The 111,889-nt window shown below is 67.7% G+C and carries 99 protein-coding genes and 1 other RNA gene; 52 read left to right on the forward strand and 48 right to left on the reverse strand.

The annotated features are described in order from the left end of the window. Positions 1–483: 483 nt before the first annotated feature. Complete coding sequence (locus ACFOLG_RS13625; RefSeq protein ID WP_386092760.1) at positions 484–780, forward strand: contact-dependent growth inhibition system immunity protein; 297 nt, start codon at positions 484–486, stop codon at positions 778–780. 97 nt (positions 781–877) lie between these two features. Then, positions 878–1,531: a hypothetical protein gene (locus ACFOLG_RS13630; RefSeq protein WP_386092762.1), complete on the forward strand. Its 654-nt coding sequence runs from the start codon at positions 878–880 to the stop codon at positions 1,529–1,531. 407 nt (positions 1,532–1,938) lie between these two features. Here the strand turns inward: ACFOLG_RS13630 and ACFOLG_RS13635 are convergent, their stop codons facing one another. The 9 genes from ACFOLG_RS13635 to ACFOLG_RS13675 form a co-directional block, all read right to left on the reverse strand. Further along, complete coding sequence (locus ACFOLG_RS13635; RefSeq protein ID WP_386092764.1) at positions 1,939–3,150, reverse strand: branched-chain amino acid ABC transporter substrate-binding protein; 1,212 nt, start codon at positions 3,148–3,150, stop codon at positions 1,939–1,941. A 154-nt stretch (positions 3,151–3,304) separates the two neighbouring features. After that, positions 3,305–4,741 carry a pyridoxal phosphate-dependent decarboxylase family protein gene (locus ACFOLG_RS13640; protein WP_386092766.1) on the reverse strand — a complete coding sequence of 479 codons (1,437 nt, stop codon included), beginning with the start codon at positions 4,739–4,741 and terminating at the stop codon, positions 3,305–3,307. Between the two features lie 114 nt (positions 4,742–4,855). Continuing rightward, complete coding sequence (locus tag ACFOLG_RS13645; protein WP_386092768.1) at positions 4,856–5,791, reverse strand: LysR family transcriptional regulator; 936 nt, start codon at positions 5,789–5,791, stop codon at positions 4,856–4,858. Between the two features lie 218 nt (positions 5,792–6,009). Further along, positions 6,010–7,215, reverse strand: coding sequence for an amidohydrolase family protein (locus ACFOLG_RS13650; protein WP_386092770.1), 1,206 nt, complete (start codon positions 7,213–7,215; stop codon positions 6,010–6,012). Between the two features lie 38 nt (positions 7,216–7,253). Beyond that, the gene (locus ACFOLG_RS13655) at positions 7,254–8,021 is read right to left on the reverse strand and encodes an ABC transporter ATP-binding protein (protein ID WP_386092772.1); all 768 of its coding nucleotides are present in this window, start codon (positions 8,019–8,021) and stop codon (positions 7,254–7,256) included. A gap of 16 nt (positions 8,022–8,037) precedes the next feature. Further along, a complete protein-coding gene (locus tag ACFOLG_RS13660) occupies positions 8,038–8,760 on the reverse strand; it encodes an ABC transporter permease (RefSeq protein ID WP_386092774.1) in 723 nt (240 codons plus the stop codon). Continuing rightward, positions 8,757–9,446, reverse strand: coding sequence for an ABC transporter permease (locus tag ACFOLG_RS13665; RefSeq protein WP_349583644.1), 690 nt, complete (start codon positions 9,444–9,446; stop codon positions 8,757–8,759). Before ACFOLG_RS13665 ends, ACFOLG_RS13660 begins: the two co-directional genes overlap by 4 nt. Before the next feature lie 55 nt (positions 9,447–9,501). Then, positions 9,502–10,269, reverse strand: a complete 768-nt coding sequence (locus ACFOLG_RS13670) for an ABC transporter substrate-binding protein (protein WP_386092776.1) — start codon at positions 10,267–10,269, stop codon at positions 9,502–9,504. Positions 10,270–10,383: 114 nt separating this feature from the next. After that, entirely contained in the window at positions 10,384–11,595 is a 1,212-nt protein-coding gene (locus tag ACFOLG_RS13675) for a cyanate transporter (RefSeq protein ID WP_386092778.1), read from the reverse strand. 171 nt (positions 11,596–11,766) lie between these two features. Here ACFOLG_RS13675 and ACFOLG_RS13680 point away from each other — a divergent pair, with 171 nt between their 5' ends. Then, positions 11,767–12,645, forward strand: coding sequence for a LysR family transcriptional regulator (locus tag ACFOLG_RS13680; RefSeq protein ID WP_386092780.1), 879 nt, complete (start codon positions 11,767–11,769; stop codon positions 12,643–12,645). 24 nt (positions 12,646–12,669) lie between these two features. On the opposite strand, the gene ACFOLG_RS13685 is transcribed toward ACFOLG_RS13680, so the two are convergent. After that, positions 12,670–13,554, reverse strand: coding sequence for a DMT family transporter (locus tag ACFOLG_RS13685; protein WP_386092781.1), 885 nt, complete (start codon positions 13,552–13,554; stop codon positions 12,670–12,672). A 137-nt stretch (positions 13,555–13,691) separates the two neighbouring features. Here ACFOLG_RS13685 and ACFOLG_RS13690 point away from each other — a divergent pair, with 137 nt between their 5' ends. Next, positions 13,692–14,132 (forward strand): Lrp/AsnC family transcriptional regulator, encoded by a 441-nt coding sequence (locus ACFOLG_RS13690; RefSeq protein WP_386092783.1) that lies wholly within the window; start codon positions 13,692–13,694, stop codon positions 14,130–14,132. Between the two features lie 202 nt (positions 14,133–14,334). Here ACFOLG_RS13690 and betA read toward each other — a convergent pair whose 3' ends face one another. The 4 genes from betA to speB all read right to left on the reverse strand — a co-directional run bounded on the left by betA (position 14,335) and on the right by speB (position 20,486). Beyond that, entirely contained in the window at positions 14,335–16,020 is a 1,686-nt protein-coding gene (betA, locus tag ACFOLG_RS13695) for a choline dehydrogenase (RefSeq protein ID WP_386092785.1), read from the reverse strand. A 108-nt stretch (positions 16,021–16,128) separates the two neighbouring features. Continuing rightward, entirely contained in the window at positions 16,129–17,637 is a 1,509-nt protein-coding gene (locus tag ACFOLG_RS13700; RefSeq protein ID WP_386092787.1) for a purine-cytosine permease family protein, read from the reverse strand. A 299-nt stretch (positions 17,638–17,936) separates the two neighbouring features. Next, positions 17,937–19,448, reverse strand: a complete 1,512-nt coding sequence (locus ACFOLG_RS13705; protein ID WP_386092789.1) for an aldehyde dehydrogenase family protein — start codon at positions 19,446–19,448, stop codon at positions 17,937–17,939. Between the two features lie 60 nt (positions 19,449–19,508). Further along, entirely contained in the window at positions 19,509–20,486 is a 978-nt protein-coding gene (gene speB, locus ACFOLG_RS13710; protein ID WP_386092791.1) for an agmatinase, read from the reverse strand. Positions 20,487–20,663: 177 nt separating this feature from the next. Between speB and ACFOLG_RS13715 the strand changes: the two genes are divergently transcribed. The 3 genes from ACFOLG_RS13715 (at position 20,664) to ACFOLG_RS13725 (ending at position 23,439) form a co-directional block, all read left to right on the forward strand. Then, the gene (locus ACFOLG_RS13715) at positions 20,664–21,563 is read left to right on the forward strand and encodes a LysR family transcriptional regulator (protein WP_386092792.1); all 900 of its coding nucleotides are present in this window, start codon (positions 20,664–20,666) and stop codon (positions 21,561–21,563) included. A gap of 130 nt (positions 21,564–21,693) precedes the next feature. Continuing rightward, complete coding sequence (locus ACFOLG_RS13720; RefSeq protein WP_386092794.1) at positions 21,694–22,743, forward strand: HD-GYP domain-containing protein; 1,050 nt, start codon at positions 21,694–21,696, stop codon at positions 22,741–22,743. Between the two features lie 381 nt (positions 22,744–23,124). After that, positions 23,125–23,439, forward strand: coding sequence for a cupin domain-containing protein (locus ACFOLG_RS13725; protein WP_386093255.1), 315 nt, complete (start codon positions 23,125–23,127; stop codon positions 23,437–23,439). Positions 23,440–23,540: 101 nt separating this feature from the next. Here the strand turns inward: ACFOLG_RS13725 and aguA are convergent, their stop codons facing one another. The 8 genes from aguA to ACFOLG_RS13765 form a co-directional block, all read right to left on the reverse strand. Further along, positions 23,541–24,647: an agmatine deiminase gene (gene aguA, locus ACFOLG_RS13730; RefSeq protein WP_386092796.1), complete on the reverse strand. Its 1,107-nt coding sequence runs from the start codon at positions 24,645–24,647 to the stop codon at positions 23,541–23,543. Between the two features lie 94 nt (positions 24,648–24,741). Continuing rightward, positions 24,742–25,656 (reverse strand): LysR substrate-binding domain-containing protein, encoded by a 915-nt coding sequence (locus ACFOLG_RS13735; protein WP_386092798.1) that lies wholly within the window; start codon positions 25,654–25,656, stop codon positions 24,742–24,744. Between the two features lie 199 nt (positions 25,657–25,855). Beyond that, complete coding sequence (locus tag ACFOLG_RS13740) at positions 25,856–26,773, reverse strand: LysR substrate-binding domain-containing protein (protein ID WP_386092800.1); 918 nt, start codon at positions 26,771–26,773, stop codon at positions 25,856–25,858. Between the two features lie 15 nt (positions 26,774–26,788). Then, on the reverse strand, positions 26,789–27,241 hold the full coding sequence (locus tag ACFOLG_RS13745; protein ID WP_386092802.1) for a MarR family winged helix-turn-helix transcriptional regulator: 453 nt from the start codon (positions 27,239–27,241) through the stop codon (positions 26,789–26,791). 254 nt (positions 27,242–27,495) lie between these two features. Next, positions 27,496–28,866 carry a TolC family protein gene (locus tag ACFOLG_RS13750; RefSeq protein WP_386092803.1) on the reverse strand — a complete coding sequence of 457 codons (1,371 nt, stop codon included), beginning with the start codon at positions 28,864–28,866 and terminating at the stop codon, positions 27,496–27,498. Positions 28,867–28,876: 10 nt separating this feature from the next. Beyond that, the gene (locus ACFOLG_RS13755) at positions 28,877–30,823 is read right to left on the reverse strand and encodes a MacB family efflux pump subunit (RefSeq protein ID WP_386092805.1); all 1,947 of its coding nucleotides are present in this window, start codon (positions 30,821–30,823) and stop codon (positions 28,877–28,879) included. A gap of 2 nt (positions 30,824–30,825) precedes the next feature. Then, the gene (locus ACFOLG_RS13760; RefSeq protein ID WP_386092807.1) at positions 30,826–31,995 is read right to left on the reverse strand and encodes an efflux RND transporter periplasmic adaptor subunit; all 1,170 of its coding nucleotides are present in this window, start codon (positions 31,993–31,995) and stop codon (positions 30,826–30,828) included. A 197-nt stretch (positions 31,996–32,192) separates the two neighbouring features. Further along, on the reverse strand, positions 32,193–32,375 hold the full coding sequence (locus ACFOLG_RS13765; protein ID WP_386092808.1) for a hypothetical protein: 183 nt from the start codon (positions 32,373–32,375) through the stop codon (positions 32,193–32,195). A 47-nt stretch (positions 32,376–32,422) separates the two neighbouring features. Here ACFOLG_RS13765 and ACFOLG_RS13770 point away from each other — a divergent pair, with 47 nt between their 5' ends. The 10 genes from ACFOLG_RS13770 to ACFOLG_RS13815 all read left to right on the forward strand — a co-directional run bounded on the left by ACFOLG_RS13770 (position 32,423) and on the right by ACFOLG_RS13815 (position 41,005). Next, the gene (locus tag ACFOLG_RS13770; protein WP_386092810.1) at positions 32,423–33,097 is read left to right on the forward strand and encodes a hypothetical protein; all 675 of its coding nucleotides are present in this window, start codon (positions 32,423–32,425) and stop codon (positions 33,095–33,097) included. Between the two features lie 17 nt (positions 33,098–33,114). After that, complete coding sequence (locus tag ACFOLG_RS13775) at positions 33,115–33,627, forward strand: Lrp/AsnC family transcriptional regulator (protein ID WP_386092812.1); 513 nt, start codon at positions 33,115–33,117, stop codon at positions 33,625–33,627. An 87-nt stretch (positions 33,628–33,714) separates the two neighbouring features. Beyond that, entirely contained in the window at positions 33,715–34,782 is a 1,068-nt protein-coding gene (locus ACFOLG_RS13780) for a homoserine dehydrogenase (RefSeq protein WP_386092814.1), read from the forward strand. Continuing rightward, a complete protein-coding gene (locus ACFOLG_RS13785) occupies positions 34,779–36,194 on the forward strand; it encodes an aldehyde dehydrogenase family protein (protein ID WP_386092816.1) in 1,416 nt (471 codons plus the stop codon). Before ACFOLG_RS13780 ends, ACFOLG_RS13785 begins: the two co-directional genes overlap by 4 nt. Before the next feature lie 96 nt (positions 36,195–36,290). Beyond that, the gene (locus tag ACFOLG_RS13790) at positions 36,291–37,088 is read left to right on the forward strand and encodes an ABC transporter ATP-binding protein (protein ID WP_386092818.1); all 798 of its coding nucleotides are present in this window, start codon (positions 36,291–36,293) and stop codon (positions 37,086–37,088) included. 28 nt (positions 37,089–37,116) lie between these two features. After that, the gene (locus tag ACFOLG_RS13795; RefSeq protein WP_386092820.1) at positions 37,117–37,896 is read left to right on the forward strand and encodes a transporter substrate-binding domain-containing protein; all 780 of its coding nucleotides are present in this window, start codon (positions 37,117–37,119) and stop codon (positions 37,894–37,896) included. Positions 37,897–37,944: 48 nt separating this feature from the next. Further along, positions 37,945–38,622 (forward strand): ABC transporter permease, encoded by a 678-nt coding sequence (locus tag ACFOLG_RS13800; RefSeq protein WP_386092822.1) that lies wholly within the window; start codon positions 37,945–37,947, stop codon positions 38,620–38,622. Between the two features lie 11 nt (positions 38,623–38,633). Further along, entirely contained in the window at positions 38,634–39,320 is a 687-nt protein-coding gene (locus ACFOLG_RS13805; RefSeq protein WP_386092823.1) for an ABC transporter permease, read from the forward strand. A 35-nt stretch (positions 39,321–39,355) separates the two neighbouring features. After that, positions 39,356–40,525, forward strand: coding sequence for a trans-sulfuration enzyme family protein (locus tag ACFOLG_RS13810; protein WP_386092825.1), 1,170 nt, complete (start codon positions 39,356–39,358; stop codon positions 40,523–40,525). Between the two features lie 45 nt (positions 40,526–40,570). After that, positions 40,571–41,005, forward strand: coding sequence for an Lrp/AsnC family transcriptional regulator (locus ACFOLG_RS13815; RefSeq protein WP_386092827.1), 435 nt, complete (start codon positions 40,571–40,573; stop codon positions 41,003–41,005). Positions 41,006–41,238: 233 nt separating this feature from the next. On the opposite strand, the gene ACFOLG_RS13820 is transcribed toward ACFOLG_RS13815, so the two are convergent. From ACFOLG_RS13820 to ACFOLG_RS13830, 3 genes are read right to left on the reverse strand one after another with little or no spacing between them, the layout of a single operon-like run. After that, positions 41,239–42,570: an aspartate aminotransferase family protein gene (locus ACFOLG_RS13820; protein ID WP_386092829.1), complete on the reverse strand. Its 1,332-nt coding sequence runs from the start codon at positions 42,568–42,570 to the stop codon at positions 41,239–41,241. Next, positions 42,567–43,625: a phosphotransferase gene (locus ACFOLG_RS13825; protein WP_386092831.1), complete on the reverse strand. Its 1,059-nt coding sequence runs from the start codon at positions 43,623–43,625 to the stop codon at positions 42,567–42,569. Before ACFOLG_RS13825 ends, ACFOLG_RS13820 begins: the two co-directional genes overlap by 4 nt. Then, positions 43,618–44,358: an SDR family NAD(P)-dependent oxidoreductase gene (locus ACFOLG_RS13830; protein WP_386092832.1), complete on the reverse strand. Its 741-nt coding sequence runs from the start codon at positions 44,356–44,358 to the stop codon at positions 43,618–43,620. Before ACFOLG_RS13830 ends, ACFOLG_RS13825 begins: the two co-directional genes overlap by 8 nt. A gap of 321 nt (positions 44,359–44,679) precedes the next feature. Here ACFOLG_RS13830 and ACFOLG_RS13835 point away from each other — a divergent pair, with 321 nt between their 5' ends. Together ACFOLG_RS13835 and ACFOLG_RS13840 are read left to right on the forward strand one after the other, a co-directional pair. Next, positions 44,680–45,399 carry a GntR family transcriptional regulator gene (locus ACFOLG_RS13835; protein WP_386092834.1) on the forward strand — a complete coding sequence of 240 codons (720 nt, stop codon included), beginning with the start codon at positions 44,680–44,682 and terminating at the stop codon, positions 45,397–45,399. A gap of 100 nt (positions 45,400–45,499) precedes the next feature. Further along, complete coding sequence (locus tag ACFOLG_RS13840) at positions 45,500–46,402, forward strand: DMT family transporter (protein WP_386092836.1); 903 nt, start codon at positions 45,500–45,502, stop codon at positions 46,400–46,402. Positions 46,403–46,443: 41 nt separating this feature from the next. Here ACFOLG_RS13840 and ACFOLG_RS13845 read toward each other — a convergent pair whose 3' ends face one another. After that, positions 46,444–46,902, reverse strand: a complete 459-nt coding sequence (locus ACFOLG_RS13845) for an Lrp/AsnC family transcriptional regulator (RefSeq protein ID WP_386092838.1) — start codon at positions 46,900–46,902, stop codon at positions 46,444–46,446. Positions 46,903–47,023: 121 nt separating this feature from the next. Between ACFOLG_RS13845 and ACFOLG_RS13850 the strand changes: the two genes are divergently transcribed. The 3 genes from ACFOLG_RS13850 to ACFOLG_RS13860 are packed head-to-tail and all read left to right on the forward strand — an operon-like array spanning position 47,024 to position 48,861. Beyond that, the gene (locus ACFOLG_RS13850) at positions 47,024–47,755 is read left to right on the forward strand and encodes an AzlC family ABC transporter permease (protein WP_386092840.1); all 732 of its coding nucleotides are present in this window, start codon (positions 47,024–47,026) and stop codon (positions 47,753–47,755) included. After that, positions 47,749–48,051 (forward strand): AzlD family protein, encoded by a 303-nt coding sequence (locus ACFOLG_RS13855; RefSeq protein ID WP_386092842.1) that lies wholly within the window; start codon positions 47,749–47,751, stop codon positions 48,049–48,051. Before ACFOLG_RS13850 ends, ACFOLG_RS13855 begins: the two co-directional genes overlap by 7 nt. Before the next feature lie 6 nt (positions 48,052–48,057). Next, entirely contained in the window at positions 48,058–48,861 is an 804-nt protein-coding gene (locus tag ACFOLG_RS13860; RefSeq protein ID WP_386092844.1) for an alpha/beta fold hydrolase, read from the forward strand. A gap of 63 nt (positions 48,862–48,924) precedes the next feature. Here ACFOLG_RS13860 and ACFOLG_RS13865 read toward each other — a convergent pair whose 3' ends face one another. Beyond that, the gene (locus ACFOLG_RS13865; RefSeq protein WP_386092846.1) at positions 48,925–49,437 is read right to left on the reverse strand and encodes an SRPBCC domain-containing protein; all 513 of its coding nucleotides are present in this window, start codon (positions 49,435–49,437) and stop codon (positions 48,925–48,927) included. Between the two features lie 132 nt (positions 49,438–49,569). Here ACFOLG_RS13865 and ACFOLG_RS13870 point away from each other — a divergent pair, with 132 nt between their 5' ends. The 3 genes from ACFOLG_RS13870 to ACFOLG_RS13880 all read left to right on the forward strand — a co-directional run bounded on the left by ACFOLG_RS13870 (position 49,570) and on the right by ACFOLG_RS13880 (position 56,815). Then, positions 49,570–50,496: a LysR family transcriptional regulator gene (locus ACFOLG_RS13870; RefSeq protein WP_386092848.1), complete on the forward strand. Its 927-nt coding sequence runs from the start codon at positions 49,570–49,572 to the stop codon at positions 50,494–50,496. A gap of 89 nt (positions 50,497–50,585) precedes the next feature. Further along, a complete protein-coding gene (locus ACFOLG_RS13875) occupies positions 50,586–52,979 on the forward strand; it encodes a diguanylate cyclase (protein ID WP_386092850.1) in 2,394 nt (797 codons plus the stop codon). A 167-nt stretch (positions 52,980–53,146) separates the two neighbouring features. Then, positions 53,147–56,815, forward strand: coding sequence for a sensor domain-containing diguanylate cyclase (locus ACFOLG_RS13880; RefSeq protein WP_386092852.1), 3,669 nt, complete (start codon positions 53,147–53,149; stop codon positions 56,813–56,815). A 66-nt stretch (positions 56,816–56,881) separates the two neighbouring features. Here ACFOLG_RS13880 and ACFOLG_RS13885 read toward each other — a convergent pair whose 3' ends face one another. From ACFOLG_RS13885 to ACFOLG_RS13915, 7 genes are all read right to left on the reverse strand, one after another. Then, on the reverse strand, positions 56,882–57,556 hold the full coding sequence (locus ACFOLG_RS13885; RefSeq protein ID WP_386092854.1) for a dienelactone hydrolase family protein: 675 nt from the start codon (positions 57,554–57,556) through the stop codon (positions 56,882–56,884). Positions 57,557–57,632: 76 nt separating this feature from the next. Continuing rightward, the gene (ligK, locus tag ACFOLG_RS13890) at positions 57,633–58,316 is read right to left on the reverse strand and encodes a 4-carboxy-4-hydroxy-2-oxoadipate aldolase/oxaloacetate decarboxylase (protein WP_386092856.1); all 684 of its coding nucleotides are present in this window, start codon (positions 58,314–58,316) and stop codon (positions 57,633–57,635) included. A 141-nt stretch (positions 58,317–58,457) separates the two neighbouring features. After that, entirely contained in the window at positions 58,458–59,483 is a 1,026-nt protein-coding gene (locus tag ACFOLG_RS13895; protein WP_386092858.1) for an amidohydrolase family protein, read from the reverse strand. Between the two features lie 88 nt (positions 59,484–59,571). Continuing rightward, the gene (locus tag ACFOLG_RS13900; protein ID WP_386092860.1) at positions 59,572–60,864 is read right to left on the reverse strand and encodes a gallate dioxygenase; all 1,293 of its coding nucleotides are present in this window, start codon (positions 60,862–60,864) and stop codon (positions 59,572–59,574) included. Between the two features lie 62 nt (positions 60,865–60,926). After that, positions 60,927–62,249 (reverse strand): MFS transporter, encoded by a 1,323-nt coding sequence (locus tag ACFOLG_RS13905; RefSeq protein WP_386092862.1) that lies wholly within the window; start codon positions 62,247–62,249, stop codon positions 60,927–60,929. A 91-nt stretch (positions 62,250–62,340) separates the two neighbouring features. Beyond that, positions 62,341–63,417: a 4-oxalomesaconate tautomerase gene (locus tag ACFOLG_RS13910; protein ID WP_386092864.1), complete on the reverse strand. Its 1,077-nt coding sequence runs from the start codon at positions 63,415–63,417 to the stop codon at positions 62,341–62,343. A 137-nt stretch (positions 63,418–63,554) separates the two neighbouring features. Next, on the reverse strand, positions 63,555–64,463 hold the full coding sequence (locus tag ACFOLG_RS13915) for a LysR family transcriptional regulator (RefSeq protein WP_386092866.1): 909 nt from the start codon (positions 64,461–64,463) through the stop codon (positions 63,555–63,557). Positions 64,464–64,623: 160 nt separating this feature from the next. Here ACFOLG_RS13915 and ACFOLG_RS13920 point away from each other — a divergent pair, with 160 nt between their 5' ends. After that, a complete protein-coding gene (locus ACFOLG_RS13920) occupies positions 64,624–65,862 on the forward strand; it encodes a LysR family transcriptional regulator (protein ID WP_386092868.1) in 1,239 nt (412 codons plus the stop codon). Positions 65,863–65,903: 41 nt separating this feature from the next. On the opposite strand, the gene ACFOLG_RS13925 is transcribed toward ACFOLG_RS13920, so the two are convergent. From ACFOLG_RS13925 to ACFOLG_RS13945, 5 genes are all read right to left on the reverse strand, one after another. Further along, on the reverse strand, positions 65,904–66,800 hold the full coding sequence (locus ACFOLG_RS13925) for an aldose 1-epimerase (RefSeq protein ID WP_386092870.1): 897 nt from the start codon (positions 66,798–66,800) through the stop codon (positions 65,904–65,906). After that, positions 66,790–67,668, reverse strand: coding sequence for an SMP-30/gluconolactonase/LRE family protein (locus tag ACFOLG_RS13930; protein WP_386092872.1), 879 nt, complete (start codon positions 67,666–67,668; stop codon positions 66,790–66,792). The genes ACFOLG_RS13925 and ACFOLG_RS13930 overlap by 11 nt, the downstream gene beginning before the upstream one ends. After that, positions 67,668–68,432, reverse strand: a complete 765-nt coding sequence (locus ACFOLG_RS13935) for an SDR family NAD(P)-dependent oxidoreductase (protein ID WP_386092874.1) — start codon at positions 68,430–68,432, stop codon at positions 67,668–67,670. Before ACFOLG_RS13935 ends, ACFOLG_RS13930 begins: the two co-directional genes overlap by 1 nt. A 76-nt stretch (positions 68,433–68,508) precedes the next feature. Beyond that, positions 68,509–70,230 carry an IlvD/Edd family dehydratase gene (locus ACFOLG_RS13940; RefSeq protein WP_386092876.1) on the reverse strand — a complete coding sequence of 574 codons (1,722 nt, stop codon included), beginning with the start codon at positions 70,228–70,230 and terminating at the stop codon, positions 68,509–68,511. Between the two features lie 115 nt (positions 70,231–70,345). Beyond that, a complete protein-coding gene (locus ACFOLG_RS13945; RefSeq protein ID WP_386092878.1) occupies positions 70,346–71,305 on the reverse strand; it encodes a LysR family transcriptional regulator in 960 nt (319 codons plus the stop codon). Between the two features lie 112 nt (positions 71,306–71,417). On the opposite strand from ACFOLG_RS13945, the gene araD1 reads away from it, so the two are divergent. From araD1 to ACFOLG_RS14000, 11 genes are all read left to right on the forward strand, one after another. After that, positions 71,418–72,422 (forward strand): AraD1 family protein, encoded by a 1,005-nt coding sequence (gene araD1, locus ACFOLG_RS13950; protein ID WP_386092880.1) that lies wholly within the window; start codon positions 71,418–71,420, stop codon positions 72,420–72,422. Next, the gene (locus ACFOLG_RS13955) at positions 72,419–73,858 is read left to right on the forward strand and encodes an aldehyde dehydrogenase family protein (protein ID WP_386092882.1); all 1,440 of its coding nucleotides are present in this window, start codon (positions 72,419–72,421) and stop codon (positions 73,856–73,858) included. Before araD1 ends, ACFOLG_RS13955 begins: the two co-directional genes overlap by 4 nt. A gap of 127 nt (positions 73,859–73,985) precedes the next feature. Then, on the forward strand, positions 73,986–75,041 hold the full coding sequence (chvE, locus tag ACFOLG_RS13960) for a multiple monosaccharide ABC transporter substrate-binding protein (protein WP_386092884.1): 1,056 nt from the start codon (positions 73,986–73,988) through the stop codon (positions 75,039–75,041). 147 nt (positions 75,042–75,188) lie between these two features. Then, entirely contained in the window at positions 75,189–76,721 is a 1,533-nt protein-coding gene (gene mmsA, locus ACFOLG_RS13965) for a multiple monosaccharide ABC transporter ATP-binding protein (RefSeq protein WP_386092886.1), read from the forward strand. Beyond that, on the forward strand, positions 76,718–77,914 hold the full coding sequence (mmsB, locus tag ACFOLG_RS13970; protein WP_386092888.1) for a multiple monosaccharide ABC transporter permease: 1,197 nt from the start codon (positions 76,718–76,720) through the stop codon (positions 77,912–77,914). The genes mmsA and mmsB overlap by 4 nt, the downstream gene beginning before the upstream one ends. Positions 77,915–77,972: 58 nt before the next feature. Further along, complete coding sequence (locus ACFOLG_RS13975; protein WP_386092890.1) at positions 77,973–78,956, forward strand: 2-dehydro-3-deoxygalactonokinase; 984 nt, start codon at positions 77,973–77,975, stop codon at positions 78,954–78,956. 1 nt (position 78,957) lies between these two features. Beyond that, entirely contained in the window at positions 78,958–79,638 is a 681-nt protein-coding gene (locus ACFOLG_RS13980) for a 2-dehydro-3-deoxy-6-phosphogalactonate aldolase (protein ID WP_386092892.1), read from the forward strand. 278 nt (positions 79,639–79,916) lie between these two features. Next, a complete protein-coding gene (locus ACFOLG_RS13985) occupies positions 79,917–80,447 on the forward strand; it encodes a DUF2939 domain-containing protein (RefSeq protein ID WP_386092894.1) in 531 nt (176 codons plus the stop codon). A gap of 226 nt (positions 80,448–80,673) precedes the next feature. Continuing rightward, a complete protein-coding gene (locus ACFOLG_RS13990) occupies positions 80,674–81,489 on the forward strand; it encodes a MoaF C-terminal domain-containing protein (RefSeq protein WP_386092896.1) in 816 nt (271 codons plus the stop codon). Positions 81,490–81,562: 73 nt separating this feature from the next. After that, entirely contained in the window at positions 81,563–82,351 is a 789-nt protein-coding gene (locus tag ACFOLG_RS13995; protein ID WP_386092898.1) for an SDR family oxidoreductase, read from the forward strand. Positions 82,352–82,714: 363 nt separating this feature from the next. Beyond that, complete coding sequence (locus ACFOLG_RS14000; RefSeq protein WP_386092900.1) at positions 82,715–83,752, forward strand: ABC transporter substrate-binding protein; 1,038 nt, start codon at positions 82,715–82,717, stop codon at positions 83,750–83,752. A gap of 54 nt (positions 83,753–83,806) precedes the next feature. Here the strand turns inward: ACFOLG_RS14000 and ACFOLG_RS14005 are convergent, their stop codons facing one another. Then, complete coding sequence (locus ACFOLG_RS14005) at positions 83,807–84,595, reverse strand: SDR family NAD(P)-dependent oxidoreductase (RefSeq protein WP_386092902.1); 789 nt, start codon at positions 84,593–84,595, stop codon at positions 83,807–83,809. Positions 84,596–84,741: 146 nt separating this feature from the next. Between ACFOLG_RS14005 and hpaR the strand changes: the two genes are divergently transcribed. Beyond that, on the forward strand, positions 84,742–85,218 hold the full coding sequence (hpaR, locus tag ACFOLG_RS14010; RefSeq protein WP_386092904.1) for a homoprotocatechuate degradation operon regulator HpaR: 477 nt from the start codon (positions 84,742–84,744) through the stop codon (positions 85,216–85,218). Positions 85,219–85,404: 186 nt separating this feature from the next. Here hpaR and ACFOLG_RS14015 read toward each other — a convergent pair whose 3' ends face one another. From ACFOLG_RS14015 to ACFOLG_RS14035, 5 genes are all read right to left on the reverse strand, one after another. Next, positions 85,405–85,998 (reverse strand): DUF3156 family protein, encoded by a 594-nt coding sequence (locus tag ACFOLG_RS14015; protein WP_386092905.1) that lies wholly within the window; start codon positions 85,996–85,998, stop codon positions 85,405–85,407. After that, the gene (locus ACFOLG_RS14020) at positions 85,979–87,490 is read right to left on the reverse strand and encodes an APC family permease (protein WP_386092907.1); all 1,512 of its coding nucleotides are present in this window, start codon (positions 87,488–87,490) and stop codon (positions 85,979–85,981) included. Before ACFOLG_RS14020 ends, ACFOLG_RS14015 begins: the two co-directional genes overlap by 20 nt. A gap of 86 nt (positions 87,491–87,576) precedes the next feature. Then, the gene (locus ACFOLG_RS14025) at positions 87,577–88,287 is read right to left on the reverse strand and encodes a helix-turn-helix transcriptional regulator (protein WP_386092909.1); all 711 of its coding nucleotides are present in this window, start codon (positions 88,285–88,287) and stop codon (positions 87,577–87,579) included. A 34-nt stretch (positions 88,288–88,321) separates the two neighbouring features. After that, positions 88,322–89,653 (reverse strand): aspartate aminotransferase family protein, encoded by a 1,332-nt coding sequence (locus ACFOLG_RS14030; protein WP_088966402.1) that lies wholly within the window; start codon positions 89,651–89,653, stop codon positions 88,322–88,324. 61 nt (positions 89,654–89,714) lie between these two features. Beyond that, positions 89,715–91,214, reverse strand: a complete 1,500-nt coding sequence (locus tag ACFOLG_RS14035) for an aldehyde dehydrogenase family protein (RefSeq protein WP_386092910.1) — start codon at positions 91,212–91,214, stop codon at positions 89,715–89,717. 631 nt (positions 91,215–91,845) lie between these two features. Here ACFOLG_RS14035 and ACFOLG_RS14040 point away from each other — a divergent pair. After that, on the forward strand, positions 91,846–92,790 hold the full coding sequence (locus ACFOLG_RS14040) for a helix-turn-helix domain-containing protein (RefSeq protein ID WP_386092912.1): 945 nt from the start codon (positions 91,846–91,848) through the stop codon (positions 92,788–92,790). Between the two features lie 127 nt (positions 92,791–92,917). Here the strand turns inward: ACFOLG_RS14040 and ACFOLG_RS14045 are convergent, their stop codons facing one another. The 3 genes from ACFOLG_RS14045 to ACFOLG_RS14055 all read right to left on the reverse strand — a co-directional run bounded on the left by ACFOLG_RS14045 (position 92,918) and on the right by ACFOLG_RS14055 (position 97,084). Further along, positions 92,918–94,615, reverse strand: coding sequence for a methyl-accepting chemotaxis protein (locus tag ACFOLG_RS14045; RefSeq protein ID WP_386092914.1), 1,698 nt, complete (start codon positions 94,613–94,615; stop codon positions 92,918–92,920). A gap of 1,122 nt (positions 94,616–95,737) precedes the next feature. Beyond that, positions 95,738–96,646, reverse strand: a complete 909-nt coding sequence (gene hpaA, locus ACFOLG_RS14050) for a 4-hydroxyphenylacetate catabolism regulatory protein HpaA (RefSeq protein ID WP_088966398.1) — start codon at positions 96,644–96,646, stop codon at positions 95,738–95,740. Between the two features lie 3 nt (positions 96,647–96,649). Beyond that, positions 96,650–97,084: a GlcG/HbpS family heme-binding protein gene (locus tag ACFOLG_RS14055; protein ID WP_088966397.1), complete on the reverse strand. Its 435-nt coding sequence runs from the start codon at positions 97,082–97,084 to the stop codon at positions 96,650–96,652. Between the two features lie 259 nt (positions 97,085–97,343). Between ACFOLG_RS14055 and ACFOLG_RS14060 the strand changes: the two genes are divergently transcribed. The 13 genes from ACFOLG_RS14060 (at position 97,344) to ACFOLG_RS14120 (ending at position 111,191) form a co-directional block, all read left to right on the forward strand. Beyond that, complete coding sequence (locus ACFOLG_RS14060; protein WP_386092917.1) at positions 97,344–98,108, forward strand: fumarylacetoacetate hydrolase family protein; 765 nt, start codon at positions 97,344–97,346, stop codon at positions 98,106–98,108. Then, positions 98,105–98,866, forward strand: a complete 762-nt coding sequence (locus ACFOLG_RS14065; protein WP_386092918.1) for a fumarylacetoacetate hydrolase family protein — start codon at positions 98,105–98,107, stop codon at positions 98,864–98,866. Before ACFOLG_RS14060 ends, ACFOLG_RS14065 begins: the two co-directional genes overlap by 4 nt. A gap of 106 nt (positions 98,867–98,972) precedes the next feature. Continuing rightward, a complete protein-coding gene (gene hpaE / locus ACFOLG_RS14070) occupies positions 98,973–100,433 on the forward strand; it encodes a 5-carboxymethyl-2-hydroxymuconate semialdehyde dehydrogenase (RefSeq protein ID WP_386092920.1) in 1,461 nt (486 codons plus the stop codon). Positions 100,434–100,533: 100 nt separating this feature from the next. Beyond that, positions 100,534–101,382 (forward strand): 3,4-dihydroxyphenylacetate 2,3-dioxygenase, encoded by an 849-nt coding sequence (gene hpaD / locus ACFOLG_RS14075; RefSeq protein ID WP_386092922.1) that lies wholly within the window; start codon positions 100,534–100,536, stop codon positions 101,380–101,382. Between the two features lie 123 nt (positions 101,383–101,505). Next, positions 101,506–101,886 carry a 5-carboxymethyl-2-hydroxymuconate Delta-isomerase gene (locus ACFOLG_RS14080; protein ID WP_386092924.1) on the forward strand — a complete coding sequence of 127 codons (381 nt, stop codon included), beginning with the start codon at positions 101,506–101,508 and terminating at the stop codon, positions 101,884–101,886. 164 nt (positions 101,887–102,050) lie between these two features. Next, on the forward strand, positions 102,051–103,265 hold the full coding sequence (locus ACFOLG_RS14085) for a Bcr/CflA family multidrug efflux MFS transporter (RefSeq protein WP_386092926.1): 1,215 nt from the start codon (positions 102,051–102,053) through the stop codon (positions 103,263–103,265). A 10-nt stretch (positions 103,266–103,275) separates the two neighbouring features. After that, a complete protein-coding gene (locus ACFOLG_RS14090; protein WP_386092928.1) occupies positions 103,276–104,748 on the forward strand; it encodes an NAD-dependent succinate-semialdehyde dehydrogenase in 1,473 nt (490 codons plus the stop codon). Between the two features lie 53 nt (positions 104,749–104,801). Next, positions 104,802–104,880: non-coding RNA, sX9 sRNA (locus tag ACFOLG_RS14095), on the forward strand. 19 nt (positions 104,881–104,899) lie between these two features. Further along, on the forward strand, positions 104,900–105,703 hold the full coding sequence (gene hpaH, locus ACFOLG_RS14100; RefSeq protein WP_386092929.1) for a 2-oxo-hept-4-ene-1,7-dioate hydratase: 804 nt from the start codon (positions 104,900–104,902) through the stop codon (positions 105,701–105,703). Between the two features lie 10 nt (positions 105,704–105,713). After that, positions 105,714–106,517: a 4-hydroxy-2-oxoheptanedioate aldolase gene (gene hpaI / locus ACFOLG_RS14105; RefSeq protein ID WP_386092931.1), complete on the forward strand. Its 804-nt coding sequence runs from the start codon at positions 105,714–105,716 to the stop codon at positions 106,515–106,517. Positions 106,518–106,797: 280 nt separating this feature from the next. Beyond that, positions 106,798–108,138 carry an MFS transporter gene (locus tag ACFOLG_RS14110; RefSeq protein WP_386092933.1) on the forward strand — a complete coding sequence of 447 codons (1,341 nt, stop codon included), beginning with the start codon at positions 106,798–106,800 and terminating at the stop codon, positions 108,136–108,138. A gap of 736 nt (positions 108,139–108,874) precedes the next feature. After that, a complete protein-coding gene (locus ACFOLG_RS14115; protein WP_386092935.1) occupies positions 108,875–110,044 on the forward strand; it encodes a p-hydroxyphenylacetate 3-hydroxylase oxygenase component in 1,170 nt (389 codons plus the stop codon). A 205-nt stretch (positions 110,045–110,249) separates the two neighbouring features. Beyond that, a complete protein-coding gene (locus ACFOLG_RS14120) occupies positions 110,250–111,191 on the forward strand; it encodes a p-hydroxyphenylacetate 3-hydroxylase reductase component (protein WP_386092937.1) in 942 nt (313 codons plus the stop codon). Positions 111,192–111,889: the final 698 nt, after the last annotated feature.

Raw genomic sequence — 111,889 nt, forward strand, 5'->3', positions numbered from 1 at the left:
GCAAACGGGCTATCGCCGGTAGAGTTTGAGAAGCAATATTTCCAACGGCTCAAGAGTGTCTAGAGAAGCTGGGGCGATTCAGCTGTTGGTTTGGTCGCCCGATGGACAACTACCATGTTTCAGTAAAGGCGTCCTTCGATGGTGAGTGCCTCAAAATAGAGTTCGAGGATGGTGAAGTCCTAGAAGTGTGGAATCCCTCTGGGCTCATCACAGATGGAATTGTGTTGAGGATTCCCAGTGCATCGAGGGTCAAGTGGTCTTGGTACTACTACGGAGCACCAAAGAACGAGAATTCGCGCATGTACTACGACTACACGTTAAAGGGCAGTGTGGTGGAGTGCGTAACCAACTCACCGTGGCCCAATGATCCGTCCTCAAAAGAGCCAGCAGTCGAATTATGCTAATTACGCATAACCCTGCAATCAACCGGACCTGCGCGAAAAGCCGCGCAGTCCGGTTATTTCCACGTTGGGCCACATAACAATGCAATCGACGGAATTACTTAAAGAGTTCTTTGCTGGCTACTTCCACCAAGATTACTTGCTTGATGACCCGACTTGGGAAGCTGTCGTGCTGCGCTATCGCGCAGATTCGGGTGATGTTGCGGCTCGTGCAATCGCTGACGAAATTCAAGCGTTAGTGGCAACATCTCCGTCTGAGAAAGCTCTTGAATCGTTCCTTTTCAACGAGCTTGGTTGCTACTACACTCCTCGACCAGATCTTGGCGGTCCAAATTTCAGTTTGTGGCTAGGTAGTGTCAGTGCCGAGCTAGTGAGGTGAGTTCATTGCGCCCAACCTTGCAGTCAACTGGACTGCCTCCACGCTGCGCGTTCCGGCAGCCAGTTACTTTTAAACGTTGGGCGTCACAAATAGCGCAATGAAACGGGTACTGACGATTGGCGTAATTTTATTCGTTGCTGTCGCAACGTATTACTACCACTTAAGCCGAGCGAGAGTCGAGAACCAGAAGCTTCTAGAGATTGTTCTCTCAAGCTACTCATTGGCCATCTCCGTTCCGGCAGGAAGCACTCTTGTTTATCAAGAGCAAGAAGTGAGTCGAATATGCAAGACCGCCGAAATTACGAAGCTGTTTTCCACTGACCATGCCCCCGAAGATATTTGTGAATCAATCTCTCGCCCACTCAAGTCAGCGGGATGGAAATCCTATGATGGCTGTCGAGTAATGACCTATCCGTTCAAGCGCGCGCCAATTGATGGTGATCGTTCCTCATACATCTTTACCCGCTTTGCCGCAGCAGAACCATCTACTCATTTTGGTGTGGAGGTATCCGCCAATCCATTCGATGCTTGGGGTCTGTTGTTTATGTTGTCAGATTTCGGTGAACAAGAGGCTATTCCACTCGCAAGACAACAGGGCAAGACATTTTTTATGGTGAAACTCCATTACATAGAAGATCATGCACTATTTAACGAGCACTGCCCTGAAACCGGACAACGATGCGATTGCGTTGAACGCACCCTTTTTGCTTGGAAGTTCTCCGATGGTCGTGAATTCTCAAGATCGGAGTGAGATGTCTGCGTTGCCAATTCGCCAGTGACTGCTTGGTCTCAGTAGCGAACCGTCTAACGTCACTCAGAGAGTGTCCGCTTTGGCCGAACTGTTGCCCTTGAGTGGTCGGCTTGGGTAACTGCTCCACGCTGATAGCAGCCATCTTGCCCCTAGCAGCTTGACTGACAGCATTGGGGCAACTACTACCGCAAAAAGGTTGGCCGCATCCGGCCATCCGCACGGCCACTCCGCGCAGCAAACTGCCGGCAGCCCGGCGCAGGCAGGCAAACGCCGCCCTCGCCAAGCGCCGCTCGGCTGACCGCGCTAAACGACATGCCTAACCATGCATCATGCTGGCCAGTTAGCGGGGGCCATAAAAAAGGCCAGCAGCATGCTGGCCAAAGTCACCATCAGGGGAAATGTTTACATCACGGGGCCGCGGTCGGCTGTTCGCCGCCGATGGTTGAAACCACGCTCCATTTACCATTCTTAACCTGGTACACGGTCACCGCGCCGTTCTTGATGTCGCCTTTGTCATCAAAGGCAATCTTGCCAGTGACACCGCGGTAGCTGGTCTTGCCCACTGCGGGCAGGTAGTGCTGCGGCTCCGCCGAGCCGGCCCGCTGCATGGCGTCAACCAGCACGCGCACGGCATCGTATTCGTACGGGGCGTAGACCTGCACCTCGGCGTTGAAGGTGGCCTTGAACTTCTTATCGAACGCGGCAAAGCCGGGCATCTTGTCGCGCGACACGCCGCAGCTGGAGGCGTACTGCCCTTCCGCGGCACCGCCGGCCAGCTTGATGAACTCCGGCGACTGCCAGCCATCGCCGCCCAGCAGCCGGGCCTTGAGGCCGAGGCGCTTCATCTGCTTGGCCAGCGGGCCGGCCTGGGCATCCATGCCGCCGTAGAACACCACGTCCGGCTGCGTGGCCTTGATGGCGGTGAGAATGGCGTTGAAGTCGGTGGCGGTATTGCTGGTGAACTCGCGTTTTACCACGCTGGCGCCCTTGCCCTTGACCGCCTTTTCGAACTCGTCGGCCAGGCCCTGACCATACGCCGTACGATCGTCGATGATGGCGACCTTGCTCGCTTTCAGGCCCGCCACCGCGAACTGCCCCAGCGCCGTGCCTTGCTGCACATCATTGGCAATCACCCGGAACGTGGTCTTGAAGCCCTGCTTGGTGTAGTCGGCATTGGTGGCCGACGGGGAAATCTGCGGCAGGCCGGCATCCGCGTAAATCTTGGACGCCGGAATGGTGGTGCCGGAGTTCAAGTGGCCGACCACGCCGACCACGCCGGCATCGACCAGCCGCTGCGCCACCTGGGTGCCGATTTTCGGGTCGCCCTGGTCGTCCTCGGACACCAGCTCGAACTGAACCTTCTTGCCGCCGATTTCGATGCCTTCCGCGTTCAGATCCGCAATCGCCAGCCTGGCACCGTACTCGTTGTCCTTGCCCAGGTGGGCGATCGGCCCGGTCATCGGCGACACCTGGCCGATCTTGATGACGGTTGCCGCTGAGGGGTTGGCCGCATCAGGCTGCGCGGTGGCCTGTTCGCCCTCTGTCGCCGGCTTGGCGCCGCAGGCCGCCAATGCCAGGGCGACCGCCGTGCAGGCGCCCAGCGTTACGAATTTTTCCATGATTTGCTCCTAGGTAGTGTGGCGATGCTGTTGTGCTGTTACGGATCGGACGGCAAAACACTCCCCGCTGCTTGCCGGACGGAGCAAGCAGCAACAAGGGAAGAAACAAGGGGAAAACACGCGGGATGCAGGCGGGGCGCTACCCGCCTGCGGTTCAGGCGCGGAGCGGTGGCGGCAGGCTCGCGGCAGCCGCCTGCTGCATGTGCTGCCACAGTGCGGCCACATGCTCGCGTTCGGTCGGCAGCGCGCCGATCGAGATGCGTACCATCCAGCGGCCATCCAGAATCGCGGGGGTGACATAGGCCTGGCCGGACTGGTTGAGCGCATCGGCCCAGGCCAGGGTGTGGCGGTCCAGCTCCTCGCCCGCCAAACCAGCCGGCGCATGGCGCAGGCACACCGTCTGCAGATTGACCGCCGCCAGCACCTGCCAGTCCGGCGCATTGCACACCTGCGCCTCCAGCCATTTGGCATTGGCCAGGTCACGGCGCAGCCGCTGCTGCAGGCCTTCCACCCCTTCGGCGCGGATCAGGCACCACAGCTTGAGCGCACGGAAGCGGCGCCCCAGCGGAATGCCCCAGTCGCGCAGGTTTTTCACTTCGCTGTCGACTTTGGATTGCAGATAGCTCGGGTTGGTGCTCATCACCCGGATCAGGTGCTCCTGGTCGCGCACATAGTAGAGCGAGCAGTCGAACGCCACGCCCAGCCATTTGTGCGCGTTCAGCACCAGCGAGTCGGCCTGCTCGATGCCGTCCCACATCCAGCGACACTCCGGCAGCAGCATCGCCGAACCGGCCATCGCCGAATCGACGTGGAACCACAGGCCATGCGTTCGGGCGATAGCGCCGATGGCCGCCAGCGGGTCGCTGGCGGTGGTGGTGGTGGTGCCGGTGGTGGCGACAATGGCGCATGGCTGCAGGCCGGCGGCCAGGTCGGCCTGGATCGCCTGCTCCAGGGCGGCGGGCAGCAGCGCGAAATCGGCATCGGTCTCCACGTAGCGGATGTTGTCCTTGCCGAAGCCGGCCAGCAGCGCCGCCTTGTCCACCGAGCTGTGCGCCTGGCGCGACACATAGATGATCAGCGGCTTGTCCAGCGCCTGCATGCCGCCACTGACCAGCGAATAGCCGGAGGCGCGTTCGCGGGCGCAGATCAGCGCCAGCAGCGTGCAAGTGGAGGCGGTGTCCTGGATCACGCCGCTCCACTGCGCCGACAGCCCCACCATCTGGCGCAGCCAGTCGGTGGTGGTTTCTTCCAGCTCCGTCAACGCCGGGCTGGACTGCCACGATAGCCCCAGCACCCCCAGGCCGGTGCTGAGGTAATCGCCCAGCACCGAGGCAAGCGTGCCGTTGGAGGGGAAGTAGCCGAAGAAACTCGGATGCTGCCAGTGCGACAGCCCCGGCATGATCAGCCGGTCGACATCCGCGAACAGCGCCTCGAATGGCTCCGCCTGTTGCGGCGGCGCCTTGGGCAAGGCCGCCTTGAGCTGGCCGGGTTCAACCTGCGCCATCACCGGCAGGCTGGCGACATTGCTGCGATAGTCGGCGATGCGGTCTATCAGTTGATGGCCGTAGCGACGAAACTCGTCTGGGGTCATGGCATGCGCTCCTTGAATTGACACATCCGTCTAGATGCTGCGGCCAGTCTAGAGGGGGAGTGCGCCAGGCAAGAACACCGCGCGCCGCATAGCAGGCATGCAAAAACCGGATAGTTACTGCCCCGCGCGATAGTGGCTCACGCCGAAGCGCGACTCCTGCCACAGCGCGTGCACCTGGTTGCGAAACCATTGGTGCGCCGGGTCGTGGTGGGTGCGGCTGTGCCACAGCACCCAGTAGCGATGGGTATGGCTGATGAAATCCAGCGGCCGCCAGCAGATGGGGTAGACCTGCGCCAGGCTGGCGGCGATATGCTCCGGCAGGGTGACCAGCAAGCGGCTGTCGCTCACCACGCGCAAGGCGGCGGTATAGAACGGCACCTCCAGCCGCAGGCTGCGGCGCAGGCGCTGCTGGCTCAGGTGCTGGTCGATAAAGCTGTCCTTGTCGCCGCCGCCGGAAATGCGCACATGCGACCAGGCCAGATAGTCTGCCTGCGCCAGCGCCTGGCAGGCGGCCAGCGGATGCTGCCGGTGCATCACGCACACCGGCCGGTCCTCGCCCAGCAGCTTGCCATGCAGCTCGTCCGGCACGTCGTCCAGCATGCTGGTGATCAGGTCGAGGCCGCCGCTGGCCAGCAGGTCAAACTGCCGGGGCTGCCAGGTGTGATAGCGCAACGAGACCTGGGGTGCATGGCTGGCCAACCGCTGCATCAGCAGGGGCAGCATGTGGTCGGCAATGTAATCGGAGGCGGCCAACTCGAAGCGGCGCTGGCAACGGGCGGGAGAAAACGAGGCCGGGCTGAGCAGCGCCGCCATTTCTGCCAGCAGGTGCTTGAGTGGCCCGACCAGCGTCTCGGCCCGCGGCGTCAGCACGTATTCGCGGCCGTGCCGCACCAGCAGCGGGTCGTCAAACTCCTGCCGCAGCTGCGCCAGCTGCCGGCTCAGCACCGGCTGGCTGCTGTCGAGCCGCACGGCGGCATGGCTGAGGTTGCGGGTTTCCAGCAACACGTCCAGGGTGTGCAGCAGGGCAAAGCTGAGGTTTGAAAGCGGCATGGTTTCCTCGGGGGAGCTTTCAAGACCGCAGAAACTTAACATGTAAATTTAATGCCGCCTACGCCGGCGTGGCCCTGCCCTATCGCCCGTTAAGCGCCGTGGCGCCCGCCGCAACGGCAGCCATCCGGGCGACCGCCGCAGCGCAAGGTTGGCCGCAAAGCGGCTGCGGCCAACCTTGCCGCCGTTCCTCGCGGCGGCGCCGCCAGCCCGCCCGCTTACTACGCGCTTAGCCGGCTATTGAGCAGCACGCCATCGCGGGCGATCACCCGGCCGTGGCGGATCACCGTGCGTGCGCGCGGGCGCAGCGCGATGGCCTCACCCACCGTCTGGGCCGGCAGCAGCAGGAAGTGCGCCGGCTGGCCCGGCGCCAGCCCGTAATCGGCCCGCCCCAGTGCGCGGGCGCCGTTGACGGTGCCGGCATCGAACGCCGCCCGCAGCCCGGCGTCGGTGCGCTCGTAGAAGCGGTAGGCCTGCAACATCACCCGCTCCAGCATGTCGCCGTTGCCCATCGGCGACCAGGCATCGCGGATGCCGTCCGAGCCGAGGCACACTGTCACCCCGGCGGCGCTCAGCTCGGCAAACGGCGGCACCCCGATGTCCGCCGGCGCGGTGGTGACGATGCTGATACCGTTGGCGGCCAACCTTGCTGCCAGCGGCGCCACTTTCGGCCACGGCAGCATGCCGAGGCAGAAGGCGTGGCTGAGCATCACCCGCCCCTGCCGCCGGTACTGCTCGGTAAAGTCGCAGATGCGCGCGATCTGCCACAGCCCCAGCTCGCCGCCGTCGTGCAGGTGGATGTCGACGCCGCGGTCGAACTCGGCAGCCAGCGCGAACACCTGCGTCAGCTGCGCGACCGGGTCGCCGTCGATGCCGCACGGGTCCAGCCCGCCGACGTTCTCCATGCCGGCTGCCAGCGCCTGGCGCATCAGCGCGGCGGCGCCGGGGCGGGTGACGAGGCCGGCCTGCGGGAAGGTGACGAACTCGATGTCGATCAGCTCGGCGTACTGCCGGCGCAGTTCGAACATGGCCTCGATATGCGCCCAGCCCAGCTCCGGATCGGCATCCACGTGGCAGCGCAGCAGCTGGGTGCCCTGGGCGATGCAGTGCTCCAGCAGCGCGCCGGCGCGCGCGGCGATCGGCACCGTCTGCTCGCGCAGGATGCGGCGCTCGTTGTCGATGCGCGCGCGCAGGTTGTCGGCGGCGCTGTGCGGCTGCCACGGCAGGCTCCACAGCGTCTTGTCGAGGTGGGTGTGCGCCTCCACCAAGGGCGGGGTCAGCAGCTGGCCGCCGCCATCGATATCGCCGGCTGCCAGCGGCAGCTTGGCCGCCGGCCGCCGTGCGCCGATGCGGCCGGCCACGATTTCGATGTCTTCCGCCGCGCCGCCATAGGGGCGGACGTTACGCAGCCAGTACGGGTGTTGCATGTTTGTCTCGCTTGCTGTGTTGAACATGGCCGGCTGCCTTATTTCAGGCTGCCGGACAGAAACTGCGCCAGGCGCTCGCTCCTGGGTGCCACCAGCACCTGTTTCGGGTCGCCCTGCTCCTCGATGCGGCCCTGGTGCAGGAAGATCACGTGGTTGGACACCTCGCGCGCAAAGCCCATCTCGTGGGTGACCACCACCATGGTGCGGCCCTCCTCCGCCAGCGCCTGCATCACGCGCAGCACCTCGCCCACCAGCTCCGGGTCCAGCGCCGAGGTCGGCTCGTCGAACAGCATCACGTCCGGCTCCATCGCCAGCGCGCGGGCGATGGCCACCCGCTGCTGCTGGCCGCCGGACAGGTGCGACGGGTATTTGTCCTCCACCGCGGCGGCCAGCCCCACCTTGGCCAGATATTTGCGCGCCCGCGCGATGGCTTCCTCGCGCGCCAGCCCCTGCACGTTCACCGGCGCCTCGATCACGTTTTCCAGCACCGTCATGTGCCCCCACAGGTTGAAATGCTGGAACACCATCGCCAGCCGGGTGCGCAGCCGCTGCAGCTGGCGCGCGTCGGCGGCGCGCAGCGCGCCGTGCTTGTCCGCCACGGTGCGGATTTCCTCGTTGCCCACCCGGATGCGGCCCTTGCTCGGCTGCTCCAGGAAGTTGATACAGCGCAGGAAGGTGCTCTTGCCGGAGCCGGACGAGCCGATGATGCTGATCACGTCGCCGGCCTTGGCCTGCAGCGACACGCCCTTCAGCACTTGGTGCGTGCCGTACTGCTTGTGCAGTTCTTCTACTGTCAGTTGGTACATGTTGAGTTCTCCCAGATTAATGCGCTCGCGGTTGCAGGAAGGCCAGCCAGCGGCGCTCGCAGCGACGGAACAGCCACACCAGCGCGAACACCACGCAGGCGTACAGCACGGCGGCGAGGCCGAAGGCCTCGAACGAGGCGTAGGTGGCCGAGTTCACGTCGCGCGCCACTTTCAGCAGGTCCGGCACGGTGGCGGTAAAGGCGATGGAGGTGGAATGCAGCATCAGGATCACCTCGTTGCTGTACGAGGGCAGCGCGCGGCGCAGCGCCGAGGGCAGGATGATGCGGCGGTACAGGGTGAAGCGCGACATGCCGAAGGCGCGCGCCGCCTCGATCTCGCCGTGCGGGGTTTCGCGGATCATGCCGGCGAACACCTCGGTGGTGTAGGCGCAGGTATTCAGCGCAAACGCCAGCAGCGTGCAGTTGAAGCCTTCGCGGAAGAAGGCGTCCAGCAGCGGCTGCGCCCGCACCGACTCCAGGCTGTAGATGCCGGAATAGATGATCAGCAGCTGGATATACAGCGGCGTGCCGCGGAACACATAGGTATACAGCCACACCGGGCCGCTGATGAAGCGGTTGGGCGCCACCCGCGCCACCGCCAGCGGCACCGACAGCACGAAGCCGATGGCAATCGACAACAGCAGCAGCCACAGCGTCATGGCGAGGCCGGACAGGCGGTAGCCGTCGCTCCACAGATAGGCCTGGCCGTATTCCTGCACGATGGCAATGATCTGGTTCATAGCTCGGCCTTTCTCACGCCGGCGGCGTAATGGCGACCCAGCCACGCCAGCAACAGGGTGGATACCGTGGTGATGGCGAGATAGATCGCCGCCGCCACCAGGCTGAAGAAGAACAGCTGCAGCGAGCCCTTGCCGGCGTCCTGGGTGGCTTTCACCACGTCGGACAGGCCGATGATCGACACCAGCGCGGTGGCCTTGATCATCACCTGCCAGTTGTTGCCGATGCCGGGCAGCGCGAAGCGCATCATCTGCGGGAACAGCACGCGGCGGAACACCTGCCACGGCGTCATGCCGTAGGCCACGGCCGCCTCCAGCTGGCCGCGCGGCACCGCCTGGAACGCGCCGCGGAAGGTCTCGGTAAAGTAGGCGCCGTAGATGATGCCCAGCGTCACCACCCCGGCCACAAACGGGTCGATGTCGATCTGCGCCAGCCCGGCCCATTCGGTGAGGTGGTTCAGCGCGATCTGCAGGCTGTAGAACAGCAGCAGCATGGTGACCAGATCCGGCACGCTGCGGATCAGCGTGGTATAGCCTGCGGCCAACGTTTGCAGCAGGCGGCTGGCCGACAGCCGCGCGCTGGCGCCGGCCAGGCCCAGCAGCAGCGCCGCCGCCAAGGCCAGCAGCGCCAGCTGCAGCGTCATCCAGGTGCCGCTGGCGATCAGCGGCCCATAGCCTTGTAACATGATGAATCTCCTTGCCGGACGGGGCGGCCAGACCGCCGCGCCCGCTGCCGGCGGCGGCTTAGTAGATGTCGAAGGAGAAGTACTTGGCGGACAGCCGCTTGTAGCTGCCGTCCTTGTGCAGCTCGGCCAGCTCGCGATTCAGCTGCTGCGCCAGATCGCCGTCTTCCTTGCGCAGGCCGATGGCGGCGCCGACACCCAGGGTCTTGCTGTCGGCCACGCCGTTGCCGGCAAAGGCGTAGTCACGCCCGGCGGCGGTCTTGAGGAAGCCCAGCTCGGCCTGCACCGAAGACTGGAACGCCGCATCCAGCCGGCCGGAGGTCAGATCCTGATACACCTGGTCCTGGTTCTGGTACGAGGTGACGGTGACGCCCTTCGGCTCCCAGTAGGCCTTGGCATAGGCCTCGGCGGTGGAGCCCTGCTCCACGCCGATGCGCTTGCCGCGCAGGGTGTCCGGCGCCGGCTGCAGCGCATTGCCCTTCTTCGCCACCAGTCGCGGCGGCACGTTGTAGATCTTGTCGCTGAAGCTGATCTGCTGCAGGCGCTTTTCGGTCACCGCCATCGACGACAGGATGGCGTCGAACTTCTTCGCCTTCAGCGCCGGGATGATGCCGTCCCAGGCGTTCTCCACCCACACGCACTTGGCTTTCAGCTTGGCGCACAGCGCATTGCCCAGGTCGATGTCGAAGCCGACCAGCTCGCCGCTGGCGGCCTTGGATTCGAACGGGGCGTAACTCGGATTGACGCCGAAGCGGATGACTTTCCAGTCTTGGGCAGCGGCGCCGGTGGCGATGCAGGCCAGCAGGGTGGCCAGGGCAAGTTGTTTCATATTGCTAATCTCCTTTGTTGCGACGGGTACAGCGAGTTGCGGCCAACCTTGGGATTGCTGTTGTAGTGGTTGGCCGTGCTTGGACGGCGGGCTGACGCCCAGCGCCCGCCCGGTTCACAGGCCGCGCATGCTGCGCGGATAGCTTGCCGGGGAAAATCTTGCGGTCAGCAGCAGCATCGCCAGCACGATGGCCAGCTGCCAGCTCCAGCCGCCGGCGAACTGGCCGCCGCGTTCGCGCCACCAGCCCATCAGCCAGGGGCCGGCGGCGGTGAGCAGGAAACCGCAGCCCTGCACGAAGGCGGCCAGGGTGCCGGCGCGCGCCGCGTCCGGCAGGTGCTCCAGCACCAGCAGCAGGCACAGCGCGAAGAAACCTCCCAGGCCGATGCCGGCCAGCACCGCCCAGCACCACGGCGCCAGCAGCGGCCACCAGGCAAAGCCGGCCAGCGCCACGGCCTGGCAGGCCAGCGCCAGCCACAGCAGCGGGCGATGATCGCCATGGCGGCGCGACAGCAGCGGGAACAGCAGCGCCGCCAGCGCCTGCCACAGCGCCAGCCCGGCCAGCAGGTTGGCCGCAGCCTGCGCCGGCATGCCCTGCTCGCGATAGAACGACGGCAGCCACGCCACCAGGCTGGAATAACCGCTGTTGGTGAGGCCGAAATACAGCGCCAGCAGCCAGGCGCGGCGGTTGCGGCCACAGGCGCGCAGCGACAGCGCCGGCGACTCCCCCGCCGCGGGCGGCGCATGGCGTGCCGCCTGCCGCCACCACAACAGCAACGCCAGCAGCGCCGGCAGCAGCCATACCGCCAGCGCCAGCCGCCAGCCGCCAAACTGCGCCAGCCACGGGCTGCTCAGCGCACCCAGCGCGCCGCCGCCGACCAGCGCCGCGGAATACACCCCCATCGCCAGGCCGACGCGCTCGGGAAACAGCCGCTTGGCCACCCCCGGCATCAGCGCCTGGATCGCCGCCACCCCGGCCCCGGCCACGCCGGCACCGGCAATCAAGCCGGCACTGTCGCTGACCCAGGCGCGCGAGGCGCAGCCGGCGGCCAGCAGCAGCAGCGCCAGCGCCACGGTGCGGCGCTCGCCGATGGCACCGGCCAGCCGCGCGCCGGCGAAGGCCAGCAGCCCCATCAGCACGAACGGCAAGGCGGTGAGCACCGCCGCGGCGCGAAAGCCCAGCCCGGTATCGCTGCGCAGCAGGTCCAGCACCGGCCCCACCGAGGTGAGGAACGGCCGCAGATTCAGCGCGATCAGCGCCAGCAGCAGCAGCGCCGCCAGCGCCTGCTGGCGCGGCAACGGCCAGGCGGCGGTGCGGGCAACGCTCATGGCCGGGCGGCGCCGGCGGCGCGCGGGGCAAGGGACAACGGGCGGGAGGACGACATGGTTTGGCTCCGGTAAGCCTGCGACGGTGCAGGCACGATTGGCTTGCTTGCAGTCTAGGGAGCGGCGCTATAATTTAGAAATTAAATGTTCAACTAGCTTGCAGTGGGAAACGCAATGATCAATCCGATACTGGACCCGGTGCTGCTGCAGAGCTTCGTGGCGGTGGTGGAAAGCGGCAGCTTCACCCGTGCCGGCGACCGCGTGCACCTGAGCCAATCCACCGTCAGCCAGCATCTGCGCCGGCTGGAAGAACAACTGGGCAGCGAGTTGCTGGATCGCAGCGGCCGCTACGTGGTGACCACCGAAAGCGGCGCGCGGCTGCTGGTGCACGCGCGCAAGCTGCTGGCGCTGATGGAGGACGCGGTGGCGGAACTGCGCGAAGGCCAGGTGCAGGGCGAGATCCAGCTCGGGGTGCCGGAAGACTTCGCCGCCGACCTGCTGACGCCGGTGCTGGCCGCCTTCGCCCGCGACAACCCGGCGATCCGGCTGGAAGTCAGCAGCGGGCTGAGCAATACCCTGTGGCAGCAGTTCTGCGCCGGCAGCTACGATCTGGTGCTGGTGAAGCAGCGCCAGGGCCACACCGTCGGCGACGCGGCGTGGCCGGAGCCGCTGGCGTGGCTGGACAGCCGCCAGCACCCGACCTGGCAGCAGGACATCGTGCCGCTGGTGGTGTTTCCGGTGGGTGGCCTGTACCGCGACGAGATGATCCACGCGCTGGAAAGCAGCGGCCGGCGCTGGCGCATCGCCTACAGCAGCGCCAGCCTGGCCAGCGTGCGCTCGGCGGTGGCCAGCGGGCTGGGCATCAGCCTGCTGCCGGCGCGGCTGGCGCTAGCCGGCCACCGCCAGCTGACGGCAGACGACGGTTTTGCCGCGCTGCCGCCGCTGGAACTGGTGCTGCACAGCCGCGCGGAAGCGCCGCAACGGGTGCGCGACCTGGCGCAGCGGCTGCGCGCGCTGTGCGAGGCGGTGATGCAGGCCGAGGCGCGCGGCTAAGCACAGCGGCGTCAGAGGGGCAGCTCAGGCCCGCGCCGGCCGTGGCGCCGCCTGCGGTGCGCGCTGCAGCCCCCACACGTTGGCCGCAACAATCAGCAGCACCCCCAGCAGCTGCCAGCCATCCAGCAGCCGGCCATAGGCCAGGTAGTCCACCAGCAGCGCCACCACCGGGTAACTGAAGCCGAGCAGGCCGATCCAGTGCGTGGGCAGCTGGCGGAAGGCGGCGTACATGATGATGTACATCAGCGTGGTGTGCACCAGCCCCAGCGTGGCCAGATAGCCCCAGTGGCCGCCGGCCACCCACAGGCTGGCGTTGTCCAGCAGCGGCCACAGCAGTAGCACGCCGGTCAGCGTCTGCACGCAGGCGATGTGGCTGGGCGCCAGCGTCTTCGGCAGCTGCTTGCTGATCAGCGTCACCACCGCGTACAGCACCGCGGCGCCCAGCGCCAGCAGCACCCCCAGCAGGCTGCCGCTGCCGCCCTGCCCCGGCTGCACGATCAGCAGCATGCCGGCGAACGCCACCGCCACCGCGGCCAACTTGCGCGTAGTCAGCGCCTCGCCCAGCAGCAGGCGGCCGAGCAGCAGCAGCCAGAACGGCTGGGTGTGATACACCACGGTGGCGATGCCGATCGAGCTGTAGTGGTAGGCATTGAACAGCAGCAGCCAGTTGCCCACCAGCGCCACGCCACCGGCCACGCACCAGGCCAGGCTGCGCGCGGTAAACGGCCACGTCTGCCACAGCCCGCGCCACCAGGCGTACAGCCCCAGCCCCAGCGCGCCCAGCAGGCAGCGCACGAATACCACGTTCCACACCGGCTGGCCGGACTGCAGCACGAACCAGCCGATAGTGCCGGACAGCGCCATCGCGGCCAGCATTTGCAGCACGCCGCTGCGTAGTTGTTGCGTCATGATCCCGTTCTCCTCGCGCTTGCAGGCATTAAGTGTGCAACAGCATAAGCAAGTCGCGCAGCTGGCTGAATGGGCTTTGCAAGGCAAAACCGGGCTGTTACCTTGCATTTATCGCCCAAAGTACGGAATTGCCTGCAATGAAAGACTGGATCGACGTACAGCTGCTGGGCCTGCTGGCCAGCGACGCGCGCAGCAGCATCGCCGAGCTGGCGCGGCAGCTGAAGATGTCCGGCCCCAGCGTGTCGGAGCGGCTGAAGCGCTTGGAGGAGCAAGGGGCGATTCGCGGCTACACCCCGGAGCTGGACTGGCGGCAATGGGGTTACAGCCTGCAGGCCATGGTGCGGCTGCGGCCGCTGCCGGGGCAGCTGAAGGCGCTGGAGGCGCGCATCGTCGCCACCGCGCAGATCACCGAGTGCGACAAGGTGACCGGCGAAGACTGCTACATCGCCCGCCTGCTGCTGCGCGACATCGGCCAGCTGGACGAGATCCTGGACGGCTTTGCCGAGCTGGCCAGCAGCAGCACCAGCATCGTCAAGGCCAGCCCGGTGCTGCGCCGGCTGCCGCCGCTGCAGCCCTGAGCGCGTGCTCACGATCTGCTGCGCGTCGGCGCTACGGCGTGAATCCGGCTCGGAGATGCGCATTGACTGCAGGTCACTTCCGCGCCCCGCAGTTGCCGCCTTGTCTCGCCCTAGCTCGCAACATCGTGCACACACTCAAAAAAAAACGGCCAACCCGAGCAAAAGGTTGGCCGCACAGTGCAGAAGCAAGGGAGGAAAATAATCAGGCGCTGTACTGGCGCTGTGGCTGGCCGCTGCGCTGGGCGTTTTCCCAGCCGTCCACCATGCCCACCGCCACCTCGGCCGCTGCCAGCGGCGCCAGCCCGCGCACCAGGTCGGCGGCGCGTTCGGCCAGCATGATGGTGGGCGCGTTCAGGTTGCCGTTCGGCTCGGTGGGGAACACCGAGGAGTCGATCACCCGCAGGCCGGCGATGCCGCGCACCCGCAGCTCGGAATCCACCACCGCCATGTCGTCCTCGCCCATGCGGCAGGAGCCGCACGGGTGCATGGTGCTTTCCATGTTGGCGCGCACGAAGGCGTCGATCTCTTCATCGGTCTGCACCTGCGGCCCCGGCGCCAGCTCCTCGCCGCGGTAGGCGTCCATCGCCGGCTGCGCCAGGATCTCGCGCGTCAGCCGCACGCAGCGGCGGAAGCCTTCGCGGTCCTCCTCGCTCTGCAGGTAGTTGAAGCGGATTTCCGGGTGCTGGTAGGGGTCGGCGGAACGCGCCCGCACATAGCCGCGGCTCTTCGGCTTGTTGGGGCCGGTCAGCACCATGAAGCCATGGCCCTTGAACGGCTTGTCGCCGTCGTAGCGCATCGCCGCCGGCAGGAAGTGGAACTGGATGTCCGGCCAGCGCAGCCCCTTGGCGGAGCGGATGAAACCGCCGGCCTCGAAGTGGTTGCTGGCGCCCAGGCCATCCTTGAACAGCAGCCAGCGCAGGCCGATCAGCGCCTTGCCCCACAGGCTCATCTTGCCGTTGAGGGTGATCGGCTGCTTGCAGGCGTACTGGATGTAGATCTCGCTGTGATCCTGCAGGTTCTCGCCCACCCCCGGCAAGTCGTGCTTCACCTCGATGCCGGCCTGGCGCAACACCGCCGCCGGGCCGATGCCGGAGCGCTGCAGCAGATGCGGCGAGCCGATCGGGCCGGACGACACCAGCACCTCCTGCCGGCAGCGCACGCTATGGGTCACCCCGTCGCGGTCGTACTCCACCCCCACCGCGCGCTTGCCCTGCAGCAGGATGCGGCGGGTCATGGCGTGGGTGATCACCGTCAGGTTGGGACGCTGCATCGCCGGGCGCAGGTAGGCATTAGCAGTGGACCAGCGCACGCCGTTCTTCACCGTCATGTGCATGGCGCCGAAGCCTTCCTGCATATAGCCATTGCAGTCGGCGGTCTTGATGTAGCCGGCCTCGGCACCGGCCTCCACCCAGGCGCCGTACAGCGGGTTGGCCATATTGTTGCCGTTGTTGGTGGCCAGCGGGCCGTCGCCGCCGCGGTAGTCGTCACCGCCGAACTTGAAACTCTCGGCGCGCTTGAAGTACGGCAGGCAGTGCGCATAGCCCCAGTTCTTCGCCCCCAGCGACTGCCACTCGTCAAAGTCGCAGGCGTGGCCGCGGATGTACACCAGGCCGTTGATCGACGAGGAGCCGCCCAGCACCTTGCCACGCGGGCAGTGCAGGCGCCGGCCGTCCAGATGCGGCTCCGGCTCGGTCTCGAAATGCCAGTTGAAGCGCTTGGTGTTCATCGGGATGGAGAACGCGCTGGGCATCTGGATGATCACGCTCTTGTCGCTGCCGCCGTATTCCAGCACCAGCACGCTGACGCTGGGGTCCTCGCTCAGGCGGTTGGCCAGCACACAGCCGGCGGAACCGGCACCAATGATGATGTAGTCGAAAGTCTGTTCCATGATGCGTCTCGATTCGTCTTGCCTGCAGACCGGGGCTTGCCGACAAAGTATTGCGTGCAGCGGGTAGCGGCCAGGGCATTGCCCGGGCCGCCTGCCGCGGTTCGGGGCTTACCAGCCTTCGCCGGTGGTGTACTGCGGGGAGTGCTGCTCGATGTGGCGGATCACCGCCTCTTCCTTATCCAGGTCCAGCGACAGGCACAGCAGGTAGTAGGCGATGCCGGAGACGATCAGCCCCACCAGCCAGGCCAGGTCCACGCTGCCGATCATCCGGGCCAGCGGGCCGACGAATACCTCCTGCGGGCCGTTGAAGATGGTGAAGAACGGAATCATCGCCAGGAAGCCGATCAGGTAGGCCAGCAGGCCGCGGCGGCCCCAGTGGCCGTACAGGTTGTCGTGCGGCAGGAAGAAGTGCGGGATGGCGTAGCGGCCGCGGCGCACGAAGAAGTAGTCGGTGAGGTTCACCGCCGTCCACGGCACCAGGAAGTACAGCATCACCACCAGGTAGATATTCAGCACCGACAGGCCGGAGCCGGAGGTGTAGATGCTCATCGCCACGCCCAGCTGCAGGCACACCACGAACAGGATGGCCCAGATGCGTACTGTGGCGGTCGGGTTCACCTTGCGGAAGGAGTCCACCCCGGTGATGGCGGTGAGCTTGGCGCTGTAGATGTTCATGGCGATCACCGGCAGGAAGGCCAGGATGGTTACCGCCACCACCACGCTGCCCAGCTGCGGCGCAAAGCTGGCGCCGACGCTGTTGAGCGCCACCAGCACGTCGGTGGCATGCAGGTGCTCGCCCAGCCAGCCGCCCACCGCGATCATCCACGCGCCGGACAGCGAGGCCCCCAGGAATACCGCGGCGATCAGCTTGCCGCTGGGAGTGTTCTTCGGCAGGTAGCGCGAGTAGTCGGACACATACGGCGCGTAGGCGATGTTGTAGCTGGCACCGGCGGCGAACTGGGCGATGAAGCCGATCCAGGTAAAGCCCAGCGGCGCGGCGGCCGGCACGTTGGCCGCAAGCGGCGCATCCTGGATCCAGCCCAGCAGCACCGCCAGGGTGACGATGCCGTACAGCGGCAGCGACAGGAACAGTGACCACTTGAAGGTCTTGTGCATCCAGTCGTGACCGAGGATGGCGAGGATGGTCGCCGGCACCGTCACCGCCAGCCCCACTTGCAGCGGCCCCCACTGGAACAGGGTGTTCAGCCCCTGCATCATCAGCACCAGGTTGACGATATTGAAACCGGCGAACACGAACAGCGTGGCCAGCAGCACCAGTACCACGCCGCGATAGCCGAACTGCGCCCGCGACTGGATCATCTGCGGCAGGCCAAGGTGCGGCCCCTGCGAGCCGTGAAACGCCATGAACAGCGTGCCGAACATGATGCCCAGCGTGCCGGCGATGGTGGTCCACAGCGAGCTGAGGCCCACGCTGGGGCCGACGAAGCCGATGGTCATGGTGAAGAAGGTGAAGTTGCCGACAAACCAGAACGGCCCCTGGGTAGACAGCTTGTCGGTGCGCTCATGCTCCGGAACGAAGTCGATGGAGCGGCCCTCGATATCCAGATTGCCCTTGGCGGCAGCCTGGGATGCAGAATGTTGCGCGTTCGATTTCATGGTATCTCCTCGCATTTCTCATGCGCCGGTCCGGCCCGCTCAGCGGCGGGCGGGCGGCAGCCGACGCAGCGGCCCCGCTGGGCGGCGCGTCACGGCGAAGGGCGGGCGGTGGCTTGCGGCCAACCTTGCCCCGGCCGGCTGGAGATGCGTGCTGAAGGAGCGGACCGTCGCGGCAAACTGCCGCTGCCGGCCCTGCTGCGGCGCGCCCGCTATGGCGGCGCCGCGCTCCTCCTGCTTTCATCATCGTCCATGCCGGCGGGCGTGGCACGGTCATCATTACCGGCCACCGCCCTCCCGCCTCAGGGCAGCGTGATCCACACCGCCTTGCTGACCATCAGATGCTCCAGCTGCTCCGGCCCCAGATCCTTGCCGAAACCGGAGCCCTTCACCCCGCCGAACGGCAGCGCCGGGTCGATGGTGCCGTGGCCATTCACGTACACCATGCCGGCATCCAGCCGCGGAATCAGGCTGTGCACCAGGCCCAGGTCGTTGGAATAGATCGCCGCCGCCAGGCCGTATTCGCTGTCGTTGGCCAGCGCCACCGCCTGATCCACGTCGTCGAACGGCAGGGTCACCAGCACCGGGCCGAAGATCTCCTCCTGCACGATGCGCATCTCCTGCCGGCAGTGGGCGAAGATGGTCGGCTCCACGAAGAAGCCCTTGCCCGGCAGCGCCTTGCCGCCGCACAGCAGCTCGGCGCCCTCCTCGATGCCGCTGGCAATGTAGGACAGCACGCTGTCCTGCTGCTGCGCCGACACCAGCGGGCTGATGTAACAGTCCGGGTCCAGGCCGGGAGATATCTTCAGCTCGCGGGTCAGCGCCACCAGCTCGTCCAGGAACGGCTGGTACACACTGCGCGCCACATAGACGCGGGTGCCGGCATCGCACACCTGGCCGGCATTGAAGAACACGCCATTGACCACCGCGGCGGCGGCGGCCTTCAGGTCGGCATCGGCCAGCACCAGCACCGGCGACTTGCCGCCCAGCTCCAGCGTCACATGCTTGAGCTGCTCTACCGCGGCAGCGCCGACCTTGCGGCCAACCGGGGTGGAGCCGGTGAAGGAGAGCTTGTCGATGCCGGGGTGGCTGCTCATCGCCGCGCCGATCACGCTGCCACGGCCGGTAACGATGTTGACCACGCCATCCGGAATGCCGGCCTCTTGCACCAGCTCGGCGAAGCGCAGCGTGGACAGCGAGGTCAGCTCGGCCGGCTTGATCACCATGGTGCAGCCCACCGCCAGCGCGGCGGCCAGCTTCCACACCATGGTCTGCAGCGGGAAGTTCCACGGCACGATGGCGGCCACCACCCCCAGCGGCTGCTTGCGGGTATAGGCCAGGTAGTTGCCGGGCAGCGCCGCCGGCTCGGCGGTGCGGCCGTGCAGCTTGCTGGCCCAGCCGGCAAAGTAGCGGATGGTATCCACCGAACCCTGCACGTCGATATCACGGGCGAAGGCCACCGACTTGCCCATGTCGATGGCTTCCAGCTCGGCCAGCTCGGTGGCGTGTTGTTCCATCAGGTCGGCCAGGCGCTGCAGCAGGCGCTCGCGCGCCAGCGGCTTGAGCTGGCGCCATTCGCCGCCATCGAACTGCGCGCGGGCGGCGGCCACGGCGCGGTCCAGCTCGGCCACGCTGGCGGACGGCACGCGGGTGATGTGGCCGCCGGTGGACGGCTCGGTCACCTCGAAACAGGCGCCGTCGGCAGCCTCCAGCCACTGGCCGCCGATGAACATGCGCTGCGGCTTGGCCAGAAATGCGCGGGTGGCGGCGGACACGCCGTATCGGTCCAGGTACTGCTGTACGACTTGATCCATGTTGTTCTCCTCTTTTTCAGCACCGCCCTCTCTACGCAGGGCTGGCGCGACAGGTGCTGTTCAGCCTCGGCGGGCTTCGGCGCGGGCGTGGAAGATGAAGCCGATGCTGTTCATCAGCAGCTGGGCGGCCAGGATGGAAGTCACCCCGGTCGGGTCGTAAGCCGGTGCCACTTCCACCAGATCCATGCCGACGATGCGGCCCTGGCAGCGCTTGGCCAGGCCCTGGATGATTTCCAGCACTTCGTAGTACTGAAAGCCGCCGTGGCTGGGGGTGCCGGTGCCAGGCGCGATGGACGGGTCGAAGCCGTCGATGTCGATGGTGATGTAGTAGTTGGCCGCATCCGGAATCTGCGCCAGCACACCGTCGCAACCCAGTGCGCGCACCTGGCGCACCGACAGCACGGTGGAGCCGGCGGCGCGGGCGGCGGCGTAGTCGTCGCGGTTGGAGGAGGACACATTGCGGATGCCCAGCTGGGTCATGCCGACGATGTGGTCCATCTCCGAGGCGCGGCGCAGCGGGTTGCCGTGGCCGTAGCGCACGCCGTGGCGCTCGTCGACGAAATCGAGGTGGGCGTCGATGTGCAGGATGTGGATCGGGCCGCGGCCTTCGAACGCCTTGATCACCGGCGCGTGGATGGAGTGATCGCCGCCCAGCACCACCGGCATGGCGCCGGAGGCCAGGATCTTGCGCACCGCCAGCTCGATATTGGCATTGCTGCTGGCCATGTCGGTGTGCACGATGTCGGCGTCGCCCACATCCACCATGCGCACGTCCTCGCGAGTGAGGTACATCACGTCGTCTTCATGGTCGTAGGCGCCGGCATGGCCGAAGGAGAACAGCGTGGACGCCTCGCGAATGCCGCGCGGGCCGAAGCGGGCGCCGGCGCGCCACTGGGTGCCCATATCGTTGGGGGCGCCCAGGATCGCCACGTCGGCATCGATGCGTTCCCAGTCCAGGCAGACCGGGGATTTGGCAAAGGTGCAGTGGCCGACAAAGGGCAGGTCCAGACGGCCGCCCTCGTAACTGTTGTTCGACATTTCTCTCTCCGCGTAGGTGTTGTGCTGCCGGGCCGGGGCTTGAAGCCGCCCCGTGTTTCCATGACTATGCGCAGGGATTCGTGTCGAAAAAATATGAAAGATCAGATACTCACATCGGCATTGCCGAAGTGACAGCAGCCAGGCCGGCAGCACGGCCGCCAGCGCGGGAGGCGCAGCATGAAACAACTGCAGGACGTGGATCTGAAGCTGTTGCGGGTGTTCATGACCATCGTGAAATGCGGCGGTTTTTCCGCGGCGCAGGCCACCTTGAACATGAGCCAGTCCAGCATCAGCGAGCAGATGACCAATCTGGAAACCCGCCTCGGCGTCACCCTGTGCGAGCGCGGCCGCGGCGGCTTCCGCCTCACCGAGCACGGCCAGGCCACCTACGAGGCGACGCAGCGCCTGCTGCTGGCGGCGGACAATTTCTGCACCGAGACCAGCGCGCTGAAGCAGCACATCTCCGGCAAGCTGTACCTGGGCATCATCGACAACACCATCAGCGATGCCGACTCGCCGCTGGCGCGCGCGCTGCGCCAGTTCGTGGCGCGCGGCCACGACGTGCATCTGGATGTCTACATCGGCATGCCGGCCGAGCTGGAGGAACGGGTGCTGGACGGCCGCCTGCACATCGCCATCGGCCATTTCCCGCTGCGGGTGGCCGGCCTGGACTACAGCCAGCTGTACCAGGAGCCGGACGGGCTGTTCTGCAGCCGCTACAGCCCGCTGTTTGCGGCCAACGATGCCGAACCGGGGCTGTTCGAGCGCATCGCCGCCGGCCACATCGTGGCGCGCGGCTACCTGCAGCAGCACGACCTGCAGCAGCTGCAGGCGCGCAAGGCGGCGGCCACGGTGGACAATATCGAGGCGCAGGCGATGCTGATCCTGTCCGGCGCCTACATCGGCTTTCTGCCCATCCACTACGCCCGCCGCTGGGTGGACAGCGGCGACATGCGCCAGATCGCGCCGCCGCGCTTCCACTCCGACTGGCCGTTCAACGCCATCACCCGCAAGGGCACGCCACAGTCGGCGGTGCTGCGCGCCTTCCTGGCCGACCTGCTGCCGGCGCAGCCGTGAGCGGCGGCGCGGTTCCATTCAACAAGCATTGCCGGTAAAGTGAAACGGTTTCCCGCCGCCGGCGCCCACCGCCGCGGCCCGGCACGGCGGCGGCCACGCGCCCCGGCCGGCAAGCATCCCGCGATCAACCATGACGATAGACCCCACACACTACCGCCTGCCGGATAGCCTGTTCGTGCAGAACCGGCTGCTGCAGCACGGCGACTGGCACTTTGCGCTGAGCGACAAGTTCCGCCAGCGCCTGTATGCGCCGCACCAGGGCAAACCGCTGCCGCCGGTACCCGCGCGCCAGCCCAACGCGCTGCAGGAAGTCCAGGCGCTGGCGGCGTACTTCGGCCAGCTGCTGTACCTGCCGCCGCCGCGCTTGCAGGGCGAGGACATCGACGCGCTGCTGGCGCGGCTACAGGCGCTGCTGCGCCACGCACCGGATGGTGCCATCGCCGCCATCATGCTGTGCCCGTGGCAGGACTACACCGCGCAGCACGGCATCAACGCCGCGCTGCTGGCCGGCCTGCTGGGGCCGGCGCTGCAGCTGCCGCCGGACGAGCAGCACAGCCTGACGTTGGCCGCACTGTGCATGAACCTGGGCTCGGCCACGCTGCACAACGAGCTGGCGCGCCACGAAGGCCCGCTCAGCACCAGCCAGCGCAAACGGCTGGAGATCCACCCGCTGGTCAGCTCGGCGCTGCTGCGCGAGCTGGGCTTCGACAGCCCGCTGCTGCACCCATGCGTGCTGGGCCACCACGAGCGCTTCGACGGCAACGGCTACCCCTTCCACCTGCGCCAGGAACAGACCTCGCCGCTGGCGCAGCTGCTGCGGGTGATCGACATTTCCACCGCCAAGCTGATGCCGCGCAGCTATCGCCAGCCGGTGCCGGCACAGCGCGCGCTGGCGCAGCTGTATACCCAGGGCGGCGAGCAGTTCGAGCCGCGCTACACCACGCAGCTGGTCAAGCTGCTCGGGGTCTACCCCAGCGGCAGCTTCGTGCGCCTGGCCAGCGGCGACAGCGCCATGGTGGTGGCGCAGGGCGAGCAGCTCAACCAGCCGCAGCTGGCGCCGCTACGCGCACTGGAACAGCGGCTGGCGGCCGACGGCAGCACCATCGCCAGCCAGCTGAGCGTGCAGGTGGAAGCGCGCCACCTGCACAAGCTGGGCCCGCTGTGGCCGCTGCCGGCCTGAGCACCGCCCGCGCCTAGGCCGCTAGCGCCAGCATCGTTCCCTGCCGCCCCTTGTTCCGCTACCTCCCTGCCGGCGCGCAGAGTGCTGCCGGACAGCTCGCCGCCACCACCCGCTGGCAATGCACCTGCGCCGTCCGGCCGCCGCCACCCGGCGCGTAAGCCCGTCTCACCAGCGCCGCGCACGCGCCAACGGCAAGGCGCCACCGCCCCCTCCCCCTGCCAGCGCCAGCCGTGCATCGCGGCGCGCAGTTTGGCGCGATCGGTCCGCCACGCGGCGCGAACGCCCCCAGGCAGGCGGTGCGGCGGCCGGCACAATGGCGGCTGATTCTGCTGATGCCTTGCGGCCAACCTTGCAGCGGCCGCCCAACCGGAGAGCAATATGATGCAACTGATCCGCGCCCGCGACTTCACCGCCAGCCGTGCCTGGGGCGCCCGCGACATCGCCAATATCGGCGGCACCAGCGCCCGCCTGCACTGGACCGACCAGCCCTACCACTGGCACGTCAACGACGGCGAGGAGCTGTTCGTGGTGCTGGATGGCCGCGTGCGCATGCACTACCTGGATGCCGCGCGCCACGAGCAGGTGCTGCAGCTGCAGGCCGGCGACATCTTCCACGCCGCCGCCGGCTGCGAACACGTCGCCCACCCGCTAGGCGAGGCGCGCATCCTGGTGATCGAGCGCACCGGCAGCGAGTAAGCCGCTCGCCGAGGCGGGCCGGCCCGGCGTCGCCCCACGCGCCATGCGCCGCGCCTGCCGCCCACGGCTGCGGCCAACGTTGGCCGCAGCCGGCTAGCGCTTCAGCGCCGCTGCGGCGCGTACTGCGCGCTGGTGATGCAGTGCAGGCTGCCGCCGCCCAGCAGTATCTCGCGCGCATTGGCGATGCCGATCACCCGCTGCTGCGGGAACAGCCCGGCCAGCACGCGCTGCGCCGCCGCATCGTTCGGGTCGCCGAATTCCGGCACCAGCAGCACGCGGTTGCCCAGGTAGTAATTGATGTAGGAGGCGCAGATGCGGGTGCCGGCCACGCGCGCCATGGCGTGCTCGCCGTGATCCAGCCCGGCGGCCTCCTCCGCCGTCCACACCAGCGGCGCCGGTGCCGGCAGCTTGTGGATGCTCAGCCGGCGGCCGCGCGCGTCGGTGCTGGCGGCCAGGATGCGGTAGGTCTGCTGGTAGATGTCGTACTGCGGGTCGGCGGGGTCGTCGCTCCATTGCATCACCACCTCGCCGGGGCGTACGAAGCAGGCCAGGTCGTCGATATGGCCGTCGGTTTCGTCGAACTTGCAGCCGCGCGGCAGCCAGATCACCTTGCTGGCGCCCAGGTAATCCAGCAGCAACTGCGTCATCGCCTCCTTGCCCAGCCGGGCGTTGCGGTTGGCGTTGAGCAGGCATTGCTCGGTGGTCAGCACCGTGCCGTCGCCGTCGCACTGGATGCCGCCCATCTCGGCGATGAACGGCGCGCAGTAGCGCTCGGCGCGCTCGGCCTCCAGGATCTTCTGCGCGATCTGCTGATCGCGATCCCACGGAAAATAAATACCGCCGTCCAGGCCGCCGTAGGCGTTGAACTGGAAATCCACGCCGCGTACCGCGCCGTGGTCGTTCAGCAGCCAGGCCGGGCCGGTGTCGCGGAACCAGGCATCGTTGACGCTCATTTCCAGCACCCGCACCTGCGGCGGCAGCATGGCGCGGGCGTTGGCATACTGCGCCGCCGACGCGCACACCGTCACCGGCTCGCTGTCGGCAATGGCGGTGCAGATGTCCACCCACACCCGCTGCGCCGGCTTGCCGCCGTGGCGCCACACGTCCGGGCGCTCCGGCCAGCCCAGCCAGCAGCCGGCCTTGGGTTCGAATTCGCCGGGGCAGCGAAAACCGTCGTTACGGGGAAGGGAAGTCAGCGTCTGTGCCATGCGGAAACTCCGGCAGGATGGATGGCCGGCGGCAACATGCCGCCAGGCCAGGCACAGCGTAGGGTGAATTTTTCTCGCCGACTAATGATGAAATCTACGGGATAGGTGAATCGTTTTCACACAAGTAGCGCGCCAGGCCGGCAAAACCGACAAAGCTGGCCAGCCGCGCATCGTCGCGCTTGCGCCGCTCCGCCAGCAGGTAGTAGTTGCCGGGCGACGGCACCGCGCCACGCAACGGGCGGATCAGGCGGCCGCTTTTCAGCGCGTCGCCGGCGGTCAGCTCGTCGGCCAGGCACACCCCGCCCTGTTGCAGTGCCGCCTCGATCGCCAGCCCGGAATGGGCAAAGTGGATGTTGCGCGCCGGCGGCGCCAGGCTGGCGGCATGGGCGCCCAGCCAGGTGGCCCAGGTCTTGCCGTCGGCGTCGTCGTGCAGCAGGCAGTAGCGCACCAGATCCTGCGGCTGGCGCAGCGCCTGCTCGCCCTCGATCAGCGACGGGTGGCACACCGGAAAGAACTCGATGGCGCGGAACGGCACCACCCAGTAGCGCGACCAGTCGCTGTCGCCCATCGCGTACAGGATGGTGATGTCGGCGGCGGGGTTGATCTCGCTGGCGTCGCTGTCGTGCACCAGCAGGTGCAGGGTGATGCCGGGGTGGCGCTGGGCGAAATCGCCGATCAGGCGCGGAAAGAAGCGGTGCGCCAGCTCCGCCGGCGCCGAGATCTTCAGCGCGCCGTGCATGCCGGGCGCCGCCGCCGTGCCGCAGGCCTCGGCCATGATGTCCAGCGCCTGCTGCAGCGAATAGCACAGCCGCTGGCCGGCGTCGGTCAGCCGCTGCTGGCGGCCGTGCTTCTCGAACAGCACGCTGCCGAGCGCCGCTTCCAGCGCGCGCACCTGGTGGCTGATGGCGCTGTGGGTCACGCACAGCTCGTCGGCCGCCTTGCCGAAGTGGCCATGCCGCGCGGCGGCTTCGAACGCCCGCAGCGCGCCAAGGGGAGGAAGTTTTCGCATGGCGGCAGATTACCGCATCGCCGCCGCCGGCGGCCAACCGCGGCAGCGGGGGCACGCGCTTTTGCAGCCGCCGGAGCCGGCGCGTACAGCCAGGGCCGCGCGGCGGCACGGGCCGCATCCGCGGGCCGCAGACCTACCACGTGCTACAGACCAGCGCGCAGGTATAGCGATTTGCGATAGCCACGCGCCGCCAGCGCCGTCACGGCGCCGGTGGCAGTGGCTTGCCTTCGATGATGGCCGGCAGCATTTCGCGCAGCAGTTCCTGCATCGCCTGCTGCGTCAGGGTGCGCGGGCGGTGCGCACTCACCACCAGCGCCAGGCGGCTGCACAGCCCCGGCTCGCCGATCTGGCGCAGGCGCAGGCGCGCGGCCTTGTCGCTGACCGATACCGCCAGCCGCGACAGCACCGCGCAGCCGGCGCCATCGGCCACCAGCTCCAGGATCGCCGGCACGCTGTCGATTTCCAGCGCCACGGTTGGCCGCAGCCCGCGCGCGCCCAGCTCCGACTCCACCAGCATGCGGATGGCGTGCGGCTGCGACGGTATCACCAGCGGCCGTGCCGCCAGCTCCGCCAGCGTCACCGGCCCGCCGGCCGTGCCGTCGTCCGCCAGCTCCACCAGGTACAGCGCCTCGTCGCACAGCGGCAGGATGTCGATGTCCGCCGCCGGCACCGGGTTGTACAGTAGCGCCACGTCCAGCCGGCCGTTGCGCAGCGCTTCCAGCATATTGGCCGACAGCCCCTCGCGGATCGCCAGCGCGGCCTCCGGCAGCCGGGCGCGGAACGCCCGCGACAGCGGCACCGACAGCACGCGCGACAGGCTGGGCGGCAGCCCCAGCGCCACCTTGCCGGCCAGTGCGCCGCGCACGCGGCCCAGCTCCTCGCGGGTGCGCTCCACCTGGTGCAGCACGCCGCGACCATGTTCCAGCAGCAGCTTGCCGGCCTCGGTCAGCGTCACGCCGCGGCCGTTGCGCAGCAGCAGCGTCTGGCGCAGTTCCACCTCCAGCTGGCGGATCTGCCGGCTCAGCGCCGGCTGCGCGATGTCCAGCACGATGGCGGCGCGGGTAAAACTGCCCAGCTCCGCCACGCGCACAAAGTATTCGATCTGTTTCAGGTCCATGTCGTGCTCCCGCCCTCAATGCGCCAGCCCGCTAAGCAGCGTCTGCAGCAGCTGTTGCAGCTGCAGGCGTTCGTCCAGCGCGACCTCGGCCAGCATGCGCTGCTCCTGCTGCGCCACCGCGCGGTCGCAGGCCAGCAGTAGCGGCAGCGCGCTGGCGCTGAGCCGCAGCCTGATGATGCGGCCGTGGCCCGGGTCCGGCTCGCGCTCGATCCAGCCCTTGCCCTGCATGACTTTCACCATCTCATTGGCCGCCTGCGGCGACACCAGCGAGCGCTCCGCCAGCTGCGCGTTGGACAGCTGGCCGTGCGCCTGCAGTAGCGACAGCATACTGTACTGGCTGGCGGTCAGGCCGTGCTGCCCCAGGCTGTCGCGCAGCTGCTGGCCGAGCACGTGCTCCAGCCGGCCGATCAGGTAGGCGATACCCAGCGGCCGTTGCGTGGCGTCCGGCGCCAGCGTGTCGGTATCCATTGCTCATCCTTGCGGCATCAAGCGCCGCCATTTGCCGGCCATCAATATCAGGCATGTTGAGATTGATTTTACCGCTGCGGCGCCGGGCGCGTCAGGCAAATGACGTCGCTGGCGAAAAGAGGCTGGCGCGGGTCGCGCAGCGCGCGCATTGCCCGGCCCAGGACGTCAGCGCGCGGCCCGAACCGCCGGCAACGCGAGCACCGCGCAACAGGCTGCGTACCTGCGGAGAGAGTGCGCCGCAGCGCTGCGGCCAACTAGCCGCCGGCCGGCGCCGCCTGCGGTGCGCCGCCCAGCGCCTCGTACAGGCTGGCGCTGGCGGACAGCAGCTTGCCGCGCATCTCGATCCAGCTCTGGTGCACCGCCAGCGTGGCCTCCTGCTGCGCCAGCCAGCTGGCCTTGTCGATGGCGCCCAGCCGGTAGCGCGCGTCGCTGGCGCGTTGCTGCTGCTCGGCGGCCTGCAGCTGCGCGTCCAGCGCCGTCATCGCCTGGCGGTAGGCGGCCATGGCCTGCATGGCGTTGTCCGCCTCGGCGATGGCCGCCAGCACCGTGCTGCGCCAGGCCTGCAGCTGCAGCTGCCATTCCGCTTCGCTATAGCGGACGCCGGCACGCAGGCGGCCGCCGTCGTACAGCGTGGCGGCCAGCGCGCCGGCGGCGGTGGCCACCCACTGGCTGGGGCCGCCGGCCACCTTGCTGAGCACCCCCTGCCAGCTGAAAGTCAGCGTCGGATACAAGGCGGCGCGCGCGGCGGCGATATCCGCCTGCGCCGCCTGCAGCGTGGCATCGGCGGCGCGGATGTCCGGCCGCTGCAGCAGCAGCGCGGCCGGCTGCAGCGGCGCCGGATACGGCTGCTGCAGCGCGGCCAGTTCCTCCGCGCCGAGCGCCGCATCGGCCGACAGGCGGAAGTCCTGCGGCGTCTGGCCACACAGCACCGCCAGGGCGGCGAAGGCCTGCTGCAGCGACAAGTTCAGCGTGGCCACGCTGGCGGTCTGGCTGGCGACATCCTGTTGCAGTGCCGCCCATTCGTAGGCGGCCTTGCTGCCCTGCGCGACCTGCTGCTGCAGCAAGGCGCTGCGCTGCTGCATGGCCGCCAGTTGCCGCGCGGCCAGCTGCTGCTGCCATTGCAGCGCCAGCCACGAGAAGTACTGCCGCGCCACTTCGCTCTCCAGCGTCAGCGCCGTGGCATCGCGACTGGCCTCGCTGGCCGCGAGGCGCACGGCCGCGGCCTGGTGCTGTGCCGCCTGCTGGCCCCACCAGTCCACGCTGTAGCTGAGCGCCGGCCCCAGCTGACTGCTGCTGGCGCCGCCGCTGTGCTGGCGGCTGGCGCTGGCGCTCAGCTGCACGCTGCCGTCGGCGGCGGTTTCCGCCAGCGTGGCCCGCGCCTTGGCAATGGCCGCCTGCGCCGACAGCAGGCCGGGGTTGGCCGCACGCGCCTGCGCCTGCAGCTGCGGCAAGCGCTGGCTGCCAAACGCCAGCCACCAGTCAGCCTGGCTGCGGGGCGCCTGCCACGGCACGCCGCTGTCGCGCCAGGCATCCTGCTGCAAGGGCAAATCGGCCGCCCCGGCCGCCAGCACCGGGCTGCCGCCCAGAGCCAGCAGCAGCGCTGCCGGCATTACCATCCACCGCATCGTCGTCATCCTATTCCGCCGCCAGCGCGACCACCGGGTCCAGCTGCGCCGCCTTGCGCGCCGGCAGGTAGCCGAACACGCAGCCGGTGACAAAGGCGCAGCTGAACGCCAGCAGCGGCGGCAGCAGCGAATACACCGCCGACACCCCCGCCAGTTTGAGTCCCCACACCGCCAGCAAACCGATGGCGATGCCGATCAGCCCGCCCAGGCCGCACACCACCACCGCCTCGACATTGAACTGCAGCAGGATGCTGCCCACCGGCGCACCGGTGGCCATGCGCAGGCCGATCTCGCGGGTACGCTCGGTTACCGACACCAGCATGATGTTCATCACCCCGATGCCGCCCACCAGCAGCGAGATCGCCGCCACCGAGCCCAGCAGCAGGGTGAGGGTGTTCTGGGTCTTGGTGATCATCTCCACCAGCGAGGCGGTATTGCGCACCTGGAAATTCTCGCTGCCGTGCCGCGCCAGCAGGATGTTGCCGATCAGCTGCTCGGTCACGCTGCTCTTGTCGATGCTGGCCATGCGCACGGTGATGGAGCTGACATAGCGCTGCCCCAGCAGCCGCGACTGCGCGGTGGACAGCGGCACGAACGCCACGTCGTCCTGGTCCTGGCCGAAGCTGTTGGCGCCCTTCTTCGCCATCACCCCCAGCACCTCGAACGGAATGCTGGCCACCATCACGTACTGCCCGACCGGGTTCTGCCCCAGCGGGAACAGGCTGTCCACCACGGTCTGCCCCAGCACGATCACCGCCGCCTGCTGCTGCTCCTCCGCACTGCCGAAGAACGCGCCGCGGCTCAGCGCCCAGTTCTTGACCTGCGGATAGCTGGGCCACACGCCCTGGATCTCGCTCTGGTAATCGCGGTTGCCCAGCCGCAGGGTGGTGCCGCTGCCGCTGCGCATCGGCACCACGCCGTCGACATTGGGCAGGCTGGCGAGGGCGCGGGCGTCGTCGGCGGTGAGCGTGGCGATGTTGCCGCTGGGGCGCACGCCGGGCGCGCCGGGGCGCACCAGCAGCAGGTTGCTGCCCATGGCGGCAATGCGCTCCAGCACCTCGGCCTTGCTGCCATTGCCGATAGCCAGCATGGTGACCACCGCCGCCACGCCGATGATCACCCCCAGCAGGGTCAGCGCGGTGCGGAACAGGTTGGCGCGCAGCGCCACCATCGCCATCTGCAGCGCCTGCCACACGCGGGCCGGCAAGGTTAGCCGCGCCGCCGGCAGCGGCGTGCGGCCAACCTTGCCGGCGGCCTGCGCCGCGGCCGGCGCCACGCTGCCGCTGTCCGCCTCGATGCGGCCATCGCGCAGGCGGATGATGCGCTCGGCGTGGCTGGCGATGTCCAGGTCGTGGGTGATCAGCACGATGGTGCGGCCTTCGGCGTGCAGCTGCTTGAGCAGCGCCAGCACCTCGCCGCCGGTGTGGCTGTCCAGCGCACCGGTCGGCTCGTCGGCCAGGATTACCGGCGCGTCGTTCATCAGCGCGCGGGCGATCGACACCCGCTGCTGCTGGCCGCCGGACAGCTGCGCCGGCTTGTGCCGCAGCCGCTCGCCCAGCCCCAGCCGCGTCAGCAGCTGGCGCGCGCGCTGCTGCCGCTCGCCGTGGCCCAGCCCGGCGTAGATGGCCGGCAGCGCCACGTTGTCGCAGGCGCTGGCCGTGGCCAGCAGGTGGTAGCGCTGGAACACGAAGCCGAAGGTGCGGCAGCGCAGTGCGGCCAGCGCGTCGGCGTCCAGCGCCGCCACGTCCTGGCCGGCCACCAGGTAGCGGCCGCTGCTGGCACGGTCCAGGCAGCCGAGGATGTGCATCAGCGTGGACTTGCCACAGCCGGACGGCCCCAGCAGGGCGACGAACTCGCCGCGCTGGATGTTCAGCTCGATATCGTGCAGCACGCTGCTGTGGCCGTCGCCGGCGGGGTAGCTTTTGCCTATGCCCTGCAAAGTCAGCATCGCGCTCATCGCTAGCCTCCGGGCGGCGGCGGCATCGCCGTGCCGCTGCTCTTGCCGCTGTCGCTGGCCAGGATCAGTTCGTCGCCAGCCCGCAGCCCGCTGGCAATCGCCGCCTGGCTGCGCGTGGCCAGCCGCACCACCACCTTGCGCTCCTGCACCTTGCCGTCCACCAGCACCTGCGCGCGGTAATGCACCCCGTCCTGCGACAGCGGCTTCAGCGCCGCCATCGGCACCACCGGCAGGCCGCTGACCTGGTCGAGCTGGAAGAACACCTGCGCGGTCATGGTGATCATCAGCTGCTGCGCCGGATTGGGCACGTCCAGCAGCACGGTGTACAGCACCACGTCGTTGGTGGTGGTCGGCGTCGGCTTGATCTGCCGCACTGTGGCCCGGTGCCGGGTCTGGCTGTCGCCGAGGGTGGTGAACCAGGCCGCCATGCCCGGCCTGAGCTGCGGCACGTCGGCCTCGGCCACGCTGGCCTCCACCGTCATCGGGTCCAGCCGCGCCACGCGCAGGATGGTCGGCGCGCTCTGGCTGGAGTTGATGGTCTGTCCCTGCAGATAGCTTTGCGACACCACGGTGCCGGCGATCGGCGCGTAGATGCGGGTGTACTTGAGGCTGACGGCGTCGCCCTTGAGCGTGGCGCGCGCCTTGGCGATCTGCGCCGTCAGCGACCGCAGCGTGGCGGCGGCTTCATCGTGCTCGGCCTGCGCCGTTTCCAGCGCCTCGCGGCTGGTGGCGTCGGCGCTGGCCAGCCCGTGCTGCCGCGCCAGCGCCTGGCGCGCCAGCTGCAGCGTGGCCTGCTGCTTGTCGCGCTGCGCCAGCAGGTCGTCCACCGCCGCGCGGTCGCTATCCACCTTGGTCTGGTAGGACTCGGCGTCGATCTGCACCAGCAGCTGGCCCTGTTTGACCTGCTCGCCGATGGCGACATACACCTTGCTGATCTGCCCCGACACCTGCGCGCCGACATCCACATAGTCGCGCGGCGCCAGCGAGCCCTGCGCGGTGACGGTTTTTTCCAGCCGGCCAAGCGTTACCGTCTGCGTCAGCCGCTGCGGTGCCGGCGCCGCGCGCGGTGCCTGCCACCAGGCGGCCACCGCCAGCAACAGCAGCGCCGCCGCCGCAAACCATCGCTTGCGCCAGGGCTGGCGGCCAGGCCGGCGCGGATCGAGTTGAACCATAGATACCTCCGTGGCGGCCATTACAGCCACGGCGGGTATCGCCGGTTTACCCACTGTATGTCACCGCCGATACAAGTAGCCGGCGACCGGCGGCCAACGTGTCAAGGCAGTAAAGGTTGGCCGCATGCGCCACGCGCCGGCTAGAACGCCAGCCGGGTCGGCCCACCGCCCCTCCAGCCACGCCAATCGCGCCCACCCTATGCTGCTTGAATTTTGCCGCCGACCGCCCAACGACGGCTGCGCGAACCGCCGCCGGCACGCCAATCAGGCGGAACAAAAACCAAAAAATAGGCGTGATCGCGTAACAAAACCGCCAAATTTTGCATTTTCGCCGCGAGCGCCCTCGGCATAATTGACATCAATTTATTGCTGCCAAACATCGGTACACCCGGCCAGTGCCGGGCGGCAGCAAGACGAGAGGTGTCGGATGCGTGAACTATCTCCTGCCAGCGAACAGCCGCCTGCTGCCGGACAGCCCGCCGGCAGCGCCATCGTCACGATGGCGCCCGGCCCGCAGTGGCGCTGCCGGCTGTTGCCGGCCGCCGGCATCGTCGGCCAACCGCTGTCGGCCAGGCAGCGGCAGCTGGCGCTGACGCTGCTGGCGCAGTTGCGCCCGGCCGGCATCGCACTCACCCAGTACGCGTCGCTGCCCTGCGGCGAACTATTCCACTCCGGCGCCAGCGCCGCTGGCCACGTGCACGCCTATGCCCTGCTGCGCCGTGATCGCAGCGTGGAAATGGTCGCCACCCTGCCCACCGGCTGCTGGCCACCGCACGCGCACGCCTGGTGGCCGGGGGTGTACGAACTTCCACTGTTGCAGCAAATCGCCCCGCTGCTGCTGCCGCTGGCCGACGCGCTGGCGCTGGCAACCCCCTGCTCGCTACAGATGACGCTGCTGGCGCTACAGGGCAGCGCGCTGATCGCCAAGCGCCAGCAAGGCTCGGAACAGGTCTATCCGCTGCCAGCGGATCTTGACCGGCTGGAGCTGCCGCCGGTGCGGTTTGATGGCTTTAGCGCTGCCAGCAGAAGCGCACTGATTCACGCGCTGGATCAGGTGCGCACCTGTGCGGGGGCCAGTGCGGCCACCGCCTTCTATCTCTAATTTTCCGGATAACGGCCATGACTACTGCGCTTGATTCATTCGATCAGAAGATCCTCACCATCATGCAGCGCGACTGCTCGGTAAATGCGGAAACGATTGCCGAGACCATCGGCCTGTCCGCCTCCGCCGTGCAGAAGCGCCTCAAACGGCTGCGTGCCGAAAAAATCATCAGCGCCGAGGTGGCCGTGCTCGACCGCGCGCTGGTCGGGCGGCCGATGAGCTTTGTCGCCGCCATGGAAATCGAGCGCGACAACTACGACACCGTCAACCGCTTCCGCGAGTGGGCGAAGCAGATCGACGCCATCCAGCAGATCTACTACGTGACCGGTGCCGCCGACCTGATCGTCATCATCACCGCCCAGGATGTCGAGGCCTACGACCGCCTGACCGCGCGGGTGATGGAGAACAACCCGATGATCCGCCGCATCACCACCAACGTGGTGCTCAACACCCTGAAAACCTCGCTGTTCATCCCGGTGGAAGGCGACGGCCAAAGCGCAGCCGACAACAGTCAAAACGCAACAAAATAACCGTTTTTAGCGTCAATTAGTCGATTGTTTGCAACATTTCGCCACCGTACCATGAAGTTCCACACTCGAACACGAAGGGATCCAGCGATGACTTTCCGATTGGCACTGATTGGTTTCGGCGGCGTTAACCAGGGCCTGGTGGCTCTGCTCAAGGCAAAACAGGGCAAGCTTGGCGACCTCGACTTCCGCATCACTGCGTTGGCCGACCTGCGCCTGGGCGTGGTCAGCAACCCGCAGGGCATCGACCTGGACGCGCTGCTGGCCACCGCCGACAGCGGCTTCAGCACCGATGCGCTGCGCCGTGACCCCGCCACCCGCATCAACGAACACATCGACCTCGCCGCCACCCTCGAACTGGTCACCGCCGACTACGTCGACGTGGTGGTCGAGGCCACCTTCACCGACCCGCACACTGGCGAGCCGGCGCTGTCGCACTGCCGCGCCGCGCTGAGCCACGGCAAGCACGTGATCACCACCAACAAGGGCCCGATCGCGCTGGCACAGCAGTCGCTCACCGCCCTGGCTGCGGCCAACGGTGCCGCCATCAAGTACGAGGGCGCGGTGATGAGCGGCACGCCGGTGCTGCGCCAGATCGGCACCACGCTGTGCGGCTGCGAGATCAACGGCTTTGCCGGCATCCTCAACGGCACCTCCAACTTCGTGCTGGAGCGGCTGGCGCAGGGCCATGACTTCGACGCCGCGGTGCGCGAGGCGCAGGCGCTCGGCTACGCCGAGGCCGACCCCAGCGCCGACCTCGGCGGCGGCGACGTACAGCTGAAGGTGGTGATTCTCGCCAACACGCTGTGGCAGGCCGGGCTGACCCGCGCCGATGTGCCCTGCCGCGGCATCACCGGCCTCACTAGTAGCGACATCCACGCCGCGCAGGCCGCCGGACGCAGCTGGCGACTGGTCGGCTCCGCCACCCGTCAGCCGGATGGCAGCGTCAGCGCCAGCGTCGAGCCGCGCGAACTGCCGGCCGGCCACCCGCTGGCGGCGATCGGCGGCGTCACCAACGCCATCACCTTCGACACCGACGTGCTGGGCGGCGTCACCATCAGCGGCCCGGGCGCCGGGCGCGTGGAAACCGCTTTCGCCGTGCTGTCCGACCTGATCGAGCTGGCCGAGCAGACCCTCGGCCAGGAGGTGCAAGCATGAACGCGCCACTCAAGCAGCAAGCCATGCATTGCGAAGTGCAGTCGCCGTTTGACGGCAGCGTGGTCGGCAGCGTCGAGCTGACCCCGGTCGAGGCGCTGCCGGCCATCGTCAGCCGCGCCCGCCACGGCGCAACGTTGGCCGCAGCGCTGCCGCGCCACCAGCGCGCCGAGCTGCTGCAGCGCGCCGCAGCGATGGTGGAACAACAGGCGGCCGAGTTTGCCCGCACCATCGTGCTGGAGTCCGGCAAGGCGCTGCGCCAGGCACGCAAGGAGGTGGCGCGCTGCGTCAACACCCTGCGGCTGTCGGCGGAAGAAGCCAAGCGCCACGGCGGCGAGATCATCCCGTTCGATTCCTACGCCGGCGCCGAAGACCGCAGCGGCTATTTCACCCACGAGCCGCTGGGCGTGATCCTCGCCATCACCCCGTTCAACGACCCGCTCAACCTGGTTGCCCACAAGCTGGGCCCGGCGCTGGCCGCCGGCAATGCGGTAATCCTCAAGCCGTCGCTGCTGGCACCGCTGTCGGCGGTGCGACTGGCGGAGTGCCTGTGGCAGGCCGGCGTGCCGCGCGACGCGCTGCAGCTGGTGCACGGCGGCAGCGAGGTGGCCGCGCCGCTGGTGCGCGACAAGGCGATCCGCATGGTCAGCTTCACCGGCGGCCCGGTCAGCGGCGAAGCCATCACCCGCGAGGCGGGGCTGAAGAAGCTGGCGATGGACCTGGGCGGCAACGCACCGGTGATCGTGATGGCCGACTGCGACCTGCGCGACGCCGCCGAATCCTGCGTCTCCGGCGCGTTCTGGGCCGCCGGCCAGAACTGCATCGGCACCCAGCGCCTGCTGATCGCGCGGCCGGTGTACGAGCTGTTCACCCGCTACCTGACCGAGCTGACCGCCGCAATGCGGGTCGGCGACCCGCTGGACGAGGCCACCGACATGGGGCCGATGATCAGCGAGGCGCAGGCCTGCCGCATCGAAAGCTGGGTGGACGAGGCGATCGCAGCGGGCGCCACCGTGCTGTGCGGCCACCAGCGCCAGGGCGCGCTGTACGCGCCGACCATCCTCGCCGACGTACCCACCACCGCCCGCGTCTGGCGCGAGGAAGTGTTCGCGCCGGTGGTGATCGTCGCCCCGTTCGACGATCTGGAAAGCGCGCTGGCTGCGGCCAACGATAGCGACAGCAGCCTGCAGGCCGGCATCTTCACCAGCCATCTGGAAACGGCGCTGGGGGTGGCGGAGCGGCTGCAGGCCGGCGGGGTGATGATCAACGACTCCTCCGACTTCCGCTTCGACGGCATGCCGTTCGGTGGCTTCAAGTACGGCTCGCTGGGACGCGAGGGGGTGCGCTTCGCCATCGCCGAGATGTCGCAGCCCAAGGTGATCTGTTTCAAACGCAAGCGCCTGGGCGCGCGCTAGGAAGCGGTTGCAAGTCGTCGTGCCGGCGGCGCTGCCGCCGCCGGAAGTGGCACACAAAAAAAGACGTCCACAAATCGAGAATAGAGAGGATCACCCATGACATCCCTAGCCCATCCCGCTTTTTCGCCGCCGGCGCCGGTGCTGGCCATCGAGGAGCTGCACAAGTCGTTCGGCAGCGTCGAGATCCTGAAAGGCATTTCGCTCACCGCGCACAAGCACGACGTGATCTCGATCCTGGGCAGCAGCGGCTCCGGCAAAAGCACCCTGCTGCGCTGCATCAACCTGCTGGAAACCCCGGACGCCGGTCGGCTGACCATCAACGGCGAGCATCTGGAGATGAAGGCGACGCGCGATGGCGGACTGACGCTGGCCGACCCGCAACAGATCACCCGCATCCGCCGCAAGCTGGCGATGGTGTTCCAGCAGTTCAACCTGTGGGCGCACATGACGGTGCTGCAGAACGTGATGTTCGTGCCGCAGAAGGTGCTCGGCCTGGGCCGCCAGGAGGCCGAAGCCAAGGCGCTGGAGATGCTGGAAAAGGTCGGCATGGCCGGCAAGTGCCACGCCTACCCTGCCCAGCTCTCCGGCGGCCAGCAGCAGCGGGTAGCCATTGCCCGCGCGCTGGCCACCGACCCGGAAGTGCTGCTGTTCGACGAGCCGACCTCGGCGCTGGACCCGGAGCTGGTGGGTGAGGTGCTGAAGGTGATGCGTGCGCTGGCCGAGGACGGCCGCACCATGCTGGTGGTCACCCACGAGATGGGCTTCGCGCGTGAAGTCGCCAGCCGCGTGGTGTTCGTGCACCAGGGCAAGATCGAAGAAGACGGCTGCCCCGACGAAGTGTTCACCCGCCAGCAGTCGCCCCGGTTCCAGAAATTCCTGTCCAGCATCCTGTGATTGCCGCCCCCACCCAAAGGAAATCGCCATGAAAAAGCTCGTGTTCTCCGCCCTCACCGCCCTGACCCTGATCAGCCCCGCCAGCCATGCGCAACAAGTAGTACGCATCGGCACCCTCGCCGACTACGCGCCGTTCGAATACAAGGACGCCTCCGGCAAGCTGCAGGGGATGGAGATCGAAATCGGCAACAAGATGTGCGCCGCGATGAAAGTGACCTGTCAGTGGGTGACCATGGACTTCGACGCGCTGATCCCGGCACTGAAGGCGCGCCAGATCGATGCGGTGCTGGCGCAGATGTCGCGCACCGCGGAACGGGAAAAATCGGTGGACTTCAGCCGCATCTTCACCACCGCGCCGGTGCACCTGGTGGCGAAGAAAGGCAGCGGCATCAGCAACCAGCCGGCCACGCTGCGCGGCAAGACTGTCGGCGTGCAGACCGCCTCCACCCACGAAAGTTATTTCCGCAGCCGCCTGCCGACCAGCAGCAGCGGCATCAACGTCAAGGTCTACCAGTCGCTGGATTCCGCCTGGCTAGACCTGGAATCCGGTCGCATCCAGGCGGTGTTCGCCGACAGCACCGTGGCCCACGACTGGCTGAGCAAGGGCGGCCAGCAGGCCGGCTTCGCCCTGGCCGGCCAGGCCATTTCCGATGACGCCATCTTTGGCGCCGGCACCGCCATCGCCGTGCGCAAGGGCGACAGCCAACTCAAGGCGCAGTTCGACCAGGCCATTGTCGGCGTGCACAAGGACGGCTACTTCCAGGCCGTCAACAAGCGCTACTTCCCGTTCAGCATCCTGCCGCAATAACCCCACCCGCCGGGCCGCCTGCACGGCGGCCCGCACTGGAGACTCTCCATGGCTGCACTATTCGACTACAGCGCCCAGCTGCTGGAAGGCGCTGCCCTGACCCTGGAGCTGGCGTTCACCTCGCTCTGCTTCGGCCTGCTGCTGGGGCTGGCCGGCGCTGCCGCCAAGATGTCGGCGCTGCGCTGGCTGCGACAGAGCGCCCATCTGGTCAGCAACCTCCTGCGCGGCATTCCCGAATTCCTGATCCTGCTGATCTGCTACTTCGGCCTGTCCAACCTGATCAACACCCACTTCGCCGGCACGCTGAGCCTGAGCCCGTTTGCCGGTGGCGTGGTAGCGCTGGCGCTGGTGTTCGGCGCCTACGCCTCGGAAGTATTCCGCGGCGCCTTCCTGGCAGTGCCCAAGGGGCAGCTGGAAGCGGCGCGCTCCTATGGCCTGTCGCGCTGGCAGATCTTCTGGTGCGTGCAGCTGCCGCAGGCATGGCGCATCTGCCTGCCCAGCCTCAACAACATGTGGCAGAACCTGCTGAAGGACACCTCGCTGGTGTCGATCGTCGGGCTGGAAGACATGCTGCGCAAGGCCAATATCGCCGCGCAGTTCACCAAGCAGCCGTTCGTGTTCTACGCCGCGGTGGCGGTGATCTACCTGCTGCTGCTAGCCGTCTCCAACCCAGCGTTTGCCTACTTTGAAAAACGCGCCAACCGCGGCTATGCCAGCCCGGCGTGAAAGGAACCCTCATGGACCAACTTGCCTTGCTACTGAGCCAATCGTGGCCGGCGCTGCTCGACGGACTGTGGATCTCGCTGCAGTTGCTGCTGCTCTCCTGCGTGCTCGGCTTCGCGCTGGCGGTGCCGCTGGCGGTGTCGCGCAGCTCGCCACGGCGCTGGATCGCGCTGCCCAGCCGCCTGTTCATGTCCGCGTTTCGCGGCACGCCGCTGCTGGTGCAGATTTTCATCCTCTACTACGGCTTGGCCCAGTTCGAATGGGTGCGCGATTCCGCGCTGTGGCTGCTGGTCGGCGACGCCTTCCCCTGCGCGCTGCTGGCGCTGACGCTGAACCTGGCCGCCTACATGGCGGAAGACATCCGCGGCGGCATTCTCGGCGTGCCGGCCGGCGAAAAGGAAGCGGCCACCGCCTTCGGCATGAGTCGGCTGATGGTGACCTGGTACATCGTGGTGCCGCGCGCCATCGGCATCTCGGCACCGACACTGGGCAACGAGATCGTGCTGCAGCTGAAGTCCACCGCGCTGGCCAGCACCATCACCGTGCTCGACCTCACCGGCGTGGCGCGGCGGCTGTCGATCGAGTCCTACACCACCGACGCGCTGCTGCTGGCCGGCCTGCTCTACATCGTCATCGCCGCCGTGCTGTCGCTGCTGACCCGGTACGGCGAGGCGCGCCTGAACCGACACCAACTGCGCTGACCCTGTCGGCGTGCAACCAACCCAGCGAGAACAATATGGACTATCAACTGGAAACCATGGTGATTCATGCCGATGCCGACCTCACTGACGAAAAGGGTGTCGCGCCGGCCATCCACTACTCGGCGGTGTTCAAGGCCGAGGACAGCGCCGAATTCATTGCCATGTCCAGCGAGCCGCAGCACCCGCGCAACTACACCCGCTACGGCAACCCGGTGCACGAACGGGTGAAAACCGTGATGGCGCAGCTGGAGGGCACCGAGACGGCACTGGTGACCGCCTCCGGCATGGGCGCCATCGCCACCACGGTGCTGGCGCTGGTCAAGGCCGGCGACCACGTCATCGGCCAGCGCCGGCACTACATGAGCAGCAGCAAGCTGCTGGACGACATGCTGCCGCGCTTCGGCATCGAGGTGACGCTGGTAGAACAGGAAGACGCCGCCGCCTTCGAAGCGGCGATCCGCCCCAACACCCGGCTGATCCTGCTGGAAAGCCCGGTCAACCCGGTGCTGATGCTGACCGACATCGCCGCCGTCACCCGCGTGGCCCGCGCACACGGCATCCTGACCATGGCCGACAACACCTTCTCCTCGCCGATCAACCAGCGTCCGCATGATCTGGGGGTGGACATCGTGGTGCACAGCGCCACCAAATACCTCGGCGGCCACCACGACATGAGCGGCGGCGTGATCTGCACCAGCAAGGCGCTGGCCGAGGAAATCTGGCACACCCACATCACGCTGGGCGCGGTGCTGTCGCCGATGGACGCCTGGCTGCTGCTGCGCGGCCTGCGCACGCTGCCGATGCGCGTCGAGCGCATCAACGCCAATGCGCTGGCGCTGGCCCGCTTCCTGGAACAGCAGCCGCAGGTCGAGCGCGTGTACTACCCGGGGCTGGAGAGCCACCCGCAGCACGAGCTGGCGCGCACGCAGATGCAGGGCTACGGCGGCGTGGTGGCGTTCGGCGTGCGCGGCGGCTACGCCGAGGCCGAGCGCTTCGTCGCCGCGCTGCAGATTCCGCACAACGCCGGCAACCTCGGCGGCGTCGACTCGCTGGTCATCCACACCGCCGCGATGTGGGCCGGCACCATGAGCCCGGCGCAGATGCAGGCCGCCGACATCCCGCTCAACTTCATCCGCTACTCGGTCGGCATCGAGAATGTCGAAGACCTGAAGCGCGACGTACTGCAGGCACTTGCCACACTGTGACCCCCAACGGGTGGCACCACCGCCCGTTCCGGAGCTGACCCGACCATGAAACTCGACGCCATCGACCAGCACATCCTCGACGAACTGACTGCCGACGCCCGCATCCCGCTGGCGACGCTGGCCACCCGGCTGGGCCTGTCGCGGCAATCGGTGCGGCAACGCATCGACCGCCTGGAAGGGCAGAAGGTGATCGCCGGCTACACCATCCGCCGCGCCGGCAACAGCAACGCGGACACGGTTCGTGCCGTGATGCTGGTGTACCGCAAGGACCGCATGCGCGGTGCCGATGTCACCAGCGTCATCGCCAAGATTCCGGAAGTGGTGGACTGCGCCATTCTCAGCGGCGAGATCGACCTGATGGTGCGGCTGGAAGCCGACTGCCACGAGCGCATCAACCAGATCTGGAGCCAGATCAGCACCCTGCCCGGCGTGCAGAACATCAATACCTGCTTCGTGCTGTCGGCCCTGGTGCAGCGCTGAAACTGGCAGCCGGCACCGCACATGCCCCAGCCCCCGCGGGACAACGCGGCCCCCTGCCCGGCATGGCGCGGGGCAGCTGACCGCCGCTGGCCGCCGCCAGCCGTCCAGGCATATCCGTCATCACCTGCGGCCCGCGCAGCGACCGGCCGGATGCACAACAACGCTGATACCGACTCGGCAGCCAGGCCGGGCCGTAAAGGTTGGCCGCATGCGCGGCGCACTCGACTGCGCGGCTACAACCCGGCCAGCACCTCGTCCAGCGTGCTCAGCAACTGGTCGGCGTTGGCACGCGAGAACGGCAGCTGCGGCCGCAGCTTGAGGATGTTGCCGGCCGGGCCGGTGGCGCTGAGCAGGATGCGGCGCTGGCGCAGCGCGTTGACCACGCGGCCGGTCTGCGCCGTGGCCGGGCTTTTGCGCTGCCGGTCGGTCACCAGCTCCACGCCGAGGAAGAAACCGGCGCCGCGCACATCGCCGATCAGTTCATGTTTTGCGGCCAACGTTGCCAGCCCGGCCTTGAGGTAGGCGCCGGTATCGCGCGCGTTCTGCTGCAGGCCCTCGTCGCGGATGACGTCCAGCACCGCCAGGCCCGCGGCGCACGACACCGGGTTGCCGCCAAAGGTATTGAAGTAGCGCACCTGGCGACCGAAGGCGTCGATGATCTCCGGCCGTGCCGCCAGCCCGGCGATGGGGTGGCCGTTGCCCATCGGCTTGCCCATGGTGACGATATCCGGCGTGACACCGTGGCGCTGGAAGCCCCAGAACTGGCTGCCGCTGCGGGCAAAGCCGGCCTGCACCTCGTCGGCGATGAACAGCCCGCCGGCGGCGCGGATCGCCTCCACCGCGCCGGCGAGAAAACCGGCCGGCTCGGCAAACACACCGTCGCTGATAAACAGCGTGTCCACCAGCAGCGCCGCCGGGCGGATGCCGTGCCGCTGCAGATCGGCGATGGCCTGCTCGACGTGGCGGGTAAAGCGTGCACCGACATCTTCGTCGGGGTAGCGGTAGGCGTCCGGCACCGGCACGGTGCGCACCTGCACGCCCAGCGGCACGTTGTGGCCGAAGGCCGGCGAGCACGCCGCCACGCTGCTGGTGACGCCGTGATAGGCATGGCTGGTGACGATCACGCCGGCAGCGCCGCTGTAGTTGGCCGCCAGCCGCAGCGCCAGGTCGTTGGCCTCGCTGCCGCTGCAGGTGAACATCGCCTGGTAGCCGGCCGTCGGCAGCGTGGCCAGCAGCCGTTCGGCGTAGTCGAGGATGCTGTCGTGCAGGTAGCGGGTGTGGGTGTTCAGCGTCGCCGCCTGGCGGGCGATGGCATCCACCACCCGCGGGTGGCTGTGGCCGACCGAGGCGACGTTGTTGTACACGTCGAGATAGGCGTTGCCGTCCGGGTCGTACAGCCACACCCCCTCGCCGCGCACCACGTGCAGCGGCTGCTCGTAGAACAGCCGGTAGGCCTGGCCCAGCAGCTGCTGCCGGCGCTGGATCAGCGCCTGCTCGCGCGCCGGCAGGCTGGCTGCGGTGGCCGAGTCGAAGGCATTGGCCATACGTTGGTCCTTGCTGCTCATGCTTGTCCTTTCATGCCGCACAGCTGCAGCAAAAACGCCTGCGCGGCGTCACGGCCGACGGCTTGCAGCCGTTGCAGCCCGTCCCAGCTCAGGCCGTTGTTGCGCAGGATGTAGGTCTGGTTTTCCGGGTAGCGGCTGGCGCGCCAGCCGGTGATGGTCACCGTCATGCACAGCCGGGTGAGGATCAAGTCGTACAGCAGCGCCACCTCCTCGCGCTGCAGCGGGTACAGCGCGTGGTAGCCGGCGATCAGCTCGGCGGCGGTGTCCAGCGGGTTGGCATTGCGCGACAGCTGGTAGGAGCAGGCCACCGCCAGCTCGTTGATCAACGGCGCCTGCACCATGTCGCCAAAGTCGATCAGCCCGCTGGTGGTGATCTGGTCCTGCGCATCCACCAGCACGTTGTAGGGGTTGAGGTCGTTGTGGATCACCTGGCGGCGCAGCCCGGCCAGCGCCGGCTGGATCTCGCGCCGGAAATGGGCGACGAACGCCGCCAGGGTGTCGCGCTGCGGCCCCGGCGGCAGCTCGGCCAGCAGCGGCTGCAGCCGCTCGCTGTGCTGGATGTCCCACAGCAGCGCGTGCTCGGCGGACGGATGGGCAAAGTCGCTGAGCGCCAGATCCAGCCGCGCCAGCGTCTGCCCCAGGTGGCGGCGCTGCGCGGCCGAGCGCGTGATCTGGTGCAAAGGTTGGCCGCCGAGGTAGCTGAGCAGGCGCAACACCCGCTGCGTGCCGTCCGGCAGGGTAATTGCCGCGTACGGTTCGCCATCCAGCCGCGGGATAACGCGCGGAATCGGCAGCGCCGGGTCGCGGCTGGCGGCGTGCAGCAGTGCGCGGGTCTGGAAATCGGTGACACCGCGCGCCTCCGCCGGGTGGGTCAGCTTCAGCACGTACTGCGCGCCGTCGTCGCCGTGGATGTGGAAGTTCTGGTCACGCTCGCTGTTGAGCGGGCTGGCGCGGCCGCGCAGGCCGTAGTGCTGCCACAGCAGTTCGCTGGCGGCCTCGGGCGTGGTGGCGCTGCCCAGGGTGGAAAACAGCTGGTCGATGGCGCTGTCAGACATGCTGGCCTCCGTTGATGTGGATTTCCGAGCCGTTGATATACGCGGAACGGTTGGAGCACAGGAAGTAGATCGCCTCCGCCACCTCGTGCGGCGTGCCCAGCCGCCGCAGCGGTACATCCTGCTCGACGATCCTGGCGGTGTCCGGCGACAGGATGGCGGTGTCGATCTCGCCGGGGGCGATGGCATTGGCGCGGATGCCGTGCGGCGCGAACTCGTGCGCCAGCTCGCGGGTCAGCGCCGCCAGCCCGGCCTTGGAGGCGGCGTAGGCAACGCCGGCAAACGGGTGCACGCGCGAACCGGCAATCGAGGTGACGTTGACGATGCTGCCCTGCGCTTTTTTCAGCTCTGGGAACAGCGCCCGCGCCAGCAGCGCGGTGGACACCAGATTGACGTTCAGCACCCGGCCCCAGGTGTCCATGTCGCTGTCCAGAATGCCCAGCCGCGCGCTGTCCGGCCCCTTGGGCGAGATGCCGGCATTGTTCACCAGCGCGTGCAGCTCGCCACCCGGCAGCCGGCTGCGCACCTCGGCCACCAGCGCATCAAGGCAGGACAGGTCGGCCAGATCGGCCTGCACATGGCTGGCGCGCGCCGACGGCCAGCGGCAGTCCTCGGAGAACGGCTGCCGCGACACGGTGAAGATGTGCCAGTTGTGTTCCTGGAACAGCTTGACGGTGGCGTGGCCGATGCCGCGACTGGCCCCGGTCAGCAACATGTAACGCTTTTGATCCGGCATGGCAGACTCCTGCGTGAATGGGTGGCGGCCGGCCGCGTCCGCCGGGCGCATCCCGGCCGCAGCCGCGGCGGCACGATGGCTAGCTACCAGCCATCGAATGATGATGCATCATATTTGTTGCATTTTTCAATTGCAAGCGCGGCGCGGCCAGTCGCGTGCAACGGGATGGCGGCTGCCGCCGAACACGGCCGCGCCGGCCTTGCCGCCCTGCGGCCAACCTTGCGCACCCCACGCCGGCAGCCATTTTGCTTTTTTGATGCATCATATTTTCTGGCGCCGATGCTAGAATTGGGCCAACTCAATCTTGCGGCACGCCCCACCATGACCGACGCGCTGGACACGCTGGAACACGACAACCTCGGCAGCACCGTCTACCACCTGCTGTGCAATGCCCTGATCCAGGGCAAGCTCAAGCCGGGGGAGCGGCTGAAGATCCGCGAGCTGGCGGCACGGCTGGGCACCAGCGTCACCCCGGTGCGCGATGCCATCCTGCGGCTGGTACAGGAGCAGGCGCTGGCGATGAAGTCGGCACGCGACATCCGCGTGCCGCACATGACCGAGGCGCGCTACCTGGAGATCCGCGCCATCCGCATCAAGCTGGAAGGCCTGGCCGCAGAAATGGCGGCGCAGAATGCCAGTGCCGAGCAGATCGCGCTGCTGGAAGAGCTGGTGCGGCAGAACGAGCAGGCGATTGCCGACGGCGACACCGCCCGCGGCTGCGACCTCAACCAGCGCTTTCACTTTGCGCTGGTGGAGATCGCCGGCATGCCGTTCCTGCAGGGCATCCTGTACCGCATCTGGCTGCAGATGGGGCCGCTGATCGCCGAGGTCTACGGCGATGGCGGCGACGACATGCTGGATTTCCACTACCCGGTGCTGGCGGCGATCCGCGCCCACGACGGCCCGGCCGCCGCCCGCGCCATCAGCGACGACATCCTGTGCGGCGGGCAGGTGATCCTGCAGCATCTGCAGGCTGCGGCGGCGGCCTCCGCGGAGGCGAGCGCCGCCAGCGGCGCGGAGCACAGCGACGCCGGCGAATGACAAGCGGCCACCGCAGCGATGCGGCAGCGTAACGTTGGCCGCACGCCGCCAGCCAGCCGCCCCCTGATAACCAACCTTGCCCGGAGCCGGTGACCCCGATATGTCCAGCCCCCAACCCCATGCCTGGCTAGGCCAGTTCAAGATCCTGCTGTCCGCCATCGGCTTTGGCAGCATGGCCATTTTCGCCCGCTTCGCCTACGACGACGGCGCCTCCACCCCCACGCTGCTGTTCCTGCGCTTTGCGCTGGCCGGCGCGCTGCTGCTGCCGTGGTGCCTGGCCAAACGGCTGCCCTGGCCACGCGGCCGCTCGCTGCTGGTGCTGATGCTGATGGGCAGCCTGGGCTACGCCGGCATGGCCGCCTGCTATTTCACCGGCCTGCACTACGCCAATGCCGGCACCATCTCGCTGCTGCTGTATTTGTTTCCGGCCATCGTGCTGGCGCTGTCCACCGTGCTGTTGAAGGAGCCGTTCACCCGCCGCCGCCTGCTGGCGATCTGCCTGGCGCTGGCCGGGCTGCTGGTCACCGTCGGCGTGGACTTGCAGGCGCAGCCGCTGGGCCTGCTGCTGGGGCTGAGTTCGGCGCTGATCTACTCGCTGTACATCCTGGCCGGCAGCCGGCTGGTGCACGGCGGCCATCCGCTGACCCATGCCTGCGTGGTGGTGCTGTCGGCCGCCTGCTGCTACGGCGGCTGGCTGGCCGTCAACGGCTTCGCCCCGCCGCACAGCCCGGCCGGCTGGGGCGCAATCCTCGGCATCGTGCTGCTGGGCACGGTGGCGGCGCTGGCGCTGTTCCTCTCCGGGCTGCAAAGCACCGGCGCCACCCAGGCGTCGCTGATTTCCACCGCCGAGCCGGTGGTGACCATCCTGCTGGCGTGGCTGTTCCTCGGCGAGCAGCTGAACCTGACCCAGGTGCTGGGCGGCGCGCTGATCCTGTGGGCGGTGCTGCTGATCAGCCGCGAATCGCGCCCGGAACAGGTGGCGCTGACCGAGTTGCACGACTAGGCGGCGCGCAAGGTTGGCCGCATGCGGCCAACCTTGCGCCGCTACACCGGTATCGCCGAGGTCAGCTTGATTTTCTGCATCGGGATCTCGGTCTTCACGCTCTGCACCCCCTTGATGCGGGTGAGGTGCGCGATCTGGAACTGGCGGTAGTCGTCCAGATCGGCCGCCACGATGCGCAGCAGGAAATCGCAATCGCCGGCCATCAAGTGGCACTCCACCACCTGCGGCAGCTGCTGGATGGCGGCGGTGAAGTGATCGACGGTCTCGGCATCCTGCCCGGTGAGCCAGATGCGGGCGAACACCGTCAGCCCCTTGCCCACCTTGCCGGCGTTGACCACCGCCACGTAGCGCTCGATCACGCCGGCCTCCTCCAGCAGGCGCACCCGCCGCAGGCACGGCGACGGCGACAGCCCCACCGTCTTGGCCAGCTCGATATTCTGCAGCCGCCCGTCGCGCTGCAGGGCGGCCAGAATGCGTCTATCTATCGCGTCCAGTTTCATTGGCATCCGGTTCCAGTAAGGGTTTGCTTTGCTGTATCCACTGCCAATTTCAATACCAAACGTGGCAACTACGCAACCCGATTGCGGCAGCTTTGGCAGAGAATAATAACAAGGAGGCCAAATGCACAATCCAACCACCATTCTTGCCGGCGAGGCGGCAGCCACTGCCAGAGACGAAGCCTGGCGTGGCGTGCGCGCCGCGTTGCCGGTGCTGCTGGGGTTCATCCCCTTCGCGCTGCTGCTCGGCGCCCAGGCCAGCCAGAAAGGGCTGAGCGCCGTAGAGGTGCCGCTGCTGACCGGGCTGAATTTCGGCGGCGGCTCGGAGTTTGCCGCCATCCGGCTGTGGCATTCGCCGCCGCAGGTCGCGCTGATCGTGGCGATGTCCTGCCTGGTGAACAGCCGCCACCTGCTGATGGGCGCGGCGCTGGCGCCCTATCTGCAGCACCTGCCGGCCAGAAAGGCGCTGCCGGCGCTGTTTTTCATGTGCGACGAAAGCTGGGCGATGGCGCTGGCCGATGCGCGGCAGCGCGCGGCCAGCCGCATCAGCCTGCGCTACTACCTGGGCGTGTCCGCCGGCCTGTATCTCACCTGGCTGCTGTTTACCGCCCTGGGCGCGCTGCTCGGCCCGGCGCTGGGCGATATCGAGCAGTACGGCTTCGACATGGCGTTTACCGCGGTGTTTCTGGTGCTGCTGCGCGGCATGTGGCCGGGGCTGCGCGCCTGCCGCCCCTGGCTGGTGAGCCTGCTGGTGGCGGCGGCCAGCTCGCTGCTGCTGCCGGGCGCCTGGCATGTCGCCGCCGGTGCCGCCGCCGGCCTGCTGGCCGCCATGCTGTGGACAGCGCGCCCATGCTGAATACCACCACCGTGCTGATCATCGTGCTGATGGCCGTCAGCACCTACCTGACCCGGGTACTGGGCTACCTGCTGCTGCGCAAGCGCACGCTGAGCCCACGGCTGCAGGCGGTGCTGGATAATGTGCCGGGCTGCGTGCTGCTGGCCGTCATCGCGCCGGCCTTCGTCGCCGCGCAGCCGGCCAAGCTGCTGGCGCTGGGCATCACCCTGCTCGCCGCCTGCCGCCTGCCGCTGCTGCCGACCGTCGCCATCGGCATCGCCGCCAGCGGCGTGCTGGGCCATTTACTGGGAGCCTGAACCACCATGCCAGCCATAGCCCCGAGCAGTGAACACTGGATCGGCACCGCGCACGGCCGCCTGTACGCCCGCCGCTGGCAGGCCGCCGACGACGCCGGCCAGCTGGCGCCCATCGTGCTGCTGCACGACTCGCTGGGCTGCGTGCAGCTGTGGCGCGACTTTCCGGCGCGCCTGGCCGCGCACAGCGGCCGCACGGTGATCGGCTACGACCGCCTCGGCTTCGGTCGTTCCGACCCGCACCACGATAGCCTGGGCGCCGACTTTATCCAGCAGGAGGCCGCCGAATTCTTCCCGGCGCTGCGCGCGCATTTCGACCTGCAGCGCTTCGTCGTGCTGGGGCATAGCGTGGGCGGCGGCATGGCGGTGCAATGCGCTGCGCGCTACGCCAGCGCCTGCGACGGCCTGATCACCATCGCGGCGCAGGCCTTCGTCGAGGAGCGCACGCGGCAGGGCATCCTCGCGGCGCAACGCCAGTTCCAGCAGCCGGAACCCAGGCAGCGCCTGCAGCGCTACCACGGCGCCAAGGCGCCGTGGGTGCTGGCGGCGTGGATCGATACCTGGCTGTCGCCGGCCTTCGCCGACTGGTCGTTGCAGCCGGTGCTGCCGCAGGTGCGCTGCGCCAGCCTGGTGCTGCACGGCAGCGACGACGAGTACGGCTCGCGCCGGCACCCGGAACAGCTCGCCGCCGGGCTGGGCGGCCCGGTGCAGCTGGAGCTGATGCCGGCGGTACGGCACCTGCCGCACCGCGAGCAGGAGGCGTGGGTGCTGGCCCGCATCGCCCGCTTTCTGGCGCCGGCCGCCGGCGGCTGATGCGGCCAACGTTGGCCGCATGCGCGCGGCCGTGGCGGTAGCGGCAACGCGCGGCCGCCCGGCTCAGGCGCCGGCCTGGCGCGCCGCCGTCACCATGCCGTCCAGCCAGTCCTGGTGGCCGTTGATCATCGGGTTCGGCCGCGCCTGCGCCAGCGCCCGCGCCGGGGCGCCGACCTGGGTTTCCTGGGTCAGGATGCGGATGCGGCCGCCCGCCAGCTCTTCCAGCAGCCAGGCGTGGTGCACGTCCAGGCGATCCTCCGCCGTGCTGCCCGCCCAGCCGTGCCAGGCCAGCCGCGCCGGCTGCCCCGGCACCGGCGCCACGCACTCCACCACCTCGGCCTCCACCGGAAAGCCGAAGGTCTCGAAATAGAAGCGCACGCCGGGCGCCAGCTGCGGCCCCTTGCCATCGTAAAAGCGCGGGTTGGCCGAGTTGGCGTAGTAGCCCGGCCAGCGCTGCGGGGTGGCCAGCAGCGACCACAGCACCTGCAGATCCAGCCCGGTGACGATCACCTCGTTCGAGCAGTAGTTGTCGGTAAAGCCCGGCACATAGCCGGCCGGCCAGATGATGTCGCTCATCGCGCACTCCTAGGGTTGGGAAAAGCAGCCGCGCGGCCCATGCCGCCAGCGCCAGGCCCGCACTCTACTTGCAACCTTCCGGCCGATAAATCACCATGAGTTCACTTCATTTATTACACCGGCGAACAAACGATGCGTAAATTCGATCCCATCCAGCTGGGCAGCATCGAGCTGTTCTGCACCGCGGCGGAGCTGAACAGTTTCTCGGCGGCGGCGGAGGCGCTGGGGCTGACACCGGCGGCGGTCAGCCGCTCGATCAAGCGGCTGGAACAGCGGCTGGGGGTGCGGCTGTTTGCGCGCACCACGCGCACGGTGCGGCTGAGCAGCGAGGGCGAGCTGTACCGCCAGGCCTGCCAGCAGGCGCTGGAGCAGATCGCCGATGCCGAACGCACGCTCAGCGGCCAACAGCAGCAACCCAGCGGCTGCCTGCGCATCAGCGCCGGCACGCTGTACGCCAACCACCGGCTGCTGCCGCTGCTGCCGCGCTTCAGCGCCGCCTATCCGCAGATCGCGCTGGAACTGAGCCTGTCCAACCGCGTGGTGGACATCGTCGACGAGGGCTACGACCTGGCGATCCGCATCGGCACGCCGCAGGATTCGCGGCTGGTGGCGCACAAGCTGGAAGATGCCAGCCTCGGCGTGTTCGCCACGCCCGGCTACCTGGCGCAGCGCGGCGTGCCCATCACGCTGGCGGAGCTGGCGCAGCACGACTGCCTGCAGTTCGTGCTGCCCAGCACCGGCCGGGCGATGCCGTGGCTGTTCCGCGCCGCGGATGGCAGCGCGCTGGAATACAGCGACCACAGCCGGCGGCGGGTGCTGGACGATGCCGCCGGCTGCATCAGCTGGGGCCTGGCCGGCGGCGGCCTGTTCCAGAGCTACCACTTCATCGCCGCGCCGGCGCTGGCGCGCGGCGAGCTGGTGGAGGTGCTGCCGGCCTACGGCGGCCGCTCGCGGCAGTTTTCCCTCATCTACCCGCAGCACCGCCACCTGTCGGCGCGGCTGCGCGCCTTTGTCGCCTTCATGAGCGCGCAGCTGGCGCCGCCAGCCGGCGCCCGCTGAACGCGCGCCCGGCCAGGCCCGCGTAAAACAGCTGGCAGGCCGCCGCCAATTGCATCTAAGCTTTCAGCATTAACCGATGGGGATGGCAGATGAAGCTGTTGCAAAGTTTCCGCGGCCGCCTGGTGCTGCTGTTCGGCAGCCTGTCGCTGCTGGTGGGCGCGGCCACCGCGTTCTATTTCGAACAGGCGGCGTCGCAGGAAGTGGCCCAGTCGCGCGGCGCGGCGCTGCACGATGTCAGCCGCAGCATTGCCCAGGCGCTGGCCGAGAACCTGCGCGAACGCGACCGCGAAATCTCGCTGCTGTCGCGCTTTCCGGTGTTCCGCCGCGGCGATCTGCACAGCCCGGAGCTGCGGCTGCACCTGGAAGACATCAAGAATTCCTACCGCCACTATGCCTGGGTCGGCGTGGCAGATACCGACGGCACGGTGCTGTCCGCGGCCGGCGGGCTGCTCGAAGGCCAGAGCGTGCTCAAGCGGCCGTGGTTCATCCAGGGCAGCCACGGCGCCTATGTCGGCGATGTGCACGAGGCGGTGCTGCTGGCCAAGAAGCTGCCCAACCCGAACCCCAGCGAGCCGCTGCGCTTCGTCGATTTCGCCGCCCCGATCCTGGGCATGGACGGCAAGGTGCGCGGCGTGCTGGGCAGCCACGCCAACTGGGACTGGGTTCAGGAGGTGGTGCAGCGCGCGCTCAGCAGCCAGCACGCCAGGGACGGCATGCAAGTGCTGATCCTCAACCGCAAGGGCGACATCCTGTACCCCTTCGCCGCCATCGGCAGCCCGCTGCCGCCGGAGCTGGCCCGCGTCAGCGACGGCTATGCCACGCTGAACTGGCCCGACGGCGCCGCCTACCTGACCAGCAAGGTGAACGTCGCCGCCCGCGCCAGCACCGAGCTGGGCTGGCAGGTGCTGCTGCGCCAGCCGCTGGCGGCGGCGCTGGCCCCGGTCAAGCAGCTGCAGCAAACGCTGCTGCTGATCGCCCTGCTGGCGTCGCTGATCTTCATGCTGTGCGCGCTCTGGCTGGCCAGCCACCTCAGCCGCCCGATTGAGCAGCTGGTGCAGGTTGCCCAGCGCGTGGCCAGCGGCGATGAAAGCGCCAGCTTCGTGACCGGCCAGCACAGCCTGGAACTGCAGACCCTGGAAGCATCGCTGCGCGACATGACCTTGCAACTGCTGGCCAGAAAGCAGGCGCTGGCCGACAGCAACCGGCTGCTGGAACAAAAAGTGGTGGCGCGCACCGCCGAGCTGTCCGAGCTGTACCACCTGTCGCCGGTCGGTTACCACTCCCACAATGCCGAAGGCATCATCACGCAGATCAACGACCGCGAGCTGCAATGGCTGGGCTACCGCCGCGAAGACGTGGTGGGCCGGCTGCACGTCAGCCAGCTGCTGCCGCCGGAATGCCGGCCGGCATTTGCCGGCCACCTGGCCGCCATGCAGCAAGGCCAGAGCGTGAGCACGGAAGATACCGAGTTCGTTCGCCAGGACGGCAGCACCCTGCACGTGCGGCTGAGCGCCAACGCGCACTTCGACGCCGCCGGCGAGTTCGTGTTCGCGCGCAGCGCGGTGATGGATGTCAGCACCCAGCACAGCCTGGAGATGGCGCTGCGCAGCCAGCAGCAGCTGAACCAGTCCATCATCCACGCCAGCGACAACGGCCTGCTGCTGTACCGCGCCGACGGCCAGTGCCTGCTGGCCAACGACGCCGCCGCCAGCATCCTGGGCACCAGCAAGCAGGAACTGCTGACGCAGAATTTCCATCACAACGCCACCTGGCAGAGCAACGGCCTCCAGCAGGCGGCGCTGCGCGCGCTGGACGGCCGCATGGAACGCCTGCTGCTCAACGGCCACAGTTCGTTCCACAAGGCGGTGGATTGCCAGGTCACCCTGCTGCCGGTGGCGCATGAAGGCAGCACCATGCTGCTGCTGGTGGTGAAGGATGTCGCCGAGCTGATGCAGGCCAACCGCGAGCTGGAGCAGCTGGCCCGCGTCGACACCCTCACCGGCCTGGCCAACCGCCGCTCCGCCAACGAGCGGCTACACGCGGAATTCCGCCGCATGCAGCGCAGCGGCAGCAGCTATAGCGTGCTGCTGCTGGACATCGACCACTTCAAGCGGGTCAACGACACCTTCGGCCATGAAAGCGGCGACCATGTGTTGCAGTTCGTCGCCGGCATCCTGCAACACGGCGTGCGGGAAACCGATCTCGCCGCCCGCTTCGGCGGCGAGGAATTCCTGCTGCTGCTGCCGGATACCGCGCCACAGCACGGGCTGCAGCTGGCCGACAAGCTGCGCGCCAGCATCGCCGCGGCCACGGTGCCGCTGGTGGGCCGGGTCACCGTCAGCATCGGCCTGGCCGCGGCCACGGCCGACGATGCCGACGAGGACGCGGCGGTGCGGCGCGCCGACCAGGCGCTGTACGCCGCCAAGCATGCCGGCCGCAACCGCGTAGAGCTGGCCGGCAGCGACAATGTCGCCGCCGGCTAAGGCGGTGCGGCGTCTGCCCGGCGGCTTTTTTTTAACCGCCGGATTCGCTAAGGTGTGATGTTGCGGCCAACGTGGCGCCAAACCGCGCCAGCCGCTGGTTTTGCTATCGAAATTTACCGCTATTTTGAACGGTGAGCCGTAAGCCACTCCCCGCACGCGACTTGAAGATGACATCACAGGCAGTTCCTCTCCCGCCGCCAGCGCCCCCCAGCCCGGACAGCAGCACGCGTCAGCTGCTGCAGATGGGCTTGCTGCTGGCCGCCGCCTACATCATTTGCGGCAAGCTCAGCCTGTTGCTGGCGATTCCGCCGGGCTACGCCTCGGCCATTTTTCCGCCCGCCGGCATTGCCGTGGCCGCCGCCTTCATCGCCGGCCGCCGCGCGCTGCCCGGCATCCTGCTCGGCTCCTTCCTGCTCAATCTGTGGATAGGCTACGACAGCAGCCAGCAGCTCAGCCTGATCGGCTGCGGCGCCGCGCTGCTGATTGCGCTGGCCTCGCTGCTGCAGGCCATGTTCGGCGGCAAGCTGCTGCGACGGGTGATCGGCTACCCGGCCGCCTTCGACAACCTGCGCGACATCCTGTGCTTCCAGCTGCTGTCGCCGCTGATCTGCCTGCTCAGCGCCACGCTGTCGGTCGGCTGCCTGCTGCTGCTCGGCCTGGTGCCGGCCGGCAACGCCCTGCCCAGCTGGTTCATGTGGTGGGTCGGCGATACCCTCGGCGTGCTGGTCCTGCTGCCGCTCACCATGGTGGTGGCGGGTGCGCCGCGCCGGCTATGGCGCAAACGGCTGGGCACCGTCGCCGTGCCGATGCTGTTCGCCTTCTCCATGCTGGTGGTGCTGTATGTCAATGTCAGCCGCTGGGAGCAGACCGAATCGATGCTGGAATTCCAGCTGCAGTCGCAGCGCCTGGCCGACACCATCCAGGCGCGGCTGGACGAGCAGGAATCGCTGCTGGCGCAAACCAAGGGGCTGTTTGCCGGCGATGACGAAGTCACCGCCGACGAGTTCCGCCGCTTCTCGCAAGAGGCGCTGGCGCGCTTCCCGATGATCCAGGCCATGGAGTGGGCGCCGCGCATCACCCTCGCCCAGCGAGCGCAGTTCGAGGCTGCGCAGCAGGCCCGCCTACCGGGCTTCCGCGTGCGCGAGCGCGACCGACGCAATGTGCTGCACCTGGCCGCCCCGCGCTCGCTGTACTACCCGATCACCTATGTCGAGCCTGCCAGCGGCAACCAGCCGGCGCTGGGCTTCGATGTCCACTCCACCGCCGCGCGCGCCGCCACGGTCCAGCTGGCCATCGCCAGCGGCCGCAGCGTGGCCACGCCGCCGCTGCGGCTGGTACAGGCGCCGCAGAGTCCGTATGGCTTCCTGCTGCTGCACGCGGTCAAGACCGTGCGCGGCGAGGATGGCCTGGTGCTGACGGTGATCCGCATCGATGCGTTCGTAAAAAAACTGCTGCCGCACGGCAAGACCGAGCTCAAGCTGCGGCTGCGCGACACCGGCAGCGCGCAAGTGGTGTACAACACCTTTCTGCAGCCCAGACAGCCGGCCAGCTGGCAGCAGCGGCTGCGCTTCGGGCAACGCGAACTGCTGTTCGAAACCACCCCCGGCCCCGACTACCTGGCGCAGCATCGCGGCTGGCAAAGCGCCGCGGTGCTGGCCGCCGGCATCCTCGGCACCGGCCTGCTGGGCGCCTTCCTGATGCTGGGCACCGGCTACACCGCGCGGGTGGAGGCGCAGGTGGAGGAAAAAGTCGCCGAGCTGACGGAAAGCAGCGAGAAACTCACCGGGCTGTACGCGCTGTCGCCGCTGGGCATTGCGCTGACCGACCTGAACGGCCGCTTTCTGGATTTCAACGCCGCGTTCCAGCGCATTTGCGGCTACCCGGCGGAGGAGCTGCAAGCGCTGGATTACTGGACGCTCACCCCGCGGCAGTACCAGCAGGACGAGGCGCGGCAGCTGCAACAGCTGCTCAGCCAGGGGCGCTACGGGCCGTACGAGAAGGAATACCGCCGCAAGGACGGCTCGCTGGTCAGCATCAGCCTGAACGGCCTGCTGCTGCGCGGCAGGAATGGCGAGCAGTACATCTGGTCGATCGTGGAAGACATCACCGAGCGCAAGCGCGCCGAGGAAGCGCTGCGCGACAGCGAGGAGCGCTGGAAATTCGCGCTGGAAGGTGCCGGCGACGGCCTGTGGGACTGGAATATGCAAACCGGCGAACTGTTCCTGTCGACGCAGGAACTGGCCATCCTCGGCTACCCCGGCGACCCGCAGGCGACCAGCATCGAAGTCTGGGCCAAGCGCCAGCACCCGCAGGACCAGCTCGTCCGTCAGCAGGCGATTGCCGATTACCTGGCCGGCAACGCCCCGGTGTACAGCTACGAATTCCGTACCCGCACCCGCGACGGCCGCTGGAAATGGATACTGGCGCGCGGCATGCTGGTCAGCCGCCTGCCGGACGGCAGCCCGCTGCGCATGATCGGCACCCATTCCGACATCGATGCCCGCAAGCGCAAGCAGGAACAGGAGGCGATCCGCAGCGCGGTGATGGAAATGCTGGCGCGCGGCGGCAAGCTCAACGACGTGCTGGACAAGATCATTGCCAGCCTGGAAACGGACAACCAGGAGCTGAGCTACGCCATCTTCAGCCACGATGGCGACGGCGGCGCGGCCCTGGCCGGCACCAGCCTGCCGGCACTGTGGTACCCGCCGCTGCCGGAGCTGGCCATGCCGGGCGATGGCGCGGCGCCGCTGCCGGCGCGGCCGCTTGCCGGCAACGCGACGGCCGGGCTGGAAGTCTGCTGCTCCGCCGCCATCATCTCCGGCGAAGCCACGGTGGAAGGCGTGCTGGTATCGTTCCGCAAGCACGCCGGCAGCCAGGCGCTGCCCGACCAGGAACAGCAGCGCGAGGCGGCCAACCTGATCAGCATCGCCATGCAGCACAAGCGCATCGAGGAACAGCTGCTGCTCGCCAACTCGGTGTACGAGACCATCGACGAAGCCATCATGGTGGTCGACGCCGACAAGCGCATCCTGGCCGTCAACCCGGCGTTCGAGCGCATCACCGGCTTCCGCGCCCACGAGATCATCGGCCACGACCCGCAGCTGATGCGCTCGGCGAGCCAGCCGGAAGCCTTCTACCAGGAGGTGTGGCACACGATTCTGGCGACCGGCAGCTGGCATGGCGAAATGTGGTACCAGCGCAAGAACGGCAGCAGCTACCCGCTGACGATGAGCGTCAACACCATCCACGACGACGCCGGCCAGGTGCTGCGCCGCATTGCCGCCTTTTCCGACATCACCGCCAAGAAGCTGGCCGAAGAGCAGATCCACTACCTGGCCCATCACGACCTGCTGACCAAGCTGCCCAACCGCGCCCTCTATGCCGACCGCCTGAGCCTGGCGCTGGCCACCGCGCGGCGCAACCAGTCGCAGCTGGCGCTGCTGTACATCGACCTGGACAACTTCAAGCCGGTCAACGACACCCTAGGCCACGCCGTCGGCGACAAGCTGCTCAAGCTGGTGGCCAGGCGCATGCAGGACTGTGTCCGCGAATCGGACACCATTGCCCGCCTCGGCGGCGACGAATTCGTCGCCATCCTGCCCGCCATCCACGGCGAGCTGGCGGCGCGGCAGGTGGCGGAGAAAATCCGCGCCGCACTGGCCGAGACCTTCGCCATCGACGGCCACCCGATCGTCATTTCGTCCAGCATCGGCGGCGCGCTGTACCCGGCCGCTGGCGATGACGAAAGCAAGCTGATGCTGAATGCCGATGCCGCAATGTATAGCGCGAAGAAGAGCGGCCGCAACCGCGTGCATTTCTACCAGCCGGACGCCTGAGCGGCCCAAGGTTGGCCGCAGCATTGCGGCCAACCTTGCCGCCTGGTGCCCGCCCGCGACACCCGGTTACAGATGGCGGTTCAGGAACAGCAGCGTGTTGGCCGCCGCCTCCATGCTGGTCGCCTGATGGAAGGTGCTGCGCTCGCTGCAGCAGAAGCCGTGGCCGCTGTCCGGGTAGATATAGCCGACAGCCTTGCCGCCCAGGAATGCCAGCACCTGCTCCACCTGCTGCGGGCGGATCATGGCGTCGTCCTGGCCATAGTGCAGTTGCAGTGGGCAGCGGTTGACGCCCCACTGCGGCAGATCCTCGTGGATACGGCCGCCATAAAACGCCACCGCGCAATCCGCCACCTCGCGGCAGCTGAGGCGGTAGGCCAGCCGCCCGCCCAGACAGAACCCCACCACCGCCAGCCGGCCGTGGCGCTGCCGCAGCCCGGCCACGAAGTCGAGCAGCTCCGCCGTCAGCTGCGCCAGATCCAGCCGCGCCAGCAGATCCTGCGCCAGCGCCGCATCGCGCTGGTAATCCAGCGCCAGCCCGCTGGCCTGGCGGTGAAACAGTGCCGGCACGTACACGCTGTAGCCCAGCACCGCATAAAACGTCGCCAGCCGCCGCATATACGGCGTAATGCCGAATATCTCGTGCAGCAACACCACCGCCTTGCCGCCCGGCCGCAGCAGCCGGTAACACGGCATGCCGAACTCGCTCGGCAACTCGGCCAGCACACTACGACTCTCCTGCATGACATCCTCTCGCCAGGGAAACGGGCGCCGGGCCGCCCGGCCTGTGGCGCGGGCATGCCGGCAGCGCGCGTGCGCGTCAGTCGATGTAACGCAAACCAGCCTGCTCCAGCGGCTCGCGCATGTTGTACATGTCCAGGCCCAGCACGCCGGCGGCCAGCTTGGCACGCTTCTCGCCTTCAAAGCTCTCGCGCTTCTCCGCGGCGTCGGCCACCTGCTGCGCCAGTGCCGCCGGCACCACCACCACACCGTCGACGTCGGCAATCACCACGTCGCCCGGGTTCACCAGTGCGCCGGCACAGATCACCGGGATGTTCACCGAACCCAGCGTGGCCTTGATGGTGCCCTTGGCGTTGATGGCGCGGCTGAACACCGGAAAGCCCATCTGTTCCAGTTCTTCCACGTCGCGTACGCCACCATCGATGATCAGTCCCTTGGCACCGCGTGCCTGGAAGCTGGTGGCCAGCAGGTCGCCGAAGAAACCGTCTTCGTTGTCGGTGGTGCAGGCGGCGACGGCGACATCGCCCGGCTGCAGCTGTTCGGCGGCCACGTGCATCATCCAGTTGTCGCCCGGCTGCAGCAGCACGGTGACGGCGGTGCCGCAGATCTTGGCGCCGCGGTACACCGGGCGCATATACGGTTTCATCAGGCCGACGCGGCCCATGGCTTCGTGAATGGTGGCCACGCCGAATTGCGCCAGCTTGGCGACGGCTTTCGGATCGGCACGCTCGATATGGCGTTTGACCACGCCGAGTTGGTTCATGGCTTGTGTCATGTTCATCACTCTCTCTACAAAACCGCTAACAACATTCAGCGTAGCGGTCCCTGCTAGGCGCGCCGCCGCAGACAGTACAAGTCGTACGGCAAGGCGGCGCAACAACGCAGGGAGGATGTTGTTGGCGGTTTAACGCCCTTGGGCCTTCAGGGCGGCATCCAGGCGCGAATACACGCGGCGGGCATTGCCTTCGTAGATCTGCTGGCGCTCGTCGGCGGTCAGGTTGGCCGCCTCGATGTAGCGCTTGGTGTCGTCGTAGTAGTGGCCGGTTTCCGGGTCGATGCCGCGCACCGCGCCGATCATCTCGGAGGCGAACAGTACGTTGTCCACCGGAATCACGCGGGTGAGCAGGTCGATGCCCGGCTGGTGGTAGACGCAGGTGTCAAAGAAGATGTTGTTCAGTAGGTGGTCCTTCAGCAGCGGCTTTTTCAGCTCCTGCGCCAGGCCACGGAAGCGGCCCCAGTGGTAGGGCACCGCGCCGCCGCCGTGCGGGATCACGAACTTCAGCGTCGGGAAGTCCTGGAACAGGTCCGAGGTCAGGCACTGCATGAAGGCGGTGGTGTCCGCGTTCAGGTAGTGGGCGCCGGTGGTGTGGAACGCGCAGTTGCAGCTGGTGGAGACGTGGATCATCGCCGGGATGTCGTACTCCACCATCTTTTCGTAGATCGGGTACCACTGCTTGTCGGACAGCGGCGGGCTGGTCCAGTGGCCGCCGGACGGGTCCGGGTTGAGGTTGATGCCGACAAAGCCGTAATCGTTGACGCACTTCTCCAGCTCCGGGATGCAGCTGGCCGGAGCCACGCCCGGGCTTTGCGGCAGCATCGCCGCGCCGATGAAGTGCTCCGGAAACAGCTGCGCCACGCGGTAGCACAGCTCGTTGCAGATCGCCGCCCAGGTGGCCGAGGTGTTGAAGTCGCCGATGTGGTGCGCCATGAAGCTGGCGCGCGGGCTGAAGATGGTCAGGTCGGCGCCGCGCTGCTTCATCAGCCGCAGCTGGTTGCTTTCGATGGTGTCGATCAGCTCGTCGTCGCTGATCTGCAGCTCGGAGACTTTCGGCCCCAGCTCGGGGGTGGCCAGGTTGTCCACCTGGCGTTTGCGCCAGTCTTCCAGCGCCTTGGGCGCGGTGGTGTAGTGGCCGTGGATGTCGATGATCATGTTTAACTCCTGAAACAGGCGGGACCGGTGCGGGCGGCGCGTGGCCGGCCCCGCCGCGCAAGACAAATACAAGCGGTGCGCCAGTGACTTAGGCGGTTTTCTGATCCCAGCCTTCGCCGCCGCCCTGCTTGCCGGTCACCGAGTACAGCGCGCCCGGCGCGTTGCGGGTGGCCTGGAACGCTTCCAGCGTCTGACCGCGCATCGCGGCGTAGATGTGCAGGTTGGACACGCCGACCACGGCGCCGAGTTTTTCCAGCCCGAAGAAGATGCAGCCGTAGCGGATCAGCGCATCCCAGTCGCGCTCGCGCAGCATGCGCTGCTCTTCGGCGCTAAGGTTGGCCGCAGCGAACGAGGCGCTCGGGTCGGCCAGGAACAGCTCGCGGTGCGCCGGGTGGATCATGTCGTGCAGGTAGCGGTTCAGCCGGTAGGCGCGGTGGCTGGTTGCCAGCGTGAACGGGTGGGTGCCGGCCAGCTGTTCCGCCCCGGCCAGCTCGCGTTCCATCGCGTGGCGCAGATCGGCGCTGCGCGCCTTGGGCAGCGCCACGTCGGCGTTTTCGTAGATGGCGGTGGCGATGCCGGTCATCGACGGCAGGTAGTAGGACTGGTGCACCTTGTTCACCTGCGCCGACAGCGCGCCGCGCATGATCAGCCACATGATCACCTCGGCGCCTTCCATGCCGCCCAGCTCGGCGTAGTCGGCCAGCGTCAGGCGGGTGAGCGCCTGCGGGTCTTTCTCGAACAGCTCGAGGAACTGCAGGTCCCACTCGGTATTGTTGAAGCCGCAACGCGCGCCGTGCACCTGGTGCGACAGGCCGCCGGTGGCGACGATGGCCACCTTGAGGTCTTGCGGGTAGCTCTCGATGGCGTCGCGCAGGGCTTTGCCGAGCTTGTAGCAGCGCGCGGCCGACGGCACCGGGAACTGCAGCACGCCCACCGCCAGCGGCACGATCGGGGTGTCCCAGGCCGTGCGGCTGTTGTTGAGCATCGACAGCGGCGACAGGCAGCCGTGATCCAGCGCCTTGTCCTGGAAGAACGACATGTCGAACTCGGCCGCCATCAGGCTGGCGCCCACGTGGCGCGCCAGCTCGGCATGGCCGGCCACCGGCGGCAGCGCGCGCGGGCCGCCGCCTTCGTCCGCCACCTGGTAGCTGCTGTCCACCCCGAGGGTGAACGCCGAGTAGTGGTCGAAGAAGAAAGAGGTGACGTGATCGTTGTAGATCATGAACAGCACGTCGGGCTGCTTCTGGGCCAGCCAGTGCTTGATCGGCTGGAAGGCTTCGAAGATCGGGGCCCATACCGGGTCGTCCTGCTTGTTGCGGTCTAGCGCGAAGCCGATGGTCGGGGTGTGCGAGCAGGCGATGCCGCCAATGATGGTTGCCATGTGCAATGTCTTTCTTTACGAGGCGGCCGGGTGGCCGCCGGGTCGTGCTGGTCGGTGGTGGTTCAGACGGTGGTGTCGCGGTTGCGGCTGCCCAGGATCGCCAGCGCGGCGATGCTGGCGGGCACGGCCAGGGTCAGGAAGATGGACTGGAAGCCCCAGCCCAGGCTCAGCAGCAGGCCGCCGATAGAGGAGCCGAGAATGCTGCCGAAGCGGCCCACGCCCAGCATCCAGCTCACGCCGGTGGCGCGGGCGATGGTGGGGTAGCAGCCGGGGGCGTAGGCGTTCAGGCCGGTCTGTGCGCCGCTGAGGCAGAAGCCGGTCAGCAGGATCACCGGCACGATCCACGGCGAGGTCAGGCCGGTCATGGCGAACAGCAGCAGCGCGCCGCCGCCGAGCAGGTAGGACAGGCTGATCACGCGGCTGGCGCCGGCACGGTCCATCGCCACGCCCACCAGCAGGCCGCCCAGGGTGCCGCCGAGCTGGAACATGGCGGTCAGCGTGGAGGCGCGGTCGATGCCCAGGCCGGCATCCTTCATCATGGTCGGCAGCCAGCTGGTGCTGAGGTAAATCACCAGCAGCCCCATGAAGTAGGTCAGCCACAGGCACAGGGTGCGCACGCCGTAGCCGCGGGAGAACAGCACCGCCAGCGGCTGCTTGGCGGCCACCGGCGCCTCCTGCAACTCGAAACGCTGCACCTGCTCCAGGCTGGAACGGGACACGCGCGACAGCACGCGGCGCACGCGCTCGGCCGGCGCATTGCGCACCACCAGGTAGCGGGCGGATTCCGGCAGCAGCACGAACAGCACCGGCAGCAACAGCAGTGGCAGCACGCCGCCGAAGGTCAGCACGCTCTGCCAGCCGAAGCGCGGCGTCAGGTAGGCAGCCACGAAGCCGATGGCGGCGGAGCCGAGGTTGAAGCCGGTGAACATGGCGGCGATCACGGTGGAACGGATGCGCTCCGGCACGTATTCCGCCATCAGCGTGCTGGCGTTGGGCATGGCCGCCCCCAGCGCCAGGCCGGTGAGGAAGCGCAGCGCGGTCATGCTCTGCAGATTGCCGGCATGCGCGGTGGCCAGCGTGGCCAGGCCGAAGGTCAGCACCGAGCCCAGCAGCACCTTGCGGCGACCGAACCAGTCCGACGAGGAGCCGGCCAGCAGCGCGCCGATGGCCAGGCCGATCGGCGCGGCGCCCATCACGATGCCGAACGCCGGCTTGGCGATGCCCCACTCCGCCAGGATGCTGGGCGCGACAAAGCCCATGATGGCCACGTCCATGCCGTCCACGGCCACGATCAGGAAACACAGGCCCACCAGCAACCACTGGTAGGCGGACATTTTGCGGTCGTTGATGAACGCCCGGACATCCAGAACTGCAGCTTGGTTCATAACGTTTCTCTCCATTTATTGTGTCTGTGTGGCGATCGGTTGCCACCGATGCCAGATGTCGCCCGCCGCTAGCGTGCGGGTCGATGGGTACTCAGGGCAGCTGCACCGCTCCCCTGAACAATGGGCGGGCGGTGCGCAGCAGCGACACGCCGGGAATGCCGTCCGCGCCGTGGCGCAGGCGGATGCTGAACTCGCCGCCGGGGTGCTCCACCGACAGCAGCGCCGGGTCCGCCAGCTGCGCCACGCCGTCGCAGACGGTGCCCGGCTGCACGCAGGCGCTGGCCACCGAGGCCGCGCCCAGCACGCCGATGGCGTCGTGACACTTATGCGGGATAAAGCTGCGGGTGTGGATAACGCCACCGTGCCGCGGCGGCGCGATCAGCGTCATCTTGGGCACCACCTTGTTGCGGACATCGCCCAAGCCCATGCGCGGGCCGATTGCCAGCCGGATCTGCTCCAGCCGTTGCTTGAACGGCAGATTGGCATCCAGCTCGGCCGGCGTCTCGTAGCCGCTGACGCCCAGCGCCTGCGCCGCCAGCAGCACCACCGGCATGCCGTTGTCGATGCAGGTCACCGCCACGCCGGCCACCAGCTCGCGGTAGTGGCCGGTGGGGTACAGCGCACCGCAGGAGGAGCCGGCTACATCGTGGAAGGCCAATTCGATGGGCGCCGCGCTGCCGGGCACGCCGCTGATGCGGGTGTCGCCGCGGTAGGCGACCTGGCCGCCGGGCGTGGCCAGCAGCGCCTCGCACAGCGAGCGGGTATTGAGCATGTGGATGCGCACGCGGCTGTACGGCGCCGTGGCTGCGAGCAGCCCTTCCTCGAGCGCGAACGGCGCCACCGCGGCCAGGATGTTGCCGCAGGTGGGGGCGTAGTCGATGCGGTTCTCGCCGATCACCAGCTGGCCGAACAGGTAGTCGACATCGGCATCCGCCCGGCTGGGGGGCGCGATGATCGCCAGCTTGGTGGTGAGCGGCAGGCCGCCGCCGATGCCGTCGATCTGCCGTTTGTCCTGGCCGTCCAGCGCCGCCAGCAGCAGGCGATCGCGCGCGGCGGGGTCGGCCGGCAGGTCGCGGGCATGGAAGAATGCCGCCTTGGAGGTGCCGCCGCGCATCCAGACGCAGGGCAGCTGGCGCAGCGCGCCATAGGCGTGGCGGGAGTCGGCCATGGTGTCTCTCCGTTGTCGTTGTGCTGACAACTATAGGTTCAAGCACCCGGCACGCCGTTGCCGCTTTGTGATGCTGCCTTCTGATTTTGTGATCGCCTGCGGCCAACCTTTGCCGCCGCCGCGGCCAGCGCCGGCCGCTAGCCAGCAGCCTGTTGCGCGATGTGGTGGGCGGCGCGGTGCAAATGCGCCAGCAGCTGCCGCATCAGCGGCTGCAGCACCGATTCCGGGCGCAGGATGGCGCCGACCCGCAGCGGCAGCCCCTGCTCGCGGACGGGGATCACCGCCATCTGCTGCGAGAATGGCGGCAGGCTGACGATCTGCTGCGGCATCAGCGCCACATAGTCGCTGGCGCTGACCAGCGACAGCAGCCCCAGCGTGGAGTTGACCGTGGCACCGCGCGGCGGCGCGCTCAGGCCGTGCTGCTCGTACAGCACCCGTGCATAACCGACGCCAAACTCGGCGCCGGTATATACCCACGGCGCCGCCTGCAGCTCGGCCAAGCTGGCAGCGGCCAACCAGGCGCTGCCCAGGCGCGCGGCCGGCACCATGCAGGTTGTCAGCAATGGCTCGGTATGGAATTCGCCCAGCGACAGATCGTCGGGAATGCCGCCGATGATGATGTCCATCTCGCCGGTGCGCAGCTGTTGCAGCTGCGCCACGTACAGCGCCTCGCTGATGCGCAGGCGGATGTCAGGAAAGCGCGGCACGAAGGTGCGCAGCATCTCCGGGATCAGCAGCATCACCGCCAGCGGCACCGCGCCGATATGCAGGCTGCCCACCATCTGGCCGCCCAGCTGGCCGATCTCCTCCACCGCGGCGTCCAGCTCGCGGCAGGCGCGCAGCGCCCGCCCGTACAGCACCTTGCCTTCGGCGGTGGGCTCCACCCCGCGCGAGCTGCGCTGCAGCAGCGGTGCCGACAGCTCCAGCTCCAGCTCGCGCACCATCTTGCTTAGCGCCGGCTGCGACATCTGCAGCCGCCGCGCCGCGCCACGCAGGCTGCCCTCCTCCACCGCCATCACCAGTGCCTGCAGCGCCGCCAGTTTCATGCCGTGCTCCCCTCGTCTTTTGATAACCGTAAGTTATCACCAGAACGGTTTTGCCATCTGCACAGAATCATGGCAGCAGCGCAGTATCGCCAGACCGCGACCAGGCCGGCAGCAGTGCCGGCCGGGCCGGCACCCCACCCTCGCAAGCAAGGAGAGCACGATGCCCGCCCAGCCGGCAGACGACACCCTGCGCTACCTGCGCGTGTTCATGGCCATCGCCCAGACCCGCAGCATCTCGCGCGCCGCCGAGCGCATCTTCAAGGCGCCGTCGGCGGTCACCCGCAGCCTGGCGCAGCTGGAGGCGCAGCTGGGCAGCGCGCTGTTCGAACGCCGCCCGCGCGGCATGCTGCTCAACAGCTATGGCGAAGCGGTGTACCAGCGCAGCATGCGCATTCACGCTGAAATCCACAGCGCGGCGCAAGCGCTGGCGCGCGAACAGCCGGCCAGCATCGACCCGGCCTCGCTGACACAGCTGTTGATGAGCGGCAACAAGCTGCGCATCTTTGTCAGCCTGGCCGAGCAGCAGCGCATCAGCACCGTCTGCCAGCAGCTGGCGCTGAGCAAATCCGGGGTGCTGATGTCGCTGGCGCGGCTGGAGGAAGCCATCGGCCAGCAGCTGTTCCAGCGCATGGCGCACGGCCTGGTGGCCACCGACAGCGCGGCGCGGCTGCTGCTGCACGCCAGGCGCGCCTTTGCCGAGATCCGCCACATCCAGGCCGACCTGTCGGCGCTGCACGGCTCGCTCCGCGGCACCGTCACCGTGGGTGCACTGCCGCTGTGCCGCACCCAGCTGCTGCCGGCGGCCATCGCCCGCACCCTGGCCCGGCACCCCGGCCTGAAAATCCGCACCTGCGAAAGCCCGTTTGCCGAGCTGGCCAAGGGACTGCACTGCGGCGACATCGACTTCATCTTCGGCGCGCTGCGCCACGACGACGACAGCGCGCACTACACCAGCCAGCCGCTGTTCCGCGACGAGGTCGCCGTGTTCTGCCGCGCCGGCCACCCGCTGAGCAAGCTCACGCCGGCCAGCCTGGAGGAACTGGGCGACGCCGGCTGGATCCTGCCGCGGCAGGATTCTCCGGCCCGCCAGGCCTGGCAGCAGGCCTACGCCGCCAGTGGTCGCAGCGCGCCGGAACCGTCGGTGGAAACCGGCGACCTGGCGCTGGTGCGCAGCCTGCTGATCAACAGCGACCTGATCACCGCCTGCTCGCCGCACCAGCTGCACTACGAACTGCGTAGCGGCCAGATCGTGCCGCTGCCGCTCAAGCTCGGCAACAGCCGGCGCGACATCGGGCTGACCCAGCGCCAGGGCTGCCCGTCCTCCCCCGCCATCGAGGCGCTGCTGCAGGAGATCCGCCACTGCTGCGCGGCGCTGACACCACTGCAGCTGGCCGCCTGAGCCGTGCGGCCAACCTTGCCACCCGGAACGGCCCAGCGGCGCTAGCCCGCTGCCAGCCGCATGCTGATTGCCAGGCGCTGCCCCGGCGCCAGCCAGTGGCCGCCGGTTTGTTCCGCGGGGTGGGCAGCCAGGTTGGGGAAATCCGGCACCTGGGTGCAGGGTTCCAGGCAGAAGAAATCCTGCCCCGGCGGGGTGTAGAGAGTGAGCAGATCGGCCGGCCCGCTGACCTGTAGCTGCAATTGCAGGCCGGCGTGGCGGATGCTCAGCGTGCCGCCCCAGCCATAGGCGGTGTTGTCCAGCGGCCAGTCGTCCGGGTGCAGGCCGGCGGCCAGTGCGCCCGCCAGCGGCGTCGCCGCCTCCGAGAACAGCGGCAGGATGGCGGCATCCGCCTGCCACAGGCCGGCGATATGTGTCTGCAGCCGGGTATCGGCATGGCGTGGAAAGTAGGGGTGCAGGCCAATGCCATAGGGCAGCGTCTGCGCCGCCTCGTTGCGCAGCGACAGTTCCAGTGTCAGCCCGGTGGCATACAGCGTGATGTGCTGGGTGGCACTGAAGCGGTACGGCCCGGCGCCGTCGCTCACCCGCAGCTGCAGCGTGGCGTGATCCGCCCGCTGCGCTAGCAGCTGCCACGGCAGCCGCCAGCCGATGCCGTGCAGAAAGTGGTTGGCCTGCCACGGCGGCGGCAGGCTGAGCTGGCTGCCATCCGGCAGGTGGAAGCGGCCATCGCGCAGCCGGCCGCACAAGGGCAGCATCGGGAAGCAGGCCATGCCTGCCACCGTGCCCTGTGCAATGTCAGCATCGCTGGCAGGGCGCAGCAGGTGCAGCCGCTCGGCGCCGGTCTGCAGATAGCAGCGGGCGATGCTGCCGCCGGCCTGCGGCAGCAGTTCGGCATGCAGTGGCCCGTGCCGCAGCGCCAGCAGCACCATGTCAGCCGGCAAACGCGTACGGCGCCAGACCGCGCACGCCTTGCGGGTCGATTTCGAACACGCTGCCGGCCTGCGGCTGTGCGGCCAACGTTGCCGCGCTCAGGCCATCGCGGGCGGTGCTTACCGCCAGCCGCTCCAGCCGTTCGCCAAAGAACGCCACATTGGTCACCAGCGCCACCGGCAGCCGGATGCGACGCAGCAGGCTGCCGTCCGGCGCGAAGCGCGACACGCAGCCGCCCTCCCAGTGCGCCACCCACAGGCAGCCTTCGGCATCCACCGTCATGCCGTCCGGGTAGCCTTCCTGCGGCGAAAACACCTTCCACACCTCGCGCAGCCCCGGTGTGCCATCTTCTGCCAGCGGGTAGCGGTAGATGGTGCGCAGGAAGGAATCGGTGTGGTACATCAGCTGCCCGTCGGGCGAGAAGCACGGCCCGTTGCAGATGTGGTAGCCGCTGTCCACCACCTGCCAGCTCAGGTCTGGCCGCAGCCGGTACAGCCGGCCATGGGCGCCAGCCGGGTCGCTGTCGCTCATCGAGCCGGCGAAAATGCTGCCGTCGCGCCAGGCCTTGGCATCGTTCAGCCGCATGCCGGGCTGGCGCGGGTGCGGGTTGGCAATCGGCTGCAGCGTGGCCTCATCCCCCAGTTGCAGCAGGGCGAAGCCGTCGCGCATGCCGGCCACCCAGCCGCCCCGGCTGCGCGGTATCACCCAGCCCGCCAGATCCGGCAGCTGCCACTGGCGGTACAGGCTGCCATCCGCCTGCAGCGCGTACACCGTGTGCTGGCGGATGTCGACGAAGTACAGCCGCGCTTCTACCGCCGACCAGTACAGCCCCTCGCCCAGCACCGCGCGGGCGTCATGCAGCAGGCGTGCCTCGCTCATCAGGTCCACCCGGCGTCCACCACGAATTCCTGCGCGGTGATCATGCGGCTGTCGTCCGCCGCCAGGAACAGTGCCATGCGCGCGATATCGTCGCCGTGCAGGCGGCCGGCCAGGCACTGGTTGGCGTCTATCATCTGCTCGCCGGCGGCATCCACCCACAGCCGCAGCTGTTTCTCGGTCATCACCCAGCCGGGGGTAAGCGTGTTGACGCGCACGCCCTGCTTGCCCAGGTCGCGCGCCAGCGCACGGGTCATGCCGATGGTGGCTGCCTTGCAGGTTTCGTACACCGGGTAGCCGGCGCCCTTGATCTTCCAGCTGATGGAGCTGAGGTTGACGATGGCGCCGCCACCGCCAGCCACCATGTCGGCGGCGGCCTGCTGCGCGGCAAAGAAGCCGGCGCGCAGGTTGATGGCCACCATCTGGTCGAAGTAGTCCGCGCTGACCGTGGCCAGCTGGTGGCGGTCATCGTTGGCCGCATTGTTGATCAGGATGTCCACCCGGCCCAGCGCTTCGCGGGCGGCGGCAAAGGCGCCGGCGATGTCCTCCACCCGGCTCATGTCGCAGGGCAGGAACAGCGGCGTGGGGCCCAGCGCGGCGGCGGCCTGCAGCACCTGCGTGGCTGCCTCGCGGTTGCGGCCGGTAAAGGCCACCCGCGCGCCCTGCGCCGCGAAGGCGGTAACGATGTCGGCACCGATGCCGGAACTGCCGCCGGTGATGAAGACCACCTTGCCGGCCAGGCTGGGATAGTGTGCGTACTGGCTCATGTCTCTCTCTTTGTATGTGTTGTCCGACCGCTGTTATGTGGCGCGGTCTTGATCGGTCTGCCGCTTGCGGCCAACCCTAGTGCGATTCGCGCGGCACCGCGGCACCGCTGCTGCCCACCAGGAAATCCAGGTCGGCGCCCAGGTGCGCCTGCTGCACGTGCTTGACGTACAGATGGTACCAGCCGCGCGACGGCTGCTCCGGCGCCACCCACTGCTCGCGGCGGCGCGCCAGCTCGGCGTCGCTGACATGCAGATGCAGGCGGCGCCCCGGCACGTCCAGCTCGATCAGGTCGCCGTTCTGCACCAGCGCCAGCGGGCCGCCGATGGCCGCTTCCGGCGAGGTGTGCAGCACCACGGTGCCGTAGGCTGTGCCGCTCATGCGTGCATCGGAGATGCGCACCATGTCGGTGATGCCCTTCTGCAGCACCTTGGGCGGCAGCTGCATATTGCCCACCTCGGCCATGCCGGGGTAGCCGCGCGGGCCGCAGTTCTTCAACACCAGCACGCAGTGCTCGTCCACGTCCAGCTCCGGGTCGTCGATGCGGGCGTGGTAGTCGTCGATATCCTCGAACACCACCGCGCGGCCGGTGTGGCTCATCAGTGCCGGCGTGGCGGCGGACGGCTTGATCACCGCGCCGTCCGGCGCCAGGTTGCCTTTCAGCACCGCGATGCCGGCATCCGGCTTGAACGGCTCGGCGCGCGGGCGGATCACCTCGCGGTTGTAGCACGGCGCGGCGGCGGAGTTCGCCACGATGCTGTTGCCGTTGGCGCTGACAGTGTTGGCATGCAGCACGCCGGAGATTTCGCGTATCACCGCCGGCAGGCCGCCGGCGTAGTAGAAGTCTTCCATCAGGAACTGGCCGGACGGCTGCAGGTTCACCAGGCAGTCCATCTCGCGGCCCAGGCGGTCCCAGTCGTCCAGCGTCAGCGGCACGCCGATGCGGCCGGCCAGCGCCAGCAGGTGGATCACCGCATTGGTACTGCCGCCTATCGCCGCGTTGACGCGGATGGCGTTCTCGAACGCCTCGCGGGTGAGGATCTTGGACATGGTGAGGTCTTCCTTCACCATCTCCACGATGCGGCGGCCGGTGAGCTGCGCCAAGCGGTTGCGGCGCGAATCCACCGCCGGAATGGCGGCGTTCTCCGGCAGTGACATGCCCAGCGCTTCCACCATGCTGGCCATGGTGGAGGCAGTGCCCATGGTCATGCAGCTACCCTTGGAGCGGTGCATGCAGGACTCGGAGGCCACGAACTCCTCCATGCTCATCTGCCCGCCGCGCACCATCTCCGACATCATCCACACCCCGGTGCCGGAACCCACATCCTTGCCGCGGAACTTGCCGTTGAGCATCGGCCCGCCGGACAGGCCGATGGTAGGCAGGTCACAGCTGGCGGCGCCCATCAGCAGCGAGGGCGTGGTCTTGTCGCAGCCCATCAGCAGCACCACGCCGTCTATCGGGTTGCCGCGAATGGACTCTTCCACGTCCATGCTGGCCAGGTTGCGGAACAGCATGGCGGTTGGCCGCAGCTGGGTTTCGCCCAGCGACATCACCGGGAACTCCAGCGGAAAGCCGCCGGCCTCGTACACGCCGCGTTTGACGAACTCGGCCAGCTCGCGGAAGTGGCCGTTGCATGGCGTCAGTTCGGACCAGGTATTGCAGATGCCGATCACCGGCCGGCCATCGAACAGATCGTCCGGGTAACCCTGGTTCTTCACCCAGCTGCGGTGCATGAAGCCGTCGCGGTCCTGTTTGCCGAACCAGCCCTGGCTGCGTAGTGTCTTCTTGGCATTGCTCATGATGTGTTCCCGTGGCTACTGCACTGTGGCGTGCGTGATGGAAACATCCTAGCAACACATATCGATGCCAAACCAATGAAAAAATCGGCAAAACCGATATCGAAAAAAACATCAATCAGACAGTAAAGCTGCTGCCATACAGCTCGTTGGCCACCTCGCGCAGCGTGCGCATCATCAGTACCGCGCCGGGCGACAGCTGCTGGTCGCGCAGGGTGATGAAGCCGAATTCGTCCATCTTGCACGGGAAGTTGATCGGCAGGACGCGCAGCATGCCGTAGCGGCTGTAGTGCTCTGCCACCCGGGTGGCGATGGCGCTCAGCATGTCGGTGGATTCCAGCAGCGTGGTGGTCACCAGTTGCGACACGGTCTCCACCACATTGCTGGGCGGGTCGATGTTCTGCTGCCGGAAGCCCATGTCGATGCGGTGGCGCAGCACGCTGCCGGCCGGGGTCAGCACCCAGCCGGCGGAAAACACGTCGCGCAGCCCCAGCCCCGCCACGTTGAGCAGCGGGTGGCCGGGGCGGCAGACGATGCTGATCGGCTCCTCGGCGATGGCCTCGTACACCAGGCTGCTCTTGTCCTGCTGCTGCAGGATGCGGCCGATCATGATGTCCAGCTTGCCGGCCATCAGCCGCGGCAGCAGCATGTCACTGGTATCGATGGTGACGCTGATATCCAGCAGCGGGTACTGCTGCTTGATGCGGGCAATGGCCTGCGGCACCAGCTGCGTGCCGGGGTCGGTAATCGCGCCGATGCGCACCTGCCCCATCTGCCCGGCCTTCAGCGCGTGAATCTCCTCATGCGCCTGGTTGAGGCTGGACAGCACCTTGCGCGCGTGGCGGATCATGATCTCGCCGTACCAGGTTGGCCGCATGCCGCGCGGCAGGCGCTCGAACAGCGGCACCTCCAGCATGTCTTCCAGCTCCTTGAGCAGCTTGGACACCGCCGGTTGCGTCATCAGCAGCGCCTCGGCGGTGCGGTGGATGTTGCGCTCCTCGTCCAGCGCCACCAGCAGCAACAGCTGCCGCGTCTTCAGCCGCGAACGGATGAACCAGTTGTGGTAATTGCCCGCCATGCCCGCTCTCCAATCGATACAAAAATCAGTATCAATAATGGCATTTTTTTCATTAGTTGAGCATCACTTCTGGCGATAGTATGGATTCAACACCCAGCCAGGAGTCCGCTTCATGTTGTTGATCCAGTATCTCGACACCGATGGCCAGCCTGCCGTCGGCCTGCTGTCCGCCGACGGCGAGCAGTACCGCCCGCTCGTCGGCCTGACCTCCACCTACACACTGGCGCAGGCCGCCATTGCCAGCGGCCGCGACCTGGCCGCCGCGCTGCAGGACTACCCGCTGGGCGCGCCCGCCCCCTATGCCGAACTGCTCGACCGCGGCGCGCTGCTGCCGCCGCTCACCCACCCGGACCCGGCGCACTGCTACGTTACCGGCACCGGCCTCACCCACCTGGGCAGCGCCGCCACCCGCGACCAGATGCACCAGAAGCTGAACCGGCAGGAGCATGCCGAGCTGACCGACAGCATGAAGATCTTCCAGCTGGGGCTGGAAGGCGGCCGCCACCAGAGCGGCCAGCCCGGCGTGCAGCCGGAATGGTTCTACAAGGGCGACGGCGGCATCGTGGCCGCGCCGGGCCAGCCGCTACCGGCGCCGGATTTCGCGCTGGACTACGGCGAGGAGCCGGAGCTGGTGGGGCTGTACATCATCGACCCGTGCGGCCAACCTTGCCGGCTGGGCTTCGCGGTGGGCAACGAGTTCTCCGACCACGTCACCGAGCGGCAGAATTACCTGTACCTGGCGCATTCCAAGCTGCGCCCCTGCGCCATCGGGCCGGCGCTGCGCATCGGTGCGCTGCCGGCGGCGCTGAGCGGCGACAGCCGCATCGAGCGCGACGGCAAGATCGTGTGGCAGAAGCCGTTCCTCACCGGCGAGGCCAATATGTGCCACAGCCTGGCCAACCTGGAATACCACCACTTCAAATACCAGCAGTTCCTGCGCCCGGGCGACGTGCACCTGCACTTCTTCGGCACCGCCACGCTGAGCTTTGCCGACGGGGTGAAGGTTGAAGCAGGCGACGAGTTCGTGATTCATATTCCCGAATTCGGCCCGGCGCTGCGCAACCCGGTGGCGCGCGCGCCGGCCGCCTTCGACATCGAAGGAGTGCGCGCGCTATGAAACTGCCGCTGTTCCGCAACTACATCAACGGCCGCTGGGTGAACGGTTCCACCACCGGCCTGAACGAGAACCCGTCCGACCTCGACAACCCGGTGGGCGAATACGCCCGCGGCAGCGCCGCCGACACCGGCGAGGCGATGGAAGCTGCCAGCGCCGCGCTGGGCGACTGGTCGCACAGCAGCATCCAGCGCCGCGCCGACATCCTGCAGACGGTGGGCAACGAGCTGCTGGCGCGCCAGGACGAGATCGGCCTGCTGCTGGCGCGCGAGGAAGGCAAGACCCTGCCGGAGGCGGTGGCCGAGGTTGGCCGCGCCGGGCAGATCTTCCGCTTCTTTGCCGGCGAGGCGCTGCGCATCGGCGGCGAGCTGCTGGCCTCGGTGCGCCCCGGCGTCAGCGTGGAGGTGAGCCACGAGCCGGTGGGCGTGGTCGGCATCATCACGCCGTGGAATTTCCCCATCGCCATCCCGGCGTGGAAGATCGCGCCGGCGCTGGCCTACGGCAACACCGTGGTGTTCAAGCCGGCCGAGCTGGTGCCGGGCTGCGCCTGGGTGCTGGCCGACATCCTGCACCGCGCCGGCATCCCGGCCGGGGTGTTCAATATGGTGATGGGCAGCGGCCGGCTGGTGGGGCAGAGCCTGGTGCAGCACCCGGCGCTGAACGCCATCAGCTTCACCGGCTCCGCCGGCGTCGGCCAGCAGATCCTGGACAGCGCCGGCAAGCGCGGGGTGAAGGTACAGCTGGAGATGGGCGGCAAGAACCCGCTCGTGGTACTGGCCGATGCCGACCTGGACATCGCGGTGCAGGCCGCGGTCAACGGCGCCTACTTCTCCACCGGCCAGCGCTGCACCGCCTCCAGCCGGCTGATCATCGAGCAGGGTATTTACGAGCCGTTCCTGGCGCGGCTGCAGCAGAAGCTGGCCAGCCTGCGGGTGGACAACGCCACCCTGCCCGGCAGCGACATCGGCCCGGTGGTGGACGAAAAACAGCTGGCCACCGACCTGGACTACCTGCGCATCGCGCGCGAGGAAGGCGCCCGCAGCCTGTTCGGCGGCGAAGTGCTCAGCCGCGCCAGCCGCGGCCACTACCTGCAGCCGGCGCTGCTGGCGGCCACGCCGCAGATGCGCATCGCCCGCGAGGAAGTGTTCGGCCCGGTGGCGGTGGCGATGGCGGCGGAATCGTTCGAGCACGCGCTGCAGCTGGCCAACGACACCGAGTTCGGCCTGTGCGCCGGCATCTGCACCCGCTCGCTGCGCCACGCCAGCGAATTCAAACGCCGCAGCCGGAGCGGCATGGTGATGGTGAACCTGCCCACCGCCGGCGTGGATTACCACGTGCCGTTCGGCGGCCGCGGCGCCTCCAGCCACGGCCCGCGCGAGCAGGGTCATTACGCGATGGCGTTCTACACCACAGTCAAGACCGCCTACACCGCGCCCTGAGCGTAAACAACTGTTTTAACGCCGATCTGCTGCCGGATAATGCCGCAGAACCATCGTGTCACCCACCACTGGCCGTCCGAGCCAGGCAGTGACCGGTCATACACAGAGAGAGAAAGAGGAGATGGTCATGAAACAACACACACTGGCGATTCTGCTGGGCCTGGCCGGTCTGGCACCGTTGGCCGCGCACGCCGCCGACAAGGGGATGGTTGCCATTTCGATGCCGACCAAGTCGTCGGCACGCTGGATCGCCGACGGCAGCAATATGGTCAAGTACCTGCAGGCCAAGGGCTACAAGACCGACCTGCAGTACGCCGAGGATGACATCCCCAACCAGCTGGCGCAGATCGAGAACATGATCACCAAGGGGCCCAAGGTGCTGGTGATTGCCGCCATCGACGGCACCACGCTGTCCGATGCGCTCTCCAAGGCCGCCAGCAAGGGCATCAAGGTGATTGCCTATGACCGCCTGATCAAGGGCTCCAAGAACGTGGACTATTACGCCACCTTCGACAACTTCCAGGTGGGCGTGATCCAGGGCGGCTACATCGAGAAGGCGCTGCACCTGAAGGACGGCAAGGGCCCGTACAACATCGAGCTGTTCGGCGGCTCGCCGGACGACAACAACGCCTTCTTCTTCTACAACGGCGCCATGTCGGTGCTGAAGCCCTACATCGACAAGGGCAAGCTGGTGGTGCGCAGCAAGCAGCTGGGCATGGACAAGGTCTCCACCCTGCGCTGGGACGGCGCGGTGGCGCAGGCGCGCATGGACAACCTGCTCAGCGCCAACTACAGCAGCGCCAAGGTGGACGCCGTTCTCTCCCCGTATGACGGCCTGAGCATCGGCATCATCTCCTCGCTCAAGGGCGTGGGCTACGGCACGCCCAAGCTGCCGATGCCGGTGGTGACCGGCCAGGACGCCGAGCTGCCGTCGGTGAAATCGATCCTGGCCAAGGAACAGTCGCAGACCGTGTTCAAGGACACCCGCGAGCTGGCCAAGGTGACCAGCGACATGATCGACGCCATGCTGGCGGGCAAGCCGGTACCGGTGAACGACACCAAGACCTACAACAACGGCGTGAAGATCGTGCCCTCCTATCTGCTCAAACCAGTCAGTGTGGACATCAGCAACTGGAAGCCGGTGCTGGTGGATACCGGCTACTACTCCAAGGGCATGTTCTAACCGATCCGGCCACGCCGGCGGGGCCACCCGCCGGTGCCGGCGCGGCATGAGGGTCGAAGGTTGGCCGCATGCGCGCCGGCGCGGATTCGACGGTACCGCCCTGCCCGCCGCGCGCCGGCAGCCAGGGCTACACGACGGGACGAAGCAGTGGAAACAATTCTGGAAATGCGCAGCATCACCAAGGAATTCCCCGGGGTGGTGGCGCTGAACCAAGTCAATCTCTCGGTGCGGGCGGGCGAAATCCACGCCATCGTCGGCGAGAACGGCGCCGGCAAGTCCACGCTGATGAAAGTGCTCAGCGGCGTCTACCCGCACCACAGCTACAGCGGCGAGATCGCCTTTGCCGGCCAGGTGCAGGCATTTCGCGACATCCGCGATTCGGAGCGGCTGGGCATCATCATCATCCACCAGGAGCTGGCGCTGGTGCCGCAGCTGTCGATTGCGGAAAACATCTTCCTGGGCAACGAGCCGGGCCGCCACGGCGTCATCGACTGGCACCAGGTGTATGCGCGCACCAGCGCGCTGCTGCAGAAAGTGGGGCTGAAGGAGGCCCCCACCACCCGCATCAGCGACTTGGGGGTGGGCAAGCAGCAGCTGGTGGAAATCGCCAAGGCGCTGTCCAAGAACGTGCGGCTGCTGATCCTGGACGAGCCTACCGCCAGCCTGAACGAAACCGACAGCGACGCGCTGCTGGAGCTGCTGCTGGAGCTGCAGCGGGAGGGCATCACCTCGATCCTGATCTCGCACAAGCTGAACGAAATCGCCAAGGTGGCCGACCGCATCACGGTGATACGCGACGGCATGGCCATCGAAACCATGGACTGCGCCGACGCGCCGATACCGGAAAACCGCGTGATCCAGCGCATGGTTGGCCGCGAGATGTCGGACCGCTACCCGCGCCGCCAGCCGCAGATCGGCGGCACGGTGTTCGAGGTGCGCAACTGGCGCGCCAGCCACCCGCAGCACCCGGAGCGGCAGCTGCTGAAGGACATCAACCTGCACGTGCGCCGCGGCGAGATCGTGGGCATTGCCGGGCTGATGGGCGCCGGCCGTACCGAGCTGGCGATGAGCATCTTCGGCCGCAGCTACGGCCAGCGCATCCAGGGCGATGTCTACCTGCACGGCCAGGCGGTGGATGTCAGCACCATCCGCAAGGCGATACGCCACGGCATCGCCTACGTCACCGAGGACCGCAAGGGCCTGGGGCTGGTGCTGCACGACGACATCGCCCGCAACATCAGCCTGCCCAATCTGTCGCGGGTGGCGCGGGCCGGGGTAATAGACCAGGCGCGCGAGGTGACCGTGGCGCGCGAGTTCCGCGAGAAGCTGCGCATCCGCTGTTCCGGCGTGACGCAGCCGGTGGTGAACCTGTCCGGCGGCAACCAGCAGAAGGTGGTGCTGAGCAAGTGGCTGTTCTCGCAGCCCGAGGTGCTGATCCTGGACGAACCCACCCGCGGCGTGGACGTGGGCGCCAAGTACGAGATCTACACCATCATCAGCCAGCTGGCCGCCGAGGGTAAGTGCGTGCTGATGATCTCGTCGGAGATGCCGGAACTGCTGGGCATGTGCGACCGCATCTACGTGATGAACGAAGGCAGCATAGTGGCGGAGTTCCCCGCCGCCGAAGCTTCACAGGAAAAGATCATGAGCGCGATCGTACGCGCCGGGAGCGAGAAATGAACGACCACACCGTGACCCTGCCGCCGGCGGCGGCGGGCAAGAAATACAGCGGCTTCCTGCGCCGCAACTTCCGCGACTACGCGATGTTCCTGTCGCTGATCGTGATCATGCTGTTCTTCCAGCTGCAGACCGACGGCACGCTGCTGATGCCGCTCAACCTCACCAACCTGGTGCTGCAGAACAGCTACATCGTGATCATGGCGCTGGCCATGCTGCTGGTGATCGTGGCCGGCCACATCGACTTGTCGGTGGGCTCGGTGGCGGGCTTCATCGGCGCGCTGGCGGCGGTGCTGATGGTGCAGCACGAGGTGCCGGTGTTCGTCGCCACCGGCGTCTGCCTGCTGGCCGGCGCCGTCATCGGCGCGGTGCAGGGCTATTTCGTGGCCTACCACCGCATCCCGTCGTTCATCGTCACCCTGGCCGGCATGCTGGTATTCAAGGGCCTGGCGCTGACGCTGCTGGATGGCCAGTCCATCGGCCCGTTCCCAGAAGTGTTCCAGAAACTCAGCTCCGGCTTCATCCCGGAAGCCTTCGACAGCGACGGCCTGCACATCAGCTCGCTGCTGCTGGGCTGCACCGCGGCGGTGGCCTTGCTGCTGCTGGCGGTGAAACAGCGCGCCGCCCACCTGCGCCACGGCATGGAAGAAGAGCCCGGCCATTTCTTCTGGGCCAAGCAGCTGCTGATTGGCGCCATCATCGTGTTCTTCAGCTACAAGCTGGCCGCCTACAAGGGCCTGCCCAATGTGCTGATCATCATGTGCCTGCTGGTGGCGCTGTACCAGTTCGTCACCAACCGCACCACCGTCGGCCGCCGCATCTACGCGCTGGGCGGCAACGAGAAGGCCACCCGCCTGTCCGGCATCAACACCCAGCGGCTGACCTTCTACACCTTCGTCAATATGGGCGTGCTGGCGGCGCTGGCCGGGCTGGTGTTCGCCGCGCGGCTGAACACCGCCACGCCGAAAGCCGGCCTCGGCTTCGAGCTGGACGTGATCGCCGCCTGCTTCATCGGCGGGGCCTCCGCCTCCGGCGGCGTGGGTAAGGTGATGGGCGCGGTGATCGGCGCCTTCATCATGGGGGTGATGAACAACGGCATGTCCATCCTCGGCATCGGCATCGATTACCAGCAGGTGATCAAGGGCCTGGTGCTGCTGGCCGCGGTGTGGGTGGACGTTTACTACAAGAACAAATAAGGCCACGTTGGCCGCAGCCATGCCTGCGGCCAACCTTGCCCGCGACGAGAGCGCCACGATGTCACTTCCCCCACCCGTAACTACCCCGGCGCTGATCGGCCTGGACTGGGGCTCCACCCAGGTGCGCGCCTTCCTGTTCGGCCAGCATGGCGCGCTGCTGGACAGCATGCAGGCGCCGCTGGGCGTCAGCCACCACCCCGGCGCCGCCGGCGTGGCCACGGTGCAAGCCTGGTTGGCCGCATGGCTGCAGGCCCACCCCACCGTGCCGATGCTGGCCTGCGGCATGGCCGGCAGCCAGCAGGGCTGGCAGACGGTGCCCTATCTGCCCACCCCGCTGCCGCTGGCGGCGTTGGGGCAACACCTTACCCGGCTGGATGCCCCGCTGAACGCCTGGCGCCGCGATGTCTACCTGGTGCCCGGCGTCAGCCACCACGGCGCCGGCGACGGCTTCCGCGACGTGATGCGCGGCGAGGAAACCCAGCTGGCGGGCCTGGCCACCGCCTACCCGGAACTGGAGGCGCCGGAGCTGATCCTCACCCCCGGTACCCACAACAAATGGCTGCGCCTGCAGGGCGGGCAGCTGCTGGCGCTGGCCACCTGCATGACCGGCGAGCTGTACGCGCTGCTGCGCGAACACAGCCTGCTGGCGCCGCTGCTGGCGGACGGCGACTTCGATGCCGACAGCTTCCTCGCCGGCGTGGCTGCCGCCCGTGAGCGTGGCGACTGGCTGCACCAGCTGTTCGGCGTGCGCGCCCGCGGCGTGCAGCAGCAGCTGCCACCCGCCGCGCTGAACGACTGGCTGTCCGGCCTGCTGATCGGCTACGAAATCCACGGCGCGCTGGCCGCCGGCGGCAGCGTGGCGCGCTGCGGGCTGATCGGCAGCCCGGCGCTGACCCGCCGCTACGCCACCGCCCTGCAACACCTCGGCATCGCCAGCGTGAGCCTGGATGGCGAGCGCGCCGCCAGTGCCGGCCTGTGGTGCATCGCCAGCCAGGCCGGCCTGTGCCGGCAACCTGCGGCCAACCTTGGCCTGGAGACCTGACATGCAGCAACACACCCTTACCCCGCCGCTGGACCTCGACAGCGCCATGGCGCAGCTGCCGCTGGTCGCCATCCTGCGCGGGGTACGCCCGGACGAAGTCATCGCCATTGCCGAGGCACTGTATGCCGCCGGCTGGCGCATGCTGGAAGTACCGCTGAACTCGCCGGCGCCGCTGGACAGCATCGCCCTGCTGGCCCAGCACTTCAGCGAACGCATGCTGGTGGGCGCCGGCACCGTACTCAGCGCGCAGCAGGTGCGCGAGGTGGCTGCCGCCGGCGGGCGGCTGATCGTGTCGCCCAATCTGGAGCGGGAGGTGGTCACCAGCAGCAAGGCGCTGGGGCTGTACGCGCTACCCGGCGTGCAGACCGCCAGCGAATGCTTTGCCGCGCTGCAGGCCGGCGCCGACGGCCTGAAGCTGTTCCCCGGCGAAGCCGTCACCCCGGCCATCATCAAGGCGCTGCGCGCGGTGCTGCCGCGGGCGACCCGGCTGCTGCCGGTGGGCGGCATCACCCCGGACAATATGGCCGCCTTCAGCGCCGCCGGCGCCAGCGGCTTCGGCATCGGCAGCGCGCTGTTCAAGCCGGGCATGAGTGTGGAACAGGTGGCGACGCAGGCGCGCACGTTTGCCAGCGCCATGCAGCACCTGGTGGCGAGTGCCGGTGCCGCTGCCGTCAGCGGCTGACGCGGGCAAGGCCTGCCCTGCCCGCGCGGCGCCAGCGCGGCCGCTGCGGACGTAGCGGGACGGCGCGCGCCGCCAGCGCTTGAAGGCCGGCGCCTGCGGCAAAGGCGCGCTCCTGGCGCTGCTGCCGCGCCTCCGCCAGCAGCCAGCCGCGGCAATCGGCCTGCCTGCCGCCACCACCACTGCGCGGGCACGCCGCGCGGCCAAGCAGCCATTGCCGCGCCAGGCAATTTGCTATCCAATCTGGATGACGACTCTTCCGACGCCACACAGGACACCCCATGGATAACAAGTTGAAAGGCGGTTTGGCCATTGCCGCCGTCGCACTGGCCGGCTGGTTTTACTACACCCCGTATCAGGCCGTGCACGGCATGCAGGCTGCCGCGCATGAACGCAATGCGAGCAAGCTGGCCAGCTACGTGGACTTTCCCACCGTCAAAGAAAACCTGAAGGCCGAGCTGAACGGCCAGATGCTGCAGAAACTGCAGGGCAACCCGCTGGCGGCGGTGGGCGCGGTGTTTGCCGGCGCCATGGTCAATGCCATGGTCGATGCGGTGGTGTCGCCGCAGGGCCTCGCCATGGTGCTGCAGGGCGAAAAGCCGCTGTCCAGCACCCACCGCAGCGAGTCCGGCAGCCCGGAAGCGCCGGCCACGGAATCAGACAAAGTCGAAACCCAAATGGGCTACGACGGACTCAATCAGTTTACCGTCAAGGTCTACCGGCACGACCAGCCTGCGCATGCAATCAACCTGGTGCTGCAGCGGCACAACCTGGTGTCGTGGCAGCTGACCGAGATTCGCCTGCCGCAGTAAGCGGCGAGCGGCGCGCCAGCTGCGCCGCGCGGGCACGGAACGGGTGCGCTGCCAGACGGCGCACCCGGCTGGCCACTTTCTGCACCGTCGCTGTACCCCGCAGTTCCGGCCCGCCGCAGGCCGGCGCCGGTTCAGGGCTCATCCCTCCGGTTGATGGGCCGCTGCGCGGCCGGCCGCTACATTGCTGCCATCGCCCCGCCCGGGGCTCGCACCGATGGAGCACGCAATGCAACAGCAACCGGTATTCATCCAGGTCGGCGCACTGGCCGACGGTTTCGCCCCCGACAACAACACCCTGCCGCCCTGCGGCGATCTCGCCGGCCGCAGCTTCCGGCTGTACGACAGCGCCGGCGGCGTGGCCACGCTGCAGCTTGCCGCCGACGGCAGCCTGACGCTGCAGCAGGACACGGGCGACAGCCACGCCCCGTGCCGCATCACCTCGCTTCGCGACGGCCTGTACTTTGTCGACTGCCTGCCGCCCTCGCCGGCCGGTGCCTCGCTGAGCCTGGTGCTGGACCTGGCGCACGGTCTGTACACCCGCGTCGACGGCCAGCTGCCGGACGAGGCCGCCACCCGGCTGGATCCGTTCCGCCGCGTGGCGCAGGGGCTGGAGCTGACCGCGGTGGCCGCCAGCATCAGCCACGGCACCGTGGACCGTGCGGCCAGGCCTGGCGAGCAGCTGCACCACGCCACCCGCGAGCTGGTCGGCATGCGCAACCAGTACCGCTACAGCCGCACCGAGTGCTACGAGCACGTCTACCTGAATGAAAACTTCTACGCCTGGCAATGCCTGCAGGGCGTGGAGCAGGGCCTGGCCGATGTCGACCGCTGCCACTACATCAAGCTGGCCGCGCAGCTGTACCTGTTCGTGTGGCGCGAGAAGATCATCCCCACCCTGGGCGTGGTGCTGATCGACCTGGCGCGCGGCAAGACCGACGGCAAGATCGTCGGCTACCAGGGCGGCGACTTCGGCGTGCTGTCCAACTTCGCGGTGGGCGCCACGGCGCAGGTGCTGAACACCACCCGCCACGCGCTCGACTGAGCGCCTGTTCACGGTCTACCTCCCTCCCGCGGCCCGGCCTCCAGCCGGGCCGCGCACCATGCCGGAGAAACACATGCTCACTCCCTGCTACACCCCGGATTTTGCCGGCCGCGTGGTGCTGGTCACCGGCGGCGCCCAGGGCATCGGCCGTGGCATCAGCCACGCCTTTGCCGCCCACGGCGCGCGCGTGATCATCGCCGACCTGCAGGCCGACAAGGCTGCCGCCACCGCTGCCGAACTGAACGCCGCCGGCGGCGACGTGCACGCCTACGGTATCGACCTCGCCGACCACGACGCCATCGGCGAACTGCTGCACAACGTTGGCCGCACGCATGGCCGGCTGGACGTGCTGCTGCACAACGCCGCCTACTTTCCGCTGACGCCGCTGGCGGACATCACCCCGCCGCTGCTGCAGCGCACGCTTGACGTGAACCTGTCGGCGCTGTTCTGGCTCACCCAGGCGGCGCTGCCGCTGCTGCGCGTGCGCGGCGGCCGCATCCTGGCCACCTCCTCCGTTACCGGCCCGCGCGTCGCCTACCCGGGCCTGGCGCACTACGCCGCCTCCAAGGCCGGGGTGAACGGCTTCATCCGTGCAGCCGCGCTGGAACTGGCGGCCGACGGCATCACCGTCAACGGCGTGGAGCCGGGCATGATACGTACCCCGGCGATGGCCAATCTGGGCGACGCGGCGCTGAATGCCAGCATTGCCGCCGGCGTGCCGCTGGGGCGGCTGGGCGAGCCGGCCGACATCGCCGCCGCCATGCTGTTCCTGGCCTCCGATGCCGCCGGCTACATCACCGGCCAGACCATCGTGGTGGATGGCGGCGCCACGCTGCCGGAAGCCGGCGCCGTACCGGCCTGAACCCTCTCTGGCCTGAACCCTCTCTGGCCCGACCCCGCGCAGCCCTCGCCCGCAGCGCGGGGTCAGCTACCCACTGCATATCTCCAGCTTATCTTGTGCATAGCTTTTAAATATTTTGGCTATGTAAAACCGCTCCGTAGACTGGCCCTGCCAAGCCGCGGACAGTCGCGGGCTGCGATGCCCCCACCATGACCACCATCCAGCCCTCCCCGCCTCCGCCGGCTGCCATGCAGCGCCCACTCGCCGCACCGGCTGCCGCCCGGCCCGTTCCCTCTGCCGTCCCACAGCGGCAGTTTCCCCCGTGTTTCACCCGCAGCACCCGCCCGCCCCGGGCACCCGCTTCACACACACAGGAGAACAGCTATGCACAATTACCTCCCCCGAATCGTGGCCCTGGGCCTGCTTGCGGCCAACCTGCCCGGCGCCATGGCCAAGGATCTCACCGTGGTGTCCTTCGGCGGCGCCAACAAGGACGCCCAGGCGCTGGCCTACTACCAGACTTATGAAAAGGCCAGCGGCAACAAGGTGACTGCCGGCGATTACAACGGCGAAATGGCCAAGATCAAGGCCATGGTGGATGCCCGGAAAGTAAGCTGGGACATAGTGGAAGTCGAAGCGCCGGAGCTGATGCGCGGCTGCGAGGACGGCCTGTTCGAGAAAATCGACTGGGCGCAGGTGGGCAACAAGGCCGACTTTCTGAAGCCGGCAATCAGCGAATGCGGTGCCGGCATCTTCGTGTGGTCCACCGCACTGGCCTACAACGCCGACAAGCTGAAAACCGCGCCGCAGAACTGGGCCGATTTCTGGAACGTGCAGAAATTCCCCGGCAAGCGCGGCCTGCGCAAGGGCGCCAAGTACACCCTGGAGTTTGCGCTGCTGGCCGACGGCGTGAAGCCGGCCGATGTCTACAAGCAGCTGGCCAGCAAGGCCGGCGTGGATCGCGCCTTCAGAAAGCTGGACCAGCTGAAGCCGCACATCCAGTGGTGGGAAGCCGGCGCCCAGCCGCCGCAATTCCTGGCCGCCGGCGACGTGGTGATGAGCTCGGCCTACAACGGCCGCATCGACGTGGCGCAGAAGGAAGGCAAGAACCTGCAGCTGGCCTGGGCCGGCAGCATCTATGACGTCGACTTCTGGGCGGTGCCCAAGGGCTCGCCCAATGCCAGGGAGGCCATGGCCTTCATCAAGCATGCCAGCCGCCCAGAAAACCAGGCGGTGTACTCCAACAAGATCGCCTACGGCCCGACCAATCTGAAGGCGGTACAGAAGATCAATCCGCAGGTGGCAGCCAAACTGCCCACCTGGCCGGCCAACCTGAAAAACGCGCTGGCGCTGGATGTGAACTTCTGGGTGGAGCACGGCGAGGAGCTGGAGGAACGCTTCAACGCCTGGGCGGCACGCTGATTGCTGCTGTAAGCCTGAAGCAGGCCGCACCAACTGGTGCGGCCTTTTTATTGCCTACAAGCGCTCGAACGCCAGCGTCGGCACGTCCACGATGCTGGCGCCGCCATCGGCAACGATGCTGGCGCCGGTGATGATGGCGGCCTCGTCCGACACCAGGAAGCGGCACAGCGCGGCGATCTCGTGCGCCTCGGCGGCGCGGCGCAGCGGCACCTCGGCGCAGACGCGGCGGTAGGCGGCGTCCAGGCTTTCACCGTAATGCGCCATCAGCGGCTGCATCTCCTCGTCCGCCATCGGCGTGCGCACCCAGCCCGGACATACCGCGTTCACCCGCACGCCGTGCGGACCGTAATCGCGCGCCAGCGAGCGGGTCAGCCCCAGCAGCGCGTGCTTGGCGGTGGTGTAGCCGCACACCGCCGGCCCGGCCGCCAGCGAGGCAATGGACGCCAGCAGCACGATGCTGCCGCGGCTGTGCTGCAGCGCCGGCAGGCAGGCGCGGGCGCTGGCGAAGGCGGTGCCAAGGTTGGCCGCCAGCGCCTGCTGCCAGGCGGCATCGTCGGTGTCGGTGGCGCTGCCCAGCCCCATGCCGCCGGCGCAGGCCACCAGCGCGTCGATGGCGCCGTACTGCTGCAGGATGCGGGCGCTGAATTCCTGCCAGTCGGCACTGCTGGCGGCATCGCCCACCAGCACCAGGCCGCCGGTGACCTGCGCCACGCGCTGCAGCGGCGCCGCACGGCGGCCAATCAACACCAGCCGCGCGCCCTCGGCGGCAAAGCGGCGGGCGCAGGCTTCGCCGATGCCGGTGCCGGCGCCGGTGATGACGATGGTTTTGTTGTGCAAGGACATATGGCTCTCCGATGGGTGGTAAAGCGCCAGTCTGCGGCCACGGCGGCGGCGGCGGCATCAGCCGGAGGGATGACGCGCCGCGGCGGGGCTGCCGGCGGCCGCGTGAAATGTTAAGATGTTCAACATCTATTACCCGAAGCACGCTCATGGATACCCATCGCCCGCACCAGCACCGCCTGCCGCAGCACCTGCTGCGCGCCCGAGAAGCCGTGATGGCCTATTTCCGCCCGCTGCTCAACGGCTACGGCCTCACCGAACAGCAGTGGCGCATCCTGCGCCTGCTGGACGACCGCGGCGAAATGGAGGCCGGCATGGTGGCCGACCTGGCCTGCATCCTGCCGCCCAGCCTCACCGGCATCCTGGTGCGCATGGAAAAGGCCGGCCTGATCCACCGCCGCAAGGACAAGAGCGACAGCCGCCGGCTGATCGTGTCGCTGTCGGCAGAAGGCCGCGCGCTGACGCAGCAGATCTCGCCGCTGTCCGCCGCCTGCTACGAACAGATCGAACAGCACTTCGGCGAGGACAAGCTGGAGCAGCTGCTGACCCTGCTCACCGAGCTGGAACAGCTGCCGGCCCCCGCCGCCCAGCCGACCACGCCGGAAGAAGAAACCGCCGCCGAGTGAACCGGCTGGAAAACAATACGTAGGGCGGGTTGAACCAGCGGTTCATACCCGCGTGAACGACCAACTTTGCGCGGGTATGGCCTGCGGCCAACCCGCCCTACGGCAGCAAATAGCCCGGACAAGCTACACACTAAAACCACAAGGGCGCCGCAGGCGCCCTTGTGGTTGGCAAGGTGAAAACGGAACTCAAGCCGCCAGCAGCTGCCGGCAGGCCCGCAGGCTCTGCAACAGCGCCTGGCGCTGCGGCGCGACCAGCCGGATGTAGCGCCGCATCGGCGGGAAGCTGGTCACCACCTCGCTGGCGCCAAAGTGCTCGATGCACAGCAGCCAGCTGCCCCCCTCCCAACGCAGCTCGCAGCGGCGGAAATCCAGTGGCAGCAGCGCCGCCTGCTGCGCGGCGTCTTCCTGCAGCCGGTGGGCGATGGCGGCCAGGCTGCCGTCGTCCGGCCCGGTTACCTGGCAGGCAATGCCCTGGCGGCGCAGCGCGCCGGTGTGGCGGATCACGATGCGGCCAACGTTGGCCGCAGCCGTATCCACCTCCACAGCCAGCGCCAGCGGCAGGCGGAATTCGCAGCTGACGGTGTGCGCCAGGAATACCGCCTCGGTGCGTTCGCATACCGAAAACACCAGCCCGTCGGCGCTGCGGCAGGCCAGCGCGGTGCTGCCGGCCGGCTCGCACTCGGCACCCAGCTCCAGCCGCAACCGCGCCAGCGTGGCGCCCGGGCGGTAGCCACGCGGCGGGCGCTCGCGGCGCAGCCAGTCAACCAAGCGATGCAGCACGCTTCAGTTCCTCGTCGATCAGCGACTCATGGCCGGCGGCCTTGCCGAACTCTTCTTCTAGGATCGCCTCGATCGCCACCGGGCGGAACGGGTGCACCTTCTGCACGAACAGCGTCCACACCAGCGCATACACCGCGGTAAGGCCCAGCATCACGCCGAACGGCACGTAGATGTCGCGGCTGTTCATGCCCGGCGGAGTGATGAACCAGATGGCGATGAGGATGCCGACGCTGGAGATGATCTGCGGCAGCGGGAACCACGGCGAGCGGTAGGCACGCGGGAATTCCGGGCGGCGGATGCGCAGCAGCGCCACCGAGATGTTCACCAGTAGGTAGGCCACGCCCCAGGCACACACCGCCGCCAGTACCAGCGGCATGATGCGGTCGAGGTCGCCGTGGATGTACCAGGCGTGGGCACAGGGCACCACCACCGCCACCAGGATGCCGAACAGCGGCGTCTTGAAGCGCGGATGCAGGTAGGCGAACACCTTGGGCAGCGCGCCATCCAGCGCCATGCCGTACAGGATGCGCGGCAGCGCGGCGATCAGGGTGTTGATGGTGGCGGCGCCGGCGAACAGCAGGCCGATGCCCAGCCAGATCTTGCCGAACGGGCCCATTACCTGGCCGGCGAAGGCCGGAATCGCCATCGGCGTATCCAGCAGGTGCGGGCCGGCGAGGTTTTTCGGGTCCATCGGCACGTTGGCCACCTGGTGCACCATGGCAGCGCCGTAAATGAACATGGTAGTGGCCACGCCGGTGAGGCCCAGCTTGGCGGCCAGCGGAATGTTGCGGCCGGCCTTTTTCAGCTCCGGCGCCAGCGGCGTCACCAGCTCGAAGCCGACGAACATGAACATCGCCATGCCGATCAGGCTCAGCACGCCGCTGGGGTCGGACAGATCCAGCGGGCTGCCGAACCAGCCGTCCAGCTGCACCGCCGGCGCCTTGATCAGGCCGATCACGCCGAAGATGGTCAGCGTCGCCCACATCACGAAGGTGAGGATGATCTCGGCCTTGCCGAAGATGGTGATGCCCAGCGCGTTGAGCACGCCGAACAGCACCACCAGCCCCACGCCCACCAGCCAGGAGCTGCCGCTGCTCTCCATCATGGTGTTGAGGTGCTCGAAGTTCACCAGCGCCATGATGCCGGAGAGGATGGTCTCGGCGGTGCCGGCAAACACATGCACCAGCAGATAGGCGGAGATGGTGCCGGTAATGGCGAAGAAGCGCCCCATGCCACAGGAGATGTAGTCGTACACCGCGCCGGAGGTAGGCAGCATCGATGCCGCCTCGGAGAAGGTGGTGGCCTGCGCCTGCATCATGATCCAGGCGATGACCATCGCCAGCGCAAAGGTGCTGCCGGCCATGCCGAAGCCGCTGGTGACGGTGAGGATTACCGGGCTGGCCATCACCACGCCTACCGAGCTGGCCAGTGCCACCGGAAAGCCCACCACCCCTTGGTCGAGGTAGCGGGCCAGTTTCTGTTGAATAGTCATTGCTGGTGACTCCTAATCTGTTTCTCGCTTTGTAGCCGGCGCCTGTACGGGCTTTTTATGATGGCGCCGGTGCTGTTTGGCCTAGTTTAGCTGGCCATTTCCATGCCGTGCGCCAGGTCCAGAAACAGCCGGCTGGCAAGCTCGGTACGGTTATTCACGCCAAACTTGCGGTACAGGTGCTGCAGATGGGTTTTCACCGTCGGCAGCCCCAGATCCAGCAAGCGGGCAATGGTCTTGTTGCAGGCGCCGTCGCGCAGCAGCAGCGCCACTTCGCGTTCGCGCTGGGTAAGCCGCACCGCTGTATCCGCTACCGCTGCGGCCAACTGCAGCGGCAGGTTGCCGCTGGCCGCCAGCTCCAGCAGGCCGTGCAGCTGCTGCAGCGTGGCCAGTTCGGCGCTGCCGAAGGCGCCCAGCTCCTCGCCGCGGATCAGCGAGAAGCCGGCCACCACGCGGCCGCCGCGGCGCACGAACAGCTCCACCACGTCGGCCATGCCGTGGCGCGCCATGAAGCGGCCATAGCGCGATTGCCGCAGCGTGCCCTGCGCCACCGCCTCGCCCATCGGCATCACGCTGGTGCCGTGGCCGAAGCGCGCCGGGTGCAGCGGGTCGCACTGCTGGTAGTGGGACAGGTAGTGCTGATGCACCTGCCCCGGCATGTCATGCAGCAGGTAGTGGCGCGGCCGCAGCTGGGCATCCACCTGGTAGAAGGCGCAGGAGGTCACCGGCACCAGGCCGGTAACACTGGCGATGCAGCGCTGCGCGTAGTGCGCCACGGCGGCGGAGGCGGATGTCGTCATGGCGGCACTCCCGGCAGCGTTGCGGTTGGCGCGATCAGGCGCCGGCGAAGCCGGCATCCAGCGCGGCGACGATGGTGTCCAGCTGCGGCTGCTGGATCACCAGCGGCGGCGACAGGATGATCTTGGTGCCCACCGGGCGCACCAGCACGCCGTTCTCGCGGGCAATCTCCGCCACGCGGTTGGCGTAGCCGCCCATCGGGTCCACCGGCTCGCGGGTGGTCTTGTCCACCACCAGGTCCAGCGCCACCATCAGGCCCTTGCCGCGCACCTCGCCCACCGCCGCGTACTTGTCGGCGAACGGTTTGAGCTTGGCCAGCAGGTACTCGCCCTGTGCGGCGGCATTGGCCGGCAGGTTTTCCTCGCGCACGATCTTGAGGTTGGCGATGGCGGCGGCGCAGGCCACCGGGTGCCCGGAGTAGGTGTAGCCGTGCATGATGGCGCCGCCGAAGTCGGCGTTGGCCGCAAAGGCGTCCGCCACGCGCTGGTTCACCACCGTGGCGCCCAGCGGCACGTAGCCGGAGGAGATGCCCTTGGCCAGGCACATGATGTCCGGCGCCACGCCCCACAAGCGGCTGCCGAACATGGAGCCGGAGCGGCCGAAGCCGGTCACGATCTCGTCGGCGATCAGCAGCACGCCGTACTTGTCACACACCTCGCGGATCAGCGGCCAGTAGCTGGCCGGCGGCACGATCACCCCGCCGGCGCCCTGGATAGGCTCGGCGATGAAGGCGGCCACGGTGTCCGGGCTCTGGAACTGGATCTCGCGCTCCAGCATCTGCGCGCAGATTTTGGCCAGCTCTTCCGGGTCTTCGGTGAACGGGTTGCGGTAGGTCCACGGTGTTTCCACGTGGAAGCAGCCCGGCAGCATCGGCTCGTAGTTGCGACGGAACACGGTGTTGCCGTTGACCGAGGCGCCACCGAAGTGGGTGCCGTGGTAGCCCTGCTTCAGCGAGATGAACTTGGTCCGGTCCGGCTGGCCCTTCACGCGCCAGTACTGGCGCGCCAGCTTCAGCGCGGTTTCCACCGCGTCGGAGCCGCCGCTGCTGAACGCCACGCGGGCCATGCCTTCCGGCTTCAGCATGTCGATGATGGTGGCGGACAGCTCCTCGGCGCGCGGGTGGCTGATGCCGTCGAACAGCTGGAAGTACTCCAGCTCGTCCAGCTGGTTCATGATGGCCTGCTTGATCTCGCTGCGGTTGTGGCCGACGTTGACGTTCCACAGCCCGGCCACGCCATCCACCAGCTGGCGGCCCTTGTCGTCGTACACATGGCAACCGTCACCGCGCACGATGCGGATAGGTTCGCGGCGCTGCATCTCGTTCGGGTGCAGCATGGGGTGCCAGAAACGGGCGTTATCGTAAGACATGGCAAAACTCCTTCAGAAGACTGGGCCGGACAAGCCGGCAAGAAAGCGCGCTATTGCCGGCTTAATGCGCGATGCACACCGATTTGAGTTCGGTAAAGTTCTCCACCGCGGCGCGGCCGAACTCGCGGCCAACCCCGGATTGCTTGTGGCCGCCGAACGGCATGTTCGGATCCAGCGGAATATGGCTGTTCACCCACACGGTGCCGGCCTGCACCTGCGGCACCACGTTCATCACCAGCGACAGGTCATTGCTCCACACGCTGGCCGCCAGGCCGTACGGCGTGTCATTGGCCAGGCGCACTGCCTCTTCCACCGTGTCGAACGGCATGGCCACCAGCACCGGGCCGAAGATTTCCTCGCGCACCACGGTGTGGCGATGGTCGACATCGGTGAGCACGGTGGGCTGCACGAAGTAGCCCGGCAGGTCGGCAGCGCCGCCGCCGGCCACCACGCGGGCACCCTCGCTGCGGGCGATATCGATGTAGCGGCACACCGCCTGCTGCTGCCGAGCCGACACCAGCGGGTTGATCTGCGCGTTCATGTCCATGCCGGCGCCGATGCTCATGCTGCCGGCGGCTGCGGCCAACCCTTCCACCACCTGCTCGAAGCGGCTGCGGTGGATGTAGATGCGCGAAGCGGCGGCGCAGACCTGGCCCTGGTTGAAGAAGCCACCCAGCATGGCGCCCTGCACCGCCTTGTCCACGTCCACGTCGCCGAACACCAGCATCGGGTTCTTGCCGCCCAGCTCCAGCGAGAAGCGGGTCATGTTGTCCAGCGCGGCATGGCCCACGGTCTTGCCCACTTCGGTGGAGCCGGTGAAGGTGACCTTGCTCACCAGCGGGTGGCTGGCCAGCGCCTGGCCGGCGCGGCTGCCGCGGCCGGTAAGCACATTCACCACCCCCGGCGGGATGCCGGCTTCCAGCACCAGCTCGCCCAGGCGCAGCGCGGTAAGCGGGGTTTCGGTGGAAGGCTTGAGCACGATGGTGCAGCCGGCGGCCAGCGCCGGTATCAGCTTCCAGATGGCAATCATCAGCGGGAAATTCCACGGCACGATGCCGGCCACCACGCCCACCGGCTCGCGGCGGGTGTAGGCGGTGTAGCGGGTGCCCGCCGGCACCGGAATCGACACGTCCATGGTCTCGCCGGTGATCTTGGTGGCCCAGCCGGCCATGTAGCGCACATACTCGATGGCGGCGCCCACTTCGATGGCGCGCGAAATATGGATGGACTTGCCCTGGTTCAGGGTTTCCAGCTGCGCCAGCTCCTCGGCGTGCGCTTCCAGCACGTCGGCCAGCTTCAGCAGAATGCGTTCGCGCTCCGCCGGGCGCAGGCCAGACCAGGCGCCGGAAGTGAAGGCGCGATGCGCGCTCTCCACCACCGCGTTCACGTCGGCCTCGTCGGCATCGGCCACGCTGGCAATCACCTGGCCGCTGGCCGGGTTACGCACCTCGATACGGCCACCGGCGCGCGCTGCCACCGCCGCGCCATCGATCAACAGGCCATGCTCCTTGTGCAGGAAGGCATTCACCTCGTCCAGCACCGGCACCAGGTTCTGATCCATCCTCATTCTCCTCATCTGTATTGACGCGATCCCGCGTTGCGGGGTTGGCCGCCTGCCCTGCCGCCGACTGGCGGCGCGTGACGACGGCCTTGATGCATATCAATGTACTCGCAGCCTCCGGACAGCCTTATCCCAAATCGGCAAACCCTGCACCGCGGCACAAAGCCATGCCAGACGGGGCTGCCAGCCGCCTGTGGCCGGCAATCTGTCGCGCGGCGGTAACACTGCTGACATCGGCATGAAGCCTTGCTGCAACTGGCTTGCACACTGTCCGACAAGCAGATAGATAATATGTTAACTATTTTTTTCGATATGCCCGCCCCGCAGCGGTGACGGCGCCTGGCCGCTACGGGATACTGCACTCAGCAGCGCACATAACAACGACAGACTCCCGCCAGCGGCAACAACACCAACAAGCCACGGCGACAAGAGGATGCGGCCAACCCTGGCCGCCGCAAGGGCACCTCGAAAAACCCGGGTTTCTAAGCGAGACAAGGCGAGAACGAAAAACTCCGACGCGGCATATGCTTGATATGTAAGGAGGCGTTTTTTGTGAGCAACGCAGTATCGCGACGAAAGCTGGCGTTTTTCGAGGTGCCCGCAAGAGACACACGCATCACGGAGCCCCACCATGCAGGCCCAGCAGCAGCAATTCACCGATGCCCAGCAGCACGCCTCGTCGCTGGCGCACTGGAACCAGGTCTACGACCAGATCACCGCCGGCCGCTTTCACAGCTCGCTGCAGCGGCTGAACACCGACCAGCTGGACATCTTTCGCGAAACCATCAACCAGCGCGTGGTGCAGCACGGCCAGGCACCGGCCGACATGGTGCACTTCGCCGTGCCGCTGCAGCTGTCGGTGCCGCTGTCGCTGCAGGGCTGCCAGGTGGGCGACAACGCGGTGATGGCGCTGCGCAGCAACGAGGAATTCGTATTCCACGTGCCGCCGCAGGTGGATTCGCTGCAGATCTCCATCCGCAACAGCGACCTGGAAGCGCTGGCGCCGCAGCTGTGGCAGCGCCTGAGCCAGAGCCGGCAGCGCATGCCGGTGCTGCAGGTGAGCCCGCAGCAATTGCAGGCCACGCGCGAGCTGCTGCTCACCGCCTTCGAACAGGCGCTGCTGAACGCCGACCTGCTGAACTACGCCGGCAGCCAGAAGCTGATCCAGCACCAGTTCATCAGCCTGCTGCTGGATCTGCTGAACGACGTGGCGCCGGACGAGCGCCCCAGCCTCACCCATGCCACCCACAGCGACATCGTGCGCCGCAGCCAGGCCATCGTGCAGCACAGCCCGGACGAGCCGGTAACCGTGCTGGACCTGTGCCAGCAGCTGCGCGTGAGCCGCCGCACGCTGCAGAACAGCTTCCAGCTGATCACCGGCACCACGCCGGTGGACTACCTGCGCTCCATCCGCCTCAACAGCGTGCGCCGCATGCTGCAGGCCGCACCGCAGCGCAACAGCGTGCGCGAAGCCGCCGGACAATGGGGCTTCTACCACCTGGGCCACTTCTCGCGCGACTACCGCCGGCTGTTCGACGAGTTGCCGTCGGAAACCCGCAGCCGCGCGCTGGCCTAGCACCCACCCACCGGGCACCCGCCCGGTTTTTTGTTGCGGCCAACCGCTGGCAAAAAAACGGGTGCCCGCAGGCACCCGAGGAGAGATAGCCGCCACAGTCCCCCCGTGGCGGCATGGAGAAATCCGTTCAGACGCCGGCTGCACCCTGCCAGCGCCGTTCGATGGCGGCACGCGGCGGGGTGGGCAGGAACTCGGCCAGGAACTGGTTGATGGCGACCAGCAGGCTGGCGTTTTCCGGCTGTGCCGCCACCGCCGCGCAGTACTGCCACGGCGCGGCATCCAAGCTGGCAGGCAGGATGTCCAGCCGGCCACGCCACGGGCTGGCGGCATCGCTGGCCGCCCAGTGAAAGATGGTGCGCTCCACCGCGAAGGCATCCACCGTGCCCTCCGCCACCGCGGCGTGGATGCGACCCTGGTCGGAGAACAGCAACAGATTGCCCAGCTGCACCCGCCCGCCCGGCAGCTCGCGATTGGCCTGCCAGCGCACACCGGCGGCCTGCAGCGCCGCCAGCGCGCTGGGGTCGTTGCCCACGCCCAGCACCTTGCCGGCCAGATCGTCCAGGCCGCGGATGCGCGTATCGCCGGCGCGGCGCACCAGCACGAAGGGCGTGCTGCAGTAGGGCTGCGACAACCACAAGCCCGGCAGGCCGATGCCGGCCGGCAGCGCGCTCCACATCAGGTCGGCCGGCGCCTCGCCCGGCTGGCGGCCGAAGTACAGCAAGTCCGGGCACTGGTCCCAGCTGTGCTCCACGAACTGCGGCTTTACCCCCAGCCAGCCGGCAAAGGCTGTGGCGTAATCGATGTCCAGCCCCTGCAGGCCCAGCCCGCCGCGCGGGCGGAACGACAGGCCGACAAAAGCCGGCTCCACCGCGATGCGCAGGCTGCCGCGCTGGCGTATCGCCGTCAGCCTTTCAAAGCCGGCTTCCAGCGGCAGCTGGTTGGCGCGCAGCAGGCTGCGGGCGGCATCGCCGCGCTGCTGCGCGGGCTGCGGCAGCGCCGTACCCAGTGCCTCGGCAATGTTGGCCGCACGCTCGGCCTGGCCGCGCAGCAGTTCGGCGCGGCTGGCCACCTGCGGCGCCGCCTCGGCAATCAGCTTGTTGGTGTCGTCCAGGCTGAGGATGTTGCCGCCCAGCGCGTCGAACAGCTTGCCCAGTTCGCCCAGCTGGGTACCGAGTTCCGCGGTGAGTGCCGCCAGCTTGGCGTCGCTCTCGCTGACGATGTGCGCCACCTGCTGCTGCACCTCGCCCAGATCCATGTGCTGCATCGCCAGTGCAGAGCTTTCCAGCGTGCGCTGCGCCAGCCGGCGCACTTCGTCCGCCACCACCGCGAAGCCGCGGCCCTGCTCGCCGGCACGCGCCGCCTCGATGGCGGCATTCAGCGCCAGCAGGTTCACCATCTTGGCGATGTCACCGGTTTCGGCGATCACCCCCAGCGCCTGCCCGGCCTTGGCGTCGATCAGCGCCACCGCCGACGCCAGCTCGCGGCGGATGTCGCCGGCCACCCGCTCCACCTCGGCGGCAAGCGCCTGGCGCAGGGTGTCGGCAATGTCGGCGCTCTGCCGCACCTGGCCGGCGGACTGCCCCAGCGCCCGCTGCATGCGCGCGCTGCGCTCCTCGATTTCCGCCACCACCTGCGCCTGGGTGGACAGCCCGCGCGCCACGCTGTGCTGCATGAAGGCCACGGTATGCAGCAGCCGCGCCAGCAAGGTGTCGTCACCCGCCTCGGCCGTGTCGGCGGCAAGATGTGCAGGCGCATGCAGCGGCGCCAGCGGCAGCAGGCTGGCAGGGTCGGGCTGACGGGGCTGGCGGCGGAATACTGACAACACGGCATTCTCCTCACGGGTGGCATGGCGCGGGCAGTATCGGCCGGGCGGCGGGCGGGGGTGTATCCGGATTCGGCAAATCGTTGCCGGGTGGGGAAACGTGGCCTGCGGCCAACGTGTGCTGCATTGCGGTTGTGGCTTGGTTGGGTTGGCTTGCTTGCATTGCTTGGAGTGGAATCCGCTGCGCGGATGCTGCTTGAAGTCGCCGGTTCCGCCCGGCGTACGGGCCAGGGGGCGTGCCGCCGCCCCCTCGCGACCCCGCTCGCCCCAGCGGTCCGCGAAACCCCGGCCAAAACGGCATTCGCCAGGCGCCGGCAATTCGCCGTTTGCTAACGTCAAACGGCTCAGCTGCCGCCTTAAAACCTGGCGAACGCCTTTTTGACCGGCGCGGCCCAATGGGGCAGTTGGGCGCTCCACGACGTTGGCCGCATGTTGTGGTCGTGGGTTGATGCGGCCAACGTTTTTGTTCCGTATCTACGGGTGGCGCCGCCAACGGTAGGGCGGGTTGAACCAACGGTTCATACCCGCGCACAGCCAGCCACCTCTCGCGGGTATGGCCTGCGGCCAACCCGCCCTACAGCAGCCCCACCCTATGACAGATCCCCACCCGACAATTAGGCCCACAAAACAAACAGCAGGACCGAACCGGCGTGCCCCAATCCCGTTGGCGCGAGCCGGGCAAAATGGTGCGCCCCAGGTTTTAAGACGCCGATCTGTCTGAGTCCCGAGCCGTTAGCGAGGGACGAGTTCGGCGGCGCCTGGGGCGTGCCTTTTTGCACTGGGTTTCGAGCAGCCGCCGGGGAGCCGGGGATTGTTAAGGGGGCCGCGGTGGCCCCCTTAACCTGTCCGCCGGGCGAAACCGGCATCAAAACCATCATCCGCGCAGCGGATTCCACACCCAACCAAACAAGCCAAGCCACAACAGCAACGCGGTAAACATTGGGCTTCGCTGCACTCAACCCAACCTACGTGCTTGCGGCCAACGTTGGCCGCCTCGCGTGGCGTGAGTCGAATCGTAAGGCGGGTTGAACCAACGGTTCATACCCGCGCACAACCAATCACCTCACGCGGGTATGGCCTGCGGCCAACCCGCCCTACCGCCTCGCCAAAGCGCAGCGGAACGCCCTACTCCCCCTGCCGGTTGGCCGCCCGGTAATCGCTGGGGCTGTGGCGGGTATCGCGCAGGAAGAAGCGCGAGAAGTAGGCCGGGTCCTTGAAGCCCAGGTGGTAGGCGATCTCGTTGATGGAGGACGCCGAGAAGATCAGCAGCCGCTTCGCCTCCTGCAGCAGGCGGTCATGCACCAGGCGCTTGGACGGCAGGTCGGCCAGCCGGCGGCAGATGTCGTTCAGCCGCGCCTCGGTCACGCCGATCTGCTCGGCGTAGCGCCACAGCGCCCAGTGCTCGCGGTAGTGCTGCTCGATCAGCGCGTTGAAGCGGTGGTAGATGTGCAGGTCTTCGCGGCGGAAGTGCTGGTTGCTGCCGGCTTCGCTCGACAAGCGCAGCAGGCTCACCAGCAGCAGCTGGGTGATGCCGTGCAGCGCGGCGTCGCGGCCCTCGCCTTCCGCCATGTATTCCTCGCCCAGCAGGGTGAACAGCTGCGGCAGACGCTCGGCCTCGCGTTGCAGCTGCGGCGGCACCTTGCCCAGCTCCACGCAGAACGGCGTCATCAGCCGCGCCTCGGTCTCGTGGCGCGGCAGGCCGGCCAGCAGCTGCCACACCAGCTCCTGGCGCACGGTGAGCACGTGGCCGTCGGCGTCCTCCTCGGTGATGAAGGCGTGCGGCACGGTGGGCGGGGTGAGGAAGAACAGCGGCGCGTCGGCGATGTACTGCTGCTCCTCCAGGTACAGGCGGATCTGGCCGCTGTCCAGGTAGTGCACCTGGAAGAAGCGGTCGTGGCGGTGCACCGGCATGTTGCGGCCGAAGAATTCCGCCAGCTTGCCGAAGCGCTCGTAGGACACCTCGGCCGCGGCGTAGCGGCTGTCGTACTCCTTGCCGATGTCGATATTGGGAATCGGCGTGCGCTCGCGGGCCATGCACTAGCCCTGCGGCAGGATGGCGGCGAGGCCGGCCTCGGCACAGGCGATGTCCTGCGCCTCGCTGGCGCCGGAGATGCCTATCGCCCCGATGCGCTGGCCGTGCAGCATGATGGGCAGCCCGCCGCCGAAGCCGGCAAAGCGCGGCCGGCCGTACAGCCCGGCGCGCACCGCCTCGCTGCGCTCCGCCAGCCGGGCGTCCCAGGCGGCGGTGGGCAGGCCGAAGCTCACCGCGGTGTAGGCCTTGTCGATGGCGATGTCCACCGAATGCAGCGGCGCGCCTTCGCAGCGCAGGAAGGCCATCAGCACGCCGCTGTGGTCCACCACCGCGGCATTGACCGTCACGCCGAGATGGCGGCCGTGCGCCACCGCGGCTTCCGCCGCGCGCATCGCAGCCTGGGTGGTGATGGACTGGCAACTGTGGGCTAGCGGGTTCATGTCTGTCTCCTAGATGCTGGGTTGTGGTTTTTTTGACCATGGCAGATGGCGCCCCGGTTTGCTGCGGAAAGTACCGTTTTCCCCGGTGAAAGTACACGCCGTCTGGCGGCATAGTGGCAGCCATGTGCCCGGTCATGCGGCGGGTGGTGTTGACAATGCCGTCCGCCGCGCCGTATAAATTTAACATGTTAACTAATTTGCAGCAGCAGGCGGCCGGGGTTGGCCGCAAGCCTGCGCATCACTGAGTAGAGGAGCAAGCATGGCGCGAGGACGCATTCTGCTGAACCGGCAGGCACGCGGCGTGACGCTGCAGGCGGATGGTTCGCTGCTGCTGGACAACGGCAACCCGCTGCTGGACGAACCGCAATGGCTGGCGCCGGTGACCGGCACGGTTTACGGCGCGGCGCTCAACCACCGCTCGCTGGCCGAGTCGCTGGCCGCCGCCTTCGAGGACGCGCCGTACAAGGCCGCCCCCAGGGCGCCGGTGCTGTTCATCAAGACCAGCAATACCCAGATCGGCCACGGGGCGGCGATTCCCTTCCCCGCCGGCGTGGCGCGCATCCAGGCCGGCGGCGCGCTGGGCGTGGTAATCGGCCAGCGTGCCCGCAAGGTAGCCGCCGCCGAGGCGCTGCAATACGTGGAAGGCTACACCGTGGTGAACGAGGTGAGCCTGCCGGAAGACAGCTTCTACCGCCCGGCGGTGAAGGCCAAATGCCGCGACGGCTTCTGCCCGATCGGCCCGTGGCTGGTGCCGGCCGCCGGCATCAACCCGGCCGCGCTGGAAGTGGAAACTTATGTCAACGGCGCGCTGCGCGAGACCAACCGCTGTGCCGACCTGCTGCGCAGCGTGCCGCAGCTGATCGCCGACGTATCCGCCTTCATGACGCTGGAGCCGGGCGACCTGCTGATCGCCGGCACCCCGCTGCGCAGCGTGGAGCTGCAGCCCGGTGATGTGGTGACCGTCGCCATTGCCGGCATCGGCCGCCTGGAAAACCCCGTCATCGCCGAGGAGGCCGCACGATGAAACACGCCCGCATCCGCTACCAAGGCAACATCCACCACGTGCTGGTGAACGACGACCACAGCGTGACCGTAGCCGGCCAAAGGTTGGCCGCAGACGCGGTGGAATGGCTGCCGCCGGCGCAGGGCACCGTGTTCGCGCTGGGGCTGAACTACGCCGACCACGCCGCCGAGCTGGCGTTCAAGGCGCCCACCGAGCCGCTGGTCTTTCTCAAGTCGCCCTCCACCCTCACCGGCCACAACGCGGTGTCGGTGCGCCCGGACAACGTGGCCTACATGCACTACGAGTGCGAGCTGGTGGTGATCATCGGCAAGACAGCGCGCAATGTCAGCCGCGAGCAGGCCATGGACTACGTGGCCGGCTACAGCGTGTGCAACGACTACGCGGTGCGCGACTTCCTGGAGAACTACTACCGCCCCAACCTGCGGGTGAAGAACCGCGACACGCTGACCCCGATCGGCCCGTGGTGGGTGGACAAGGCCGACGTGGCCGACCCGGCCAACCTCACCCTGCGCACCTGGGTGAACGGCAAGCTCACGCAAGCGGGCAACACCCGCGACATGGTGTTCGACATCCCCTTCCTCATTGAATACCTGAGCAGCTTCATGACGCTGTCGCCGGGCGACATGATCGCCACCGGCACGCCGGAAGGCCTGGCCGACGTGGTGCCGGGCGACGAGGTGGTGGTGGAGGTGGAAGGCGTGGGCCGGCTGGTGAACAGGATCGTCAGCGAAGCGGAATACCAGGCCGCCCTCGGCTGACCCATACACACAAAACCCGCAGCCTGCCATGCCGCCGACAAGGCGCACCGACAGGCAAGCAACAGATTCATCGCTGCGGCAGCGCCGCACAGCAAAGGACCAAACCATGATCAAGCACTGGATCAACGGCCGTGAAGTCGAAAGCCGCGACACCTTCACCAACTACAACCCGGCCACCGGCGAAGCCATCGGCGAAGTGGCCAGCGGCGGCGCCGACGAGATCAACGCCGCGGTGGCTGCCGCCAAGGCCGCGTTTCCGAAATGGGCCAACACCCCGGCCAGGGAACGCGCGCGGCTGATGCGCAAGCTGGGCGAACTGATCGACAAGAACGTGCCGCAGCTGGCCGAGCTGGAAACCCAGGACACCGGCCTGCCCATCCACCAGACCAGGAACGTGCTGATTCCGCGCGCCTCGCACAACTTCGACTTCTTCGCCGAGGTATGCACCCGCATGGACGGCCACACCTACCCGGTGGACGACAGCATGCTCAACTACACGCTGTACCAGCCGGTAGGCGTGTGCGGCCTGGTGTCGCCGTGGAACGTGCCGTTCATGACCGCTACCTGGAAGACCGCGCCGTGCCTGGCGCTGGGCAACACCGCGGTGCTGAAGATGTCCGAGCTGTCACCGCTCACCGCCAACGAGCTGGGCCGCCTGGCGATGGAAGCCGGCATTCCGGAAGGCGTGTTCAACGTGGTGCAGGGCTACGGCGCCACCGCCGGCGACGCGCTGGTGCGCCACCCGGACGTGCGCGCGGTGTCCTTCACCGGCGGCACCGCCACCGGTCGCCGCATCATGCAGAGCGCCGGCATCAAGAAATACTCGATGGAGCTGGGCGGCAAGAGCCCGGTGCTGATCTTCGACGACGCCGATCTGGACCGCGCGCTGGACGCCGCGCTGTTCACCATCTTCTCGCTCAACGGCGAGCGTTGCACCGCCGGCAGCCGCATCTTCATCCAGGAAGGCGTCTACGACCAGTTCGTGGCCGAGTTCGCCCGCCGCGCGAAGAACCTGATCGTCGGCGACCCGCAAGACCCGAACACCCAGGTCGGCTCCATGATCACCAAGGCGCACTACGACAAGGTCACCGGCTACATCCGCATCGGCATGGAAGAAGGCGCCAATCTGCTGGCCGGCGGCCTGGAGCGCCCGGCGAACCTGCCGGCGCAGCTGCAAAACGGCAACTTCATCCAGCCCACGGTGTTCGCCGACGTGGACAACCGCATGCGCATCGCGCAGGAGGAAATCTTCGGCCCGGTGGTGTGCCTGCTGAAATTCAAGGACGAAGCCGAGGCGCTGCGCCTGGCCAATGATGTGGAATACGGCCTGGCGTCCTATATCTGGACCCAGGACATCGGCAAGGCACACCGTCTGGCGCGCGGCATCGAAGCCGGCATGGTGTTCATCAACAGCCAGAACGTGCGCGACCTGCGCCAGCCGTTCGGCGGGGTGAAGGCCTCCGGCACCGGCCGCGAAGGCGGCGCCTACAGCTTCGAGGTGTTCACCGAGATCAAGAACGTATGCATCTCGATGGGCAGTCACCACATCCCGCGCTGGGGCGTGTAAGCCGGTAACGAGCTTGCGGCCAACCTTCAAGGCTTGGCCGCAAGACACCGCAGGAAAAACCACCCCACCGCCACTGTAAAACAGAATCGAGGAGACAACTATGGGCAAACTTGCGCTTGCCGCCAAGATCACCCACGTACCGTCGATGTACCTGTCCGAGCTGGACGGGCCGCACAAGGGCTGCCGCCAGGCCGCCATCGACGGCCACAAGGAGATTGGCCGCCGCTGCCGCGAGCTGGGCGTGGACACCATCGTGGTGTTCGATACCCACTGGCTGGTGAATTCCGGCTACCACATCAATTCCGCGCCGCACTTCGAAGGGGTGTACACCAGCAACGAGCTGCCGCACTTCATCAAGAACATGCCGTACGAGTACCACGGCAACCCGCAGCTTGGCCGCCTGCTGGCCGAGGCCGCCACCGCCGCCGGCGTGCACACCCGCGCCCACGACGCCACCACCCTGGCGCTGGAGTACGGCACGCTGGTGCCGATGCGCTATATGAACGCCGACCAGCATTTCAAGGTGGTGTCGGTATCGGCGCTGTGCACCGTGCACAACCTGCAGGACAGCGCCACGCTGGGCGCCGCCTTCCGCCGCGCCATCGAGGAACAGTACGACGGCACCGTGGCCATCTTCGCCAGCGGCTCGCTGTCGCACCGCTTCGCGCAGAACGGCGTGGCCGAGCAGTACCTGCACAAGGTGTGGAGCCCGTTCCTGGAAACCATGGACCACGAGGTAGTGGACATGTGGCAGCGCGGCGACTGGAAGACCTTCTGCGCGCTGCTGCCGGAGTACGCCGACAAGTGCCATGGCGAAGGCTTCATGCACGACACCGCCATGCTGCTGGGCGCGCTGGGCTGGGATGAATACCGCGGCAAGGCCGAGGTGGTGACGCCGTATTTCGGCAGCTCCGGCACCGGCCAGATCAACGTCATCCTCCCCGTTTAGGAACGATCTGCTGCGCGTCGGCGATACGGCGTTAACACCCGCTTCGCCCTGGCTCGCAAGATCGTCACCGGATGCCAACAACGTTGGCCGCATCCCACCTGCGGCCAACTTATGGAGCCCGCCATGCCGCACTTCATCCTGGAATGTACCGATAACATCCGCGAACAGGCCGACCTGCCCGGCCTGTTCGAAAAGGCGCACGCCTTCCTGATCGGCACCGGCCTGTACCCGGTGGCCGGCATCCGCAGCCGCGTGCACTGGCTGGACACCTGGCGCATGGCCGACGGCGAGGCCGATTACGCCTTCGTGCACATGTCGCTGAAGATAGGCCACGGCCGCAGCTTCGAGGAGCGCGAGCGCACCGCGCAGGGGCTGTTCGACATCATCAAGGCGCACTTCCAGCCGCTGTTCGATGCCCGCTACCTGGCGCTGACTTTCGAGCTGAGCGAGCTGCCGCAGCAGCTGAGTTACAAGCACAACAACGTGCATCAGCGTTTTAAATGAACCAGCCCATGGTCCTGCTGCGCACCCCTGATCGGAGTTCATGCGCTGCTCGGAATCCTCATGGACTACATGTCCATTCCGGTTCCTGCGCTGCTCTTCACTCCGCTGAGGGGTGCTCGCGACGGACCCTGAACTGGTTCAACCCTGGAATGAATCGAACTGCCATGAACCCGCACCACACCGCCCTGCCCCACGGCCGCCTGATCTGGCTGCTGGGGGCGCTGGTGGCCTTCGGCCCGCTGTCGATCGACCTGTACCTGCCGGCGCTGCCCGCCATCGCCGCCAGCCTGGCCGCGCCGGTGGGGCTGGTGCAGTTCACCATCGGCGGTTTCCTGGCCGGCTTCTGCCTGGGCATGCTGCTGTACGGCCCGCTGTCCGACCGCTACGGCCGCCGCCCGGTGCTGCTGGCCGGCATCGCGCTGTACCTGCTGGCCAGCCTGGCCTGCGTGCTGGCGCAGTCGGCCGAGCAACTGATCGCGTTGCGCGTGCTGCAGGCGGTGGGCGGCGGCGCCGGCAGCGTGCTGGGCCGGGCGATGGTGCGCGACCTGTTCGCGCTGGATCGCGCCGCACAGCTGCTGTCGCTGTTGCACCTGGTCACCATGATCGCGCCGCTCTTGGCGCCGCTGCTGGGCGGCTGGCTGCTGCTGGTGGCCGGCTGGCGCGCGCTGTTCCTGGCGCTGGCGCTGTTCGGCGCCGTCATCCTGGCGCTGGTCGCCTCGCGACTGCCGGAAACCCACCCGCCCGAGCGCCGCAGCGGCATCAGCCTGGGCGCGGCATTCCGCAGCTACGGCACGGTGCTGGCCGATGTGGCGTCGCTGGGCTACCTGCTGGCGCTGGGGCTGACCTTTGGCGCCATGTTCGCCTACATCACCGGCTCCCCCTTTATCTACATCGGCTACTTCGGCGTGGCGCCGCAGCATTACGGCTGGCTGTTCGGCCTCAACATCGCCGCGGTGATCGTGCTGACGCTGCTGAACAAACGCCTGGCGCAGCGCCACCGCCCGGACAGCCTGCTGCAGTGGCAGACCGCCGCGGTGGCGCTGGCCGGCATCGCGCTGTGGCTGGCCGGCGCCGGCTCGCTGCCGGCGGTGGTGCTGCCGCTGCTGGTCAGCGTCGGCCTTACCGGCTCCATCGGCCCCAACTGCATGGCGCGGCTGCTGCAGCTGCATCCAGACCGCGCCGGCGCCGCCATGGCGCTGGCCGCCAGCGGCCAGTTCGCGCTGGGCATGCTGGCCAGCGCGCTGGTGGCCTGGCTGCACGATGGCAGCCCGCGCGCCATGTGCCTGGTGATCGCGCTGTTCGGCGCCGGCGCCTGGCTGGGCCTGCAACTGACCCGCGTTCCCGCCGCCCGGCTGCGGGCCACGTCCACCCCCTCTTGAGCACCCCATCATGACTATCACGACCCTGCTGAACGACCCCGCCCTGCTGCAGACCCGCGCCTATATCGATGGCGAGTGGGTGGCGGGCGAGGCTGCGGCCAACTTTGCAGTGCGCAACCCGGCCAGCGGCGACAGCATCGCCGAGGTGGCATCCTGCAACGCCGCCGACACCCGCCGCGCCATCGAGGCCGCCGAGGCGGCGCTGCCGGCGTGGCGCGCGCTGCCGGCCAAACAGCGCGCGCAGATCCTGCGCCGCTGGTTCGAGCTGCTGCTGCAGCACCAGGAAGACCTGGCGCAGATCCTGAGCCTGGAACAGGGCAAGCCGCTGCCGGAAAGCCGCGGCGAGATCGCCTACGGCGCCAGCTTCATCGAATGGTTCGCCGAGGAGGCCAAGCGCGCCTATGGCGACGTGATTCCCAGCCCCTTCGGCGACCGCCGGCTGGTAACCATCAAGCAGCCCATCGGCGTGGTGGCCGCCATCACGCCGTGGAACTTCCCCAATGCCATGATCACCCGCAAGGTGGGTCCGGCGTTGGCCGCAGGCTGCACCGTGGTGGTGAAGCCGGCCGCCGAAACGCCGCTGTCGGCGCTGGCGCTGGCGGTGCTGGCCGAGCGCGCCGGGGTGCCCGCCGGCGTGCTCAACATCGTCACCGGCGAGCGCGCCAGCGAGATCGGCGGCGAGCTGACCCGCCACCCGGCGGTGCGCAAGCTGTCGTTCACCGGCTCCACCCGCATCGGCAAGCTGCTGATGGAACAGTGCGCCGGCACGGTGAAGAAGCTGGGGCTGGAGCTGGGCGGCAACGCGCCCTTCATCGTGTTCGACGATGCCGACCTGGACGCCGCGGTGCAGGGCACGCTGGCCAGCAAGTTCCGCAACACCGGCCAGACCTGCGTCTGCGCCAACCGCCTCTTGGTGCAGGACGGCGTGTACGACGCCTTTGCCGACAAGCTGGCCGCCGCGGTACGCAAGATGCAGGTGGGCGCCGCGCACAGCGGCGAGGTACAGCAGGGCCCGCTGATCAACGAGAAAGCCGTGGCCAAGGTGGCCGAGCACGTGGCCGACGCGGTAAGCCAGGGCGCGAAAGTGCTCACCGGCGGCGCGCCGCACCCGCTGGGCGGCAACTTCTACCAGCCCACGGTACTGACCGAAGTCAGCGAGCACATGCTGGTGGCGCACGAGGAAACCTTCGGCCCGCTGGCACCGCTGTTCCGCTTCCAGGACGAAGCCGACGCCATCCGCCTGGCCAACGCCACCGAGTTCGGCCTGGCCGCCTATTTCTACAGCCGCGACGTTGGCCGCATCTGGCGCGTGGCCGAGGCCATCGAGGCCGGCATGGTGGGTATCAACGAGGGGCTGATCTCCACCGAGGTGGCGCCGTTCGGCGGCATCAAGCAGTCCGGCCTCGGCCGCGAAGGCTCCAGGTACGGCCTGGAGGATTTCATGGAGATCAAATACCTGTGCTTTGGCGGCCTGAACAGCTGAAGAAATGGGCCGGCGCAAGCGTGATCTCGGCTTGGGCAGAGCTCGGAATCTTCATGGACGACAAGTCCATTCCGGCTCCTGCGCGCTGTCCGCCCCGCGCTGACGGCTGCTCGAGCACATTTCTTGATTACACAATATGAGGAGAGACACCATGCTCAGTCACGACATCATCGAACAAACCGCCCGCCGCCTGCACCAGGCCGAGCAGGAACGCCAGCAGATCCGCCAGATCTCGCTGGAGTACCCGGAAATCACCATCGAGGACGCCTACGCCATCCAGCGCCGCTGGGTGGCGATGAAGCTGGCCGAAGGCCGGGTGGTGAAGGGCCACAAGATCGGCCTCACCTCGCGCGCCATGCAGATGTCGTCGCAGATCGACGAGCCGGACTACGGCACGCTGCTGGACGATATGTTCTTCAACGACGGCGCCGACATCCCCTGCAGCCGCTTCATCGTACCGCGGGTGGAGGTGGAGCTGGCCTTCATCCTCGGCAAGGAGCTGAAGGGGCCGAACATCACCCTGTTCGACGTCTACAACGCCACCGAGTATGTGATTCCGGCGCTGGAGATCATCGACGCGCGCAGCCAGTCCATCGACCCGGAAAGCGGCCGCCCGCGCAAGGTGTTCGACACCATTTCCGACAATGCGGCCAACGCCGGCGTGGTGATGGGCGGCCGCCCGGTGAAGCCGTCGGAGCTGGACCTGCGCTGGGTGTCGGCGCTGATGTACCGCAACGGCGTGATCGAGGAATCCGGCGTGGCCGCCGCGGTGCTGAACCACCCGGCCAACGGCGTGGCCTGGCTGGCCAACAAGCTGGCGCCGTTCGACGTGAGCCTGCAGCCGGGCCAGGTGATCCTGGGCGGCTCGTTCACCCGCCCGGTGGCGGCACGCCCCGGCGATACCTTCCATGTCGATTACGGCCCGCTGGGCGCCATCAGCTGCCGTTTTGTGTAAGGAGTTGACCATGCAAAACCCTAGCAACCCCTTCAAGGCCGCGCTCAAGGCCGGCCAGGTGCAGATCGGCCTGTGGCTGGGCCTGGCCGATGCCTACTGCGCCGAACTGCTGGCCGGCGCCGGCTTCGACTGGCTGCTGATCGACGGCGAGCACGCACCCAACGAGCTGCAGAGCATGCTGGCGCAGCTGCAGGCCATCGCCCCCTACCCGTCGCACCCCATCGTGCGGCCGGTGTGGAACGACCCGGTACGCATCAAGCAGATTCTGGACATCGGCGCGCAGACCCTGCTGCTGCCGATGGTACAAAGCGGTGAGGAAGCGGCGCAGGCGGTAGCCGCCACCCGCTACCCGCCGCACGGCATCCGCGGCGTAGGCAGCGCGCTGGCGCGCGCCTCGCGCTGGAACCGCATCCCCGACTATCTGCACGCCAGCGAGCAGGATATCTGCGTGCTGGTACAGATCGAGACCCGTGCCGGCCTGGCCGCGCTGGACGCCATCGCCGCCACCGACGGCGTGGATGGCGTGTTCATCGGCCCGGCCGACCTGTCCGCCGACATGGGCTATATCGGCCAGCCGACGCACCCCGAGGTACAGGCGGCGATCGAGGATGCCATCCGCCGCATCCGTGCCCAGGGCAAGGCACCGGGCATCCTGATGGCCGACGAGAAACTGGCGCGGCACTACATCGCGCTGGGCGCGCAGTTCGTGGCGGTGGGGGTGGATACCACCCTGCTGGCGCGCAGCGCCGAAACGTTGGCCGCAAAATATCGCGATGCCGCGGCGTCAGTCGCCACCGGCAACAGCGTGTACTGAAGCCGCAGCGCTAAACCAGACAACGGATGGCCGTTGTACGCAGGTGTTTTCCCAGCTGGGTACCGGCCCTGGTGCCGGTACCGTTTTTTCGGCGCCGCCCCCGCGCCGACAGCCGCCTGCGGCAACATGCCGCCAATACTTAACATATTCACATTAACCCTGCGGCACGGAGGCCGCAGCACCCGGCAGTATCCAGGCAACAGGTGCCACAGAGCGCCACTACCATCACAGAGAGAGATCGCATGCGCCGGCCACGCCGCGCCCATGCAGGAGAAAAAGCATGCAAATGGAGAAAACCGCGGCCGCCCCGGCCGCCCACGCCCCGAGCACCGAGCAGGATCAGCAGCTGATCGGCAAGGTATCCGGCCGCCTGATCTGGTTCTTGTTCATCCTGTTCGTATTTTCCTTCCTCGACCGCATCAATATCGGCTTTGCCGGCCTGACCATGGCGCAGGACCTGGGGCTTACCGCCACCATGTTCGGCCTGGCCACCACCATCTTCTACATCGCCTACGTGGCCTGTGGCATTCCCAGCAATATGGTGCTCAGCCGTATCGGCGCGCGGCGCTGGATCGCCATCATCATGGTGGCCTGGGGCCTGGCCTCCACCGCCACCATGTTCGCCCACGACGCCGGCAGCCTGTACCTGCTGCGCGCGCTGGTGGGGGTGACCGAGGCCGGCTTCCTGCCCGGCATGCTGCTCTACCTCACCTTCTGGTTTCCGCGCGCCTACCGCGCCCGCGCCAACGCGCTGTTCATGATCGCCATGCCGGTCACCGCCGCCGCCGGCTCGGTGGTATCCGGCTACCTGCTGGAACTGAACGGCCTGTGGGGCCTGGCCGGCTGGCAGTGGCTGTTCATGGTGGAAGGTCTGCCGGCGGCACTGCTGGGCATCGCGGTGTGGTACTACCTGGACGACAGCCCGGCGCAGGCCGGCTGGCTGAGCAGCGCGGAAAAGCAGCGTCTGCAGCAGCTGCTGCAGGAAGAGCAGCACAGCACGCCGCAGCCTGCGGCCAACGTTGGCCGCGAGGGCGGCATCTGGCGCGAGCTGTTGTCGCCCAGCGTGCTCAAGTTCGCACTGGCCTACTTCTGCCTGGTGAACACCCTGAGCATGGTCAACATCTGGGTGCCGCAGATCGTGAAGAGCTTCAACAGCGGCAGCAGCAACGCCACCATCGGCATGCTGGCCGCCATTCCGCAGCTGGCCACCATCGCCGCCATGCTGTGGTGGGGCGCGCGCTCCGACCGCAAGCAGGAGCGCCGCTGGCACACCGTGCTGCCGATGCTGGCCGCCGCCGCCGGCTGGCTGCTGTGCGCCTATGCCGATGGCGCCGTGCTGCGGCTGGCCGGCATCGTCATTGCCTCCGCCGGCGCCTTCACCGCCATGACCATCTTCTGGACCACGCCGGACGCGGTGCTGTCCACCCGCGCCAAGGCCGTCGGCATCGCGCTGATCAACGCCACCGGCAACGTCGGCTCGGCACTGAGCTCGGTGGTGGTGGGCTGGCTGAAGGACCACAGCCACAGCTTCATCAGCGGCATGCTGTTCGCGGTGGCGGTGCTGGTGATCGGTGCGCTGGTGATGCTGGCAATACCGGCAGCAAAGCCGGCCAAGCCCTGAGCGCCGCGGATCGGTAGGGCGGAAGCCCGGTAAAACCGGGTGTTCCGCCATCTGGGCAGGCCCCGGAGTAGGTTGTGGTTGAGCGAAGCGAAGCCCAACGTTTACTGCGTCGGGTTTTGTATCCGCTGCGCGGATGCTGTTTGAAGTCGCCGGTTCCGCCCGGCGGACGGGCCAGGGGGCGTGCCGCCGCCCCCTCGCGACCCCGCTCGCCCTAATGGTCCGCGAAACCCCGGCCAAAAAGGCATTCGCCAGGCGCCGGCAATTCGCCGTTTGCTAACGTCAAACGGCTCAGCTGCCGTCTTAAAACCTGGCGAACACCATTTTGACCGGCGCTCCCCGTAGGGCAATTGGGCGCCTCAGCACGTTGGCCGCATGCTTTTCCTGACTTGACCTGCAGTGGTAGGGCGGAAGCCCGGTAAACCGGGCGTTCCGCCACTTGCTGCACATCACGACAATACGGCGGAACGTCCCGCTGGGGCTTCCGCCCTACCCTGCCAAGGCCCCTGCTACGCCCCGCGCGTAGCGGGGGTTTTGCCTTTTCAGCGCCAGGCTACAAAATCGGCAAAACCACCATGGAAAGTACCAACTTCCACCTGAAAGTTACATTTCAACTACCACTTGTGCTCCGCATAATGGCCTGACAGCTGCCGCCGTGCAGCCTGCACCGCGGCCTGACCGGATATCGATAAAGCAAGGCCGGCAGCCTGATCAAGACACATCACGGAGACATAGAGCGATGAACAAGCACAACCCCCTGCTGGACAAGCTGCGCACCGTCCTGCCCGCCATTGCGGCCAACGCCCAGCGTGCCGAGGAAGAACGTAAAGTACCAGACGAAAACATCGCCCTGCTCAAGGGCATCGGCATGCATCGTGCTTTCCAGCCGAAGAAATACGGCGGCCTGGAAATCTCGCTGCCAGAGTTCGCCGACTGCGTGGCGGCCCTGGCCGGCGCCTGCAGCGGCACCGCCTGGGCGTTCAGCCTGCTGTGTACCCACAGCCACCAGCTGGCGATGTTCTCGCCGCGGCTGCAGGACGAGATCTGGGCCGGCAACCCGGATGCCACCGCCAGCAGCAGCATCGCGCCGTTCAGCCAGATCGAGGAAACCGAGGGTGGCGTGTACCTGAGCGGCGAAATGGGCTGGAGCAGCGGCTGCGACCACGCCGAATGGGCGATTGTCGGCATGCGCCGCAAGAGTGCCGACGGCGAGCCGGTGTACAGCTTTGGCGTGCTGCCGCGCTGCGACTACGAGATTCGCGACAACTGGTACGCCATGGGCATGAAGGGCAGCGGCTCCAAGACCCTGGTGATCAACAACGCCTTCATCCCCAACCACCGCATCGAGGCGGCCAGGGACATGATGGAAGGCCGCTCCAGCGGCTTCGACCTGTACCCGGACAGCGACATTTTCTACACCCCCTACCGCCCCTACTTCGCCAGCGGCTTCGCCTCCATCAGCCTGGGCGTGGCCGAGCGCATGCTGCAGGCGTTCAAGGAGAAGACCCAGAACCGCGTGCGCGCCTACACCGGCGCCAGCGTGGGTACCGCCACCCCGGCGCTGATGCGGCTGGCGGAATCCACCCACCAGGTAGCGGCGGCGCGCGCCTTTCTGGAAAAGACCTGGCACGACCACGCCGAACACGGCCGCCGCCACCAGTACCCCAGCCGCGAGACGCTGACCTACTGGCGCACCAACCAGGCCTACGCGGTGAAGATGTGCATCGAGGCGGTGGATAGGCTGTTCAGCGCTTCCGGCGCCACCAGCTGGATGGAAGGCAACGAGCTGCAGCGCCTGTTCCGCGACTCGCACATGACCGGCGCCCATGCCTACACCGACTACGATGTCTGCGCCCAGATCCTCGGCCGCGAGCTGATGGGGCTGGAGCCGGACCCGAGCATGGTCTGAGCGGCGGTTCACGATCTGCTGCGCTTCGGCGAGACGGCGTTTGATTCGATCCATGGCTGCGCATTTACTACGTGTGAATTCCGCTTCCCCAGCCGTTTTTGCCTTGTCTCGCCCTAGCTCGCCAGATCGTGAGCTCACTCAAAACGCTGGCAAATCAATCTGCCCGCTGCTAACGGCTAACAGGCGTACCCACCAGGAGCACCCCATGACCACCCCCACCACCCCCGACTTCGACCCGCGCGTATTCCGCCGCGCGCTGGGCAACTTCGCCACCGGCGTCACCATCGTTACCGCCGCCACCCCGGACGGCCAGCGCGCCGGTGTCACCGCCAACAGCTTCAACTCGGTGTCGCTGGACCCGCCGCTGGTGCTGTGGAGCATAGACAAGCGCTCCGGCAGCCTTGCGGTGTTCGACGCCGCCAGCCACTTTGCCGTCAACATCCTGGCGGCGGACCAGATCGAGCTGTCCAACCAGTTCGCCCGGCCGAAGGACGACAAGTTCGCCGGCATTGCAGTGGAAACCGGCGCCGGCGGCGCACCGCTGTTCGCCGACTGCGCCGCGCGCTTCCAATGCGAGAAATACCAGCAGCTGGACGGCGGCGACCACTGGATCATGATCGGCAAGGTGGTCGCCTTCGACGACCTGGGCCGCTCGCCGCTGGTCTACCACCAGGGCACCTATTCCATGGTGTTGCCGCATGCCCGCATGCTGAAGCGCGAGGAAGGCGCCGCGCCGTCCAGCGCCTTCCATGGCCGGCTGAGCAACAATATCTACTACCTGCTGACCCAGGCGGTGCGCAGCTACCAGGCCAACTATCAGCCCAAACAGCTGTCCACCGGCCTGCGCACCAGCGAGGCGCGCATGCTGATGGTGCTTGAAAGCGATGCCGACATGGACATGGCCGGCCTGCTGCGCGAAGTGGCGATGCCGGTGCGCGAGATCGAGCAGGCGGAGGAGATCCTGCGCCGCAAGGAGCTGGTGAGCAACGGCGACGGCGGCTACCGGCTGACCGCGGCCGGCGTGGCCCAGGCCGAGATGCTGTGGGACATCGCCGCGCAGCAGCAGGAACAGGTGCTGGCAGGCTACAGCGCGGAAGAAGTCGAGGCGTTCAAGAAGGTGCTGCGCGGTATCATCGCGCTGCGCTGAGCCACGCCTGGCGCCAGCCTGCGTGTCATCAGGCTACAGCAAGCGTTAAGGCAAGCCGGCCATTGCTTACTCCGCCAAGCAATGGCCGGCGTAACCCTGCTCCTGTCTGCGCGCCAGTTTCGCTCGCCATCGACGACTCACGGCAAGGCCCGCGCTGCGGCCTGGTGCAAATGGCCACTTCCTGACATGCATCGCGTTCGTCGGCAAAGCTGCGCACTCAACGCCGAGCGCCTGGGTTCGGCGGGCATCGACGGGAACAACCCTGTACCGACCTATTAAAGTCGTAAACAGGCCCTCTTGTTCCGCCTAGCTCTCCGCATCATGGAGACAACCGGCACTCGGGCTAAAGTCGTACACAAACCGGCATCGCAAGACGCGTCCGACCACATTCAGCCAATTAAAGTCGAAAACAAAAAACGCGGTCCCAATACAAGCTGCCGGCAACAGCAGGCTTGCCACGATGCAAAAGTTGCAGGAACCACACCTCCCCCTGCCGACTGCTGCCCGGCCTGAGCGGCCACTGGGCTGTACCATGCGCAACGTCAGCAATCGGCTAGCGAGTTGCCCGTGGCGATACACGCTGCATTCCTCTGCAACAGAGATTCGCACTTGATCCCAAGAGGTAATTACCAGCTCAAAGGAGCAGCAGAACGCCGAGCTTACAACTTGGGGACTCGCCTTGGCGGCCCCCCCCCCCC

It is taken from the genome of Vogesella facilis (assembly GCF_042648525.1).
Lineage (GTDB): Bacteria > Pseudomonadota > Gammaproteobacteria > Burkholderiales > Chromobacteriaceae > Vogesella > Vogesella facilis.

Bases quoted from the DNA above. Each gene is read 5' to 3' on its own strand.
- ACFOLG_RS14085 (WP_386092926.1), top strand. From the start codon at position 102,051: ATGAACCCGCACCACACCGCCCTGCCCCACGGCCGCCTGATCTGGCTG.
- ACFOLG_RS13880 (WP_386092852.1), top strand. From the start codon at position 53,147: ATGACATCACAGGCAGTTCCTCTCCCGCCGCCAGCGCCCCCCAGCCCG.
- ACFOLG_RS13800 (WP_386092822.1), top strand. From the start codon at position 37,945: ATGGCTGCACTATTCGACTACAGCGCCCAGCTGCTGGAAGGCGCTGCC.
- ACFOLG_RS13945 (WP_386092878.1), bottom strand. From the start codon at position 71,305: ATGGCGGGCAATTACCACAACTGGTTCATCCGTTCGCGGCTGAAGACG.
- ACFOLG_RS13865 (WP_386092846.1), bottom strand. From the start codon at position 49,437: ATGAGCGACATCATCTGGCCGGCCGGCTATGTGCCGGGCTTTACCGAC.
- ACFOLG_RS14025 (WP_386092909.1), bottom strand. From the start codon at position 88,287: ATGACGACATCCGCCTCCGCCGCCGTGGCGCACTACGCGCAGCGCTGC.
- ACFOLG_RS13830 (WP_386092832.1), bottom strand. From the start codon at position 44,358: ATGCCGGATCAAAAGCGTTACATGTTGCTGACCGGGGCCAGTCGCGGC.
- ACFOLG_RS13670 (WP_386092776.1), bottom strand. From the start codon at position 10,269: ATGAAACAACTTGCCCTGGCCACCCTGCTGGCCTGCATCGCCACCGGC.
- ACFOLG_RS13915 (WP_386092866.1), bottom strand. From the start codon at position 64,463: ATGAAACTGGCGGCGCTGCAGGCACTGGTGATGGCGGTGGAGGAGGGC.
- ACFOLG_RS13725 (WP_386093255.1), top strand. From the start codon at position 23,125: ATGCAACTGATCCGCGCCCGCGACTTCACCGCCAGCCGTGCCTGGGGC.
- ACFOLG_RS13980 (WP_386092892.1), top strand. From the start codon at position 78,958: ATGCAGCAACACACCCTTACCCCGCCGCTGGACCTCGACAGCGCCATG.
- ACFOLG_RS13700 (WP_386092787.1), bottom strand. From the start codon at position 17,637: ATGAAATCGAACGCGCAACATTCTGCATCCCAGGCTGCCGCCAAGGGC.
- ACFOLG_RS13930 (WP_386092872.1), bottom strand. From the start codon at position 67,668: ATGAGCGAGGCACGCCTGCTGCATGACGCCCGCGCGGTGCTGGGCGAG.
- ACFOLG_RS13760 (WP_386092807.1), bottom strand. From the start codon at position 31,995: ATGGTTCAACTCGATCCGCGCCGGCCTGGCCGCCAGCCCTGGCGCAAG.
- ligK (WP_386092856.1), bottom strand. From the start codon at position 58,316: ATGAACCAACTCGGCGTGGTCAAACGCCATATCGAGCGTGCCGATCCG.
- ACFOLG_RS13875 (WP_386092850.1), top strand. From the start codon at position 50,586: ATGAAGCTGTTGCAAAGTTTCCGCGGCCGCCTGGTGCTGCTGTTCGGC.
- ACFOLG_RS14055 (WP_088966397.1), bottom strand. From the start codon at position 97,084: ATGAACCCGCTAGCCCACAGTTGCCAGTCCATCACCACCCAGGCTGCG.
- ACFOLG_RS13840 (WP_386092836.1), top strand. From the start codon at position 45,500: ATGTCCAGCCCCCAACCCCATGCCTGGCTAGGCCAGTTCAAGATCCTG.
- ACFOLG_RS13735 (WP_386092798.1), bottom strand. From the start codon at position 25,656: ATGCGAAAACTTCCTCCCCTTGGCGCGCTGCGGGCGTTCGAAGCCGCC.
- ACFOLG_RS13780 (WP_386092814.1), top strand. From the start codon at position 33,715: ATGACTTTCCGATTGGCACTGATTGGTTTCGGCGGCGTTAACCAGGGC.
- ACFOLG_RS13755 (WP_386092805.1), bottom strand. From the start codon at position 30,823: ATGAGCGCGATGCTGACTTTGCAGGGCATAGGCAAAAGCTACCCCGCC.
- hpaR (WP_386092904.1), top strand. From the start codon at position 84,742: ATGGATACCCATCGCCCGCACCAGCACCGCCTGCCGCAGCACCTGCTG.
- ACFOLG_RS13625 (WP_386092760.1), top strand. From the start codon at position 484: ATGCAATCGACGGAATTACTTAAAGAGTTCTTTGCTGGCTACTTCCAC.
- ACFOLG_RS13805 (WP_386092823.1), top strand. From the start codon at position 38,634: ATGGACCAACTTGCCTTGCTACTGAGCCAATCGTGGCCGGCGCTGCTC.
- ACFOLG_RS13855 (WP_386092842.1), top strand. From the start codon at position 47,749: ATGCTGAATACCACCACCGTGCTGATCATCGTGCTGATGGCCGTCAGC.
- ACFOLG_RS13775 (WP_386092812.1), top strand. From the start codon at position 33,115: ATGACTACTGCGCTTGATTCATTCGATCAGAAGATCCTCACCATCATG.
- ACFOLG_RS14065 (WP_386092918.1), top strand. From the start codon at position 98,105: ATGAAACACGCCCGCATCCGCTACCAAGGCAACATCCACCACGTGCTG.
- ACFOLG_RS13685 (WP_386092781.1), bottom strand. From the start codon at position 13,554: ATGACGCAACAACTACGCAGCGGCGTGCTGCAAATGCTGGCCGCGATG.
- ACFOLG_RS13820 (WP_386092829.1), bottom strand. From the start codon at position 42,570: ATGAGCAGCAAGGACCAACGTATGGCCAATGCCTTCGACTCGGCCACC.
- ACFOLG_RS13995 (WP_386092898.1), top strand. From the start codon at position 81,563: ATGCTCACTCCCTGCTACACCCCGGATTTTGCCGGCCGCGTGGTGCTG.
- ACFOLG_RS14000 (WP_386092900.1), top strand. From the start codon at position 82,715: ATGCACAATTACCTCCCCCGAATCGTGGCCCTGGGCCTGCTTGCGGCC.
- mmsB (WP_386092888.1), top strand. From the start codon at position 76,718: ATGAACGACCACACCGTGACCCTGCCGCCGGCGGCGGCGGGCAAGAAA.
- ACFOLG_RS13635 (WP_386092764.1), bottom strand. From the start codon at position 3,150: ATGGAAAAATTCGTAACGCTGGGCGCCTGCACGGCGGTCGCCCTGGCA.
- ACFOLG_RS14110 (WP_386092933.1), top strand. From the start codon at position 106,798: ATGCAAATGGAGAAAACCGCGGCCGCCCCGGCCGCCCACGCCCCGAGC.
- ACFOLG_RS13990 (WP_386092896.1), top strand. From the start codon at position 80,674: ATGCAACAGCAACCGGTATTCATCCAGGTCGGCGCACTGGCCGACGGT.
- hpaD (WP_386092922.1), top strand. From the start codon at position 100,534: ATGGGCAAACTTGCGCTTGCCGCCAAGATCACCCACGTACCGTCGATG.
- ACFOLG_RS13935 (WP_386092874.1), bottom strand. From the start codon at position 68,432: ATGAGCCAGTACGCACACTATCCCAGCCTGGCCGGCAAGGTGGTCTTC.
- speB (WP_386092791.1), bottom strand. From the start codon at position 20,486: ATGTCGAACAACAGTTACGAGGGCGGCCGTCTGGACCTGCCCTTTGTC.
- ACFOLG_RS13740 (WP_386092800.1), bottom strand. From the start codon at position 26,773: ATGGACCTGAAACAGATCGAATACTTTGTGCGCGTGGCGGAGCTGGGC.
- ACFOLG_RS13675 (WP_386092778.1), bottom strand. From the start codon at position 11,595: ATGAGCGTTGCCCGCACCGCCGCCTGGCCGTTGCCGCGCCAGCAGGCG.
- ACFOLG_RS13955 (WP_386092882.1), top strand. From the start codon at position 72,419: ATGAAACTGCCGCTGTTCCGCAACTACATCAACGGCCGCTGGGTGAAC.
- ACFOLG_RS13640 (WP_386092766.1), bottom strand. From the start codon at position 4,741: ATGACCCCAGACGAGTTTCGTCGCTACGGCCATCAACTGATAGACCGC.
- ACFOLG_RS13940 (WP_386092876.1), bottom strand. From the start codon at position 70,230: ATGAGCAATGCCAAGAAGACACTACGCAGCCAGGGCTGGTTCGGCAAA.
- ACFOLG_RS14040 (WP_386092912.1), top strand. From the start codon at position 91,846: ATGCAGGCCCAGCAGCAGCAATTCACCGATGCCCAGCAGCACGCCTCG.
- ACFOLG_RS13975 (WP_386092890.1), top strand. From the start codon at position 77,973: ATGTCACTTCCCCCACCCGTAACTACCCCGGCGCTGATCGGCCTGGAC.
- hpaH (WP_386092929.1), top strand. From the start codon at position 104,900: ATGCTCAGTCACGACATCATCGAACAAACCGCCCGCCGCCTGCACCAG.
- araD1 (WP_386092880.1), top strand. From the start codon at position 71,418: ATGTTGTTGATCCAGTATCTCGACACCGATGGCCAGCCTGCCGTCGGC.
- ACFOLG_RS13770 (WP_386092810.1), top strand. From the start codon at position 32,423: ATGCGTGAACTATCTCCTGCCAGCGAACAGCCGCCTGCTGCCGGACAG.
- ACFOLG_RS13810 (WP_386092825.1), top strand. From the start codon at position 39,356: ATGGACTATCAACTGGAAACCATGGTGATTCATGCCGATGCCGACCTC.
- ACFOLG_RS13900 (WP_386092860.1), bottom strand. From the start codon at position 60,864: ATGGCAACCATCATTGGCGGCATCGCCTGCTCGCACACCCCGACCATC.
- chvE (WP_386092884.1), top strand. From the start codon at position 73,986: ATGAAACAACACACACTGGCGATTCTGCTGGGCCTGGCCGGTCTGGCA.
- ACFOLG_RS14030 (WP_088966402.1), bottom strand. From the start codon at position 89,653: ATGTCTTACGATAACGCCCGTTTCTGGCACCCCATGCTGCACCCGAAC.
- hpaI (WP_386092931.1), top strand. From the start codon at position 105,714: ATGCAAAACCCTAGCAACCCCTTCAAGGCCGCGCTCAAGGCCGGCCAG.
- ACFOLG_RS13745 (WP_386092802.1), bottom strand. From the start codon at position 27,241: ATGGATACCGACACGCTGGCGCCGGACGCCACGCAACGGCCGCTGGGT.
- ACFOLG_RS13650 (WP_386092770.1), bottom strand. From the start codon at position 7,215: ATGCAACACCCGTACTGGCTGCGTAACGTCCGCCCCTATGGCGGCGCG.
- ACFOLG_RS13920 (WP_386092868.1), top strand. From the start codon at position 64,624: ATGCCCGCCCAGCCGGCAGACGACACCCTGCGCTACCTGCGCGTGTTC.
- ACFOLG_RS13790 (WP_386092818.1), top strand. From the start codon at position 36,291: ATGACATCCCTAGCCCATCCCGCTTTTTCGCCGCCGGCGCCGGTGCTG.
- ACFOLG_RS14060 (WP_386092917.1), top strand. From the start codon at position 97,344: ATGGCGCGAGGACGCATTCTGCTGAACCGGCAGGCACGCGGCGTGACG.
- ACFOLG_RS13910 (WP_386092864.1), bottom strand. From the start codon at position 63,417: ATGGCCGACTCCCGCCACGCCTATGGCGCGCTGCGCCAGCTGCCCTGC.
- ACFOLG_RS13680 (WP_386092780.1), top strand. From the start codon at position 11,767: ATGATCAATCCGATACTGGACCCGGTGCTGCTGCAGAGCTTCGTGGCG.
- ACFOLG_RS13690 (WP_386092783.1), top strand. From the start codon at position 13,692: ATGAAAGACTGGATCGACGTACAGCTGCTGGGCCTGCTGGCCAGCGAC.
- hpaE (WP_386092920.1), top strand. From the start codon at position 98,973: ATGATCAAGCACTGGATCAACGGCCGTGAAGTCGAAAGCCGCGACACC.
- ACFOLG_RS13660 (WP_386092774.1), bottom strand. From the start codon at position 8,760: ATGAACCAGATCATTGCCATCGTGCAGGAATACGGCCAGGCCTATCTG.
- ACFOLG_RS13815 (WP_386092827.1), top strand. From the start codon at position 40,571: ATGAAACTCGACGCCATCGACCAGCACATCCTCGACGAACTGACTGCC.
- ACFOLG_RS13750 (WP_386092803.1), bottom strand. From the start codon at position 28,866: ATGCGGTGGATGGTAATGCCGGCAGCGCTGCTGCTGGCTCTGGGCGGC.
- ACFOLG_RS13645 (WP_386092768.1), bottom strand. From the start codon at position 5,791: ATGCCGCTTTCAAACCTCAGCTTTGCCCTGCTGCACACCCTGGACGTG.
- ACFOLG_RS13850 (WP_386092840.1), top strand. From the start codon at position 47,024: ATGCACAATCCAACCACCATTCTTGCCGGCGAGGCGGCAGCCACTGCC.
- ACFOLG_RS13885 (WP_386092854.1), bottom strand. From the start codon at position 57,556: ATGCAGGAGAGTCGTAGTGTGCTGGCCGAGTTGCCGAGCGAGTTCGGC.
- ACFOLG_RS14035 (WP_386092910.1), bottom strand. From the start codon at position 91,214: ATGGATCAGAACCTGGTGCCGGTGCTGGACGAGGTGAATGCCTTCCTG.
- betA (WP_386092785.1), bottom strand. From the start codon at position 16,020: ATGGAACAGACTTTCGACTACATCATCATTGGTGCCGGTTCCGCCGGC.
- ACFOLG_RS13860 (WP_386092844.1), top strand. From the start codon at position 48,058: ATGCCAGCCATAGCCCCGAGCAGTGAACACTGGATCGGCACCGCGCAC.
- ACFOLG_RS14005 (WP_386092902.1), bottom strand. From the start codon at position 84,595: ATGTCCTTGCACAACAAAACCATCGTCATCACCGGCGCCGGCACCGGC.
- ACFOLG_RS13715 (WP_386092792.1), top strand. From the start codon at position 20,664: ATGAAACAACTGCAGGACGTGGATCTGAAGCTGTTGCGGGTGTTCATG.
- ACFOLG_RS13655 (WP_386092772.1), bottom strand. From the start codon at position 8,021: ATGTACCAACTGACAGTAGAAGAACTGCACAAGCAGTACGGCACGCAC.
- ACFOLG_RS13985 (WP_386092894.1), top strand. From the start codon at position 79,917: ATGGATAACAAGTTGAAAGGCGGTTTGGCCATTGCCGCCGTCGCACTG.
- ACFOLG_RS13705 (WP_386092789.1), bottom strand. From the start codon at position 19,448: ATGGATCAAGTCGTACAGCAGTACCTGGACCGATACGGCGTGTCCGCC.
- ACFOLG_RS14115 (WP_386092935.1), top strand. From the start codon at position 108,875: ATGAACAAGCACAACCCCCTGCTGGACAAGCTGCGCACCGTCCTGCCC.
- ACFOLG_RS13630 (WP_386092762.1), top strand. From the start codon at position 878: ATGAAACGGGTACTGACGATTGGCGTAATTTTATTCGTTGCTGTCGCA.
- ACFOLG_RS13765 (WP_386092808.1), bottom strand. From the start codon at position 32,375: ATGTTTGGCAGCAATAAATTGATGTCAATTATGCCGAGGGCGCTCGCG.
- ACFOLG_RS14080 (WP_386092924.1), top strand. From the start codon at position 101,506: ATGCCGCACTTCATCCTGGAATGTACCGATAACATCCGCGAACAGGCC.
- ACFOLG_RS13845 (WP_386092838.1), bottom strand. From the start codon at position 46,902: ATGAAACTGGACGCGATAGATAGACGCATTCTGGCCGCCCTGCAGCGC.
- aguA (WP_386092796.1), bottom strand. From the start codon at position 24,647: ATGGCACAGACGCTGACTTCCCTTCCCCGTAACGACGGTTTTCGCTGC.
- hpaA (WP_088966398.1), bottom strand. From the start codon at position 96,646: ATGGCCCGCGAGCGCACGCCGATTCCCAATATCGACATCGGCAAGGAG.
- ACFOLG_RS14120 (WP_386092937.1), top strand. From the start codon at position 110,250: ATGACCACCCCCACCACCCCCGACTTCGACCCGCGCGTATTCCGCCGC.
- ACFOLG_RS13895 (WP_386092858.1), bottom strand. From the start codon at position 59,483: ATGATCATCGACATCCACGGCCACTACACCACCGCGCCCAAGGCGCTG.
- ACFOLG_RS13835 (WP_386092834.1), top strand. From the start codon at position 44,680: ATGACCGACGCGCTGGACACGCTGGAACACGACAACCTCGGCAGCACC.
- ACFOLG_RS13785 (WP_386092816.1), top strand. From the start codon at position 34,779: ATGAACGCGCCACTCAAGCAGCAAGCCATGCATTGCGAAGTGCAGTCG.
- ACFOLG_RS14020 (WP_386092907.1), bottom strand. From the start codon at position 87,490: ATGACTATTCAACAGAAACTGGCCCGCTACCTCGACCAAGGGGTGGTG.
- ACFOLG_RS14090 (WP_386092928.1), top strand. From the start codon at position 103,276: ATGACTATCACGACCCTGCTGAACGACCCCGCCCTGCTGCAGACCCGC.
- ACFOLG_RS13870 (WP_386092848.1), top strand. From the start codon at position 49,570: ATGCGTAAATTCGATCCCATCCAGCTGGGCAGCATCGAGCTGTTCTGC.
- ACFOLG_RS13720 (WP_386092794.1), top strand. From the start codon at position 21,694: ATGACGATAGACCCCACACACTACCGCCTGCCGGATAGCCTGTTCGTG.
- ACFOLG_RS13825 (WP_386092831.1), bottom strand. From the start codon at position 43,625: ATGTCTGACAGCGCCATCGACCAGCTGTTTTCCACCCTGGGCAGCGCC.
- ACFOLG_RS13795 (WP_386092820.1), top strand. From the start codon at position 37,117: ATGAAAAAGCTCGTGTTCTCCGCCCTCACCGCCCTGACCCTGATCAGC.
- ACFOLG_RS13905 (WP_386092862.1), bottom strand. From the start codon at position 62,249: ATGAACCAAGCTGCAGTTCTGGATGTCCGGGCGTTCATCAACGACCGC.